Annotated in this window: 84 protein-coding genes and 1 pseudogene; 26 read left to right on the top strand and 59 right to left on the bottom strand. The window is 43.2% G+C overall.

Going from position 1 to position 84536, the window contains the following annotated elements; all coding sequences use genetic code 11:
* The 6 genes from DW033_RS19190 to DW033_RS19165 form a co-directional block, all read right to left on the bottom strand.
* Positions 1 to 1997: N-6 DNA methylase (locus tag DW033_RS19190; RefSeq protein ID WP_147423684.1), on the bottom strand; the 1997-nt coding region annotated here is incomplete at its 3' end.
* Complete coding sequence (locus tag DW033_RS19185) at positions 1987 to 2439, bottom strand: DUF1896 domain-containing protein (RefSeq protein WP_004304266.1); 453 nt, start codon at positions 2437 to 2439, stop codon at positions 1987 to 1989. The genes DW033_RS19190 and DW033_RS19185, both read right to left, overlap by 11 nt.
* Positions 2440 to 2601: 162 nt before the next feature.
* Positions 2602 to 4689 carry a type IA DNA topoisomerase gene (topB, locus tag DW033_RS19180; RefSeq protein WP_004291456.1) on the bottom strand — a complete coding sequence of 696 codons (2088 nt, stop codon included), beginning with the start codon at positions 4687 to 4689 and terminating at the stop codon, positions 2602 to 2604.
* Positions 4690 to 4749: 60 nt separating this feature from the next.
* Complete coding sequence (locus DW033_RS19175; protein WP_004291455.1) at positions 4750 to 6321, bottom strand: DUF3945 domain-containing protein; 1572 nt, start codon at positions 6319 to 6321, stop codon at positions 4750 to 4752.
* 20 nt (positions 6322 to 6341) lie between these two features.
* Entirely contained in the window at positions 6342 to 6692 is a 351-nt protein-coding gene (locus DW033_RS19170) for a helix-turn-helix domain-containing protein (protein WP_004291454.1), read from the bottom strand.
* Between the two features lie 3 nt (positions 6693 to 6695).
* On the bottom strand, positions 6696 to 7058 hold the full coding sequence (locus DW033_RS19165) for a helix-turn-helix domain-containing protein (protein ID WP_004304264.1): 363 nt from the start codon (positions 7056 to 7058) through the stop codon (positions 6696 to 6698).
* Between the two features lie 201 nt (positions 7059 to 7259).
* On the opposite strand from DW033_RS19165, the gene DW033_RS19155 reads away from it, so the two are divergent.
* Positions 7260 to 7559 (top strand): helix-turn-helix domain-containing protein, encoded by a 300-nt coding sequence (locus DW033_RS19155; RefSeq protein WP_004291426.1) that lies wholly within the window; start codon positions 7260 to 7262, stop codon positions 7557 to 7559.
* Between the two features lie 31 nt (positions 7560 to 7590).
* The gene (locus DW033_RS19150) at positions 7591 to 7896 is read left to right on the top strand and encodes a helix-turn-helix domain-containing protein (protein WP_004291424.1); all 306 of its coding nucleotides are present in this window, start codon (positions 7591 to 7593) and stop codon (positions 7894 to 7896) included.
* Positions 7897 to 7973: 77 nt separating this feature from the next.
* On the opposite strand, the gene DW033_RS19145 is transcribed toward DW033_RS19150, so the two are convergent.
* Together DW033_RS19145 and DW033_RS19140 are read right to left on the bottom strand one after the other, a co-directional pair.
* A complete protein-coding gene (locus DW033_RS19145) occupies positions 7974 to 8336 on the bottom strand; it encodes a hypothetical protein (protein ID WP_004291423.1) in 363 nt (120 codons plus the stop codon).
* Positions 8337 to 8347: 11 nt separating this feature from the next.
* Positions 8348 to 9583 carry a site-specific integrase gene (locus DW033_RS19140; protein ID WP_004291422.1) on the bottom strand — a complete coding sequence of 412 codons (1236 nt, stop codon included), beginning with the start codon at positions 9581 to 9583 and terminating at the stop codon, positions 8348 to 8350.
* Between the two features lie 416 nt (positions 9584 to 9999).
* Here DW033_RS19140 and xyl3A point away from each other — a divergent pair, with 416 nt between their 5' ends.
* Complete coding sequence (gene xyl3A, locus DW033_RS19130; RefSeq protein ID WP_122383033.1) at positions 10000 to 12606, top strand: xylan 1,4-beta-xylosidase; 2607 nt, start codon at positions 10000 to 10002, stop codon at positions 12604 to 12606.
* Positions 12607 to 12705: 99 nt separating this feature from the next.
* On the opposite strand, the gene DW033_RS19125 is transcribed toward xyl3A, so the two are convergent.
* Together DW033_RS19125 and DW033_RS19120 are read right to left on the bottom strand one after the other, a co-directional pair.
* Positions 12706 to 13944, bottom strand: a complete 1239-nt coding sequence (locus DW033_RS19125; RefSeq protein WP_122383032.1) for a hypothetical protein — start codon at positions 13942 to 13944, stop codon at positions 12706 to 12708.
* Positions 13945 to 14067: 123 nt separating this feature from the next.
* The gene (locus DW033_RS19120; RefSeq protein ID WP_005856718.1) at positions 14068 to 14313 is read right to left on the bottom strand and encodes an RNA-binding protein; all 246 of its coding nucleotides are present in this window, start codon (positions 14311 to 14313) and stop codon (positions 14068 to 14070) included.
* A gap of 349 nt (positions 14314 to 14662) precedes the next feature.
* Here DW033_RS19120 and DW033_RS19115 point away from each other — a divergent pair, with 349 nt between their 5' ends.
* The 6 genes from DW033_RS19115 to DW033_RS19090 all read left to right on the top strand — a co-directional run bounded on the left by DW033_RS19115 (position 14663) and on the right by DW033_RS19090 (position 19417).
* Positions 14663 to 15361, top strand: a complete 699-nt coding sequence (locus tag DW033_RS19115; protein ID WP_022192124.1) for an NDP-sugar synthase — start codon at positions 14663 to 14665, stop codon at positions 15359 to 15361.
* Between the two features lie 16 nt (positions 15362 to 15377).
* Positions 15378 to 16241, top strand: coding sequence for a hypothetical protein (locus tag DW033_RS19110; protein ID WP_022192123.1), 864 nt, complete (start codon positions 15378 to 15380; stop codon positions 16239 to 16241).
* A gap of 21 nt (positions 16242 to 16262) precedes the next feature.
* Complete coding sequence (locus tag DW033_RS19105) at positions 16263 to 17168, top strand: CDP-alcohol phosphatidyltransferase family protein (RefSeq protein WP_048927346.1); 906 nt, start codon at positions 16263 to 16265, stop codon at positions 17166 to 17168.
* 22 nt (positions 17169 to 17190) lie between these two features.
* Positions 17191 to 17913 carry an HAD family hydrolase gene (locus tag DW033_RS19100; protein WP_008778335.1) on the top strand — a complete coding sequence of 241 codons (723 nt, stop codon included), beginning with the start codon at positions 17191 to 17193 and terminating at the stop codon, positions 17911 to 17913.
* A gap of 90 nt (positions 17914 to 18003) precedes the next feature.
* On the top strand, positions 18004 to 18810 hold the full coding sequence (locus DW033_RS19095) for a metallophosphoesterase (RefSeq protein ID WP_087342825.1): 807 nt from the start codon (positions 18004 to 18006) through the stop codon (positions 18808 to 18810).
* Complete coding sequence (locus DW033_RS19090) at positions 18791 to 19417, top strand: hypothetical protein (RefSeq protein ID WP_005862117.1); 627 nt, start codon at positions 18791 to 18793, stop codon at positions 19415 to 19417. Before DW033_RS19095 ends, DW033_RS19090 begins: the two co-directional genes overlap by 20 nt.
* Positions 19418 to 19495: 78 nt before the next feature.
* On the opposite strand, the gene DW033_RS19085 is transcribed toward DW033_RS19090, so the two are convergent.
* The 5 genes from DW033_RS19085 to DW033_RS19065 all read right to left on the bottom strand — a co-directional run bounded on the left by DW033_RS19085 (position 19496) and on the right by DW033_RS19065 (position 23124).
* Positions 19496 to 20116, bottom strand: a complete 621-nt coding sequence (locus DW033_RS19085) for an outer membrane beta-barrel protein (protein WP_005862115.1) — start codon at positions 20114 to 20116, stop codon at positions 19496 to 19498.
* 30 nt (positions 20117 to 20146) lie between these two features.
* Complete coding sequence (locus tag DW033_RS19080) at positions 20147 to 20797, bottom strand: DUF4136 domain-containing protein (protein ID WP_005862113.1); 651 nt, start codon at positions 20795 to 20797, stop codon at positions 20147 to 20149.
* A 108-nt stretch (positions 20798 to 20905) separates the two neighbouring features.
* Positions 20906 to 21967, bottom strand: a complete 1062-nt coding sequence (locus DW033_RS19075; RefSeq protein ID WP_005856700.1) for an endonuclease/exonuclease/phosphatase family protein — start codon at positions 21965 to 21967, stop codon at positions 20906 to 20908.
* A gap of 106 nt (positions 21968 to 22073) precedes the next feature.
* The gene (locus DW033_RS19070; RefSeq protein WP_005856698.1) at positions 22074 to 22754 is read right to left on the bottom strand and encodes an OmpA family protein; all 681 of its coding nucleotides are present in this window, start codon (positions 22752 to 22754) and stop codon (positions 22074 to 22076) included.
* Positions 22755 to 22800: 46 nt separating this feature from the next.
* A complete protein-coding gene (locus DW033_RS19065; RefSeq protein WP_005856696.1) occupies positions 22801 to 23124 on the bottom strand; it encodes a hypothetical protein in 324 nt (107 codons plus the stop codon).
* A 430-nt stretch (positions 23125 to 23554) separates the two neighbouring features.
* On the opposite strand from DW033_RS19065, the gene DW033_RS19060 reads away from it, so the two are divergent.
* Positions 23555 to 24637 carry a HAMP domain-containing sensor histidine kinase gene (locus DW033_RS19060; protein ID WP_229040537.1) on the top strand — a complete coding sequence of 361 codons (1083 nt, stop codon included), beginning with the start codon at positions 23555 to 23557 and terminating at the stop codon, positions 24635 to 24637.
* Positions 24638 to 24759: 122 nt separating this feature from the next.
* On the opposite strand, the gene clpB is transcribed toward DW033_RS19060, so the two are convergent.
* Together clpB and DW033_RS19045 are read right to left on the bottom strand one after the other, a co-directional pair.
* Positions 24760 to 27348, bottom strand: a complete 2589-nt coding sequence (gene clpB, locus DW033_RS19055) for an ATP-dependent chaperone ClpB (RefSeq protein WP_122143786.1) — start codon at positions 27346 to 27348, stop codon at positions 24760 to 24762.
* Between the two features lie 340 nt (positions 27349 to 27688).
* Positions 27689 to 28321, bottom strand: coding sequence for a DUF4858 domain-containing protein (locus DW033_RS19045; protein WP_008778334.1), 633 nt, complete (start codon positions 28319 to 28321; stop codon positions 27689 to 27691).
* A gap of 151 nt (positions 28322 to 28472) precedes the next feature.
* Between DW033_RS19045 and yaaA the strand changes: the two genes are divergently transcribed.
* From yaaA to DW033_RS19030, 3 genes are all read left to right on the top strand, one after another.
* Complete coding sequence (gene yaaA / locus DW033_RS19040) at positions 28473 to 29237, top strand: peroxide stress protein YaaA (RefSeq protein WP_122383031.1); 765 nt, start codon at positions 28473 to 28475, stop codon at positions 29235 to 29237.
* A 97-nt stretch (positions 29238 to 29334) separates the two neighbouring features.
* The gene (locus tag DW033_RS19035; RefSeq protein WP_005862103.1) at positions 29335 to 30405 is read left to right on the top strand and encodes a 6-bladed beta-propeller; all 1071 of its coding nucleotides are present in this window, start codon (positions 29335 to 29337) and stop codon (positions 30403 to 30405) included.
* An 85-nt stretch (positions 30406 to 30490) separates the two neighbouring features.
* On the top strand, positions 30491 to 33733 hold the full coding sequence (locus DW033_RS19030; protein ID WP_122383030.1) for a S41 family peptidase: 3243 nt from the start codon (positions 30491 to 30493) through the stop codon (positions 33731 to 33733).
* A gap of 90 nt (positions 33734 to 33823) precedes the next feature.
* Here DW033_RS19030 and DW033_RS19025 read toward each other — a convergent pair whose 3' ends face one another.
* From DW033_RS19025 to pheT, 6 genes are all read right to left on the bottom strand, one after another.
* Entirely contained in the window at positions 33824 to 35008 is a 1185-nt protein-coding gene (locus DW033_RS19025; RefSeq protein WP_005862099.1) for a glycosyltransferase family 87 protein, read from the bottom strand.
* A gap of 141 nt (positions 35009 to 35149) precedes the next feature.
* Positions 35150 to 36556, bottom strand: coding sequence for a DUF5723 family protein (locus DW033_RS19020; RefSeq protein ID WP_005862097.1), 1407 nt, complete (start codon positions 36554 to 36556; stop codon positions 35150 to 35152).
* Between the two features lie 36 nt (positions 36557 to 36592).
* Entirely contained in the window at positions 36593 to 37651 is a 1059-nt protein-coding gene (locus DW033_RS19015) for a DUF4621 domain-containing protein (protein ID WP_122383029.1), read from the bottom strand.
* 132 nt (positions 37652 to 37783) lie between these two features.
* Positions 37784 to 38548: a hypothetical protein gene (locus tag DW033_RS19010; RefSeq protein ID WP_005856675.1), complete on the bottom strand. Its 765-nt coding sequence runs from the start codon at positions 38546 to 38548 to the stop codon at positions 37784 to 37786.
* Positions 38549 to 38694: 146 nt separating this feature from the next.
* Positions 38695 to 39426 (bottom strand): YebC/PmpR family DNA-binding transcriptional regulator, encoded by a 732-nt coding sequence (locus tag DW033_RS19005; protein WP_005856672.1) that lies wholly within the window; start codon positions 39424 to 39426, stop codon positions 38695 to 38697.
* Between the two features lie 39 nt (positions 39427 to 39465).
* Positions 39466 to 41928 carry a phenylalanine--tRNA ligase subunit beta gene (gene pheT, locus DW033_RS19000; RefSeq protein WP_005862093.1) on the bottom strand — a complete coding sequence of 821 codons (2463 nt, stop codon included), beginning with the start codon at positions 41926 to 41928 and terminating at the stop codon, positions 39466 to 39468.
* 254 nt (positions 41929 to 42182) lie between these two features.
* On the opposite strand from pheT, the gene trmD reads away from it, so the two are divergent.
* Positions 42183 to 42857 carry a tRNA (guanosine(37)-N1)-methyltransferase TrmD gene (trmD, locus tag DW033_RS18995; protein WP_008772076.1) on the top strand — a complete coding sequence of 225 codons (675 nt, stop codon included), beginning with the start codon at positions 42183 to 42185 and terminating at the stop codon, positions 42855 to 42857.
* Between the two features lie 88 nt (positions 42858 to 42945).
* Here the strand turns inward: trmD and DW033_RS18990 are convergent, their stop codons facing one another.
* Entirely contained in the window at positions 42946 to 43899 is a 954-nt protein-coding gene (locus DW033_RS18990; protein WP_005856666.1) for an NAD-dependent epimerase/dehydratase family protein, read from the bottom strand.
* Between the two features lie 179 nt (positions 43900 to 44078).
* On the opposite strand from DW033_RS18990, the gene kbl reads away from it, so the two are divergent.
* Positions 44079 to 45269 (top strand): glycine C-acetyltransferase, encoded by a 1191-nt coding sequence (gene kbl, locus DW033_RS18985; RefSeq protein ID WP_005856664.1) that lies wholly within the window; start codon positions 44079 to 44081, stop codon positions 45267 to 45269.
* Positions 45270 to 45347: 78 nt separating this feature from the next.
* Entirely contained in the window at positions 45348 to 46193 is an 846-nt protein-coding gene (locus tag DW033_RS18980; RefSeq protein WP_005862089.1) for a histidinol-phosphatase, read from the top strand.
* Here DW033_RS18980 and DW033_RS18975 read toward each other — a convergent pair.
* The 3 genes from DW033_RS18975 to DW033_RS18965 form a co-directional block, all read right to left on the bottom strand.
* Complete coding sequence (locus tag DW033_RS18975; protein WP_057327748.1) at positions 46190 to 46762, bottom strand: cob(I)yrinic acid a,c-diamide adenosyltransferase; 573 nt, start codon at positions 46760 to 46762, stop codon at positions 46190 to 46192. The two genes, DW033_RS18980 and DW033_RS18975, sit on opposite strands and share 4 nt — an antisense overlap.
* A 140-nt stretch (positions 46763 to 46902) precedes the next feature.
* The gene (gene dnaJ, locus DW033_RS18970) at positions 46903 to 48057 is read right to left on the bottom strand and encodes a molecular chaperone DnaJ (RefSeq protein WP_005856657.1); all 1155 of its coding nucleotides are present in this window, start codon (positions 48055 to 48057) and stop codon (positions 46903 to 46905) included.
* 30 nt (positions 48058 to 48087) lie between these two features.
* Positions 48088 to 48672, bottom strand: a complete 585-nt coding sequence (locus DW033_RS18965) for a nucleotide exchange factor GrpE (protein ID WP_005862085.1) — start codon at positions 48670 to 48672, stop codon at positions 48088 to 48090.
* Between the two features lie 216 nt (positions 48673 to 48888).
* On the opposite strand from DW033_RS18965, the gene DW033_RS18960 reads away from it, so the two are divergent.
* The 3 genes from DW033_RS18960 to corA are packed head-to-tail and all read left to right on the top strand — an operon-like array spanning position 48889 to position 53895.
* On the top strand, positions 48889 to 50319 hold the full coding sequence (locus DW033_RS18960; protein WP_122383028.1) for a DUF4136 domain-containing protein: 1431 nt from the start codon (positions 48889 to 48891) through the stop codon (positions 50317 to 50319).
* A gap of 15 nt (positions 50320 to 50334) precedes the next feature.
* Positions 50335 to 52803, top strand: coding sequence for an endonuclease MutS2 (locus DW033_RS18955; protein ID WP_122297342.1), 2469 nt, complete (start codon positions 50335 to 50337; stop codon positions 52801 to 52803).
* A 15-nt stretch (positions 52804 to 52818) separates the two neighbouring features.
* Positions 52819 to 53895 (top strand): magnesium/cobalt transporter CorA, encoded by a 1077-nt coding sequence (gene corA, locus DW033_RS18950; protein WP_009275997.1) that lies wholly within the window; start codon positions 52819 to 52821, stop codon positions 53893 to 53895.
* Between the two features lie 9 nt (positions 53896 to 53904).
* On the opposite strand, the gene DW033_RS18945 is transcribed toward corA, so the two are convergent.
* Entirely contained in the window at positions 53905 to 54504 is a 600-nt protein-coding gene (locus DW033_RS18945; protein WP_122297341.1) for a recombinase family protein, read from the bottom strand.
* 111 nt (positions 54505 to 54615) lie between these two features.
* On the opposite strand from DW033_RS18945, the gene DW033_RS18940 reads away from it, so the two are divergent.
* Positions 54616 to 55704, top strand: coding sequence for a winged helix DNA-binding domain-containing protein (locus DW033_RS18940; protein WP_122268339.1), 1089 nt, complete (start codon positions 54616 to 54618; stop codon positions 55702 to 55704).
* On the opposite strand, the gene DW033_RS18935 is transcribed toward DW033_RS18940, so the two are convergent.
* Entirely contained in the window at positions 55666 to 55941 is a 276-nt protein-coding gene (locus DW033_RS18935; protein WP_122115036.1) for a zinc ribbon domain-containing protein, read from the bottom strand. The genes DW033_RS18940 and DW033_RS18935 overlap by 39 nt on opposite strands.
* Before the next feature lie 6 nt (positions 55942 to 55947).
* Positions 55948 to 56790 (bottom strand): GyrI-like domain-containing protein, encoded by an 843-nt coding sequence (locus DW033_RS18930; RefSeq protein ID WP_008772069.1) that lies wholly within the window; start codon positions 56788 to 56790, stop codon positions 55948 to 55950.
* 200 nt (positions 56791 to 56990) lie between these two features.
* On the opposite strand from DW033_RS18930, the gene DW033_RS18925 reads away from it, so the two are divergent.
* Positions 56991 to 57509: a cupin domain-containing protein gene (locus tag DW033_RS18925; RefSeq protein WP_048927352.1), complete on the top strand. Its 519-nt coding sequence runs from the start codon at positions 56991 to 56993 to the stop codon at positions 57507 to 57509.
* Between the two features lie 202 nt (positions 57510 to 57711).
* Here DW033_RS18925 and DW033_RS24740 read toward each other — a convergent pair whose 3' ends face one another.
* Entirely contained in the window at positions 57712 to 57885 is a 174-nt protein-coding gene (locus DW033_RS24740; RefSeq protein ID WP_199712377.1) for a hypothetical protein, read from the bottom strand.
* A 215-nt stretch (positions 57886 to 58100) separates the two neighbouring features.
* Here DW033_RS24740 and DW033_RS18920 point away from each other — a divergent pair, with 215 nt between their 5' ends.
* Positions 58101 to 59309 (top strand): hexokinase, encoded by a 1209-nt coding sequence (locus tag DW033_RS18920; RefSeq protein ID WP_008780530.1) that lies wholly within the window; start codon positions 58101 to 58103, stop codon positions 59307 to 59309.
* Between the two features lie 223 nt (positions 59310 to 59532).
* Here DW033_RS18920 and DW033_RS18910 read toward each other — a convergent pair.
* Positions 59533 to 59817 (bottom strand): annotated as a pseudogene (locus DW033_RS18910) (response regulator transcription factor); the annotation flags it as partial.
* A gap of 117 nt (positions 59818 to 59934) precedes the next feature.
* Between DW033_RS18910 and DW033_RS18905 the strand changes: the two are divergent.
* Complete coding sequence (locus DW033_RS18905) at positions 59935 to 61131, top strand: PLP-dependent aminotransferase family protein (protein ID WP_005856630.1); 1197 nt, start codon at positions 59935 to 59937, stop codon at positions 61129 to 61131.
* On the opposite strand, the gene DW033_RS18900 is transcribed toward DW033_RS18905, so the two are convergent.
* From DW033_RS18900 to DW033_RS18770, 25 genes are all read right to left on the bottom strand, one after another.
* Positions 61119 to 62540 carry a PLP-dependent aminotransferase family protein gene (locus DW033_RS18900; RefSeq protein WP_008772066.1) on the bottom strand — a complete coding sequence of 474 codons (1422 nt, stop codon included), beginning with the start codon at positions 62538 to 62540 and terminating at the stop codon, positions 61119 to 61121. The genes DW033_RS18905 and DW033_RS18900 overlap by 13 nt on opposite strands.
* 613 nt (positions 62541 to 63153) lie before the next feature.
* The gene (locus DW033_RS18890; protein ID WP_008777395.1) at positions 63154 to 63600 is read right to left on the bottom strand and encodes a type II toxin-antitoxin system VapC family toxin; all 447 of its coding nucleotides are present in this window, start codon (positions 63598 to 63600) and stop codon (positions 63154 to 63156) included.
* Positions 63578 to 64033 carry a hypothetical protein gene (locus DW033_RS18885; protein ID WP_008777396.1) on the bottom strand — a complete coding sequence of 152 codons (456 nt, stop codon included), beginning with the start codon at positions 64031 to 64033 and terminating at the stop codon, positions 63578 to 63580. Before DW033_RS18885 ends, DW033_RS18890 begins: the two co-directional genes overlap by 23 nt.
* A gap of 1 nt (position 64034) precedes the next feature.
* Positions 64035 to 65435 carry a hypothetical protein gene (locus DW033_RS18880; RefSeq protein ID WP_008777397.1) on the bottom strand — a complete coding sequence of 467 codons (1401 nt, stop codon included), beginning with the start codon at positions 65433 to 65435 and terminating at the stop codon, positions 64035 to 64037.
* Position 65436: 1 nt separating this feature from the next.
* A complete protein-coding gene (locus tag DW033_RS18875; protein WP_008777398.1) occupies positions 65437 to 66753 on the bottom strand; it encodes a hypothetical protein in 1317 nt (438 codons plus the stop codon).
* A gap of 191 nt (positions 66754 to 66944) precedes the next feature.
* Positions 66945 to 67898 carry a DUF5712 family protein gene (locus tag DW033_RS18870; protein ID WP_122383027.1) on the bottom strand — a complete coding sequence of 318 codons (954 nt, stop codon included), beginning with the start codon at positions 67896 to 67898 and terminating at the stop codon, positions 66945 to 66947.
* A 4-nt stretch (positions 67899 to 67902) separates the two neighbouring features.
* A complete protein-coding gene (locus DW033_RS18865) occupies positions 67903 to 68487 on the bottom strand; it encodes a BfmA/BtgA family mobilization protein (protein ID WP_008777567.1) in 585 nt (194 codons plus the stop codon).
* Between the two features lie 253 nt (positions 68488 to 68740).
* Complete coding sequence (locus tag DW033_RS18855; protein ID WP_008777568.1) at positions 68741 to 69091, bottom strand: helix-turn-helix domain-containing protein; 351 nt, start codon at positions 69089 to 69091, stop codon at positions 68741 to 68743.
* Between the two features lie 129 nt (positions 69092 to 69220).
* A complete protein-coding gene (locus DW033_RS18850) occupies positions 69221 to 69586 on the bottom strand; it encodes an RteC domain-containing protein (protein ID WP_225721013.1) in 366 nt (121 codons plus the stop codon).
* Positions 69587 to 69608: 22 nt separating this feature from the next.
* Complete coding sequence (locus DW033_RS18845; RefSeq protein ID WP_122383035.1) at positions 69609 to 69836, bottom strand: hypothetical protein; 228 nt, start codon at positions 69834 to 69836, stop codon at positions 69609 to 69611.
* Positions 69837 to 70003: 167 nt separating this feature from the next.
* On the bottom strand, positions 70004 to 70822 hold the full coding sequence (locus DW033_RS18840; RefSeq protein WP_008777571.1) for an AraC family transcriptional regulator: 819 nt from the start codon (positions 70820 to 70822) through the stop codon (positions 70004 to 70006).
* Between the two features lie 63 nt (positions 70823 to 70885).
* Positions 70886 to 72208: an MATE family efflux transporter gene (locus tag DW033_RS18835; RefSeq protein WP_122383025.1), complete on the bottom strand. Its 1323-nt coding sequence runs from the start codon at positions 72206 to 72208 to the stop codon at positions 70886 to 70888.
* 151 nt (positions 72209 to 72359) lie between these two features.
* Complete coding sequence (locus tag DW033_RS18830; protein WP_008777573.1) at positions 72360 to 73058, bottom strand: dihydrofolate reductase family protein; 699 nt, start codon at positions 73056 to 73058, stop codon at positions 72360 to 72362.
* Between the two features lies 1 nt (position 73059).
* Positions 73060 to 73233 carry a hypothetical protein gene (locus DW033_RS25035; RefSeq protein WP_008777574.1) on the bottom strand — a complete coding sequence of 58 codons (174 nt, stop codon included), beginning with the start codon at positions 73231 to 73233 and terminating at the stop codon, positions 73060 to 73062.
* Positions 73234 to 73365: 132 nt separating this feature from the next.
* Positions 73366 to 73974, bottom strand: a complete 609-nt coding sequence (locus DW033_RS18820) for a type 1 glutamine amidotransferase family protein (protein ID WP_008777576.1) — start codon at positions 73972 to 73974, stop codon at positions 73366 to 73368.
* Between the two features lie 27 nt (positions 73975 to 74001).
* On the bottom strand, positions 74002 to 74664 hold the full coding sequence (locus tag DW033_RS18815) for an epoxyqueuosine reductase (protein ID WP_008777577.1): 663 nt from the start codon (positions 74662 to 74664) through the stop codon (positions 74002 to 74004).
* A 130-nt stretch (positions 74665 to 74794) separates the two neighbouring features.
* A complete protein-coding gene (locus DW033_RS18810; RefSeq protein WP_175285341.1) occupies positions 74795 to 75499 on the bottom strand; it encodes a CPBP family intramembrane glutamic endopeptidase in 705 nt (234 codons plus the stop codon).
* Between the two features lie 40 nt (positions 75500 to 75539).
* Positions 75540 to 76088: a CDP-alcohol phosphatidyltransferase family protein gene (locus DW033_RS18805; protein WP_008777580.1), complete on the bottom strand. Its 549-nt coding sequence runs from the start codon at positions 76086 to 76088 to the stop codon at positions 75540 to 75542.
* 74 nt (positions 76089 to 76162) lie between these two features.
* A complete protein-coding gene (locus tag DW033_RS18800) occupies positions 76163 to 76612 on the bottom strand; it encodes a GNAT family N-acetyltransferase (protein WP_008777581.1) in 450 nt (149 codons plus the stop codon).
* Positions 76613 to 76623: 11 nt separating this feature from the next.
* Positions 76624 to 76992 carry a DUF6463 family protein gene (locus tag DW033_RS18795; protein ID WP_032849902.1) on the bottom strand — a complete coding sequence of 123 codons (369 nt, stop codon included), beginning with the start codon at positions 76990 to 76992 and terminating at the stop codon, positions 76624 to 76626.
* A gap of 70 nt (positions 76993 to 77062) precedes the next feature.
* Positions 77063 to 77860, bottom strand: a complete 798-nt coding sequence (locus DW033_RS18790) for a helix-turn-helix domain-containing protein (protein ID WP_008777583.1) — start codon at positions 77858 to 77860, stop codon at positions 77063 to 77065.
* Between the two features lie 2 nt (positions 77861 to 77862).
* Positions 77863 to 78795 (bottom strand): hypothetical protein, encoded by a 933-nt coding sequence (locus tag DW033_RS18785; RefSeq protein WP_008777584.1) that lies wholly within the window; start codon positions 78793 to 78795, stop codon positions 77863 to 77865.
* A 231-nt stretch (positions 78796 to 79026) separates the two neighbouring features.
* Positions 79027 to 79299, bottom strand: coding sequence for a TfoX/Sxy family protein (locus tag DW033_RS18780; protein ID WP_008777585.1), 273 nt, complete (start codon positions 79297 to 79299; stop codon positions 79027 to 79029).
* Between the two features lie 76 nt (positions 79300 to 79375).
* Positions 79376 to 79768: an SH3 domain-containing protein gene (locus DW033_RS18775; protein ID WP_008777586.1), complete on the bottom strand. Its 393-nt coding sequence runs from the start codon at positions 79766 to 79768 to the stop codon at positions 79376 to 79378.
* A 187-nt stretch (positions 79769 to 79955) separates the two neighbouring features.
* Complete coding sequence (locus DW033_RS18770) at positions 79956 to 80771, bottom strand: helix-turn-helix domain-containing protein (protein WP_122383024.1); 816 nt, start codon at positions 80769 to 80771, stop codon at positions 79956 to 79958.
* A gap of 383 nt (positions 80772 to 81154) precedes the next feature.
* Here DW033_RS18770 and DW033_RS18765 point away from each other — a divergent pair, with 383 nt between their 5' ends.
* From DW033_RS18765 to DW033_RS18755, 3 genes are read left to right on the top strand one after another with little or no spacing between them, the layout of a single operon-like run.
* Positions 81155 to 81469: a helix-turn-helix domain-containing protein gene (locus DW033_RS18765; RefSeq protein WP_008777588.1), complete on the top strand. Its 315-nt coding sequence runs from the start codon at positions 81155 to 81157 to the stop codon at positions 81467 to 81469.
* Complete coding sequence (locus DW033_RS18760) at positions 81456 to 81749, top strand: DUF3876 domain-containing protein (protein ID WP_008777589.1); 294 nt, start codon at positions 81456 to 81458, stop codon at positions 81747 to 81749. The genes DW033_RS18765 and DW033_RS18760 overlap by 14 nt, the downstream gene beginning before the upstream one ends.
* 53 nt (positions 81750 to 81802) lie before the next feature.
* Entirely contained in the window at positions 81803 to 82096 is a 294-nt protein-coding gene (locus DW033_RS18755; RefSeq protein ID WP_008777590.1) for a helix-turn-helix domain-containing protein, read from the top strand.
* Between the two features lie 280 nt (positions 82097 to 82376).
* On the opposite strand, the gene DW033_RS18750 is transcribed toward DW033_RS18755, so the two are convergent.
* On the bottom strand, positions 82377 to 82868 hold the full coding sequence (locus tag DW033_RS18750; protein WP_008777591.1) for an N-acetyltransferase: 492 nt from the start codon (positions 82866 to 82868) through the stop codon (positions 82377 to 82379).
* Positions 82869 to 83117: 249 nt separating this feature from the next.
* Positions 83118 to 84338 carry a site-specific integrase gene (locus tag DW033_RS18745; protein WP_008777592.1) on the bottom strand — a complete coding sequence of 407 codons (1221 nt, stop codon included), beginning with the start codon at positions 84336 to 84338 and terminating at the stop codon, positions 83118 to 83120.
* Positions 84339 to 84536: the final 198 nt, after the last annotated feature.

Raw genomic sequence — 84536 nt, 5'->3', positions numbered from 1 at the left:
CCTTTCAGGTCGAGCGGCTGGAATGTCGCCCCGTATGGCGTGATGTCTTTCAGGTAGCCGATGTTATGACGCCCCCGGTCAGCCACCAGCGACCCTTCGCGCAGGTGCATCTCCGGCGTGCGGTGGTAGGCACGCGGAGAAAGGTCCACGACTTCCTCCTTCGGCTTTTCCGCTTCGATGTCGGGGAAAAGGAAAGTCCCCACCGCTTCCGATGGGGTATCTGTAACGGCAGGTGCGGCGACTGCCTCCGGCTGTGTTTCCTCCTGTCGTGGCTGCTCACGGGAAGTTTCCGGCACGGCTTTCACTTCCGTCTTTTCCGCCACTTGTTTCTCGTTATGCTGCCTTGCCAGTTCCCGAAGTTCTTTCCTACGCTCCGGCGTCAAACCCATCATCATTTCATAGAAACCGTTGATGGGAGGATTGGTATCCCAGTCCAGTGTGGCATAGATGTCGTCCGGGTCGGCAGGCTTGGCGGTGTTCTCCGCTTTCACCTCCTTATTCTCCATTGCGGGTTTTGCAGTTGGAGCTGTCGGTGTAACCGTGACTTTCGGTTTGGGCGGAGTGGACTTTGCCGTAACTGCCTTTTTCACCGTCTTTTTCTTTTTGGAGGTTTTCGGTTGGCTGACCTCTTCCGTCATCCCCCAGAGGTCAAGCAGGGTGAGCTGCACGCCTGCGGAATATTGCGGGCGCGGTTCTATCTCCGGCTTTTCATCTGCGGGTTGCGGCTTTTCTGTCGGAGTTTCCACCGTCTGCGCCGAGGATACTGTTTCCAATTTTATGGCAGGACGCTCTACTTTATTTTGAACGGCAACTTTTTCTTCCGTTCCTGCCTGCCGGATTGAACCCGAATACAAGCGCATGGCAAGCCTGTAATGGAAATCCTCGTCGAGCATACGGCGCAAATCCCCGGCGATGCCTGCTGCCTTGCCCTCGTGCAGATAAACCATAGCGGGCTTCCCGTAGGGGTCTGTGTCAAGTTTCGCCATCGTATGCACGATGCGTTCCGGGTGGTGGATGAAATAGGCGTTGTCGGTCAGGGCGGTTTTCGTGTCCGTCTGTATCACGGTCATCAGCCGCTCGTCCTGCGACATTTCCTTCTTGCTGAGGTTCTTTTGCAGGACAATCAGGTCACTGCCCACCTCCGTGCCCGCGTTGTCCGTGAACAGGTTGTTGGGCAGGCGTATCGCGGATACCAGATTGGCCTGACTGAACAGCTCGTTACGCACGGAGGTCTTGGTGCTATTCAATACCCCTTGCGAGGTGATGAACGCCACGATACCGCCGTCACGCACGGCATCCAGTCCTTTGAGAAAGAAATAGTTGTGGATGGTTTTCTGGGCGGAGCGTCTGCCGAAAGAGTCGCTCCGCTGAAACTCCGCGTCGAACACGGCAATGTCACCGAACGGAATGTTGGACACCGCCAAGTCGAAATAATTGTTGAACGGTCTTTCGATTTTCTCAAAACCGCAGGTGCGCATTTTCTGGTCGGGATAGAGATGCCTCAAGATTGTACCCGTGAGCAGATCCTTCTCGAAAGCCATCACATCCGCATTGGGGCTGTGCCGCAGCATGGAATCCACGAACACGCCGACACCTGCCGACGGTTCGAGCATACGGGCGGGGCGGACGCTGTAATCTGCCAGCACGTCCGCGATGGTGTCGGTTATCTCTTTGGGGGTGTAGAAAGCGGTCAGCACGGACGCTTTCAGCGAATCCACAAACCGCTTGTACTCTGTTTCGTCCTTGCTGTTCTCACGGATAAGCCTGTGCAGCTCCACCGTCGGGGCGAACAGTTCGAGGTCGGATTTCGCCCACCGGACGGCATCCGTCAGTTCCTTTGCAGGGTTGAGGATACATTTCAGACCGCCGAAACCGCAGTACCTTTGAAGTATGGCACGCTCTTCGGTTGTCGCTGTCCTATTTTCCCTGTCAAGGATGAATGCCGTCCGTATCGCCTCGATGTTGTCCCGCAGTTTCTGTTTGCGGTTAAACGCCATATTCGTCTAAGTAAAGGACGGTTGCTCCCGTCAGCTCCGTGTAGAGCAGGTCGTAATCGGAAGACAGGGCGAAATTGTCATCCGAGAGGTCATAGACGGAGAACACGTTGCCGACAAGCGGCAGCAGTTTCAGGACAAAGGCTTCACGCTTCTCTTCCGGCACTTCATCGGCAAACTCGTTTTCCACGACTTCGCGGAGGATGGCGTAACGGGAATAATGCAGCCCGCGCAGCAGCGTGTCCATCGCCAGTTCCTGCGCACCATCGGCGGGATAGCCTTCAAGCCGTGCCCTCTCATACGTTTCGGCGGCACGGTCGGCCCGTTCCCGTATGAAAGCGGTGTCGTCAGCCTGTTCAAACTTGTTCGTGCGGAGATAGTCCAGCAGGTACAGACCGTAATAGGAAAAGTCGGTCTGACCCTCGTTTTTCTTCTTGTTGTTCATTACTTTGGATTTAGCGGATTGATAATTAACGGGATAATCGGTTGGAAAAAGGAAGAAAAAGGCACTCGGTATCCCTCCGAGTGCCACCACTAAATCCAAAGTATGAGTGTAATCCGGTATCGAAGAACAATTCATTACTCTGAACAAGTGGCAAAGTTAATACTATTTCTTCCGTCCTGAAAATTTCTTGTCCTTTTTAGCCTCCGGGAACACAAAAGTCGTGTTATATTCCCCGTCAAAGGCGACAACAGCATCGAAACTCTTGCCCTGTTTGCTCTTGAACCCTTTGAGCAGCTTGGTATGCCCTTCGGTGAGCAGGTCTTTGATTTCATCGTCGGACAGGGTGCGTCCCGCTTTCAGCCGGAACACGGGCAGTCCGCACTCCGTGTTGTCGCAGCGTACCACCTTGCCGTAGAACCGCATCCTGCCCGTGCCACACTTGGGACACGCGCAGCCGGAGTCACGGCTGCCGAAGAGCTTGTCGCACGAGATCAGTTCGGAGGTTATCTCACGTGTGTACGCCTCTATCTCCTTGCGGAAGGTGTCGTCGGACAGTTCCCCGCGCTCGATACGCGCCAGCTCCTTTTCCCATTCGCCCGTCATGGCAACATCGGCGATGCGCATCGTCTTGACGACGGAATTGAGGGCAAGTCCTTTTTCGGTGGGAACAAGCGACTTCTTGCAGCGTTCCATGTAACCGCGCTTGAAAAGCGTTTCGATGATGGAGGCGCGTGTGGCGGGAGTACCGATGCCACAGTCCTTCATCGCCTGCCGCAGTGCGTCGTCCTCAATTTCCTTGCCCGCCGTTTCCATTGCCGAGAGCAGGGTGGCTTCGGTATGCAGCGGCTTGGGTTTGGTCTTTCCTTCGGTAATGGACGAGCCTTTCGGTGTCAGCGTGTCGCCTTCCTGCCAGCCGGGGATGGTAATTTCCTCTTTTTCCTCGCCATAGACGGCACGCCATCCGGTTTGCTTCACGACGCTGCCTTTTACGGTAAACTCCACTCCGGCACATTCCGCCGTGACAGTGGTCACATCCTTGACGCATTTCTCAGAGAATGCCTCGACCATGCGCCCGGCAATCATCTGATAGATGGTATTGTCCTCTTTGGAGAGGAAGAGCGGTTTCTCACCCGTGACGAGCAGGGCATGGTGGTCTGTCACCTTGCCGTCGTCCACGCTGCGGCGTGTCGGGGCGGCTTTTGCCCGCACCTTGTCTTTCCATTCGGGCTGTGTGCCGATGAAAGCGAGCAGTTTGGGAATTTCGGCAAACACGTCTTCGGGGATGTAGCGGCTTCCCGTTCTCGGATAGGTTATCAACTTCTTTTCGTAGAGTTTCTGCGCGATTTCAAGCGTCTGTTCCGCCGTGAAGCCGTGCTTGGCGTTGGCTTCTTTCTGGAGCGTGGTCAGGTCGTAGAGCAAGGGAGTTTCCTCCGTCTTCTCCTTGCGCTCGGCTTTCGTGACAGTGGCGCAACCTGCCGCCTTTACCTTATTATATAGTTCCATCGCCGGTTCTTTCTCTTTCCATTTCTCGGAGGATGAGAATTTCACGACTTCGCCGTCGCAACCGTCCGTTGCGATATGGAGCTGCCAGAATGCTTCGGACGTAAAGCGGCGGTTCTCCCAGTAGCGTTCACATACCATAGCCAACGTTGGTGTCTGCACCCGCCCCACGGAATACGTGCCGTGTCCGGCGGCGATGGATAACGCCTGTGTGCCGTTGATGCCCACGAGCCAGTCGGATTCGCTCCGCGCTTTGGCGGCGAGGTAGAGGTTGTCGTATTTGCTGCCGTCTTCGAGTTTCCGCAGTCCCTCGCGGATAGCTTTGTCGGTGAGAGAGCTGATCCACAGGCGCACGAAAGGAGTGGTGCAACCCGTATAGTGGTAGAGGTAGCGGAAGATAAGCTCTCCCTCGCGTCCGGCATCGGTCGCCACGATGATATGTTCGCTTGTGTCGAACAGTCTTTTGATGACTTTTATCTGCGACACCACGCCGCTGTCGGGCTTGTAACCTTTCTCCGTCCTGACCTGACGGGGGACGAGCGTGAATGTGTCGGGAATAATCGGGAGGTTGTCACGGACAAATCCGCGCACGCCGTAGCCGTCGGGCATGGCAAGCTGAACGAGGTGTCCGAATGCCCATGTCACGGCATAACCGCCTCCCTCGAAATATCCTTCCTCTCTCTTTGTCGCGCCCACGATGCGGGCGATTTCACGTGCCACGGAGGGCTTTTCTGCAATGATTGTCTTCATGTCTTCTTCTTTTTTGTTGATACTTTGGATTTTATTTTGGATTCAGTGGCGGACACGGGATTACATTTTCATGCCCTTGCCCGTTTTCTTCTGCGGCTTCTCCTGCTGCTGTTGCTGGCGGGCGTCCTTCGGGTTGGTCTGACCTTTCTGCAACGGCTCTCTCAGATTCTTTGTAGCCTCGTTGGTCTTGCCATCGTTGTTCACCGCCACCTGCGTGCGGCTCTCGTTGGACGGAGCAACCTGCTGTGCATTGTCAGGGTTCGTGTCGTAGCGGTACGGGCGTCCCTTCTCCGGGTTGAACTTGATATACATCGTGGCATGGAAGCCCTGCTTGTCGGTCACGTTCTCCAGCTTCACGGCTTTACCCGCCACATAGTCGGCTTTCTGCTGGTCGGTGAAGCTCACGCCGCTCCATTTGCTGATGGGGCGGATGCTGCCGTCCTCGTTCGTCCACGTGTTGCGGCGTTGCTCCTTCTTGGTCTGTGCGGCATTTTCCCCGCCCTGCGCCTGACTTTTCGATGTGTCGCCTTTGGTTTCCTGTGTCTGTGCGGTACGGGGCGACTTGCCGGTTCCCGGCACGAACTCCACGCCGCGCTGCTCCACGTTCACTTGCAGGGTGGTGACGAACTTTCTGCCGTCGTTGCGCTCGATGAGCTTGTCGCGTACGGGCAGTCCGGCGCGGAGCATGTCCCGCTCCTGCGTGGTGATTTCCGTCTTGCCGATGCGCTCCGGGATGCGCACCCTGCTTGCCGGAATGTCCGTGATTTCATTCGTCTTGCGGTCGATGCTGATGTAGGAGGGGATGATCTCGCCCGTTTCCCTGTCCACAATGTCCACGACCCTACCGAGATTGCCCGTTTCGCGGAGGTTCTTCCGGTCATTGTCGGAGAATTTGTGTTCCTTGTACTCATCCAGCTTCTGCTCCTTGCGGATGAAGTGCGGCACGAGGCTGATGTTTCCCTCACCGTCCTTCTTGAAGGAGAGGCGGGCGTCCAGCTCGAATGATTCGCCGCCGAAGGTCGGTTTGACCTTTACCAAGTCGGACTTGCCATAGTTGAGCATCTTCGTAAGGTCGCCGGACTTTTCAAGGTTGTCCCGCTTTACGCCCCATCTGTCCTCCAGCTCCTGCCAGTTGATTTTACTCTCGTCGATGGGCTGGTAGCCACGTTTGCCCTGCATCTGTTCGGATTTGTCCTGTTGCTGTTCTTTCCGTTGTTCCATGTTCTCCTGTTTTTGAGGTTCTTGTTTCTCTGTCTGTTGTGCTGCCATCTCTTCCTGCACCTTCTTCTCATAGTCGGAGGTGTCCACCTTGTGAGGGGCGAGCAGCTCCTTGTTCGCTTCGGGGTCTTTCAGCAGTTGCTTCATCACCTCTAAGAGATTTTCAGCTTGGTCTGCCGCAATGCGGTAGAAACCGAAGCGGCTGGGTTCCTTGCACTGCCGGAAGAAGTTCTTGAAGAAGTTGTCCAGCACGTCGCCATGTCGGTCGAATTGCAGGAAACTCTGCGCGTTCTCCGCTTTTGCGGGGGTGCGCTTGGGTGTGCCGTCCGCGTTCAGCCCGGCTACCACGCTGATCTCGCCTGTCTTCTCGTCACGGACTACCAGCACGTCCTTTTCGTCTTTTTTCTTTGCCATCTGAAAAATGTTTTAATGGGTTATTTATGAAAGAAATTATGGATACGAGCCTTGTAGAAGGCTATATCTTCCTTTTTGAAGTCCTTGATATGGTTGGAAAGGAATGTCAGCACGTCCTCCTCGCTGTAATAGGTCTTCTTGCCCAGCGTCTTGTAGGGCAATGCGCCTACGCTGCGGTAGCGTTGGAGGGTGCGTTTGCTTATCTGGAGCAACATGCACAAATCCTGATTGTCGAAAAGGCGGATGCTTTCCGTGATAGTGGGCTGTTTCCCCTCAGCCTTCATCGCCAGCAGCAGTTCGTCCTGACGGTCGAGCCGTTCCATCAGCTTCTGCATCCAGCCCTCGAAGTTGTTTCGTGTGAGCAGTTCCATGACCTATGTCCTCCTTCCTTTTGGTTTGCCGCCCGTGCGCAGCGTGTGGTTGTGGAACAGGGTGTCTATTGTCCCTTCCTCGTTCCTTACTGTGTTGTCCTCCAATAGCCGCAGTATCTCGGAAAGGCGGTAGCGGCAGCTTCCGCGTACCACCACATACTCGATACGGTGGTCGGTGCGCATACGCTGCATGGTGCGCTTGCTCACGTTGAGCATCTTCGCCGCCTGTGCCGTGTCAAGCAGCTTGTCTTCGGTTTCCCGCTTCCGTTTCTTCTCGTCCCTTGCCTCGCGGATGTACCCTGCGATGTTCGCAATCTGCGCCATCATCTCCTTGTAGGCGGAACTTTCCATTGTTATCACTTTCATGTTCAGTCCTTTCTTTTTGTTTCTGCGACAAAATTCGGCAATAAACAAAAGGGGCTTTAACAACTCACTACGTGACTCACGTAAGATTTTTGCGGAAGATGGCTCCGTAACCCGGTCAAACGGCGCAACAGGCAGCCTTTCAGCGGAAAACGATACGTCTTGTATGCCGTTTCGTTACCTTTGCGGCAAACTCTAAATGACATGAATATGGAAATAGTATCTATCGAGAAAAAGACTTTCGAGATGATGGTGGCGGCATTCGGCGCACTCTCGGAGAAGGTCGCCGCCCTGAGGCGCAAAAGCGACACGGGGCGCATGGAAAGATGGCTCACGGGCGAGGAGGTCTGCGGGCAGTTGAGAATAAGCCCGCGCACGTTGCAGACGCTGCGTGACAGGCGGCTTATCGGCTACTCGCAGATAAACCGCAGGTTCTATTACAAGCCAGAGGAGGTGAAGCGGCTGATACCGCTTGTCGGCACGCTCTATCCGCACGGCAGATGATTTGATTTATTCACCCACTGAATCCGAAGTTATGATGAACGAGAACAACGATGTTTTTACGATGGAAGACGAGCCGATAGCCTCTGTGGTGCAGGATATGCGCAAAGGCTCGAAATGGCTGTCCGCATTTCTGGAAAGCTACCGTCCTCCGCTGGACGGGGAACGTTACCTGACGGACGGCGAGGTGTCGGAACTGCTCCGTGTGAGCCGGCGCACCTTGCAGGAATACCGCAACAACCGCGTGTTGCCCTTCATACTTTTGGGAGGGAAGGTGCTTTACCCGGAAACGGGGCTGCGCGGGGTACTGGAAGCGAACTACCGCAAGCCGCTGGAGTGAGGCGGTTTCATGAAAAAGTAAACGGGTGACACCTTTTGTGGTGCTACCCGTTTACTTGTCTTATGGGGTATGTGCAATCAGCAATACCCGGCTTTTCCGTTCTGTATGAACATCACGTATGTCTGCCGTTTCTCTTGTGAGAGTGCCTTTCCCACCAGCCATGTGCGGAACAGGTGGGTGTTGTAGGTATTCACCCTGAAAGCGACCGGGATGATGATTTCAAGGGCGTACACGTCCGCGTGCAGCCCGTTTTCAAGCTGCATGTAGCGGCACACCTCGTAGTCGTTCAGCACGTCCGACTTGCGGACGGCTCTGATGGCGGCGTTCACTGCCGGGACGGTCGTATGGAACAATCCGGCTATTTCGGTGGCGGTCATCCACACGTCGTTACCGGTTACGCTGACTGCCTTGTCCTCGATGATGATTGTGTCACGTTTCATGGCTTTTCTTTTTAGATGGTGCAACCTGCAAATTCCTCGACGCCGTTCAATCTTGCGGCAAGGTTCTCCATGTCCTGATTGAGCTTCTCTTTGGTTATCTTTGCGTAAATCTGCGTCGTCTTTATGCTCTTGTGTCCGAGCATGGAGCTGACCGTTTCGATGGGAACACCGTTGGAGAGGAATATCGTCGTGGCTGCCGTGTGGCGGCTCTGATGCCACGTGATATGCTTGGTGATGCCGCAACGCTTGGCGACGGCACGGATACCGGCAAGGCACGTGTTATAATGCGGAACGGGAAATATCCTGCCGTCCCCGCACAGTCCCCGGTATTTGCCGATTATGCGGTTGGCGATGTCGAGCAGGCGGATGTTGGACACCACGCCCGTTTTCTGGCGGTTGATGTTTATCCACTCGTGTTCGTCGAAGTAGGTGCGGATATTCTCTTCCGTAAGGTTGCGCATATCCGCGAACGACAGCCCCGTGAAGGCGCAGAACAGGTAGAGGTCGCGGTACAATTCCTGTTTGGCGTTTTTCAGTTTCCCCTCCATCAGCAGGCGGATCTCATCTTTGGTCAGGAAACTGCGTGTTGTTTCCTCCTTCTTGATTTCATACTCGCGGAACGGGTCGCGCGTCAGCCACTCGTTGTTGATGGCGATGAATACCATCGTCCGTAACGGGCAGACGTACAGCCACACGGTATTGGTGCAGCAGTGCTTGTCCGTGCGCAGGAACATCTCGAAGTCGGAGATGAAAGCCGGGGTAAGCTCTTTTAGGGCGATGTCCTTCACATGGTAGCGGATGTCGAGGAACTCTTGCATGTGCTTGTAAACGGTGCGGTACTTCAGCAGCGTGCCTTTGGCTTTCATGCCTGCCTCCACCTGCTTCTCGTAGTCCTCGTTGTGCTGGCGGAACACCTGCATCAGCGTGTGGTAGCGGTGTTCCAGTCCGAGAAAGGCGTTCTTCACCTTCTCCGCCGTGACGAAGTTGTCACGCTCCATGATTTCCTGATAATGCCTGTTGATGCGTACCCGCATCTTGTCAAGCATACGGTTCGTTTCGAGTGCCGCCGTGCTTCTGCCCGTGACACGTCCACCTTTGGTGTCCCACAGTTTCGGATCGACAGTCAGTTTGCAGCTGAACTGTGTCTGGCTGCCGTCCACCGTGATGCGTCCCATGACGGGAACTGTCCCGTCCTTTTTCACTACCTGACGCTTGAGGTAGTAGATTACTGAAAATGTACTCTTCATTGTCCTTAATTTTTGGGTTTCAAAATTAGTTGGTGAAGAGTCCGGTGTTGGTACGCAAAACGGGGAGGAACGGCGCAATCTTTTTCCGTAACCTGATTTTTCGCATGAGTTATGGATAACTCACTATTCCTTAGAGCCTTGTTTCGCTATTCGTACCCGTTTGTCGCATTTTCGGGCATGGTTACGAACAAGTAACGTAGCGGCGTCAGGATTTGGCTTCGGCAGGGATTGTAATGGCTTCACGGATTATCGCCACTTCAACCAAAACCCTTGTAACTCAATTCTATCACTATATCTTTCCGCATTTCACTTTTTTGTAGTAACTTTGCTCCATCAATATCAAAGATAACGATCTATCTTAAAATAGTTTACAATAAGTAATAATGTAAGATAAACAATATCTAAAATTTAATAACATGAAAATGAAACAACTGACAGTAGCGATGATCACCCTCCTACTCACCGCCTCTTGTAGTGAAAAACAACAAGATTACCCTTTCCGGAATCCGGATCTTCCCTTGGAAGAACGTATCGACGACTTACTATCCCGACTGACACCGGAGGAGAAAATCGGCCAAATGATGAACGTAACCCCCGCCATCGAGCGTTTGGGAATCCCGACTTACGACTGGTGGAACGAGGCTCTTCACGGCGTGGCTCGTGCCGGACGTGCGACCGTATTCCCGCAAGCGATCGCCATGGCGGCTACCTTCGATGATAACGCCGTTCACGAGACCTTCACGATGGTCAGCGATGAGGCCCGTGCCAAATACCATCAATACCAAAAGGACAAGGAGTACGACCGTTACAAAGGTCTTACTTTCTGGACCCCGAATATCAATATCTTCCGTGACCCTCGCTGGGGACGGGGTATGGAAACTTATGGAGAGGACCCTTACTTGACCGAGAAGATGGGTGTAGCCGTAACCCGCGGATTGCAAGGCGATGATCCTAATTATTATAAGACACACGCTTGCGCCAAGCATTACGCCGTACACAGCGGCCCGGAATGGAACCGCCACGAATTCAACGCAGAAGCTACCCCTCGTGACTTGTACGAGACGTATCTTCCGGCTTTCGAGGCATTGGTTAAGGAAGGCGATGTACAAGAGGTAATGTGCGCCTACAACCGTTTCGAGGGTAAACCTTGCTGTAGCAGCGACAAATTATTGATCGATATCTTGCGTAACAGTTGGGGATACGACAATATCATCCTCTCCGACTGCGGAGCTATCGATGATTTCTGGAGGAAAGACAAGAATACGCCTCGTCATGAGACGCACCCGGACGCTGAGAGCGCATCCGCCGACGCCGTATTGAACGGTACCGACCTAGAATGTGGCGGTAGCTACCGTGCGCTAAACAAAGCCTTGGCCGACGGTAAGATCTCGGAGAAAGATCTGGACGTATCCTTACGCCGCCTACTGAAAGGCCGCTTCGAGCTAGGTATGTTCGATCCGGACGAGCGGGTTCCTTATTCTAAGATACCTTACAGCGTAGTCGAGAGCCCGGAGCATATCGCCAAGGCACTGGATATGGCACGTAAAAGTATCGTTTTGTTGAAGAACAAGAATAATATGCTTCCTCTGGACAAGAATATCAAGAAGATCGCCGTAGTAGGACCGAACGCGGCGGACTCTACCATGCTATGGGCCAACTACAATGGCTTCCCTAGCAAGACCGTTACGATCGTGGAAGGTATCCGCAATAAAGTCCCGAACGCAGAGGTTATCTACGAGCTGGGTTGCAACCATACCGCCGATTTTGTCGTGACAGACCTAGGTAGCCACGTATCTTCCACGGCGGGACAGGGTTTCGCCTCCGAATTCTTCAACAATACCGAGTTCGAGGGTACCCCCGCCTACAAGGGATTAGCGAAAGAGCTTCATTATACCACCGGAGGTAACACCCAATTCGCCCCGAACGTGAACTTGACGAATTTCACGGCTCGCTTTACGGGTGAATTCGAGTCTCCGATAGATGGTCCTGTCGAGTTCAAACTATCCGGAAATGACGCATTCCGCCTGTATATCGATACGGCTAAAGTCGCCGAGGTATGGGAAAACGAATATGGAGCGGAAAAACTCTATACGCTAAACGCTAAGAAAGGTGAGAAATATCCCATAAAGATCGAATACATGCAACGCACGGGTAGCGCTGATCTGAACTTTACGGTAGGCGTACGCACACCCGTAGATTTCCAAGCTACGGCCAGCAAGGTTAAAGACGCTGATGTCATCGTATTCGTAGGTGGTATCTCTCCACGTCTGGAAGGTGAGGAAATGCTAGTAGACGCTGAAGGTTTCCGGAAAGGCGACCGCACGAATATCGAGATCCCGGCCGTACAGAAGGAAATGGTCAAAGCCTTGGTAGCCACCGGAAAGCCTGTGGTATACGTGGTATGTACGGGTAGCGCATTGGCATTGAACTGGGAGAACGATCATGTAAACGCTATCTTGAACGCTTGGTATGGCGGACAAGAAGGTGGAACAGCCGTGGCCGACGTTTTATTCGGAGACTATAACCCGGCCGGACGCTTGCCGATCACGTTCTATAAATCCGTAGACCAGCTTCCGGACTTCCAAGATTACAGCATGAAAGGCCGTACCTATCGTTACATGACGCAGACTCCGCTTTATCCGTTCGGTTATGGCTTGAGCTATACAACATTCGATTATAAGAACGCTAAGTTGTCAAAGGATAAGATCGCTTCCAACGAATCGGTTACCCTCTCCTTCGATATCGCCAATACAGGCAAGATGGATGGTGACGAGGTCGCTCAGATCTACATCAAGAACCCGAACGATCCTGCCGGACCGCTAAAAGCGATGAAAGCATTCAAACGTGTGAACGTGAAGGCTGGCAGCGCACAACCGGTTAGCATCCAATTGGAACCGAAAGCTTTCCAATCCTTCAATGACAATACGCAGACCATGGAGGTTCGCCCGGGTAAATACCAAATCCTATATGGAGGTTCCTCGGACGATAAGACACTGAAAAAGATTGATTTAGTAATTGAATAAAAACACTATTGTATTCACGGCTGAACACAATAGTATTCATAGAAAAACACAGTAGTATTCACAATCGAATACTACTGTGTTTATGTATGAAGGTAATGATCAGAATTTTTTAATCAAGAAAGACGGATTGATACGCATGTAAACCCCTGCCGTAAAACTCGTGGCGCTTCCCATCGGTTGTTTTACTCCATCCGCATCATTCATATCTCCGGAGAGATGATGGAAAACGTCCACATCTACCCCTATCGAGAAACCCTTCGCTAGTTGCCGGGAATATTCCACCCCCAGATAGATCATTTGCGGACGGTCGAACGTAACTCCCTCATCAATCATCGAGGCCGCCCCGAAAAACGGGCTACCAAACATAGAGATGAAATCCTTGCAGGTCCAATACGACGTTTTCACCCGGAAATCATAGATATCGGCGGAAGCACGGGCATACAAGCCATATCCGCTGTCAAAAGGCCATATCTCTCCCGCTTGCTGATAATAACCGGTAGCATCCAGTTCCACGTTCAAGTTCTTGAAAATACGATGTCCGGTATTCCATACACCTCCGACACCGATCGCGCCATTCATCAAGGTTTGCACAGAATTGTTGAAGATCGTGTCGATCTCGCCTCCCCTATGCTGCACCAATCCTTGCACCGGCGTATAGAAATGGAAACGGGAAGCCGGGTCGTTGTACTTTACCCGCGAAGAGATCCCGACGGTAAACGCCTCTTGATGCACATCCTCCCGGAAAATAAAGCTCTGCCAGTTCACCCACACATCCAAGTCGAAAGCCTTCGAGTCATACAACAACTGCAAGCCCGCCTCGGGATCGCAGGTCAAATTCAACTCCGGATTATAAAGAGGCTCTATCAAATTATGGTTGGAAGCGCCGTAAATATTTCCCAGCACGATGTTCACATGATCCGAGAGGGCCATCTGCGCCCGGAAATAGGGCAACACATGTACCCCTTTTTGGTATTGGTCTCCCTTCCAATAAGCGATATCCTGATAAGCCATGCTCGGATATTTATTCGCCCCATGATAGATCAACATATGGACACCCGCCTCCAACTTGATATTCCGCAAGGGATAATAAACCGCTTTGCCTTGTACCCAAAGCCCCGGCAACGAATACCCCTTGGTAAATTTACCCGTATACTCGTTATCCTTGAAGAAGCTAATATTATCCAACTCCACGGACAACTCCCGGGCCTTCTCCGGGTCGATATGATAATCCGTCTTATAGACACGATCCGCGATCTGCGCCTTCAGCGAGGGAGACCAACTCCCCAATCCCATCAAGCAAAGACCCACAATGAGACTCCTAACACCTATATTCTTCATCACTCTTAAAATTTCTCGCGAACATAAACAAAATACACTGAAAAAAGAAAGCGGGGAAACGGAAGTTTTCACCTCGTTTCCCCGCTTTTTCGTCTTATTTTAAAAATTTCTTTCTTCTAAAATTTAACGTCTAGGGATAGCTTCTTTAACAACCATCTGACGACCTTCGTACTCAGCTTGGTTCAACTCCTCGATAGCTTTTTGAGCCTCTGCAGCGTTAGGCATCTCAGCGAAAGCGAAGCCCTTAGAACGTTTTGTGTCACGGTCAACAATGATTTTAACTGAGTCTACAACACCATACTCTTCCAGAATCTGTTGTAAGTCTGATTCTCTTACCCGATAATTCAGGTTTCCAATGTAAATATTCATACGAAAATGATATAAAAAAATAAAAATTAATAATAAAACAAGGATGGTTGGTGAAGTCAATCTCTAAAAGAAAGTATTATCATCGCTGATGAATAAATGCTAAAAGATAAAAGAGCTATACAAACTATCTTTTGTTCATGGCACAAAGGAAAGCATTCTATTTGAATTAGCAACTATAAAACGATAATTATTTTCAAAAAAACATTCAAGCTCTTTATAACGTCTTTGTTGTTCTAGTCAAATAGTCCTAATTTATAGAAATTTTGACCAATTATATCAACGATATAGCCTAAAACTATCTCAGAAATCTCGTAACTTTGCGAAATTATTATTTGAACTAATAAAAGTTATGGATTACGCGATCATTGCCGCCGGCGAAGGCTCCCGCTTGGCGCAAGAAGGTGTTAAGTGGCCAAAGCCTCTGGTTAGACTCAACGGTGTCGCTCTGATAGACCGGTTGATAGACGTTTTTTTGAAAAATAACGCTACCTCTATCAGTATCATCGTAAACGAGGAGATGACCGAGGTACAGGATTACCTGAAGGCCCTGCGACTACCTATACCCTTTTACCTGTTGGTAAAATCCACCCCCAGCTCTATGCACAGCTTCTACGAGCTGAGTCATTATCTGGATGGTGATAAGATTTGTTTAACTACTGTAGACACGATCTTCAAGGAAGAAGAGTTCAGCGGCTATATCCAACAGTTCATCCAAGAGGATAAACTGGACGGATTGATGGCCGTCACTGATTTTATTGACGACGAGAAACCCTTATATGTAGAAACAGACAACGAACTTTACGTCCGGAATTTCCTAGATCAGGCAGACGGTGATTGCCGTTACATATCGGGAGGTATCTATTGCTTGAGGCGTCCGGCTCTGGGTGTATTGAACAACGCCATCTCGCAGGGAATGTCGAGAATGCGCAATTATCAACGGCAGCTCATCGCCGAGGGGTTGAGGCTAAAGGCCTATCCTTTCAGCAAGATCATCGACGTGGATCACGCCGATGACATTTTGAAAGCCGAATCATTTTTAAAGTCATAAAGAATACTGTCTAACAATGAGTAAATTAACTTTAGCAGGTATCCGCAGAGGAAATCAATTCTCCCCCAATCATATCGGCAACGACGCGGCGATCTTCGCCTTGACAGCCCAGCATTTACGAAAATTGGGATGCGATGTAAACGAATATATCGAATCGGATCTGCTGCTACAAGACCCGAAGGAAAAGGGTATCTTTAATATGGTAAGAGACTGGAAGTCCATCCATAAGCTGCAAGAACTAGAGGATAAAAATTATTTCGTGGTGAACTCGGGTTACGGGATCGAGAATTGTACCCGTGAGAAAATGACCCGCCTCCTATTATCCAATCATATCTCCCATCCGGAAAGTTTAATCTTACGGACAGATGAGGATCCGACAGAAGCCCTTGAGAAAGCCGGTTTCTTTAATTGCTGGATCAAACGGGGAGATTTCCACGCCATCCACCGGGAAGACGTCACCTACGTAAGAAACCCGGAAGAGGCGAAAAGCATATTGAAGGAATACGCTATCCGTGGTATCCCGTCGGCGGTAATCAATGAGCATCTGGTAGGCGATTTGGTGAAATTTTACGGGGTAGCTGGAACCGATTTCTTTTATTGGTTCTATCCATCGAACATGCATCATAGTAAATTTGGCTTAGAAGTTATCAATGGTACAGCGAAGGGGATCCCCTTCGACGAAGCGCAGCTTCGTCTGCTTTGCCACAAGGCTGCGGAGGTATTGAACATACATATTTACGGGGGAGATTGCATTGTCTCCGAGGATGGTGTCATGCGGATTATCGATTTCAACGATTGGCCTAGTTTCGCCCCTTGCCGGGAAGAAGCGGCTCCAAACATCGCACGTCGTATCTGGGATCTTATGCGAGAACACATCTAAATCGTTTTAACAAAATCAATCATGAGTGAGACTAAGTCTACTCCCAGTCTGGAGTCAACCTTAAAATCTTTGGACACCGAGGAGTTTATCGATATTCATTTCTATCGTCCTATTGGCTACCAATGGGCTTTGTTCTTTAATAAATTGGGGGTATCGCCCAATAGTATCACGATCGCCAGCATCTTTATCGGCATAGCGGCAGGTATCTGTTTCTATTTCCAGAGCCTCGCTATCAACGTGATCGGCATGTTACTGTTAATCTGGGCAAACTCGTATGATAGCGCAGACGGACAATTAGCCCGTATGACCGGACAGAAAAGTGCCTTGGGACGTATCTTGGACGGTGCCGCCGGCGATTTCTGGTTTATCGCTATCTATGCGGCAATCTGCTTACGCCTCACGCCGGAATGGGGAATATGGATCTGGCTATTGGCGGCTACGACGGGATTCTTCCATAGCAAGCAAGCGGCCATGGCGGATTATTATCGCAATATTCACTTGTTGTTCTTGAAAGGTAAATCGGGTAGCGAGCTCTCCCACTCTCCCCAATTGAAGGAGAATTATAAGAAGATGAGTTGGAAACATGACTTTATCTATAAATTGTTCGAGACCTTCTACATTAATTATACGATAGGTCAAGAAGCATGGACACCTAAATTCCAACACATGATGAACATCATCCGTGAGAAATACAACGGACAAGCGCCGGAATGGTTCCGTAAGGCTTTTCGAACAAAGAGCCTGCCATTAATGAAATATACAAATATGCTATCATTCAATACCCGGGTGATCGCTTTGTTTGTCAGCCTTTTCATCGACATGCCTTGGCTGTATTTCGTATTCGAGCTGACCGTATTAAACTCGATGTTGCTCTATATGATCAAAAAGCATGAGCATATTTGTGAAGATTTCAGCAAACAGTTATAACGTTTTTTTACCCCATTCGATTATGTTCAATTTAGACAAAGTAAAAGGAATCCTCTTTGATTACGGCGGAACGATAGACAGTAACGGCATGCACTGGGCAGAGGTGATCTGGATGGCGTATGAGGCCTTGAAGGTTCCCGTATCCAAAGCGGTTTTCCGTGATGCCTATGTACATGGAGAAAGAACGCTTGGAAAGAATCCGATCGTGAAGCCTCATCATACGTTTTTGGATATGTTGCGCTTGAAAAGCGATTTACAAATCCAATGGCTGAAAGAGAACGGGCATTTATCCGCCGAGGCGATTACCCCGGAGTTACCGGAACAATTAGCGGATTGGTGTTACGAATACGCCCGGAAGGCAATCGATAGCGCCCGCCCCATTCTGGAGCAATTAGCGGAACGTTACCCATTGGTATTGGTATCGAACTTCTATGGGAACATAGAATCCGTGTTGAAAGATTTCGGTTTGGATCATTTATTCGGCGCTATCGTGGAATCGGCGGTCGTAGGTATCCGTAAGCCGGACCCGGCGATCTTCCGATTAGGAGTGGATAAACTGGGATTTCCCGCCGACGAGATTGTTGTCGTAGGTGATTCCTATGATAAGGATATCGTCCCCGCCACCCGGATCGGATGCCAGACAATCTGGCTAAAAAGTATTGGTTGGAGCGCTTATAAAGGAAATGAGACTGCCGATATCGTATTATCTGACTTCACGGAAATAAAGCAAGTATTCGCTTTATAGAATATACATTTTAGACCAGTATAAGCTCAGAAATGACCTTTTTTGGTACTGATAGCATCCTAACTTTGCATATAAAAAAGTTAGGATGCTATGTTTTTAAAGAAATACATATGGCTTTCTGCCGCTACGCTCCTCACGGCTTGCGACTTAATCGACTATCATCCGTATGACGGCCGTCTGGATTCCGATACTTCCCAGGAGATCAACCCGACCAATATCGAGCGTATCGAGAAAGTCTGCGAAGGGAAAGACACGATCCGTTTTATTTTTATGGGCGATACCCAGCGGAGTTATAACGAGACGGAAGATTTCGTCAAGTACGTTAATCAATTAGATAGCATCGATTTCATTATCCATGGAGGAGATTATACGGAGTTCGGCTTAAAGAAGGAATTCGAGTGGAACGATGATATCTTGTCCAAACTAAAAGTGCCTTACGTAGGGTTGATCGGTAATCACGACGTGATCGGTAATGGCGACCAAGTATTTCGTAAAATCTTTGGGAATGAGAACTTCTCGTTTGTCGTGAGCGACGTGAAATTCGTATGCCTCAATACGAACGCTATCGAGTATGATTATTCCCATCCGGTACCCGATTTTAATTTCCTAAAGAATGAGATAGCGGATAGTACCCGTAATAAACGCACGATCGTAGTCATGCACGCCCCTCCCGGGAACGAACAGTTCGACAATAACGTGAAAGACGTGTTCCAACTTTATATCAAGACATTACCATCTTTAATGTTCTGCTTGCATGCGCATAACCATTGCGTATCGGCAGCCGATTTGTTTGAGGATGGTATTATCTACTACGGTTGCGCCAATATCGCCAAACGAAGTTATCTTCTTTTTACCTTAACCCCTGACGATTATATGTATGAAGTGGTCAATTTTTAAGCTTCTCCTCTTAACTTGTGTCTTTCCCCTTACACTCCATGCGCAAGAGGATAAATACACGAAACGAGTGCAACGGTACGAGAACGCATGGCAACGGGTCATTCCCCGCTATACAAAAGTACAATTCGCAGGTTCCATGGCGATGCTATCCGTGGGTACCGGTTGGAATTATTACCGGAATCATTGGGAAACGGATATGTTGCTGGGTATCGTCCCCCGCAACGCAAATGATCACGCAAACGTGACTTTCACCTTGAAACAAAACTATTTTCCTTGGAATATCGATCTGGGAGAAAAAGTATCTTTCGAGCCTCTTTGTTGCGGTATCTACGTAAATTTCCTATTTGACCGGGATTTCTGGGCCAAGCAACCGAATAAGTATCCCCCGGGATATTATTGGTTCTCCACCCGCATCCGTAACCATATCTTTATCGGGGAGCGGATCACACTCAAACTGAATCCAAATAGTAGCTGGCATAAATCCATCAGCTTCTTCTATGAGTTGAGCACTTGCGATTTGTATATAATAAACGCTATCGGCAACAGCTACTTGAAGCCAAAAGATTATTTAAGCCTTTCATTCGGGGTGAAACTACAGATCCTATAAAAGCAAGAAACGGAAGACATTCACTGCCCTCCGTTTCCCTAAACTACATAAAACACTTAAAAGAACAAACGTTGTCTATCAGAACGCTAGACCTAAGCGGATACCCCAGTTATTCAAACCATCGATATGATAGCTGAGGACATCCCCCTTGTTGGTAGCGTAGTTATAATAAGCGGCCATATGTACGCCGATCTGTTTCTGAGGTGTGAAGTACACGGTCATACCGATCTCGGGAGCTACATAGAATCCCCAGTTACGATCGTAAACCTTCAACACATTCATGTAGGTAGACATCTCACTATAGCTAGCACCTAACTGAGCGCCAACATACGGCTGGAATTGTCCTTCCGGAGCGAAGTTATAACGGAAAGCCGCGCCAAAAGGCAACTGGAAGATAGAATGCTGTTGATCGGAAGTGATTACGGATGTTGAGTTTACCGGAATCGTCTGGCGGTCCACATACTCATTATTTGTATGATAAGAGATGAACGCACCTATAGCGAAATTAGGAATCACATAGTAACCACCCTCAGCGTGAGCACCCCAACCGCTAGTCTTCTTTGAGAAGTCTTGACCGAACGGAGAGTTGATCTGCCAGTCTACATTAAAATACGCATTTTTCAAAACCTGGGCGCCAGCCAGAGCAGGCATCGCCATACAAACGATGAGTAAAGCGATTAATTTATTTATCTTTTTCATAGAACCTCAAACTTTTAATCATTCGAATTATTATTTCTTTACGTACGGAGATTGTACAAATGCTTGCTCGATAGCACGAACAGCTAGCTGAGTGTCGAATTTATCAGAACCAGACAACAAGCCACTCATGTAAGCGGTCCAAAGAACCGGAAGTTTAGCGTCTGCCTTAGAAGCGGCAGGAGCATCCAAATCCACTAACTCAGTCAACAAGGAACCTACACTATAGCTATACACTACAGGATACGGGTAATACCAATTACCCCAACCCGGTCCCCAGTAACCCGGACTCCAATATCCCGGATAGTTCCACCACCAGTACGGGTAGTTGTAGCCATCGTTGTAGTCAGCGAAATATTGAGTACTTTGTACGTAAGAAACTTGCAGACCTAAGTCGGCGTTATCTTTGTCTAGCGTGCGTTTGAAACCGCGGCTTTCCATATTATTCACCAACGTAGTGATAATATCGTCTGCTTCATTGGCTGTCCAGAACTGAGGTTTCTCGCTTGTGCCGATAACCAATACACTATCCGGAATGTAGAACGTAGTGAACGATTCGAATTTCGCGTCCTTATCATGATTCGTGAACACCAGAAAATCATTGTCCAATTTCGACATGTCCGGGTCCTTTTGGCAAGAAGCCAGCAGAAGAACTAACAGAAAAAAAGGAAAAATCTTTTTCATCTCATTTTAACGTTTAAAACAGTTTATACTATTATTTGTGCTTATATATAAGTCACTATTAAAACAGCATGAGTTGAAAAAGGTTCTAAAACTATCCTTTTGGGTGTGTTAATTAACATATCCTAACCATACGACGGGCTTATGGTCACTGTAGTCTAAATTAGGAGAATCATAAGTTACACCCTTAAAATCAGGAGAATAAATTATGTAATCAATTCGAAATATACGCTTTAATTGACGAAAGGTGTACCCGAAACCGGAGCCACAGTCACGGAACCCATCCGTTAAATCACCTTTCACGGTACGGTACGTATAAGAGGCCGGTGTATCATTAAAATCACCGCAAAGAATCACGGGCCCCTCCCCGGCATCCAACATCTGACGGATATAATCCGCCTGAGTAGCCCGTTTCACGAAATTCTTCTTCATCTGAAAAGCCATATGGAAGGCGGCCTCGGTTTCCTCCAATTGTTTACCCTCGGCATGGGCTTGGTAAAGACGAGGCTTTACGGCATTCACGCTAGTCGTTTGGAAATGGTTATTAAATACACGAACACTATCCCCTTGGATATCCATGACGGCAAACAAGGATTTATTGCTAGACTCCGGGTATAGGATAGACTCAAAACGAAGGATCGGATATTTACTGAAAATAGCGTTGCCCGCCGCTTTCGTAGCCGAACGGGTAGAGCAATAATATGGTAGGAACGATAAGGTCTTGGCGACAGAATCCATCCGCAGGGCCGATTCAACGGGGCATTCTTGGAGGCAAACGATATCCGGGTCCTCCTTTCTCAGCCAATCCGCTATATTAGGAAGCTGTTTCTTTCCGTCCGTATTGAAATTATTCACGTTATAGGTAATCACCTTAACCGCTTCTTTCCCTATCGGAATCTCTTTAGGGAAGACCCGTATCTGGAACATCGATATCAAAAACTCCCAGTTCAACAATAACGCCGCCAAAGGTACCCAGCACCAATGGCTCCTAAAGACACACCACATCAAGAAAAGACATAGATTGACCGCCAATACCGGTAATAACACCAATCCGGGAAACGAGATCCACTCCTTCCCTTCCGGATTCATACGTCCGGTAGCGAATCCGGCTATGGCCGCCACGGCAAAAGCGATCGTAATCAACACAAATAAAATATATATCAACTTCTTCATCCTTCCTATCCTGCGATTTAAACAAAAAAGGGACTATCCGGAAAAGACAGTCCCCCAATTCATACACTATAACCTGTCCGCTTCCGGCAGGGATAGCTTAAAAAACTTATCGAAGCGTTCCTTGTTGAGCCTCTTGGATCATCTTCTGATTAGCCAAGATCACGATCTCAACACGACGGTTCAACGAACGACCCTCGGGAGTGTCATTGCTAGCCACAGGATCATGTATACCTTTGCCTTCATAAACCATACGATCCGTACTTACCCCCTGCATCATCAGGTAATCGTAAACGCTCTTCGCACGTTTCTCGGACAAGGTCTGGTTATAATCCACCTTACCGGTGTTATCCGTAAAGCCGATGATTCGGATATCCGTATCCGGATTGGCCTTCAAACTGGTAGCGAAGTTACGCAAGGCACTCTTGGAAGCGTCGCTCAACGTACTCGAGTTCGTGGCAAACAAGATACCGGAGTCAAAAGTAACCTTCAAGGCCTCACCATTGTTCACGCTCTCGATCTTCGTGTCCTCAGGCAGGGTAGCTTCCAGCTCCTTCTTCTGCTTATCCATTTTCTTACCGATTAACGCACCGGCTGTACCACCTACGGCCGCACCGATCACGGCACCCAATGCGGTATTTCCGGCCAAGGCACCAACACCAGCTCCGACAGCGGCACCACCGCCTACACCGATCGCCGTACCTTTCGCCGTGTTATTCCACGTTCCGCAACTCGTAAACACCACTGCCATACATAGCAGTAAAACAGATAATAATTTAATGTTCCTCATCATCTTCTACAATTTCACTTAAACAACTTTATATATATAACAAATATCAATCAAACATGTTGATCGAATCGCAATATTCAAGTTCTCCTTGTACTATAAAAGTGATTTCCTCCGGTTCGAATTTGCCTACGCCGTCTTTCTGGGCGTTCTTAATTACATAATTTACAACCTCTTCCTCATCGATCTCGATCTCATCGTCACCATCATCATCTAGCATGCCATTAGATTCATAGAAGTCGTAGATCAAGTCTACGATATAGTTGATATCGTCATTACTGAACTTTCCTTTCAGTTCTTGGGGAAGATAATTCTGGATAAATTTTACGGAATCATCCTCGTCATAAAGTAGCTCGTCATTGTTCGTGCTCATAATTAATCTTGTTTAATTGGTTTGAATAGCGGCAAATGTACGGAAATATTTTGATTTTATATCCCAAAAACAATTAAGCTTATTTACGGACGTGACTTAACAAAAGCAAATGCCCTTACTTGAACATAGTTCTAAAAGAGCTTAGGTTTTATAGGAAGCAAAGGTAATAAAAATACTTGATTATCATATAGACCTATTATTTTTTATAGCTTCCGGGCAATTTACTGTTCCGCATGATATTTTCTTTGAAAGAATATATTTCCAACCGAGTACCCCAAAGAGACTTCCAATATCTTTATGGATCACAAAAAACACTAAAGCCAGTCTTATTTGTGTTAAAATCAAAATACACCCCATCATTTATTTACATATAGTCATTTGATACTCAAGTTCTTTTAGAACTCAGTAAATGTATTAAATTATGATTACAATGGAACCTAAAATACAAAGTACCACAAGTACCCGAGCTCTCCGGAGCAAAATCGGGCCTATCAAGGCTTACTTATTCAAGACCTCATATGTAATCAGTCCAATCACGCCAAGCGATCTTAAACATTCCATGAAAGGTGCCTACAAATCATTCCTGTCTAAAACCGATCAAGCATACGGCCATTCCACGTCAACAATCAACCCCAAACTTTACCCTATTTCTACCTTTAAGCAAATGAGCCTCGTAGTAGTCCCGAGTTTCATGATAGAATCCCCATTCGAGATAGTGGCGATAGCCCTTATCGCCTTTCTACTTATCCTCCTTTCGATGAGGGAACATCGGCATAAGAAAGACATTCTTGACACCGAACGAAATATGGCCGAAGAAGTGATCCGTTTACGTGAGAAGGCGGAAGAATCAAACCGGTTGACAAGTGCTTTCCTCGCCAATATGAGCCATGAGATACGGACCCCATTGAATGCGATCGTAGGTTTCTCGACCCTTATCAGCGAAAGTGAGGATAAAGAGGAGATCAAAGAATTCGCTAAAATCATTCACGCAAACAATGAGCTACTCCTTAATTTAATCAATGACATACTCGATATGTCAAAAATAGAAGCCGGTATATTGGATTTCCTTTATACGGAAGTAGAGATTAACGAGCTTATACAAACCCTATGGCGGAGTTACCGATTCAAGATAAAGGAAGGAGTAGAATTCCGCACGGAACTGCCTGCGGAAAGCTACATTATCCATACTGAGAGAAACCGTTTATCCCAAGTACTGGCTAATTTCATCAATAATGCTTGCAAATACACTTTCGAGGGAATGATAACGATCGGATATGAAATAAGGAAAGACGATATTTATTTCTTTGTTACCGATACGGGAAAAGGGATAGCGGAAGAAAATATCTCCCGTGTTTTCGATCGATTCGCTAAATTAGATTCCTTCACCCAAGGTACGGGGCTCGGGCTGTCTATCTGTGAATTAATCATTAAACATTTAGGTGGAGAGATCGGCGTGGAGTCAAGCGTTGGAAAAGGATCTACATTTTGGTGCACGGTTCCCACCCGGAAATAATCGCACCAAGCCGTATCTACCTATTAGTGAAAAATAAAAAGGCGGAATGATTCACATAGGATCATTCCACCTTCATTATTTTATAGAAACACCACGCTTAACGTCAAGCGTTCAAGTCTACTTTAGTTCTTAAATTCCAGACCATCGTCTTTCCTATCGATCACGATCGGGCGGTTACGGTCTACCGTTCCACCCAGCAAAGCCTTTGACAACTCGTTCAAGACATACTTCTGAATGACACGTTTTACCGGACGGGCACCGAATTGAGGATCGAAGCCCTTGTCGGCGATAAAGTCCACGGCCTCGTTCGTGAAGTCCAAGGCGACACCGTTCGTAGCCAACATCTTCTTCACGCTGTTCAACTGCAAGGATACGATCTTGCGAATCTCCTCCTCGTTCAGCGGAGTAAACATGATGATATCGTCGATACGGTTCAAGAACTCCGGACGGATCGTCTTCTTCAACAGTTCCAGTACTTGGATCTTCGTCTCGTCTACCACCTTGTCATGCGTGGCGGGTGTCATCTTCTCGAAGTTCTCACGAATCAAGGAAGAACCTAGGTTACTTGTCATGATAATGATCGTGTTCTTGAAGTTGACAACGCGGCCTTTGTTATCCGTCAGCCTTCCATCATCCAAGACTTGCAACAAGATGTTGAATACATCCGGATGCGCCTTTTCGATCTCATCGAACAAGACAACCGAGTAAGGTTTCCGGCGAATCGCCTCCGTCAACTGTCCACCCTCATCGTAACCCACATATCCCGGAGGCGCACCGATCAAACGAGTCGCGCTGAATTTCTCTTGATACTCACTCATATCGATACGGGTCATCATATTCTCGTCATCGAACAAATACTCGGCCAACGCCTTGGCCAACTCCGTCTTACCCACACCGGTAGTACCGAGGAAGATGAAAGAACCGATCGGTCGTTTCGGATCCTGTAAGCCGGCACGACTACGACGAACCGCATCGGCGATAGCGTTGATCGCCTCTTCCTGACCAATCACACGGGTATGAAGCTCGGACTCCAGACGTAATAACTTATCTTTCTCGCTCTGCATCATCTTGCTGACCGGAATTCCAGTCCAACGGGATACCACATCGGCGATATCGTCGCTATCCACTTCCTCCTTGATCATAGCTGCGGCACCTTGCATCGTCTTCAACTTAGCCTGTACCTCCTTGATCTCCTCTTCCTTTTGCTTGATCTTACCGTAACGGATCTCAGCGACCTTGCCGTAATCACCCTCACGCTCCGCCTTGTCAGCCTCAAACTTTAGGTTCTCGATATCGATCTTATTTTGCTGGATCTTATTGATCTGCTCCTTCTCGCTCTGCCACTGAGCCTTTTGCTTAGTCTCCTCCTCCTTCAAGTCGGCGATCTCCTTATTCAGTAGCTCTAATTTCGACTTGTCGTTCTCACGCTTGATCGCCTCACGCTCGATCTCTAACTGTTTGATACGCCGGGAAACCTCATCCAACGACTCCGGTACGGAATCGATCTGCAAACGCAGACGGGCGGCGGCCTCATCCATCAAATCGATCGCCTTATCCGGCAAGAAACGATCCGTGATATAACGGGTAGACAACTGCACGGAAGAGATAATCGCATCATCCTTGATACGTACCTTATGGTGATTCTCGTATTTCTCCTTCAGACCACGAAGGATGGAGATCGTATCCAACTCACTCGGCTCGTCTACGATAACGGTCTGGAACCGACGCTCAAGCGCCTTATCCTTCTCAAAATACTTCTGATACTCATCCAACGTCGTGGCACCGATCGAACGTAGCTCACCACGAGCCAAGGCCGGTTTCAAGATGTTAGCTGCATCCATGGCGCCTTCGCCTTTACCGGCTCCTACCAAGGTATGGATCTCATCGATAAAGAGGATGATCTCACCCTCGGATTTCGTAACCTCGTTCACCACCGCTTTCAAACGTTCCTCGAACTCGCCTTTATATTTAGCTCCGGCGATCAACGCGCCCATATCCAACGAGAAGATCTGTTTAGACTTCAAGTTCTCGGGAACGTCACCCCGAACGATACGATGGGCCAACCCCTCAGCGATAGCAGTCTTACCTACACCCGGCTCACCGATCAAGATCGGATTGTTCTTCGTACGGCGGCTCAAGATCTGCAAGACACGGCGGATCTCCTCGTCACGTCCGATCACGGGGTCCAGTTTACCGCTACGGGCACGCTCGTTCAAATTGATGGCGTATTTTCCTAAGGCATCGTACGTCTCCTCGGCGGATTGGCTTGTCACCTTATTTCCTTTACGCAATTCCTCGATCGCTTGACGTAACTCTTTCTCTGTCACGCCGGCGTCTTTCAATATCTGTGAAGCGGTGCTCTTTTCCGTGAACAACGCCAAGATGATCGGCTCCAACGATACATATTGATCCCCCATCTTAGAGGAATAATCGATCGCCTTCTGTAAGACAGCGTTCGACTCGCTAGAGAGATAGGGTTCGCCTCCCGAAACCTTAGGATAAGATTCGATTTGGCGATCCAGTACCATATTCAGGTTTTGAGCGTTTACCCCTAATTTCTGAAAGATAAAATTAGTAACACTCTCACCCGTCATAATGACAGCTTTCAACAAGTGAACAGGTTCGATAACCTGTTGGTTATTTTTGGTAACCAACTGTACGGCTTGTTGAACAGCCTCCTGCGCCTTGATTGTAAAATTGTTTAAATTCATATATTTAAGCTCCTTTCTTATATTCTTTTCTAATTTATTTTACACTTATATCCTTACAAAAGAAATACCAAAACGAAAATATGACATTTTGTCTTAATATTATAAAACAGAATAGAGAACTCCCCGTCAAACCGTCCATTTCGGATGTCATTCGGACGTATCTTTTCAGAAAGAACAAAAGAGAGAGAAAAAGGTTTTGATAGTAAACGCACAGTATCTAGGTAAAAACAGTCAATGTTCTCAAAAAAACACGTACGAGTTTTTCCGGAAACACGTACATGTTTTTTGAAATTCACGTACGTGTTTTTTTCGAGTGGTTATATCCTATAAATCCAACAATTTACGGATAGTCATTATAATACTTCCACGTATTCTCCCGTTTCCTGTTTCTCTTCTTGTCACGGGCACTTTTCCAGAAAATAGTCTCAAGTAAATCCTCTGCGTCGAAATAGACTCTTATGGTAGCAAGTACCCCTCCCCTTCGCTGCCCATCCTTCACGACATCCGAGTATATATTAGTCAGTTTTACGTTGGCAGCCATAGGAACCTTACCTACCTTAAACTCTTTCCAATCCTGATTCTTAGGGAGCCTAATCGTGTGCGCTTGCTTCTGTATGGCCAATGAACGGGAAGGTGACTTAAAATTCAGCAGCATGAATAGGACTGGGGTAATCGAATCATAATTGGTCAACCTACGTAAAGTATCTAACTGTACATATTCCGAGAAGTCTTTCGTAATCGGCAACTCACTTGGTGAGGATAACATATGGGTTCCCGGTTGATCGGGTCGTAGAAAAGTCCCGCTTTCTATCGCCTTCTGAAACTCAGGATTCAAACGTATCTCCTCCTTGCCGGATAAAAATTCTTGCAGGCGCAAAGAATCCTGTTCCGTCCACTGCGCATGGGCCATCGTAGGTAGGATGAATACTATCAAAAGGAATATAGGTCGCATCTTCACGTCTCTCATCTTCATAATCCTCATTACATTTCTATCACCAAGACTCATTCCTCCATTAAAACCCTCATTCGAGTCGAGATACTTTAAGATTTATTGGGATGCTTATACCCTATTTGAATCTTAATATGGATTACCTTTATGCGATCAATCCAAATCCAATATAGATATGTTGATATTATTATCTCCGGCTAAGACAATGACCGGGACATCCAAGATAAAAGCGCCGCAAGGCACGACTCCACGTTTCCAGCAAGAGGCGAACGAGATCGCCCTGAATATGACCCAATTTCCCATTGACGAATTAAGTCGTATCCTCAAGCTCAGCCCGAAACTGGCGGCGGAATGTTACCGCAGATACCAAGATTTTCATGCGGAAAACAACCAGCCCTTGCAAGCGATACTCGCCTATACCGGTGTCGTATTCAAGAATATCAGCCCGAAAGACTTCACGGAGGAGGATTTTCTTTTCTCGCAAGAACATATGCGTTTCGTATCGGGATGCTACGGGTTACTTCGCCCATTAGACCTTATCAAGCCTTACCGGATGGAGTTCGACGTAAAAATCCCGGAACTAGGCGACGGGAATATGTACACCTTCTGGAAGGACAGGCAAACAAATATATTAATCCATGACGTCCGACAGGGAGACGGAATCCTACTGAATCTAGCCAGCTTGGATATCCAACCCTCTTTCCAGTGGAAGGAGGTGGAGCGATCCGTCCGGATCATCACGCCCGAGTTCAAGATCTGGAAGAACGGCAAAGCGGAGACGATCGTGATCTACGCCAAGATGTGCCGGGGACAAATGAGCCGCTATCTCATAAAGAACCGGATTTCTGACCCGGAGACATTAAAAGCATTCACATGGGAAGGCTTTTCCTATAAAGAATCCATGTCCGAGGGGGATAATTGGGTATTTCTACAAGAATAATTCTAGGCTTATCCAATAAAATCAGATGATCTACGTTTTATAAGAACAATTCGTAAAAATCATAAAAAGGTTTATCCTTCTTTAATTTAGCGGTGATATGAAAAGAACCTTTACATATTTATTACTACTTGTTCTATTGGTTTGCGGAAAGCAAGCCTATAACCTGTTAATCTCGAATGAATCGATCCGGAGCAACCCTACCGGAGCCTTGTCTGACATCGCGGATGAGGTAATCGCCATTCCATTACAGGACTCAGGGACGCATTCGATCAAGGAGGCCAAGTATATCCGTCAAGAGGGAGACAACCTATTCCTTATCAGCAATGAGACGCTTTACCGTTTCAATCGCAAGGGAGAATTTATCTGTCGCATCACCCATCCGGATGACATACGGGTAGCGGGGTATGTAGTGAACCCGGCCAACCAGCAGCTGATCGTACTTGGAAACACGGACGATATTTTCTATTACTCATTCAATGGTGATCTCCTTACCCGCAAGAAACTGAAATGCGACCTTCCGGAGAATAGGCATATGCTATCCATATCCATGCACAATAACCGGATATTTACCACCGAGGAATGTGTTCATGGGGATACGGCAGGGCAAACCGCTACGATTGAGAAACAGATCGTTGAATACGATTCCTCTTTCCATAAATTACAATCTCATACGATCCGTCCGGTCGATCTGGAACGTTCCGCATGCCCGATCGGTTGTCTCGCCCCGGAAGTAGCCGTGGAGCCCGGAAGCGGAACGGTTTATGCCTACGCCCCCTCCTATCAACCCGGGAACTTATTACGGGACACTTTATATATTAAGCAAAAGCGGCAAAGCCAAGCCTTGGAGAACCTTGCCGGAAAGAATACACTCCCTTTGCTACCGATCCGCATGGGTAGCCGTTTCTGGGTATCTACTTACTATAACGCAGAGGATGAGTCCAGAAATTACACCTTCTGTTATGATACGGAGAAGGAAGAATGCTGGCAGGTAAAAGAAGGATTAAAAGATAATTTTTATCAAACCGGTAATGTGCGACGAATGGACCCTATCGATCCCTATTGCCATTCCTATTGTTTCAGCAAATCCGGAGAGGATCTGCGAAATACTTTCCCCGCACAGGCCCAAGGGGAAAGCCTCGTGTTATTTATCGTGAAATTGAAAGGGTAAATCCAGTTAATATTTCAATAGAGAGCAGACTGATGGGTACAAAATAATATGTATCTTCGTACCATTCTAAAAAAGCATTAAGTACATGAAAAAACTTTTAACCTGCATTGCCTTGGGCTTTGCGACTACCAGCTACGCTGTAACCCCTTTGTGGATGCGTGATGTACAAATTTCTCCTGATGGAACAGAGATCGCGTTTTGTTACAAAGGAGATATCTATAAAGTACCGGCCAAAGGAGGAACAGCGACACAACTTACCACCCAAGCATCGTATGAATGCACGCCAATCTGGTCTCCGGACGGAAAACAAATCGCTTTCGCCAGCGATCGTAACGGCAATTTCGATTTATTCGTAATGCCCTCCAACGGTGGAACGGCACAGTGCCTCACCACTCATTCCGCCTCCGAGATTCCATCGGCCTTTACTCCCGACGGTAAATACGTACTCTTCTCCGCATCCATACAAGATCCCGCCCAGAGCGCCTTATTCCCGACCTCGGCCATGACGGAACTTTATAAAGTGCCGATCGGTGGCGGACGTACGGAGCAAGTATTGGGAACACCCGCCGAGATGGTTTGCTTCGATAAATCCGGAAAGACATTCTTATACCAAGACCGTAAGGGCTTCGAGGATGAATGGCGTAAACATCATACCTCGTCCGTCACCCGGGATATATGGATGTACGATACGCAAACTGGAAAACATACCAATTTGACCGACCATGCGGGAGAAGACCGCAACGCCGTATTTACCCCGGATGGACAGACGGTTTACTTTCTGAGCGAACGCAACGGAGGGTCTTTCAATGTATATTCATTCCCTCTCAACACCCCACAATCTATAACGGCGGTTACTAAGTTCAAGACGCATCCCGTACGTTTCCTCTCTACAAGTAGCGACAATACATTATGCTACACATACGATGGCGAGATCTATACACAACGTCCGGGAGTCAATCCGCAGAAAGTGCGGATTGATTTGATCCGTGACGATCAAGAGCAAATCAGCGATCTGAATTCCAGCAAAGGAGCTACCTCTGCCACCGTATCCCCCGATGGCAAGCAGATCGCCTTAACCCTAAGAGGCGAGGTATTCGTCACCTCGGCCGATTACAACACGACCAAACAAATCACCAATACCCCGGCCGCCGAAACAGGCGTATGCTTCTCGCCGGATAACCGTACCTTGGCTTATGCCAGCGAGCGTGGTGGTAATTGGCAACTTTACTTGGCTAAGATCGCCCGTAAGGAAGAAGCTAATTTCCCGAACGCGACGATTATCGAAGAGGAAGTTCTCCTGCCTTCTAAGACCGTAGAGCGTAATTATCCTCAATTCTCGCCGGATGCTAAGGAACTCGCTTTCATAGAAGATCGTATGCGGCTGATGGTAGTCAACCTTGAGACGAAGAAAGTACGCCAAGTCACGGATGGCTCCACATGGTATAGTACAGCCGGCGGTTTCGATTACTCATGGTCGCCGGACGGTAAATGGTTCACGCTCCGGTTTATCGGAAACAAGCACGATCCTTATTCGGACATCGGCTTGGTTAGCGCGCAAGGCGGGGAGATTACCAACCTGACCAATAGCGGTTACACCAGCACCTCCCCACAATGGGTACTGGATGGAAACGCCATCTTATTCACCACCGAGCGTTATGGAATGCGTGCGCATGCTTCATGGGGCTCCTTGAATGATGCCATGCTGGTATTCATGAATCAAGACGCTTATGATAAATTCCGCTTGAGCAAAGAGGATTATGAGTTGCAAAAGGAACTGGAAAAGGAGCAGAAAGAGGTAACCGGGGACAAAATCGACGACAAGAAAAAAGAAGATAAAGCCGATGAAAAGAAAGACAAAAAGCCCAAGGATATCGTAGTGGAACTGAAAGGAATCCAAGATCGTATCCTACGTCTTACTCCTAATTCCTCCGAAATGGGTAGTGCCGTCATCTCGAAGAATGGCGAGACCTTATATTATTTCTCGGCTTTCGAAGACAAATACGACCTGTGGAAAATGGACTTGCGCAAGAAAGAGACCAAGCTACTCCACAAGATGAATACCGGATGGGCGAACATGGAAATGGATAAGGAAGGTAAGAACCTGTTCTTGTTGGGTAGTAATTCCATGCAAAAAATGGATATGGGATCGGAGAAACTAACACCGATTCATTACCAAGCGAACTTAAAAATGGACTTGGCCGCCGAGCGTGAGTATATGTTCGACCATGTCTATAAACAAGAGCAAAAACGGTTCTACAACGTGAATATGCACGGCGTAAATTGGGACGCTATGACAGCCGCCTACCGTAAGTTCTTGCCACATATCAATAACAACTATGACTTCGCGGAGTTGCTAAGCGAATATCTGGGAGAACTCAACGTCTCCCACACCGGAGGACGCTTCCGTCCGCAAACAAGCGGCAATATTACCGCCAACCTAGGCCTACTTTTCGATTGGAACCATAGCGGCAAAGGTTTATTAATCGCTGAGGTAGTGGAAAAAGGCCCATTCGATCACGCACGTTCCAAGGTAAAAGCCGGTACCGTCATGGAGAAAATAGACGGACAAGAAATAACCCCGGATATGGATTACTCCAAGCTATTAAACAATAAGGCCAAAAAGAAGACCTTGGTTTCCCTCTACGATCCACAAACCAAAGAACGCTGGGAAGAGGTAGTCTTGCCTATCAGTAACGGTGAGTTAAATAACTTGCTTTATACTCGCTGGGTGAAACAACGTGCCGCCGACGTGGATAAATGGTCGAACGGACGATTGGGATACGTCCATATCCAATCCATGGGAGACCCTAGTTTCCGCTCTGTCTACTCCGATATCCTAGGTAAATATAACGACCGGGAGGGCATCGTCATTGATACCCGTTTCAATGGTGGTGGACGTTTGCATGAGGATATCGAGATCTTGTTCAGCGGAGAGAAATACCTCACCCAAGTGACACGTGGCCGGGAGGCTTGCGATATGCCTAGCCGCCGCTGGAATAAACCTTCCATCATGCTCCAATGCGAGGCTAATTATAGTAACGCACATGGAACCCCGTGGGTTTATAAGCATCAACACATCGGACGTTTAGTTGGTATGCCCGTACCGGGAACAATGACTACCGTCTCTTGGGAAACCCTGCAAGATCCGACGCTGGTATTCGGCACACCTATTACCGGTTATCGCCTGTCGGACGGTAGTTACTTAGAGAACACACAGCTGGAACCGGATGTTAAAGTCGCTAATTCTCCGGAAACTGTTGTCAAAGGGGAAGATACGCAATTGAGAACAGCGGTACAAGAATTACTGAAAGAGATCGATAAAAAGTAGTTTAAAACGAGACTACTCTCATCGCTTGTCGGGAGTAGTCTCGTTTTATTATGTAACCTTCTATTAAAAAACAGGCGATATTCACTCTGCCTAAGTCGTGATATGCTTATAGGGAGAATGACTAAAATCCAAGAAACACATCTCATAGCAAATGGTCAGCCACACCACAATGCAAGGCCAAGCTTTTATCACATACGGACGGATCAGTCCATTCCGGACAATAGATGGAACCAGCTCTGTAGTGGATAAGCCAACAATCACCAAGGTAGCTATCCAAAGCCAATAAGTATATTTCTTATGGGGCGATACACTGCATATATACCAGATAGCGGCTCCTATCATCGCTATGATATACCCACTCGCCTCGCTTCCCGTACTGAATAATACGACAAACAATAAAACATTAGCCAACAGCATAAAGCGAAAAGCCAGATATTTATATTGAGAGATCCTCAAATATGGAATGCAGAATAAAATCAAGCCCGGTATGATAAGCCACATATCGCTATACTCCGCATTCCCGGATATCTTTCGAACCACTCCTAATAATGATATATTTTGCGGATCAGCGAACATATTCAACATATTTTTCACCTTCAATCGCTCAAACCAATCTATATACTGAGAGATCACATACTCAAACCCCGGTGTATAAAGCACCGGGATCACAAAGCAAACCAATCCCCAGAAAAGACAAGAGACTAATAATCTCACTTTCTGCCTTGAGAAGAAAAAGAACGCCAATCCCACGATTGGATAAATCTTGATAAATGTTCCGAGCATAATAATGCCTGCCGCCCAGAAATCCTTTTTCTCCAGTATCAAGACAAATGATAATAAGATAAAGGCCGCTACTGATATATTGAATTGCTGTACTCCTTGAGCCGTCATCAACTCACAATACGAATACCAATAAATAATGATTTTGGGGGTACTCGACAATGGCAATCGGCTAATCGCATAAAATAATAGGGCGGTATTCCCCGCTATCCATAAGATCATACCCAGCCATTCCGGTAACAGGGCGAAAGGAGCTATGATAAGACTGAATAAGACTCCATAATGGTTTGAATCATAATATTCCGGATAATGATCCCCATATAAGGTTAAGCCTTCGATAGCATGCCAGTAGACTCCTTCAAATATCTTATAATTATTATATTTCCCGATCAACAACTTGACAATAGCAAAAATAACACCTGTTAGCATCCATACCCCGAATACAGTCCGGGGCTCTCTCCATACCGGATGGGTGGCTAAAGTCTTTAATCTCATATCCAATTTCTTCCTTTCAATCAGTCCACAAAGATAAAAAACCTAATAAAACGAGCCTAATAAAAAAGAAAAGACTGTCTGGGTATATAACCCGGACAGCCTTTTCCTTTATGATACAGACTCTATTCTGAGTATTCCCTATTAATTAGCGAATGATTTCAAAGGAACACTTACTCCCATGTAAAGATTCATGGCGTTACCGCTGACCGGTAAGCATTGTGGAGTTACCTTTGTCAACATATAATCCGATCCGATAAAGAAATTGATCCAAGACGGTGAGAAATTCAAGGCGATACCATACGTCTTGAACTTACTATGGATAAATGAGTAGCTCAGCGTAGCCTCAAACCATTTCACCGGACGGTAATTACCGGACAATGTCAGTTCCGTATAGGCTTTCGGGGAATAAAGACGAGTGCTCGACAATAAACCGATACCTAACTTGTTTTCCAGTAAACGGTACTCGCCACCGATATTGATTGTCGAACGAAGACGGGTAGTGCTTCCGGACTCACCCTCTTTCTTGAAATGAAGCAAGTTCTCGAAATCTTCCTTGATAGCGTCAAACTGATCGCCCATGCTCGGTATATCACCGTTATTCTCGCCAATAGCCAGATCAAAGCCGTTAAAGTCGAAAGTTCCATCCAACTTACCTAGCGTGCTACCTCCCTTGCTCCAGCTGATAAAACCTAAATCAAGGACAGCGGCGGATAACATGATATTCTCGGTCAATTGGTACGTAGCACCCAAGTCCACTCCCATACCGAAACCGCTAAGACCCGGAGAATCGAAATCAAAGCTATTATAATAATCACGGCCTTGCTCGTCTACTTCCATTTCCGGAACCAAGCCTTTCATATTCGTCTGCAATGTACCGGTAGAGGTAACTTTCCAGCTAGTCTCTCCCATCTCAGCATGCATCTGATCGATCGTAGCGTCCATAGAACCTACGCCCCATAACAATTTAACCTTACCTCCGACTGTCAACTTATCCGTGATAGGACGAGAATATCCTACACCTGTCTCCAAATAAGCCTCGGCGTACGCCCTGATATTACGAATATCATAGGTACTCTGAGATCCATTACCCTTTTTCATGAACTCGAACAATGTCTTCGGAGCACGAATATTCGCCAAGCCCTTGATAGAAACATCAACCGTCCAGAATCCCTTGCCGGCGTACCAGCCACCGGATAGAACCTGCGTGCCAAAATCCATGTTTACCTGATTCTCATCCTTCAAGCCATTCAGGAAAGACTCGGTATTCACGGAGTTATCCATGAACGTAACGGTCTCACCATTCTTCGGATAAATAAAATTATCCACAGCTATTCCGTTCGTACCATACGAAGCGCCAACCGCGCCTAATACCGGAATGGAGACATAGCCTCTCTCGGGACGATACGCCGGATTCATTGTCGTGCGTGCCGTAGAGGATTGCATGAAGTAAGAAGTTCGTATTTGCTGGGCGGATACCGACATCCCCACAGTGGTCAATAAACATAAAGCGCACAGACCTCTCTTATACATATTATATATAGTATTCATCTTTCTTTTTCGTAATTTAAATGGTTAGTACTGGGATCAAATAGAAATTCCGCCTTCTTTCTTGAGTTTCAAGTTGAAGGTCGTTTTCTGGCCTTTCTTCAAAGCCTCGCTTTGATCTCTACCCGTTAAATGTAAATTCAGGTCTATATGACGTGCGTCCTTCATTTTCGGCATATCCTCCTTCGTGATCTCGAAGACAACCTCTCCGGATTGTCCTTTTACCTCTTGCGCCGGAAATTGGATATCTACCGGTACATTGTTCTCATCCATGATCACCATCTCGATAGACATATCGAACGGCATCTCGTTCGTAACCTCTCCATAGATCCTCGCGCTTCCGTCCGAGAAAATATAGTCTACGAAATCCTCATCAAAAGCGTCCTCGATCCGCTCGACGGATACGGCGCTAAATTCCGGTGCCGGAGTCAACGGAAGCTCTACCGCATAACGTAACTCACTCAAGGCATCCGCAGGAGCGTTCGCCCATTGTTTGCTATCAGCGGACAAAGACAAATGTATTTTTTGAGGAACAATCTGTACGATTCCCGGTAACTTCTCGTTCTTGACAAACTTAAAAGCATCCGTCTTCGGATCAAGAGGGCCGATCCAAATATTAGGAGACACCGTTGACAAGGTAAAATCAGAGGAAGTAGCCTCCTTTTTACTTGCGTTCTCAGCCTCGATAGACAAGCTACAATCCAAAGAGGCATTCTTTACATTCGACTTTAACGTAATGTGGGGGTTCGTTAACGCCAAAACGAAATCGCCATCGAACAAGCCATCGATATCCCCAGTCGTTATATCTTCCGAGGCGATCTCCACTTTATCAGAGGCGGCCCGTAAGCTTTTCCCCTTAATCTTCATCTCTCCATCATAGATCATGACGTAAGCCCCGTCGACTTCCCGAATGGAAGGGACTTTCTCTACATTCACAACGTCATCCGACGTTACATAACCCGTACCGAGGGGAGCTATCCAAGACTCACCCATTACCGCATCGTCCGTATTGACATCGCTTAAATCATACTTACTATCCACACATGCCGCTAAACAGCAAGATGATAGCAATAGCATCACTAAATGTTTGTTTTTCATATAAAGTTATTTTTATCAAAATTATGACCCTAACAGCGCGCAAAAATAAACAAAATAAATGAAAGTTTAGCCATAAAAAAAGAGTGGCATCGTATTATTAACGCCACTCTTAGCTTATACTATCTTTGACAATCAAAATATTCTTCCGCAAATACGAATCTTCATGACCGGATAAACCGTTAGCTTGTCCATGATCTTCGTAAAGGTATCATCCTCGTCTATCTCATTCAACAAGTCCTTTACATCCCCTGAATCCGTATACACCTCCGGTTTGCCATGGAATTGCACACCCAGCTCAAACATCACGCCAACCCGTTTCTTAGGAACCGCACGACCGAATCCAAGACCTAGATAAGGACGAAAACCGGACACTTTCAATCCACCGGATACATTACCGTTATTATCCACCGGAATCGTATAATCACCGATAACTATGCCCGCACTTTCTCCTTGGGCGATCAGGTCTTTCAGCTTATCACTATGCCCTTCTATCTTCACCAAGGAAGAACCACCGAAATAGGCGCCGGCCGCAACGAAGAACGAAGAAGCGTGAGGAAACGGGTAAACATTCACCAACAACTGTCCGGAAGTACGTTTCAAGCTACCTTTGACATCCATGGAGTATGTATCATTATACACACCCGCTCGCGGATCGTTAACATCTACATCCACGTCCGTATTAATGCTGAAACCCGGCATAAAGGTAAGACCACCTCTCAACGCCAGATAAGGCGTAATAGGAGTAGCGACCTCCACATCTACACCCGTCAAACCAACACCCACTCCTGCCGAAACAGAATTGAAAATCCCTAACTCCTTTTGAGCTGAGATAAAATTACACGTCGCAAACATGCTCACGAACGCACAAAGAAGAAATAGTCTTTTCATTTTCACCATATAAGTTAAATTGTTATTCACCCTAGACTCACAAAAATAAATAAAAAACATGAAACATTCGTTGTAAAAAAGAAAAAGCGACATCGAATTTGCCTCGATGTCGCTTTTTTACGGATAAAGTATACTATTTTACGTATAAGCGTACGTTATTCCTCCTCAGAATCGTCTTCCTTCATATTATGGAATACGTTTTGAACGTCTTCGTCTTCCTCTAATTTCTCGATAATCTTCTCGATAGACTCACGCTGTTCCGGAGTAACCTCCTTCAAATCGTTCGGAATACGTACGAACTCACTACTCAAGATCTCGAAACCATTCTCCTCCAAATATTTCTGGATCGCCGAATTCTGCGCGAACTCACCATAAAGAACAACCTCGTCCTCGTCTTCCTCAACCTCATCTACACCGAAGTCGATCAACTCCAACTCTAGGTCTTCTAAAGAAAGATCCTCTTTTTTAGCGATATGGAATACGCATTTATGATCGAACAAGAACTCCAAGCTACCGGATGTTCCCAGAGAACCACCGTTCTTATTGAAATAACTACGAACGTTGGCTACCGTACGAGTCGTATTATCCGTAGCGGTCTCAACGAAGATAGCGATACCGAAAGGACCATATCCCTCATAGTTCATCTCCTTATAATCCGTGAAATCCTTGGATACGGCACGTTTAATGGCACGCTCCACGTTCTCCTTCGGCATATTCTCCTTTTTGGCGTTCTGCATCAACACACGTAAACGAGGATTATTCTCGGGCTCCGGCCCACCTTGTTTTGCCGCGATCGTGATTTCCTTACCTAACTTCGTGAATACACGGGCCATATTGCCCCAACGCTTAAACTTTCTCGCTTTACGAAACTCAAACGCTCTTCCCATATGTTTATCAGTTTATCTTTATTTTATGTAATTAAATTCTTATCTCAATTGAGCACCTAGCTTTTGTTCCAGATTCGTCTGGATCTTCTTCATGATAGCGTCGATCTGCTTATCGTTCAAAGTCTTGCTCTCATCTTGCATGAAGAAGCTTACGGCATAAGACTTCTTGCCCGCCGGAAGGTTCTTGCCCTCGTAAACGTCGAACAGAGATACTTCCTTCAATAGCTTGCGATCGCTATCCTTAGCGATTTTCTCGACCTCGCTAAACTGTACGCTCTTATCAAGCAACAACGCCAAGTCACGTTTAACGGCCGGGAACTTGGAAATCTCGGAGAAGGTTACTTTCGCCTTCTTGATCTCCTTCATCAATTGGGTCCACGACAACTCAGCGTAATAAACCTCCATATCGATATCCAGCATCTTACGAAGTTTCTTGCTTACGATACCCATCGTACCCAATTGACGTCCGGAACCGGTCGTGATGCTTAGGCCCGAAGAATAGATATCATTCGTCAAGTTACCGAAAATAACCCGTTTCATATCCACACCCAAGCGGGCTAAGATATTCTCTACGTAAGCCTTCAACTCATAAACGGAAGATTTCTCGTCAGGATGCGCCCAGTTGTTCTCCACCCGGTTGCCGGCTACCCAGATGCCTAGACGGTAATCCTCGCTGAACTGCGCCAAGGTCTCATCTTCCTTCTTGTTATCGATATTATAATCATAGCAATTACCAAACTCATAGAAACGGACATTGCCATTCTTACGCTTCATGTTATGCTCGATGCTCTCCAAGCCTCCGAACAACAAGGTCTGACGCATGCAGTTCAAATCAGCGCTTAACGGGTTCATCAACATGACACAATGCGCTTCCGGATAAACAGACAGATCCGTATAATAAGCGGAGCGTGTCAAGGAATTGTTCATGATCTCGTTGAAACCACAACCGCAAAGTTGCTCCGAGATCAAGTTCTGCAATTTCCAGCTACGATCCGTAGGAGTCTGGTAACTTAAATTGGACTTCACGTTATCGCTGAACTCCACGTTATTATATCCGTAGATACGAAGAATGTCCTCGATCACGTCTACATCACGCTGCACATCGATACGATATACGGGAACATGCAAAGTCAAGCCCTCGGCAGTCTCGGATACGATCTCCATCTCAAGGCTTGCCAAGATACTTTTCACGGTTTCTACCGGAATATCCTTACCGATCAACGTATTGATCTTCTCGTAAGTCACCTCAACCGTATACGGTTCCGCCACGGTAGGATAAACATCCTGTACGGCACCCGTGATCTTACCTCCCGCCAACTCTTGTATCAACAAGGCGGCACGTTTCAATACATACATCGTATTGTTCGGATCCAAACCACGCTCGAAGCGGAAAGAAGCGTCCGTATTCAAGCCAAAACGACGGGCGGTCTTGCGAATCCACGTCGGATGGAAACAAGCGGATTCCAAGAATACGTCGGTGGTCTCCTCCGTCACGCCGGAATCCAAACCGCCGAACACGCCACCGATACACATCGGTTCCTCGACGTTACAAATCATCAAGTCACGATCGGTCAACGTACGCTCCACGCCATCCAACGTGACGAATTTCGTACCAGCCTCGGCCGCCTTGACAATCACTTTATTTCCTTTGATCTTACCCGCGTCAAAAGAGTGTAAAGGCTGCCCCAACTCATGCAGGATAAAGTTCGTTATATCCACTACGTTATTGATGGGACGAAGGCCGATCACACGCAAACGGTTTTGTAACCACTCCGGGCTCTCCTTCACCGTAACGCCCTTGATCGTAACACCGGAATAACGGGGACAAGCCTCCGTATTCTCTACCACGACCTCTACGCCCGGTGTCTCGTCATCGATCTTGAAAGCGTCTACCGAAGGACGTCTCAATTCGGCGGGCTTGCCGTTTTGCTTCAAATAAGCGGCCAAGTCACGGGCGACACCGAAATGGGAAGTAGCGTCTACACGGTTCGGGGTGATATCCACCTCCAGCACGTAGTCGCTCTTTACATTATAATAATCTTTAGCTAACGTACCTACAACAGCATCGGCGGGAAGTACGATAATACCGTTATGGTCGGTACCGATACCGATCTCGTCCTCGGCGCAAATCATACCGTTGGACTCAACGCCACGGATCTTGGATCTCTTGATGGTAAAGCATTCGTCACCGTCGTACAGTTTCGTACCGTTCACGGCTACGACCACTTTCTGTCCGGCAGCCACGTTCGGGGCACCGCATACGATTTGTAAAGGAGCCTCGCCACCTACATTTACGGTCGTAATATGTAAATGGTCAGAATTCGGGTGTTCCTCACAAGTTAACACTTCACCGATAACCAGTCCCTCAAGTCCGCCCTTAATGGTTTGAACTTCCTCTACTCCACCGGTTTCCAAACCGATAGAGGTAAGCGCCGCAGCAACTTCTTCTGGCTCCAGATCGAAATCAAGATACTCTTTCAGCCAATTGTAAGATATATTCATCGCTATAAAATTTATTCTCTAAAGAGACGGCCTCTATTGATAGCCGCCGAATTGACGGACAAAAGTACGAATAATAATTCAAACGATACAAAAATATCCTCATGAACTTCTACGAACTCTTAACTGCGCCAACGCATGCGTTTCATTCATTCTTAATTTTCTATCGCGAATCATAGATAATAGAGACTCACTTTACGATGAGTCAGAATAAAGATGTACCTTTGCGGGAGGTTTTAACGTTACAACTATTTTTTATGCGTATAGATATACTTACCGTACTTCCCGAGATGATCGAGGGGATGATTAATTGCTCTATCGTCAAGAGGGCGCAAGATAAAGGATTAGCGGAGATTCATTTACATAACCTACGGGATTACACCACTAATAAATGGAGGCGGGTGGATGATTATCCGTTCGGAGGAGAGGCCGGAATGGTGATGCAGATCGAACCGATAGACCGGGCGATCTCAGCGTTGAAAAGCGAACGGGAATATGACGAGGTAATCTATACCTCCCCGGATGGCGAGACACTCAACCAGCCCATGGCCAACAGCATGTCTTTACTAAATAATATGATTATCCTCTGCGGGCACTATAAAGGGATCGACTATCGTATCCGTGAGCATTTGATAACGAAAGAGATATCCGTAGGAGACTATGTCCTTACCGGAGGAGAGCTGGCCGCCGCTATCATAACCGACGCCGTGGTACGCTTGATACCGGGAGCGATCGGCGACGAGCAAAGCGCCCTCTCCGACTCCTTCCAAGATGACTTACTGGCCCCGCCTGTTTATACACGTCCCGCCGATTACAAAGGTTGGAAAGTACCCGAGGTACTATTATCCGGGCACCAGCGCAAGATCGAAGAATGGCGCTTGCAACAAGCACAAGAGCGTACGGCACGCCTCCGGCCGGATTTATTGAAATAGCAGCGTTAAAAAACAAGGCCGGGGATCATCCCCCCCGATGATACCCCGGCCCCTCTATCCACAAACAATCATGGCTACAACATCACTCTTATTTATTGAAACGTTCTTTCAATTTAGCTAACATGTCTTTTGTCATGGCATCCAAATCATACTCCGGCTTCCAGCCCCACTCTTGGCGGGCGCAAGTATCATCCAAGGAGTTCGGCCACGACTCGGCGATAGCCTGACGCAAAGGATCTACCTCATACTCCATCTGGAATTCAGGCATATATTTCTTGATATTATTAAAGATGATCTCCGGATCGAAACTCATCGACGCAATGTTGAAAGAGTTGCGATGAACGAACTTCGTAGAATCCGCCTCCATAATCTCGATAGCGGCACGCAAGCCGTCCGGCATGTACATCATATCCATGAAAGTACCGGCTGCGATCGGGCAAACGAATTTCTCGCCCTTAGCGGCCGAATAGTAAATATCGACAGCGTAATCCGTCGTACCACCACCCGGAGGTGTTACGTAAGAGATCAATCCGGGGAAACGAACCGAACGTGTGTCCACGCCGAAACGGATATTATAATAATCGCTTAACAACTCGCCGGATACCTTCGTCACGCCGTACATCGTACGAGGATTACGGATCGTATCTTGAGGAGTCTTGTCTTTCGGGGTATTGTTACCGAAAACGCCAATAGAGCTCGGCGTAAATACGGCGCAGTGCATCTCACGGGCCACCTCAAGCACATTGAACAAGCCTCCCATACCGATCTTCCATGCCAACTGAGGTTTAGCCTCGGCTACAGCCGACAAAAGAGCCGCCAAGTTGTAGATCGTATCAATATTATATTTTGATACCGTCTCAGCGATCTGCTGCTCGTTCGTGATATCCACGATAGCGGAAGGTCCCGATTCTAACAACTCGCCTTTTGGTTCCGCACCCGGGATATAACCCGCTACTATGTTCCCACCGTAGATACTTCTTAATTTCATGGTTAACTCTGATCCGATCTGACCGGTAGAACCAATTACTAATACATTCTTCATCGCGTTTAATGAGATTTAAGTTTTTTTCCGTCGGCAAAGGTATAGAGAATAAAACAGTTTAGACATGAATTTCTTCTCTTTTTTAGTATTAAAATTCAAAAAAAAAACAGACCTTTGTCTGTCGCTTTGACAACGAAGCTACTACTCACATCTAAATACTAATAAAAAACGAAGTTTTTATGTACGGAAAACTTAAAGAATTCTTGACAAATGAACTTGAAGGCATCAAAGCCGCTGGTTTATACAAGAACGAGCGTATCATTACTACGCCGCAGAGAGCCGACATCAAAGTAAATGCCGGAAGTGATGTTTTAAACTTCTGCGCCAACAACTATCTTGGCCTGTCCGATAACCAACGACTGATCAAGGCCGCGAAAGAAGCCATGGATACACACGGTTATGGTATGTCGTCCGTTCGTTTCATCTGTGGAACGCAGGATTTGCACAAGCAATTGGAAGCAGCCATCTCCGACTATTTCAAGACTGAGGACACGATCCTTTACGCCGCATGTTTCGACGCTAACGGTGGTTTGTTCGAGCCATTGTTCGGCGAGGAAGACGCTATCATCTCGGATGCCTTGAACCACGCCTCTATCATCGACGGCGTTCGTTTATGCAAGGCTAAACGTTACCGCTACGCTAACGCCGATATGGCGGACTTGGAGCGTTGCCTACAAGAGGCGCAGGCCCAACGTCACCGTATCATCGCCACGGACGGCGTGTTCTCCATGGACGGCAATGTCGCTCCGATGGACAAGATTTGCGAGCTTGCCGAGAAATATGACGCATTGGTTATGGTGGACGAGTCTCACTCTGCCGGTGTCGTAGGCCCGACGGGTCATGGCGTAGCCGAGCAGTTTGATGTTTACGGACGTGTAGATATCTTCACGGGTACGCTGGGTAAGGCGTTCGGTGGTGCCATGGGTGGCTTCACGACCGGAAAGAAGGAGATTATCGATATGTTACGTCAGCGTTCTCGCCCCTACTTGTTCTCTAACTCCGTGGCTCCGGCCATCGTAGGCGCAAGCTTGGAGATGTTCAAGATGTTGAAGGAGAGCGACGCTTTACATACGAAATTAATGAACAACGTAAGTTACTTCCGCGACAAGATGCTGGCAGCCGGTTTCGATATCAAGCCGACTCAATCCGCTATCTGCGCTGTTATGTTGTACGACGCTAAGTTGTCTCAAGATTTCGCCGCCAAGATGCAGGAAGAGGGTATTTACGTAACCGGTTTTTATTACCCGGTAGTACCGAAGGGACAAGCTCGTATCCGTGTACAATTGTCCGCCGGCCACGAGACTGAGCATCTGGACAAGGCTATCGCTGCGTTTATCAAGGTAGGAAAAGAGCTAGGCGTTATCAAATAACACCTCTCTCATTCATCATACAAGGCCACATCCGGGCAAGATGATCTGGATGTGGCTTTTTAATCACTAAGAACAATCATGCAACTCAGTAACTACCATAGTCATTGTACTTTTTGTGATGGAAGAAGTATTCCGGAGGATTTCGTGAGATTCGCCATAACACACGGGTTCCGTGCGTACGGTTTTTCCTCCCACTCGCCGCTTCCGTTCGAGACCTTCTGGAATATGTCTAAAGACGATATGCCGGAGTATCTGCAAGAGATAAACCGACTGAAACAGAAATACAGCGATCAACTAGAAATATATGCCGGTCTGGAGATTGATTATCTGGACGAGACCTATAACGCCTCGATCCCCTATTTCCAAGAGTTGCCTTTGGACTACCGGATCGGTTCCATCCATTTCCTGCCCGTATCAGAGCGTCTGGTCGAAGAGAACATGGTCTGTATAGACGGCTCATTCAGGGAATACGCCCACTCCGTGGAGCGTCATTTTGAAGGAGATGTCCGGTTGCTTGTCAAGCGTTTCTTCGATACCACGATGAAAATGATAGAGGCCGGAGGCATCGATATCGTCGGGCATATGGACAAGATCTATATGAACGGACAGAAATACGAGATCTTCAATTTTGAGGAGGATTGGTATCGGAAGCCTTTTGAGGCTTGTCTGGATCTGGTTCAGGAGAAAGGCTTGATGGTAGAGGTCAACACCAAGAACTGGACCAAGAAAAAAGAGCTTTACCCCCGTGTGGAATACCTATCACGGATGCGGGAAATGAATATCCCTGTCATGGTGAACTCCGATTGCCATTATCCGGATTTGGTGAACGACGGTCGCAAGGAGGCTTTCAAGTTGCTGAAGCAAGCCGGCTTCAAGTCCACCCGTGAGCTCGTGAAAGGCAAATGGCAAGATATCGCCCTCTAGGATTTATTTTTCCGCTTATACAGGAAGGATTGCCAACGTTCCTCAGCGTTCCCTTGACGAAACATGTCATAACGTGCCATCGTAAAGAACAGATCCGATAAACGATTCACGAACGCCATGATCCCGGCAGGAACCGGGTCTTTCCGATTCAATGTCCACAAGCGGCGTTCGGCCCTGCGGGTGATCGTACGGGCCAATTGGAGGTGCGCCGAAACAGGTGTGCCTCCCGGAAGGATAAAATACCCGTTATCCTCCATCTGGGCGGATAGATCATCGATATGGGACTCACAAAAGACGGCCAAATCATCGGGAAGCGGATTCGGATTCTGATCACGGATCGCCGATGGTGTCGCCACATGAGACATCACGGCCATCATCTCACGCTGTATCCTACCCAGCAACACCTGCCATTCATGATCGGGAGGCAGCAACGTACGGACAATGCCGATCTCGGCGTTCAACTCATCCAACGTCCCATTCGCCTCAATACGGATGTCATCCTTATCGACACGCTCACCGCCATGTATGCCGGTTTTTCCTTTATCTCCTCCACGGGTATATATTCTCATAGGATACTCATTTTAGGACTTATGAAAAAAGACTACCGTATTCCGGCGATAAACACTATAGTATTCATTTCCAAACACTACTGTGTTTATCCACGAATACTATAGTGTTCTCACACGAACACAATAGTCTTTCCTATTCGTTAATCAAAGAAGTGCTTAAACTTACTGAAGATTTTCTCTTTCATCGTCTTATTAGGCTGGAAGTTCGGTGAATTCTCCAATCCGTTCAGCGTCTCTTTCTCCGTAGACGACAAAGTCTCGGGGATATATACACTCACGTTCACCAACAAATCGCCCGTACCATAACTATTGATGGAAGGAAGTCCTTTATTACGCAAACGAAGCACCTTACCCGGCTGTGTACCCGGCTCGATCTTCAATTTCGCCTTTCCGTCGATGGTCGGGACCTCTACCGTGGCTCCCAAGGCTGCTTGCGGAACACTCAATAGCAGGTTGTATAACAGATCGTTCTCATCACGAATCAACTCCGGATGCGGTTCCTCCTCGATAAGGATCAATAAGTCGCCGTTGATTCCACCATGTCGTGCGGCGTTGCCTTTACCATTCATGGAGAGCTGCATGCCCTCGGCTACACCGGCAGGGATATTGATCGTGATAATCTCATCGTCGCGAACGACGCCCTCACCGTTACACTCCGTACATTTCTTGACAACGATCTTGCCCTCGCCACCACAAGTAGGACAAGTCGTCTGCGTCTGCATCTGCCCAAGGATCGTGTTGGCGATACGGGTAACGACACCGCTACCTTTACACGTATCACACGTCTTCACACCCTCCGAGCCTTCCGCCCCGCTACCGTGACAATGCGAACAAGGCACATACTTCTTCACCTTGATCTTCTTTTCCACGCCGTTAGCGATCTCTTTCAGGTTCAGCTTCACCTTCACACGCAAATCCGATCCACGGTTCACACGGCGTCCTCCACGAGAACCGCCGAAACCACCGAAGCCACCAAAACCGCCAAAATGTCCACCAAAGATGTCGCCGAACTGGGAGAAGATATCCTCCATGGACATACCACCACCGAAGCCGCCACCTTGTGAAGCCCCGCCGACACCCGCATGGCCGAATTGGTCATAACGCTGACGCTTTTGCGGATCGCTCAACACGTCGTATGCCTCTGCCGCCTCCTTAAAGTTCTCCTCCGCTTGCTTATCGCCCGGGTTCTTATCCGGGTGGAATTGTATCGCCTTCTTACGGTACGCTTTCTTTATCTCATCCGCCGAAGCATTCTTCTCAACGCCCAGCACTTCATAGTAATCCCTTTTAGCCATCCTTGTATTTGTTATTTGCCGATTTTCCGATTATTCTCCCACTACTACTTTAGCGTGACGTATTACCTTGTCAAATAAGGTATATCCAGTTTGTACGCAATCCAATACCTTGCCCTTCATGTCCGGTTCCGGAGCGGGAATCGTAGCGATAGCCTCAAACTCCTCCGTGTTGAACGGCTTGCCTATGGCCTCGATCGGCTTTACGCCTTGCTGAGACAGATAGCCCATGAACTTACCGAAAATCAAGTCCACGCCTTCTTTAACGGCCTCTACATCCTCAGCCGTGCGGACATTCTGCAAAGCACGCTCGAAATCGTCGATAATAGGAAGAAGGTTCTTTAACGCACCCTCGCCGCCAGTCTTGATCAAATCGGCCTTCTCACGCATCGTACGTTTACGGTAATTGTCAAACTCCGCCATCAAGCGCAGGTGGGAATCGTTCAATTCGTTATATTTCTTTTGCAAGGCTTCCACCTCGCCCGACACATTGTCAGAGCCGGCAGTTTCATCTGCCGCATTTGACTGTTCTTCCTGCAAATTTGTCGCTTCCTCATTATTCACGTTTTCGTTTTTTGAAGCGTTTTCTTTTTTCTCGTTTGGATTCATCTTGCTCATAATCTATCTGATTTTTTTCATTACTAACTAATTGTAAGCGAAATACGGTACCACATAAATACCCTTAAAAAGTATATACACAGCATCCATATCAAGTTCATACACTATTATAGCAGCAAATATATTGCCAACTATTCCACCACATCAAAAATATCTTTACCTTTGCCTATGTTTTAAACGAAACAGGTATTTTTAGAGTAAATAAAATTCCAGAATATGATGAGAAGTGTGATTTTATCAACGTTACTATTAGTATTGGCGGTCTGTACGGTTTCCGCCCAAAACAGGAATACATCCATCTGCCGACTAGGCTTCACATACGATATCAGCCAGAGCAAGAACTGGGGAAATAACAAGCCGGTCATTAAAAGCGTCATCCCTTATTCATCCGCCGAGCAAGCAGGTATTAAGAAATACGACGTGATCGAGGAGATCAACGGTGTACCTGTGACGGAAATATCTGTCGATGAGATCCCACAACTGCTGAATCCCGCCGGAAGAAACGATGTCCTATTGACTATCAGCAACCTTTCCTCTCCTTCTAAACAAGTATTGGTAAAGAAGGACTGCAAGAAAAGTAACGCCATCACGGAAGACCAGCTGGCGTCCGCCTATGCGATGTATAGCTTGGAGACAACCAATGAGCAAGAATTCATATGCCCGTTCAAGACTACCGTCACATCCGACGGCGTAGATTTCGGTAACTTCAAGACATTCGCCTTCTCGACCATCGACGAGAATAACCGTAAACTGGAAACGGTCATCAACGAATGCATCGAGAACGAGTTGACCAAAAAAGGACTTACGGTTGATATCGCGAAGCCGGATTTATTGATACAGACTTTCTATTTTTTCGATAAGAACCCGAACTATCTGGGAGCGAATAAAGTATTGGTAGAAAAAGAACCGACTTACCGGTACAACTTCTCGCACAGTAAGATGGAGAAATTCCCGTTCTTGAATTACGCCGCCGCCGAAGCGGAAGCCGAATATCTGTTGCAATTCGGTATCCGTATCATCGATCAAAAAGATATCCCCGGACGTGTACTCTGGGAATGTGAGGCGAACGAGTTGCTGGAAGACTCTTATCGTTTAGACGAATACGCCCGGGTGCATGTCCCGTTGATGTGTATGCAATACCCATACACGAAATACGGACGTAACGTACCGTTCAAGGTGAGCAAGAAGACCTATAATTATACGGGGATCAGCTACGATATCGATAAATTGGATCAAGTGGTTGACGTAGATCGTAACTCTCCCGCTTATGCGGCAGGCATCCGTCCCCGTGACATTATAGAAAAGATCGGCCGCCATAAGATGGATCATTCGGCAGAGGAGTTCTCATCCGCCTACAAACACTTTATCACGAACACGATGCAATATCGTGATCCGAAGACGATGTTTACGGACGCGAACGGTTTCAAATATTGCATGTTTTGGGACGTATTCAAATATCCCCAAATAGCGGATGCGTCGCAAAGCTCCGATTACTTGCCGGCGTTCTCTTATTTATACTATTTCGCCCCTTATATTAATCCGTCCGGCAACAACGCCTGTACATTTAATATAAAGCGTGGCAAGACAAAATTAGAAGTAATTATCCGTCCTACCATTCGCTCTGAAGTGACGGTAGAGATCAAATAAAGATTTTACAAACACGTGATATATCCACAAAATTTTGAACAAAAGACGGGCTTTGATAAGATCCGTCACTTAATCACAGAAAAATGTTTAAGCCCGCTCGGGGAAGAGCGGGTAGCGGAGATAGGATTCTCCGCCGATTTCGAGGTCGTATCCAAGCGATTGGAACAAACCGATGAGTTTATCCGTATCCTACACGGAGACACGGAATTCCCCGCCAGTTATTTCTTCGACGTGCGCTATTCCTTGAAACGGATTCGGCCGGAAGGTACTTGGCTGGATGAACGGGAGTTGTTCGACCTCAAACGTTCCTTGCAAACGATCAATGACATCGTACGCTTCTTCAAGCCCATGGACGATGAGGAAATCAAGTATCCGGCCTTGACTGAATTGGCGGGAGATATCTTTGTCTTCCCCCAATTGATTGGAAAGATCGATAGCATCCTCGATAAATTCGGCAAGGTCAAGGACAGTGCTTCCTCCACCCTATCGCAAATCCGCAGGGAGATGACGATCACGATGAGCGGTATATCCCGCAGCCTGCAATCCATCCTCCGTGCGGCGCAATCGGACGGGGTTGTCGATAAGGACGTGACACCGACCATGCGCGACGGTCGTTTGATGATCCCGGTAGCCCCGGCCTTCAAACGAAAGATAAAAGGTATCGTACATGATGAGTCCGCCAGTGGCAAGACGGTCTTTATAGAGCCGGAGGTGGTCGTGGAAGCGAATAACCGCATCCGGGAACTGGAAGGGGAAGAACGCCGGGAAATCATTAAGATACTGACGGAATTCACGAACGTGATCCGTCCTTTAGCTCCGGATATCCTACAATCTTACGAGTTTCTTGCCGACATTGACTTCATTCGTGCGAAAGCGTTATTCGCGGAGCAAGTCAAGGCGATCAAGCCGATCGTGGAGGATAAGCGACAAATGGATTGGGTACGTGCCGTGCATCCGCTCTTATTCCTGTCTTTACAGAAACAGGGCAAGCAGGTAGTTCCCCTCGATATCGAGCTGACCGAGGGAAAACGGATCTTAATCATATCCGGTCCGAACGCCGGTGGTAAATCCGTTTGCCTGAAAACGGTCGGATTACTTCAATACATGTTGCAATGTGGTTTATTGATTCCTTTGCATGAGCGATCAAGAACCGGGATCTTCGAGCATATATTCATCGATATAGGCGATGAGCAAAGCATCGAGAACGATTTGAGTACCTACAGTTCCCACCTTACCAACATGAAGTATTTCGTGAAGAATTGTAACGAGCGGACCATTATCCTAATCGATGAGTTCGGTAGCGGTACGGAACCCCAGATTGGCGGCGCTATCGCCGAGGCTTTATTGGATCGCTTCAACCGGAATCATAGCTTTGGGGTAATCACGACCCACTACCAGAATTTGAAGCATTTCGCCGAGGATACGGAGGGTATCGTAAACGGTGCCATGTTGTACGACCGCCATTTGATGCAGCCCTTGTTCAAGCTTTCTATCGGAAACCCGGGTAGCTCGTTCGCCGTAGAGATCGCACGCAAGATCGGTCTGCCCGAGGACGTGATAGCCGACGCTTCCGCGAACGTCGGAGCGGATTATATCAATATGGACAAATACTTGCAAGATATCGTACGCGATAAACGGTACTGGGAAAGCAAACGGCAGAATATCCGTCAGCAGGAGAAAAAACTGGAAGATGTCACTTCTCGTTATGAACAAGACTTGGAAGCCGTAAACAAGCAACGGAAAGAGATCATCCGGGAGGCAAAGGCCGAGGCCCAACGTATTCTAGCGGAGGCTAACGCCAAGATCGAGAATACCGTCCGTGAGATCAAGGAGGCCCAAGCGGAAAAAGAACAGACCAAACTGGCCCGCAAAGCCTTGGAAGAGTTCAAGAACTCCGTAATGGCGACCGAAGAAGAAGACGATAAGATCGCACGCAAGATGGCGAAGCTCAAGGAACGGAACGAACGGAAGAAACAGAAACAAAAAGTGACGGCCCAGCCAATATTTAATAAAGAGGTGATAGAGGTCGGTGACAATGTACGCCTTAAAGGGCAGGTTTCCGCCGGAACCGTTATGGAACTACAAGGAAAGCAGGCCGTAGTAGCATTCGGGATGATCAAAAGCACGGTTAAGCTGGAGCAGTTGGAAAAGGTAAGCAAAGGCCAGATCAAACGGGAAATCCAGAAAAGCACGTTCGTCAGCTCCCAGACCACTGACAATATGCATGAGAAGAAGATAAACTTTAAGCAAGAAATCGATGTGAGAGGAATGAGGGGCGATGAGGCATTGCAAAGCGTGACCTATTTTATCGACGACGCCATTCAAGTCGGGGCAGGCAAGGTTCGCATCTTGCATGGAACCGGTACGGGTATCTTACGTCAGCTAATCCGGGATTATCTGCGCACGGTTCCCGGTGTCCGTCGTTTTCAAGACGAGCATGTGCAGTTCGGAGGCGCCGGCATCACCGTTGTTGAATTCGATTAAAAAGAGATCCTTATTATGAGACGGAATGAATATACACACAGGAGAAGACATATATCCAACCGGCATTTATCGGACAAGTATTATTACGCCGGCGAACATGAGACAGCAACCGGCATCCGTCTCACGCAATACAACGAACAATCTTTGCATACGAAAGAGGTGCGGATAACCGACACCTCTTTCAGCAAACTATCCGACTCGGATCAGATCAATTGGTTCGAGGTTAGCGGATTGACCAATGCGGATGCCATTACCCGTATCGTAAAAGATTTCGGACTGCATAATCTGGACGCTAAGGATATCTTGACTCCCCAACACGTGGTCAAGGTAGAGGAATACAAAGGACGAATGCTTATCGTATTAAACTCCTGCTATTACGATGTCAATAACGAGATGCGGTCTGAGCACATCAGTATACTGGTAGCGAACAATACGGTTATCACTTTTACGGAAAGCAACAACCCCGTATTCGAGGCCGCTCATAAAGCGCTACTATCCAACATGCTGAACATCCGGAAAAAAGGCAGTGGATTGCTGCTCGCTTTCCTTCTAAACACCATCATAGCGAATTTAGTAGAATCCGCCTCAAAGGTAGAAGAGATACTAGAGGATATAGAAGAGACTTTGCTCGATCCTAAGAACGATCAGGGTAATATGGGTTCCCTAATCCAACAACACCGCCATGAGTACATGACTATCCGTAAGAATAGCCTACCGCTGAAAGATCAATTCTCAAAACTATTACGAACAGAGAACGGGATTATCACCCCGGATATCCTGCCGATCTATAATGACCTGCAAGACCAACTCCAATTCGTTATCCAAACAACGGAAAGCTGCCGGGAAATCACCTCTTCCCTTGTCGATCTTTATATATCCAATAACGATCTTAGGATGAACGCCATCATGAAACGGCTGACGATTGTCTCCACCCTTTTCATCCCTTTGACATTCTTGGTGGGCGTATGGGGTATGAACTTCAAGATAATGCCGGAATTGGATTGGCGTTACGGTTATTTCATAGCTTGGGCCGTCATGATAGCTACCGGAGTATTGACTTGGCTATATATGAAACGAAAGGATTGGTATTAAAACCAATCCTTACGATCTGAAGAATTTCTTCCTATACTTATAAAAAGTATTCTTAGAGACGTTGAAATGCTCGCAAATCGATCCTACCGATTCTCCCCGCTCCAACATGTTCATGATCTCCCCCTTATGGGCGTCTAAGAAGAACAACTTGGATTCCGAGCCTTTAGGACGTCCCAACCGCTTTCCCGTACTTTTCACCTGTTCCAAGGCGTCTTTTGTACGTATGGAAACCAGACTGTGATCAATCTCGTCTACTTGCTTGAAGACATTAATCATCAATTGGCGATCCATCCGGTCATCGAATATATAACGGTCGTTTATACAATAGACCGTCACGTCCTTCTCCATGCAAACGGTAAGTATCCCCATCAACTCATATAAGGTAAGACACAAACGGGTAATATCCGATACGATCAAGGCATCCCCTTTCTTCAAGCGTTCGAGAACAAGTTTTAACTTTGATCCCGGCTGTTTCGCTTTCTCTCCGGATACTTCCATGACCCATTTATCCACATGGATATCTTTGGCCGCGGCAAAAGAAGAGATCTCTTCCCTTTGAATATCCAAGTGTTGCCGGTCTGTAGCCACATTTAAATACGCTATCGTCATAAATTTCACTAATTGTTTCTAGCGTGAAGGTACAAAAAGAATGAGTATATCTTCAAGATTATGGGATGTTTAACGCTTTATTTCGTACATTTGCGTTTATATTCATATATTATGATAACACATATACGAGTAGCTAGCCAACAATTGGAACAACCCCGATTCGAGTCCCCGAAAGAGTTGGTCTCTTGGATGGGCGCTATCCAGGCGCAGGAGTATGAGATGGCCAAATGGGCGATCGGTATTCGCTTGAGATCCTCTTCCCTTGAAAAGGTAAATGAGGCTTTGTACAAAGGTGATATTCTACGTACCCATGTGATGCGTCCTACTTGGCATTTCGTGGCCGCCGAGGATATCCGTTGGATGCTTATGCTATCTTCCGAGCGTATCAAGGCTGCCGTTATGTCGTACGCCAAGGGACATTTCGGGAAGATAGAAAAAACGCTGTTCACAAGATGCCTAGATCAGATCGGAAAGATACTGGAAGGATACAAAAGCCTGACCAAACAAGAAGTAACGGCGGAATTGCAAAAATCCGGGATTTTGCCCACCATAGATCACGTAAACCTTTTCCTTACATGGGGTGAGGTGGAAGGCATCGTCTGTAGCGGGATCGATAAAGGAAAGAAAACGACTTACGCCTTATTGGACGAACGTGTCCCTCCTACTCGTGAACTTTGCAGGGAAGAGGCTCTGGCGAGATTGGCATCCAGATATTTTCAAAGCCACTCCCCTGCCCAGTTACAGGATTTTGTTTGGTGGTCCGGGCTAACCGCTACCGAGTGTAGGTTCGCTATCAATCTGATCAAGGCGGAGTTAATGACCGAGACGTTCGATTCCCGTGAATATTTCATCCACCAATCATGGAAAGGAAAAAATGAGAGCGAACCTGTACTGCGTCTCCTCCCCGCCTTCGATGAATACTTGATCAGTTACAAAAACCGCACGGACGTATTGCCGCTAGAACATCATCCAAAAGCGTTCAACCGATTCGGCACCTTCTACCCGGTTATCTTATATAACGGAAAGATAATAGGTAATTGGAGCCGCTCCATTAAGAAAAACACCATTCAAATAGAAATGGACTTTTTCGAGAAGAAGCCCCGCATTCCAGTGAAACTAATCCAGCAGGCCGAAGCGCAGATAGACGCTTTTTATAGAGGCTTATTGTACCGCCCAGCGCTTCAATGTCGGGAAAAATAATTTCATATTCGCTACGGCCTCCTCTTTCGTATAATGAAGGTCCGCATCTTTATTGAACTCATCGACAAACTGGACACAATGATCGATCATCTGATCCATCGTACAGTCCATCGTGAAGGCCCCGTCCTTATAACAATAGCAACAATATTCCTCATTCTTGCTTCCGTCATGGTTCGTTCCTAACTCCTCATTCTTTTGCAGCGGCATACCGCAGCTTTGGCAAAATTTTGTTTCCATACTAATTTATTTTATAGGTATATAAATCTTTGTCACTTGCGTATCGTCATCCTCTTCCGAATAACTCACATATTCCTCAAACGCCATTCCATGCCGTTTGGTATAATTGAAATCTATATTTATAGTATTATATAGTTCTTGTAATCCCGCATAACTACCTTTTAAGGTATAAACCGCATATTTTCCTTTCTGCAAACGAATCGTACCGAACATCCCTGATGGAATAATCTCCTTCCCGACCGAAGCGCAAGCGTAAAAACGACATTGGTCCGGATGAGTGACGTTCGGGTCATCAAAACTTAGACCAATAAAGCGGGTGTCCTCTGATAACGCTTGATTCTCTTTTAAGAATCCGATCAACAGATTCCATGCCTCCTCATAGGGTTCCGCCTCACCATATTTTCCAAAAATCCGGATATAAACCAAATCTAAATCATCTACCTCACAAACCTCAACTTCAAGATCGTGTGGATTACTCCACTTCTCGGTCTCTTCTCTCAGACGTGCTCGCAACTTATCCATATAAGCTTTCGGAGATACGCTGAATTGTTTCTTGAACGCTTTCGAGAAAGATTGGGGGTTATCATAGCCTACCCGACTCGCTAGATCTGCCAGACTCATATCTTCCGTATGCATATATAGAACCGCTCGCTCTACACGCTGCCTTGCCACATAAGCATATAATGACTCATTCAAGGCTCCTTTCATAATACGTAGTAGCTGCCGCTCGGACACGTTTACCTGCCCGGCTATTATATCCAGTCGTAAAGGGAGATGCAAATTCGCATTGATATAATCAATTACTTGATTAATTTTCCGTTGATATATGTTTTCCGTATCAGGCTTCATCCTATAGATTCTTATGATGACAAAAATACATAATCCCAACAGACTAACAATTGTCCAATCTCGCCAATTTGAGATTTCCCCTATATTTATTTAAAAGCCATCAACTTCAAGATTCTATAGATTGTAAAATCAGTAATTCTGTTACACTTATCAGTAATTGGTATACAAAAGCAATGGAATATCTTAAATAATTTTGTAATATGAATAAAATCAAGAAAACAAATATGAATATAAAGAAAATAACCATTGCCATGTTGATCACATTAATCTCCATTGGCAATATAAACGCACAAGAAATGAAAACTGAAATTCCAAAAATTAGTGAATTCCCTACAGGAAATGAAAACACCGGGTTTGAACAATATTTCTCGGGGAAGTCTTGGCTGGTGCCATTAACAAGCAATAAGGATTTAAACGTACCAATGTTTAACGTAACGTTTGAACCTAACTGCCGAAACAACTGGCACACGCATACAGGAGGGCAGATACTCATCGCCGTAGGTGGTGTGGGTTATTATCAAGAACGAGGTAAAAGCGCCCGTCGTTTACTACCCGGGGATGTTGTCGAAATCGCACCAAACATAGAGCATTGGCACGGCGCCTCACCGGACAGTTGGTTTTCGCATATCGCCGTAGAATGTAATCCCCAAACCAATAAAAACACTTGGCTTGAGCCGGTAAGTGATGAGGAATATGGGAAGGCCGTAAATGATAAGTAGTAGATTTTCCTTATCGTTTACACAAACCGAGCCTAAAAGACACTCCGGTTTCCCCTAGAAGAAACTGCAGTTTCTATCCTAGCGGGAAACTGTAGTTTCCTAAGAAAGAAATACAAAGAAACTATAATATACTAGTAAACAGAATATTGAATAATATATTCTCATCCTATGCCCTGTATATAAGACATTCTTCTCACAAAATTCAATCCGTGCAATTAATATCATTAACAGATTCATTCTCATACGCAAACTTTTGTGATTTTATAAATATATCACGGTACTCATCAAGCAAGTTAATGTCCCGCAAATCATTAACGCCTAAAATCTCACGGATTAAATCCGCCTTGCCTGCTTCTATCTCCACTTTCGGTATCATATATCTTAATTTAGATTAATAAATAAAATCATCTGTTTGGTGTTTTAAACAGACATCGTCACCCTTTTGTTTATACAAAATTTAAATTTAACACAACAAATTTTACAGTATCCAAAATTTATCTCCTTAACTTAATCAACCAATAAGGATAGTCAAATCCCTTTCTAAATTGTTATTCACTAACAAGGATATTTCAAAATCAAAAAATCAATCTTATGGAGAAAAATATTTTCTGGTTAGAAAATGACCAACTCAAAGAGATAGCCAGTTCATTTCGGGAAAAGGTTGAAGAGGGATTAAAACATGAAAATGCGGAGATACAATGCATACCGACTTTTATCTCTCCCAAAACCTCTGATATTAATGGAAAAGCATTGGTTCTCGATTTAGGAGGAACCAACTATAGAGTAGCGACCGTCGATCTTGGACAAGGATCACCAACCATCCATCCCAACAACGGGTGGAAAAAAGACATGTCGATCATGAAATCACCGGGATATACTCGTGAGGAGCTATTTAAAGAATTAGCCGATATGATTGTCGGGATAAAACGGGATGAGGAAATGCCAATCGGCTATTGTTTTTCTTATCCAGCAGAATCCGTACTCAGTGGAGACGCCAAATTGTTACGTTGGACAAAAGGAGTCGACATTAAAGAAATGGTAGGGCAATTAGTAGGTAAACCACTTCTCGACTACCTAAACGAACATTGTAAAATCAAATTTACAGGTATTAAAGTATTAAATGATACTATCGCCAGCTTGTTTGCCGGCCTAACCGACAATAGCTATGACGCCTATATCGGTCTGATCGTAGGAACAGGCACCAACATGGCCACTTTCATTCCGGCGGATAAAATAAAGAAATTAGATCCGAGTTATAATATACAAGGCTTAGTCCCTGTCAACCTAGAGTCGGGTAACTTCCATCCTCCATTCCTCACGACAGTCGATGACACGGTTGACGCCATTTCAGACAGCCTTGGAAAACAGCGGTTTGAGAAAGCGGTTTCGGGTATGTATCTAGGCGATATATTGAAAGCGGCTTTCCCTTTGGATGAGTTTGAGAATAAATTCGATGCCCAAAAATTGACCGCTATCATGAACTATCCGGATATTCACAAGGACGTATATGTAGATGTAGCTCATTGGATCTACAACAGATCAGCACAATTAGTCGCCGCATCGCTACTGGGCCTTATTCAGTTACTGAGATCATATAATAAAGATATACAAAAAATCTGTCTAGTAGCCGAAGGCAGTCTATTTTGGAGCGAGAATAGAAAAGATAAAAACTATAACATTCTTGTTCTGGAGAAATTACAAGAACTCCTTAATGAATCCGCATTAGCGGATGTCGAAATCCATATCAACAATATGAATAACGCAAACTTGATAGGAACAGGTATAGCGGCGCTCTCTTGAAATCAATATGAATGAAGTGAATCTTGAACTATAAAATTACGTTTTTCAAAATAAATAGAAAGTGCGGGTATTCTTTACATACGATACCCGCACTACTTTTTCCGCAGAAAAATGATTGTATAATTCACTCATAGCGCATCGCACAAATGGATTCAGCCCCAGAGGATGAAATATAACCGCAATCATATCAATATTAGCTAGTGGTTTGGATTGGATATCGTAATCAATAGAGAATACCGAAATTTTCCGCCTTATTGATAGCTTCGATCGCATTATCTACATTTAGCTTTGCCAATATATTCTTTCGGTGATTATTTACCGTATAAATACTAAGATTTAGCTTATAAGCGATCTCTTTGCTCAGAAAACCTTGCCGAATTAATATTAGTATTTCTTTCTCACGCTTGGTTAATTGAGGTTCGGCTAGAATAACTGTCGACGCAAGTATCAGTCCTGTCTTTCTATTGATAACTGTCCGTTTAATTCTTTCGGTAGGCGATACAATCGGGATAATACTTGGTTCCGAAAATCTGTACCCGCTGATATTGTGCAAATTGTATCTGTTCTCATTTATCTATTATGCTTTACTTTGCATTATTTTAGTTTTCAAATATATTTAATGATTATGAAGTTGAAATTTGCCAAGAGAATGTCTTATATAAAGGCTTCGGAAATAAGAGAAATACTCAAAGTTACAGAACGGGAAGATGTTATTTCATTTGCTGGTGGACTACCTGCCCCTGAGCTATTCCCCATAGATGAAATTAACAAAATGAATCAGGTCGTTTTGCAAGAAGCAGGAGCAAAAGCTCTTCAATATACGACTACTGAAGGGTATTATCCTTTACGTGAATGGATTGCCAAACGAATGAATGAACGCTTAGGGACATCGTTTGATAAGGATAATATTCTTATAACTCACGGTTCGCAACAAGGATTAGATTTATCCGGAAAAGTATTTCTGGACGATGGTGATATCGTATTGTGTGAAAGCCCCACCTATTTAGCAGCAATTAGCGCATTCAAATCATATGGGAGTGGCTTCATTGAAATTCCAACAGATGAAGAAGGCATGGATATGGCTACTTTGGAAGAGGTACTGAATAATACTCAAAATATAAAACTAATATATGTAATACCAACCTTTCAAAATCCCACTGGAAAAACATGGAGTTTGGAAAGACGAAAAAAACTGGCTGAACTATCTGCTTTATATGATATTCCTGTTATTGAAGATAACCCTTATGGAGAATTAAGGTTTGAAGGAGAGTCTTTACCCTCTATAAAGTCTTTTGATAAGGTAGGTAATATCTTATGCACTGGTAGTTTTTCTAAAATCTTTTGTCCGGGCTTTCGGATTGGGTGGATTGCAGGTGATAAAGATATTATCCGCAAGTATGTGTTAGTTAAGCAGGGCACTGATTTGCAGTGTAACACAATAGCTCAAATGACTATTGCCGAATATCTAAAACGATATGATATTGATGAGCATATTAGCAAAATAGTAGAAGTCTACAGAAAACGCAGAGATATAGCTTTAGAATGTATTGAACGCTATTTTCCTAATGACATAAAATATACTCATCCTCAAGGCGGGTTATTTACTTGGATTGAATTACCCGAAAATATTTCAGCGCATGACATCCTGCAAAAATGCATTGAACAGAAAATAGCCTTTGTACCCGGCAGTTCATTTTATCCTGTTGAGCACAAAGAAAATACTTTTAGAATAAATTACTCTAATATGCCAGAAGATAGAATCATGAAAGGACTTCAAGTAATAGGGGAAGTACTAAAAGAATACATACATCAGTTAAAGTGATTTTTAATTATATCCCCCAATTGTTTTAAACGTTCTTCAAGAAGTGGAGTCCATCGTTGTCCATAGCTTAAACGCATACAATTGGTATATTGCTCTTGTAATGTAAACATACGTCCGGGGGCTATGCTTATTTTTCGCTGCATAGCCCGATAATAAAGTTCTGTTGTATCAATCTGTTTGTCTAATTCCACCCAAAGCATAAATCCTCCTTGTGGAGTAACAATTTTTGTATTCTCGGGGAAGTAATCCATGATGGAATGGGCAAAATGAATACTGTTTGCGTATAATTCTTGTCGCAGTTTACGTAAATGGTTTTCGTATCTGTCATTCTCCATGAAATTGGCAACCGCTTCTTGATTAAGCGCAGGCGTAGAAATAAGGTGAATATTCTTTTGGCGAATAATAGCATGTTTAAATTTGCCGGGAGCAATCCATCCTACCCGATACCCCGGCGCTAATGTTTTAGATACCGCACCACACCATAAAACAAGCCCCTTCTTGTCAAAAGCCTTGCAGGGCTTAGGACGTGAATTACCAAAAAATAAATCACCATATAAATCATCCTCGATCAAAGGTATATCATATCCGGCCAGCATATCAACAACTACCCTTTTATGTTCATCAGGCATACAACTTCCCAATGGGTTATTAAAGTTGCTTATAAGCAGGCAAGCTTTAATTTGTGGTAAAACTTTTTTCAGCGCATCTGGATCAATCCCTGTTACTGGATTGGTAGGTAATTCCAATATACGCAACCCCATACTATTGGCTAATTGTAACATTCCAAAATAGACCGGACTTTCAACCGCAATAGTATCTCCTACCTTAGTAATTACAGATAAAGCTAAAGCAACCGCATTAGTAACTCCAGCAGTTGTCACTATATCATCTTCTGTCAAGTTTCCCTTCCAACTATACGTAAAACGAGCTATAGATTTACGTAATCGCATATTTCCCTGTGTTTCATCATACCGGGTTCCATTACCCGGAAGTGCCTGCATAGCTCTTATAAGTTCTTTATTAAGTTTTGCAATTGGTAATAAAATATCTTCGGGCATTCCTAATGAAAATCGAGTGATCGATTTATCTCCTATTTCTAACGAGCTGTATACGTCAGCAATCAAATCTATCACCTCTTTGCTCTCAGGCTTTACAGACGGTTGTGTTGTCGCTGGAACAGATAGGCGTATGGGTTTGTAATTGACAATATAACCTGATTTTGGGCGTGATATTATAAATCCGTCTTTTTCCAATTCATAATATGCCTGAATTGCAGTATTAAGACTTACACCATTTTCATTGCTAATAGTGCGTAAAGAAGGTAGTTTCTCACCAGCTTTCCACACGCCTTTCTTAATTTGACAGGCAATAGTTCTCGCTATTTCTTGATATAGGATTTCTTTTTTCATACTTGTCAGGTGTTATCTGTATCCTGCAAATATACAAAAATCGTGTCTGTATCTGTTTTGGACTTTGAATTACTTTTACAGAATGACTTTTGTATTGCTTTGCTATTCTTAAATGAAAGAAAGGTATTCGAGTAAACAACTGAATTTAAACACCATTAATAAAAAAATCACAGTAAAACAGGTTTCAGATGATAATATCTAAAATCAATACAGAGATTGAAACCTTCTGCCTGGATAGTGATTTCCGACAATCGTACCCCCTAATCGTTTTTTGGGGAAGGGGGTACGATTTGGATACTCAACCGTGTCTTTTCGTGCCCCTTTTTTGTCTTTCAGGCAAGACTGAAACAATAAAAAAAGTCCTACAATACGTTGATATTGTAGGACTTGTCTCTTTTTTGTCGCCGTTTGGCTTTGTTCTTATGTGATCCGCCTGGGATTCTCCTTGCAGAGTTACCACGCTGATATTTAAAACTTTATATTTTTTGCTTCAAGCATATCCCATGATTTATCCCACTAATTTGCTACGTGCTTTTGCGGTAGTTTGCTCATGGAGAATACTGGGGCAAAGATAAGCAGAAATATTGATAAATTACTTCTCAAAGTCTAATAATCAATCAATAATTTGTGGTATCATCTTTTTTTTCTTATTATATCTTTTCAATCTAAGATCGGATGTTAACAATGGCACATTATACTTTATTGCTGTTGAATATATAAGCTTATCATGATTGTCGAAACTGTATTTTTTCTCAATATCGGTAATCTTTAAAAAAGCTTCCAGTACTTCTTTATCAATTGCCTCTATCGAAATGTTATCGCAACTCTTAATCTTCTCATAGACTTCATATCTAATTTTCTCAGAACGTTCTACATTTGTGAATTGCTTTGAAAATATTTCCACGAAAACAATTGAAGGTATTAATAGTATAATAGAATCATTGTTAAAAGCTTGAGATATAATGTCCAAAGCATGTTGAGACATTTTATTTTGTATTTCAAATGTCGATGAAAAATAAGACATTAATGCAGTTGTATCAATTACGTACTTTTGTTTCATAAAAGCATCTCAATATATTATGTAAATCTTCCTCGAAAGATTGTGATATTTTTTCTTCTATTTGTGCGATTTGCTCAATATTATTTCCGATTGTAGCCTTTTTATGTTGTTCGATCAATAGATTTCTATTGTCCGGTAAATGATATCTAAACAACTCATCAATAAGTTTATAATCCATTTCATCAACAGTAAAATACATTTTATTTTCTAACTCATATATCTCATGAACAATCTCTTTATTTACAGTTTTACTTTTCATTAATTGTTCTAATATTATAGATAAAAAATAGTTTGAACCTATAATATTAATATCCCAATTATCGATTGCACTTTGGATCAATATGCTTAACTCTTCGTTTTCTATACATTGAGAATGTAATAGATAATCAATGACTTCTTTATATTCTTCTCTAGATAAACAACGATGATTCATTCTATTCCTGATTTGCTTTATTTAATAAGTCTGATGAATTCTCATCTATAATATTTTCAGCTGTTTTTACCTCTATTTCACTCTTTTTTAGCATGTGAGTAACTTCTGCTACATCAATAGTTTTAATATTATTTTTTGCAGCATTTTCTAATAGCATATAGGCAAGTCCTAACATTTGAGCTGCATTATATTCTTTTTCCTCTCCAATCTTTGCAATCGCACTTTCTGTGAATGGTTGAATGCTATCTTCTTTATTAATCCTGTATTCTGTAAGGTATTTCTTAATTAAAAGAATTGCCCTGTTTTTATCTAATTTGTTAAAATAGATAATATGAGGTACAGCCGATGAAGGCGAAATGGAACTTCTTTGTTCCATACCGGATTCACTCCATGCCTTTTCAATCAACCGAGGCACACCAGCATGAAGCATTAATAATAGATTATAAAAACCGATTCTAGCATTAGCAGAAGTTCCATCAAAAAAATTTCTCCTAATTTCTAAGGCAAAATCTCTTTTCTGCCTATCACTTTGAAAATCTGGAATTCTTTCAAAATCATCAACAATAATATATGCTCCGTTAAATCCAGAAGCAAGAAAGAGATATACCATATCATTAAATATGAAGTCAATTTTTTCACTATCCTTTTTTAATTCTTGATAATATGCTTGAATATTAACAGAGGTGATAATCTTAAAATTAACTTTGGAGTATGTGTTTGAATATCTTTTTCTCAATGGATTACTAGATGAAATTTTATTGTAGAAATCATTGTTTTTGACGAGATAAGCATGAATATCGTCATAGTAAATATTTTTCTTGTTATACCATTCTAAATTATTGAGAGATTCAATTAGTGCAGATTCATTCTCTAATTCGCTCTCATCCAATTTATCTGGCATAATATTTACTATTGCGTCTACTCGTAATGATGCTAATGCATAGTCTATTACTTTTGCATTAAAAATAGCTTCAGCCCAAATGTCTAATAAATTGGAAAATGATCTAGTTCTTCCACTTGTATCAGGTGTTAAATATAGTCCAAAGCATTTGTTTGCCTCATTTGTAATGTCTAAGCAATATGAATTATTTATTCTTTTTATCAAATTAATGGCGAATGATGATTTACCGTTACCTCTGCCAACATAGGAAGTATCCAAAATATAGCCAACTCTAATATGACTTGGGTTACTTTGAGGAACTTTGAGAAAACTTTCTTCCACTTGCATTTCTTCAATATCCCTGACAGAGGCTTCGTAAATGTCTCCATTATATCGTTTATCCGTACTTTCTTGATTAAGAAATGGATTCAGCGGAAATGGATTCTCTTTCAGATTATAACATTCATAAACATTTCCATTATCAGTGACTATTCCTGTTGCTTTTTTAAATATACTTCCCATATTAATTATAGTTTATTGCAATTATATTTTTTAATTTTCCATTAATCAACACAGGCTCTCTTTTGAGGTACATTGCGTTGGTTTCATACGGAAGTCTGTCGGCTTCCAATGATATTTGGATTTTCAATTTTCCCTGCAAATTTAACAAATAAGTATGCTCTAAAGAATCATCAAAAACAAAACTTGGAATTCTTAATTTGAAACAAACTCGTTCTTTTAAATCCAGCAAATTGATAAAGTGAGTTTTTCTAGTTTTTTGCAAAATGTAATATTCATCAAGCAGAGTTTTTACGAACTCAGTTTGATTGTTATCGTCCCATAGAGGCTTATGTACGTATAAAGATTCTGAATCCGAATATTCGAAAACTTTCATAAAATCGCCATTTTTTACATTTTTAGTAATAATCGAAGTTGGATAAACAATACGACCACTGAAGTCGGGAAAAAACTCAGTACTATATAAAACGCCTGCCTGTTTGGCTCTTTCTACCCATATATTGAAGACGTCAAAACTGTAATTGTAGTTGTATATATTTTTTAAAAAATAATTCAACCAATATTTTCTAAAATGGCTTAGTACTGAATTATATTTCTCTGTATTAAAGCTTTCACATGGATTTTCACCTATTAATTTATCAAATTTCAATTTGCTGATAAGTTTACCTTCTTCTTCTTGCAAAGATACTATTTGTTTTTTAGTATATTTCCTGATATCCTCTTCTAGACGCTTCATTAGAGCTTTCGAATAATCAAAAACGTGTTGGTTGGTTGTAAATGTTGATTTATCAAAATCAAGCTTCAATCCTGAATAAATAGGGAATATTAACAAACCATTTTTTAAAGTATTATCTTCATAACAAAGTTTCAATAATTGATAAAAAGAAAAGTGTTTCTCTTCCATTTTCTTTAGCATAAAAAGATTGAAACTTAATTTTCCTTTTTCATATTCCTGTAAAGCACTTTCCCCAGAAGGAGTTAAAAAAATGCTCTTTTTTTCGCTATCTATTATTTTGCTATTTGCATTTTTTCTAGTAATAAGATTGTAATCAATAGATTCACTAATTACTTGTTGAAATGTATAAGCAAATTTGGCTAGCTGTTTCTTTGTTAATTTCTCATCATCTGCTGTAAGTCTTTTATATTTTGATTCTCCTAATAGATATTTCTTTTTGAGAATTTTAAATTCCTCTAGTATTTCATTTTCATCAGAGTGCATTTTCACACTCTTTAGTAATATATAAAAATAGTCTAGAAAATAGAATTTCTTGACAAAATTTGGGTTTGGGGTTATCATTTCTTTCTTAAAAATATCTTCCATCGTATATACTTTTACATATCTAATTGATAGTACATTAATCAATGTAGCGTAAAATTAGTTCTTTTAGAGAGTATGTGCAACTTATCAGCATGAAAAAAACATCAAGATACTGTTGATATGCCGTATTTAATATTTTTTAAACAAGGGAGCAGGTATGAATTTGCATAGCGAGAAGACTTAGATTAAGATAACTATAGCTTTGGAAACTTTCTTTTCCTTTTGATTTTTTCTTGCTGTTGTTCTTCAATGTTCGGATTTGAATCGAGAGTTACTTCTGATGCAATGAATCCAACAAGAGATTTTGTTGAATGGTTTTTAAAAATATTGTAGTTTTGTTTTTTACCTGTTTGCTTGTCAGTATTGAAAGCCTGTTTATCCACTTCCTTGTTTGCAAGATTGAAAGAAAACATATTTTCTTGGTTGCTATCTTGATTGATTATCATTCCTTTTTCGCTATCTTGATTTTTTTGTTCCTGTAGTTTGAGTTGTTCTGAGATAGAATTGTTTTTCATCGTATTGTGATAATCAAATGATTCAGTTTGCTGGCGATTGTAGTTGAATAGTTTATCAAATCCCTGTTCTGCCTGTTGGAATAGGTTTATACGATCAAAGCCGCCTGTTACCGTTCCTTTCTTGGTATTCTTATGGTTAGTAAGTGGAGATAGTTTTTTCTTATTGGATTGGTCTTTACGGCTCACAATCAAATGACAGTGCATATTCAGTTCATATTCTGAACGACTGCGATCAAAATGAATTTTGCCATAGAACTTTATATCCGATGCAAAAAGTTCTTTGTTGAAGTTCTTGGCATATTCAGGAATAAACACTTCACGGATATATCGCTTCATTGCTTCGGCTTGTTCCTGTTCTGTGTTACCCATCGCTTGAAGTTCCTTTTTCGATGGGCTGACATGGATAGCATAAAACTTAGCATCCGTTTTTAGAAGTTGCCCGATATTACTATCTATATCTTTTATGACGGTTGATTTATAGATGTTATCCTCTGTCAGATTGAAAAAGCCTTCGGTATAGATGCCCTTTCCTATCCGTTCTAAATCTTCATGTTCCATGTAATTAACTAACTGCCTGCAACTTCCAGTATTATTGTATGTTCCGTTTGATGGCGGGGCAAAGTCTATGTGCATAATTCTACGTATTTATCAAATTACTGATTTTTGTTTTCAGATTCTCTTTCCTTTTACTATCCATCACACCGCAAGCAGATAGTTCTGAATAGAGTTGTATCAGTTGAATTAACTTTTTATAATCTCGTTGGTGTATCTGGTAGAGTGCATTAATCTGTTTGGATTGATTGTTTATAACATCGGCATGATTACAGAACTGCTCACTTAACTTTTTTAGTACGGCTGTTTGTCTCTCCTGACTGGTTTCCAGTTGAGAGAGTATCAGAGTTTCCAGAGTTTTACCGATAGCATCGAAACGTAAAGCAATAGAATTTGTAGCCCGTATCATGGGATTTAGTTGTTCTTCCTCGTAATGACGAATGAAACGTATAATATCATCCTGCCTCTTATTTATTTTCGCCAGTTCCGATTTTACGGATTCAGGTGCTTCGGATGGGTTGATATGTGCTCTATCGATATACCCGAACGCCAACTTTGCAACTTCGCTCTTTTTCAGTGAATAGCGTTTGCATATCTTCTCTACTAAAGCTGCCGTTTCCTTGTCTATGGAAATGGTAGTGAATATCGTTTTTCGACTGCTATTGGGCATGATAATTACTTTTTATAGAAATATGAATATATAAATACTTGATAATAAGCGTTGCAAAGAAAATGCTTATTACAGGTGTCATTACAGCGTGTTCTTGTAACACGCTAAAGCCGAAGGCTTTGCCCCGCAGGGCAAGAGGGAAGAACAGGACTTGTCCAGTTCCCTCTTGCTCAATTTAGCGAAACGAGCCGAGCCATAAGGCGAGGTGGTTTCTGCTAAATTGGGTGTGGAGATACTTCGTTAGGTGGTAATATTATCCGCCTTGTTTTGCATCGGTTTGCTTATCAAGCTGATTTTCCTTTTTGAACCGTTCGTAGGACTTACAATCAGCATTTTCTTGAACAAATATCCGAATGTCGGATGCTCGATAGTAAGTCTTATGGCTAATCATAAAGTAGGGAAGTTTACCACTTGCCCTATATCGTTGGAGTGTTCGGAAAGATACTTTCAATAGAAACGCTAAGTCTTGATTATCCAACAATTTGTCGTTGGGATCTAATACAGTGTCGGTATTGATTAGGGATTGTAGATTTTGCCCTATCTCGTTAAGTTTCTTCGATAGTTTCTCCATCCACTTATCAAAGTTTTCGTTGTCTATATACATTTTTCTTCATTTTTTAGTTGAACATTAATATTTTCAATCGATTGATGAAGCAAAGTTCGGCAAATGGATGCAAATAAGTTAGGGGTGTACCATTGGTACACCCCCATAAATAGTTGCTATATAACTGATTTACAAATACCCTTTATTCTTACTTTCTTCTTGAATAACTTTTCGTAGCATATCCAGGAACTCGGTTACTTTGGCTGGTTTGCGCTTAATAACACTTTCATGCTTCTTATGAATATCCCCCAGTTTGATATTAAAGAGGTACTCAAATGCTCTTCCGATTTCTGTGAGTGGTGACACTACCCCAGTATGGGTAACTACTCTTTTAGATAGAAACATTCCACTAACTAGTTCCATGATTTCAATAAGATAGGTTTCGTCTGTTAAATAGAGTGGTGAGGGTGGAAAGCTGTTTTTGGGAATAAGGAATGGGCTTGGGTACTGGATTTTCAGATTGAACAGTTCTAATTCTGCATTGATTATAGCCAATGTTTTTTGTAAGAACAGTTTTTTAAGCGCATTTTCCCCCCTGCCCGTAGAGAGGTGCTGTTTCCAGTGAAGCTATCTCAATACGGGTAGCTACAAGAATCCGGTAAATAGTTGAGTAATCATTTTCATTACTCATAGTTCTAACTTGGTGGATAAATTCGCCATAAGCATTTTGCATTTCTTCGTTAGAAATTTCCTGTGAGGTTTCGTTTAAAAGTCCGAATATCCTCGTTTGTAATAAATCGTTCATCGGCATAAATATTTAAGTGAATAAATCTGATTGTATTTAGCTAACGCCTTATTTCTCAAATGAGGTAGGGATAATACGATTTAGCCACAAGCTTAATTATGCTTATAAACTTCTGTTGATACAAATATAGTGGCGGTTATAACGGAGATGTTGTAAAAAAGCGACTTTTAGTATTCTATATGAATAACTTTCACTTCATGCCCTGTAGGAGAGCTCAAAAATGCATAAGGGCTGTTTCCTGAAAGCCTCTTTACTTCTTTGGATAAATGTGACGCATCGTAATATCCTGCTTCAACGGCAATAGACAATAGGTTATCGAAAGGATTACAATTTCTCAGTATCTCAATAGCATTCCAAAATTTCACAATCTGACTATATTCTTTAGGAGAATACCCTGTGTATATTCTAAATTTACGTGCAAAGTGTCTTTGACACAAGCATATATCAGATGAAAGTTGTTTTATTGGAGTAATACCTTTACCTTGCATAATGCGGCTAACAGCTAAGACTATTTGCCTGTCACAACTTCTATTAGAATGAATTAATTGTCTTACAAGACGCTCTTCAATAGCATCTAATCTTTGCTTTGTATCAACTTTCTCACATAACATTTCGGCAAAAGAATGCTCAAATATAGTTGGTAAATCACTCGTGCATAATTTCTTATTCACTAGCTCATTCAGAGGCAATTCTATAAACTGAGAAAGTCCACAAGGGCGAAAACGAACGCCCAAGATATGTATGTTTTCGGTATGCGCAACTAATTCAGTATAAGTATTCATAGGACCAACAAAGTACGAGCAGTGCGAACGCATAGGCATTGACTGATCTAGATAATCAACAACATTTCCTAACGTGAAAATAATATCTGCACACCCATGTGGCGGAATATGGAATTTTATTCCACATTCTGTTTTTCCCTCATATTCCCAATATCTGTCTATATATGGGGATAGTAAATTGCATGGCTGGTACTCTTTGTACATGATGCAAAGATAATCATTACCACATATACTTATGTAAAATATAAAAAAATAGAGAATATTGAATTATAACTTTGTATGCTTCCAGTTATGATAGAGTAGAAAATATAGAGATAAAATCAGCAGTCCTGAAAAATAGATATGCTCAGATGCCCAAAGTAACACTAAATTTGGTATATAGCTTACGACTGTAGTTATATAACTAATATATATAAACAATGAGACGACAGCTATACGTAATGATGATAATGTATTACCTGCCCCCGATACGGCACAGAACCATACAAATGTGGGTACGGCAATTAAATAGGACGAAAGCATTACTAACAAAGGTGGAATTGAATAGGTTATTAGTCCTATATTGTTGGTAAAAGTTCTCAGTATTAAATTAGGATATATAGCTATAAATAAAGCCACTGGAAGTACAAAGAGATAGCACAATAGAATCGATTTCCGGCAAAGTTTCATCACTTGGTCAGATTTTCCCTCTCCAATTAAATTGCTTACCAAAGAACTGTTTACAGAAGCAAAGGCCTGAACAAACATAAATAAAAAAGAGGATATGTTGCGAACTATGTTTGTGGTAGCCAATGAGCGTTCTCCTAAATGCTCCACTGTGATAAAAAATACAAACCAGCCACCAAAAACTAATCCATGCTGAATCATCACCCAAATAGAAATGTTTAAAACCTTTTTTAATATACTCCTGTTTATGTTCAATGATTGAAACAAACAGTATTTCTGATCATCAATTTGTAATCTGGTATATACTAGGAAGAAAATAACAGCTACTGCTTCCGAGATAGACGATGCAATCGCTGCACCAGCTATTCCAAGAGTAGGAAATCCTAATTTTCCAAATATTAGAATATAGTTTAGTATTATATTTGTTAGTACCATCACGATAGAGTTAATGGTAAGAATCTTTGTATTGACAGTTCCAATAAAAAAAGCTCTGAACATTACGATAATGAACGAAAAAAAGAATCCATAAATACGCCAGTTCAAATAACTTATTGTTGCCAGATAAACTTGCTCTGAATCTATCAAAAAACTCAATACGACAGGAGAATACAGATAAGACAATGTAAATAGCAATGTTGCAACCAATAGCAAGAAGATAGTTCCTTGTGTAAACACCTCACCTGTTAGAGAATATTGTCTACTTCCATTGTAACGGGCGATTAATATTTGCGCTCCTATACTAAATCCAAAACCTATCATATAGATTATCATATAATATGTTCCTGCTAAAGCGGAAGCTGCCAATTCCGTTTCTCCAACTCTTCCTAAATAAGCAGTATCAGTAAAACCTATTAGATACTCCATTAATAGGCTGACTAAAACGGGAATAGTAATCTTGCAAATGTGTTTATAGGATATTTGCATCTTTGTTTTTTGAAGGCAAAGATAGCTTTCGTGAAAATCATTGAATTGTATAAATTCGACTTTGATTTATACGTTTCCCCCAATAACAATTTCGACTACAAAAAATGAAAATTATTCACCATTACGAAATATAATATATTAAAAGATGCTTTTACTTAATGACTTTATAACTCAAACGTGTATAAGAGTTCATTAGTGTTTCTGCCTTTTCCAACTGTAACACTCCTAGTTTATACAAGTCGGCAGATGTTCTGATGGATTCCCCATCAATAAGAGTAGGCGTATCACTCCCTCCCACAAGAATAGGAGCTACAATGATATCAACGTAATCAAATAATTTTTCTCGAAGAAACATTCCATTCAAAGTACCACCTGTCTGTATCGTAATTTTATTGCATCCGAATTTCTGATAGAGGTCTTCCATCATCTTATGTAAGTCCAGATTCTCATAATACAAAATATGCAAATTATCTGCATTTATTGAGAAAGCTGGATGTTCACTATTCGATGTTACAAGAACAAAGTTTTTAGAATACTGGACAAAGTATTCAATTCCATGCAAAGTCAGATGATTATTATCTAAAAGAACAAAACTGACCATTGATCGTTTTGTTGGTAAAGGGCATTGATTCACACCCACTTTTTCCTGAACACGACCAGAATTAAGTGACCAAAGGTCAGTGGTTTTCTCTATTTCGTAATATTGGTATAACCCTTCCTTCACACCATTAATACGAGGAAAGTCCCTGTCAACATCCAATTCATCTACGGCACCTGTACTGATTTTACCATCAACAGACATCAACATAAAGAGGGTGGTAATTGTTTTTATTTTTTTAATATTGTTCATTTTATAATAGATTCAGGAATTTGCCATCTTTTACATATTCGTTGTCAATCGAGTAGGTAGACGATTCCAGAGTGAATTTCAAGACATAATGTTCCGGGTCTTCCATTCCCCCGGGAAAATGGGACAGCATCCAGTCACTCCACAGAGAGCGTTTTATAGCTTCCTCCGTTTTCATCTTTGAGTTTCACCATTGCCACCGGATGAGGGTAGCCATTCTCGTCGATAGATGCTACTGTAATCACCTCGGCTGTTACAACGATCTGTGCTGCTTTTTCTTCAATGTTTATAGTCGTTGATATTTAATCTTTTATTCCGCATCGGGTGCTTCCCAAACGCCCGTTTTATTCATTCGATAGCTTTTTTCTATCATTTTCGGAGAGTAAGCATCCAAAGCATAGAGAATTTCACGGCAGAATTCCAGTGCAGAAAATCCGTTGGCAGTTACGATGTTACCTTCTCTTACTGCAGGGTTGTCGATATAGCGGCATTCACCTTTATAACCTATTCCGGCAAATGCTTTGATATACTCCAATGTGTTACTGGTGTGGTTTACTTCATTGAGAAAGCCGTGCATTCCAAGAAAAACGGAAGCATTGCAGATGCCCGCAACCAGCTTTTTATTCAGAGCGGCATCTTTTACTAATGGGACTATCAGGTCTGCTTCTGGGGTAAACCAACTCATACCTCCAATTAATACGATTCCGGCATAATCGGCGGGAATATCATCGATGCTGTAATCGGGCAATACCGTGAACCCACCGCATGACACAACGGGAGCTTTTGTCACCGACACTGTTTTAACCACGTATTTACTCTCGATATCAGGTCCACAGCCGTAATTCAGGTAGGGAGCAATGTACGCTCCTTCCCAATCGGCAAAGTCTTTGAGTAGGACAAATAGAATCTCTTGTTTCATTATTCGTTGTATTTTAGATAATTTATTTTAATCATTTATACCATGCTTATACGGGCAGACATTTCGGCATTGCCAGCAACGAAGTTCCAATACACCTTTTACGGTAATATAGCAAACTTTCCGGCATCCTTTTTGACTAAAATTATTTTCGTCAGCGAGCGCTCCCGAAGGGCAAAGATCGACACATAGGTTGCAGTTGTTGCAAACCTGGTATGTCGCTAACGGATCGGGTTCTAATTCCAACGAGGTTATTACTGCTGTAAACCAAAGCAGATTCCCGTACTTATCATTGGTAAGCAGGTAGTTGCGAGCTATAACTCCAAGTCCGGCAAGTTCGGCGGCATGTTTAAGGGACACACGCGAGCGGAAATGTCCATCTACGAATTTACCGCTGAGCGAAACTATCGACACGGCTTTGTGTTTGAATCCTTTGAGTTCGGCTGCTACATCCGCAGCAACCTGATCCATCTTTTTTACTGCCTCATTGCGTATATCCGTATATGTTCGTATATCCTGTTCGAGAATATCTTTAGGCAAAACCATTCCAAGAGAGATGACCGACTTAGCCGTTGGCATAACATCGGTTGGGTGATATCCCTTCGGAGCCTTTACAAACCGCTCGACCGAGGCAACTCCCACCAGATCAGCTCCAAACGAACGACATAACTTTTTGATCTCTTTATTTGTCATTTCTTTCTAAGTTGTTATTTGTTAATATTCTGTTACTTCTCATAACTTCGTTTTCCAGTCACTTTCGAAACAATGCTCTAGTTCTCCAAAATAATTCTTTATTATCCATTCTTTTAGTAGTTGTATTATATCAAATAATCCCTAGTGCTATTGCGATAAAACTAGGACCATTAATTGCCCCATGTAGAAATACTCCTGTCCATGTGTTTTGTGTCTTTTGTACCACATAAGGCTCTATATACAATAGCGGTAATAACATAACAAGTAGTTGCCAACCAAACGCTATATGAAAAATTGCCCAACCAGTGCCATGTAATATCCACGTTTTGTCTCCGAAAATCTTTTCTTGCCGAGGTAACAACACGCCTCTCCAAAAGAACTCTTCACCTCCGATATTGAGCAACCAATATGGGAACCATGCAAGCAATAGCCAATATCTTTCCGGTGAAAGCGGATCCAAAGTCATAAACGACGGAGTATGGTTGAAATCCGAAAAAAGGACTTGCATCGCAATCATAATTCCACTTGTCAAGAGTCCGATTACCACCAACGCCAGAAGTGAATAACGCCAATCTCTACGAGTCATAGGTCTGAATCGTAGTCGCTCCGCAAAAGTCTCTTTTGTGAATTTGCCCCCTTCTTTGCGAAGCATCATCACGCCGGCAATAATAAGTGGAGTGAAAACTCCAAGTCCTCCGCAAATATACCAGAAGATAATGGACTCCAATCCGGTAACTTCCGAAAAAAACGGAATGCACAAGTGGGTCATCACCCCCAAAAGCATGGCTGCCGATACGAAAATCAGTGTCGATGGCATTAATCTCAATGGTTTCATTTGTATTCTATTGCTTATTATTCACAAAGTTTCTTATTTTTCAATCGACAGAATGTTCGGCAAAGAATAATCCTTTCCGATTCAAATCCAATTTCTTCATTTGGAGAATAATACAAGTCTCTTCGAAAGGAACGATTATCAAAAATGGTAATATAAACCATAGGAAAGAGAAGCTACCCATAAAAATATAAATAAAAGGAATACAGTATATTAATAAGCCTACAATTTTATTCCCGATAGTATGAATTGCACCAAGTTGATAGAACTTGCGGTACATAATCCCGATATTAGCTCCACGAAGTAAGGCTACAGGCATCAAGAATGGTATAAAGTCGGCTAATGCATTAAAATCCCATAAACAAAGCATAATGATTACTACCGTATACATAATAAGATCTGCAAGAGAGTCTAGTTTTGCTCCCCTAGTACTTTGCAGGTTCATTCTACGTGCTACATAGCCATCAAGTATATCGCTAAGTCCACATAAGGAATAGAGTATCATAAATCCATAGTAGTTACTTACAAATAGTAATAAACTCAATGACAGTGGAATTCTAATTAAACTTAGTATATTAGGAATATATCTCATGTAAATGTAATTTTTATCAAAGCTGGTTCTCATATAGTCAACCTCTATAGCTACTTCGTTGTTTGTCCCATACTCTACAACTCTATTTCATAAATACGTGATTGCTCTTCCCATGGATGATAACCATCTCCAATATATCGAAAACCATACTTCTCGTAATATCCAACATGAGTGGTGCTCAGATATAAACTCCTGAATCCAAATTTCCGAGCATCCTCTTTGGCTTTTTCTATAAGCATTTGCGCATAGTTATTACCCCTATGATTTTCGTCAATAAATAAGGCGCAGAGCCACGGATATAAATCCATTCGGCTGATAAAGTCATTGGTAATAAGTCCCGCACATCCGATAAATTCGCCCTCTTTTTCCAGAACGTACCACTGAGGCAGTGGATGTAGAGCATCTACACAATGGCTTATACAATTGCTATATAGAATTGGCACCATTTTGTTCCAACATTGCTGTAAATACGCTATAATTTGTTGGGTGTATTGAGGTTGTTCTCTTACTGATATTATATTCATAATGTTGTCTATTATAAGTTCCTTTTTCTATTTGCAGCAATTATAACTAATGCTTGCGGCAAAAACAGCCAAAAACCGGAAATCGGCTCTATGATACATCCAACCACAGCGAACGCCAAAATACAATACCCCAAAATCAGAGGTGCGGGTTTCTGCTCTTTTTTGATATAGCATTGGAGTGTTAGCCCCCAAAGAATAAGTATAATCCCACATACTAAAAACCAAAGGGAGAAAGCACGGCTGTAACTGTCATCTGTGGAGTTTATTAATCCATCTTTTATCATGTCCGTAAAGTCCTCTTTCCCAAGTAATAGTGCATATACTGTGTGGATTATTCCTGTTATAACAAGAAATGTCCCACTGTATTTCCAAAGTTTCATATTTTCATTCATTGTCATAGATAATATTTTATTAATGTGCTTTTATAGTCTTTATTACTTTTTCTTTTTCTTATAGTTCTGATGGAGTTGTGTTTGCCAAATTTTTAGCTTCTTTTACAAAATGGGAAAAGTCGGTATATCCCAATTCGTCGTATAAATCATAACTACCATTTGCACGATAGTTCTTCAATGCAGTTTTAAAGCGTAAAGCTTTAAAGCATTGTTTGGGTGATATACCTAATACTTCTTTGAAATATCTATTGAGTGTAGGATTTGACACACCAACTTCCTTACTTACTGTGTTCAATTTGTAATTACGGTTATTATTGATATAGTAAATTGCTTTTATTACAGTATTGAGTTTGAAATCAGAACTAAAGATTTTCATATTACTTAAAAGCCAATTCTCTACAAACTGAACTCGCTCGGCAAAAGAGCTTTGCAATTTTAGTTCGTCTATTACTTTTTGATTTAGATACTTTTGCAGAGACAAATGATTATCCACCAAAGTTGAAATATCTTTAGACAAACAGGAGTACAAAACTCCCGGCTTGAATTTTATTGAAAATTCATGGGTTCCGGGAGCGTGTATTACAGTGATCGCTTCTGTTAAGCTACCAGATATCTTATCACCCGATGTATCAATTATACCATGTTCACGATGTACTTTGAATGTTTGGCTACTATCAGATAGATAAATTGAAACTAATGTATTGGCATTTGGTAAAGCCACAAGTGAAAACGGATTTATAGAATTGTTAGGAGTACATATTTCAAAATAATACTCTACAACATCCTTTAATTCAAAGCAGGGATATTTAATTTCTACTTTTTCCTCATCTTCAAATATGACTTTACCCTTTACCATGTTTATTTAGTCAAATGATATAATACCTGAATACCAAGCCCGAATGTCATCATTCGCTCTTTTTTGTTGGTTAATAGCTGTTGTGTCCAATCAAGCAATCCACCGTCAGCAATTTCAATAGTATTGCCGCCGATCACTATTTGCTGCTTTATTCTGAAACCATGATAATAGTTATTATCATGTTCTGGTGCTATAACCAAGACCTCAAGATTACTATTCTTTTCCCGGACATACGATATTGATTCCATTATAAGCGGGCTTTGACTGTCATAACCTTTGCATGGAATAATCTCATAATATATTTTCTCCACACCGTAACTTTTACATATTTCATATGATGTAGTTAAATGTTTTAATAGTTCTTCTTTCTCAAAATTAAAGCTACCAGTATCTCTACCACATGAAATAAGGGCGAGAACAGTAAAATGAGGAGTGAAATTAGGATTATTAAATACCTGTGTCCTTATTACCCGTGAAATGTTGCTGTAATTATAGGTTTTGTTATCTAATTCTCCTTTTTTCTTTAACGATGCGTAATGTAATGCTATTGCATTCGTCGGGTCTGCCTGTACTTCTGTGTTTCTTAAAGAAGTAAGGACTTTTTTTTGATCTACTGTTGCTATAACACTACTTGTTCCAAATTGAGCGACCGGGGAAAGTTCTATGGGTTCAAATCCTCTACCTGCTATTAATTTATAGCACCGTAATTCTTTTTCTTTATATTCTAAAACATCTTCTAATAAGGCGGGCTTAACAAGCTTGTTACCCTCATATTTACTTAGTAAAGACGAGGGAGTTTCCTGCTGAACACGCTTGTTAAAAATGTCCAGTAAAACAGTGTTCAGTTCCGACCCGCTTAATTCATCGGACAACACTTTAGCTATATCCTGCAAATCTAACTTACTAATAATGTGATCGCCTATATCTTTTTTCATTTTTTCCTAATACTATATAAATGTTCATCAACTATTTGTCCCTCTTTTATAACTGAGGACTTAATAATGGCTTCCTTTTCAAAACCTGTTTTTATTTTGTAATCGTATCATTTTAATGTACTTATTGTTTTTTGCAAAGGTAATCTCATATGTCATATTAATAAGTGTAAAAATGAATCAATCTGCTAATTTTTTTAATAGCCTAATCATTAATCAAATTTGTTCTAATAGTTAATCCTGAATTTTATCTTTTAGTTCTTTTTTTAATTCTGATGGAATATCATTCCAATGTAAGTTTAATAGAGCTCCTTCTAAAGAATAGAGATAATAGCACACAGGTATAGTCTTTTCAGGATGTTGTTCACGTATCTTTATAAAAGCTTTGACAGATGTTGTTTCTGCAAGATCGGCTAAAGTGAATATACCAATTTCATTAAGGTATTTCTCGATAGTTGCACCTATGTTCTTTGCATTTCTTAAATTGTTGTCTATTTTTGATTTCATTTTTACTATGGATTACGTAATATATATCTTCTTTCTACAAATTCGGTAATATTTTATCATTTCGGCAATACTTATTCTACAATGATTCAATAGATCGCTTTAAACATCTAATCGGTACCCAACCTTTCTTGGTTGAATTTTCTTTTCGACACCATAACCAACCATTTAGGCATCTTGAGCCGATTACTATCTCGTCTTGATTTACTGGTAACTCATAAGCAGAATAGTCTTCTAATGCAATGGCTATTTGCCGTTCATTCGGTAAGGTCTCACATACGTTCAAAATTTGTATAGGTACCCAACCTGTCATTCCATTGCCCGCTATGCACCAAACCCAATTTACCCATTCTAGATCAGTTTCTTTTATAGCTAAATTGACTACAACTTTTTCATCTTTCTTTAATATAATAGGATTTTCATAGCTTTCAACCCATTTGCACACAACAATATATTTATCTAAATATTTCATTATCTTGTTATTAAGTTGTTTTCAATAGTTACTTTTATATTTTTAGCGATTTATTAAATCGCTGGTTATATTTAACTTCATCTTTACTGGTTATTACATAAAGTATTGACAGTTGCTTTATGCTATGTAATTCCATGCCGCGAAGTTAAAACATAGAGTTTTTCAAAAATAGGAAAAATCGGACATTTTATTCAGCAGCGATCTTTGAGGGCGTTTTACCGTAAAATAATTTAAACTCTTTTATGAAATGAGTTTGGTCATAGTAACCAAAATCATAATATGATTTTTCGGATTTTATTAATTTAACTGAAGGGTCAATCTTTAAAAGATTTTGAAAACGAACAATTCGGCAAAAAAACTTGGCTGTATCTCCTATGTAAAAATTAAAAAGTCGTTGTAAATGACGACTACTTATTCCATCATTCAAATCTTTCTCAATAATAATCGATCCTTTGCTTTTTAAAATAGTTTCTAATACACAGAAAAATCTATTATCAAAAGGTTTATCTATTTTATTAATGTGCTTAATAAAATAGATATTGAGTTCATCGCACAAATCCTGAAGGCATAAGCATCTATCTTTCGATTGTTGAATTACATTGTATATACAAGGTTGCACGGTATTTAAACGTTCGTAATGGTTGCTTAATTCTGACGCATCTATATTAAATAGTGACGGAAATATACCCGGAAGAAACCGTATCCCGAAATAATTGAATTCTTTATCAATGCCAATCTTCACAAAAGAATTGCAGTACCCCATTATATATGTTTCATCATAATTTGTACAATTAAAAACGATATCAATACACCCATCAGCAACTACACGATAATTGTATATATCATCTAGTGGCTTAATAGTCTTTAGATTCCAATAACAATAAATAAAGTCTTGTAGTTGTGCGTCAGGTGGCAACTCAATATATGAGACCTCGCCATTAGTTCCTATTACTGCTGGCTGTACTGGAGTGTACAGGCTTCTTATGTTGTATTCCAATTTCAAATTACGAGTGCTAACTTAGATTATTACTTTATCAACTTTATATATCGGCTATCTCTCACTATGAATCAAAAGCTGACATAGCTTTAAAATATTCGGTGTGGAAATCTATGCATTCCTTTACTTTATTTGTATGGAATGTAATTGACAGGTCTTTGAACTTCATGCTGACTACATTTATAAATTGTTGCAATATAGTAAAATTTGGAGTGTGCCATGGTATTTATCATGAAGATTTAAGTGTTATTTGGGAAACTATCTCGTAGAGACAGTAGTGGTTTTATTATGCCATCCTTGGACAGTTTTGAAAACGGCTCCTGATTCTTCTTTCATTTGCCGATGAAAGTTAGATCAACACGTTTTATAAACCTTTTAAAATTGAAAGTATGGAAGTAGTAACCATTGAAAAGAGAACCTTTTCGTATGTCTGCGAACGGTTCACTGAGTTTGCCAAACGGATAGAAAGTTTGTGCAGCACTCATACCCAGAAAGTAGAAAACTGGCTGGATAGTCAGGAAGTATGCCTGTTGTTAGGATTTAGTAAACGAACGCTGCAATATTATAGAAGTAGTGGACGGCTGGCTTATTCTCAAATCGGCAGCAAGATTTATTATAAGTCTTCCGATATTGAAAGAATTATTGCGGACAGTGAAATACAAAATCAATCACCCAAACAAATTATGCCTTATGAGAAGAACTAAAGAAGATTATCCATCCTTCAATCTGTTTTCCATTGTCGGCACATGGGAAAGCGTTAATCTGAATCCTACGGTTATCATCTATCGGAACGGTAAAGAATATCTCCTTTCTATTGTATATGTATCGGAAACCACCAAGCAGGCTTCACCCGCTACTTATGAGATACAGCAAGATGGTAGCCAGTATTTTATCGCCACTGCATCCAAACGGCTCTCTGTAGATTATGACCCGGCAAAAGATGTACTTAGCATCTCATCATTGGGTGACTATCTGCGCAACTAGCCTGCTATCTAGCGATCTTGAAATCAATATTTCAATAAAACAATCTTTCAATCATGGAACTAATAAATAAAGATACCCCACAAATCAAAGAATTTATTTCTTCGCTCGATTCGATGCTGGACGGCATTGAATCTATTGTCAAACACTACAAGCCCCACCTAAACGGGGAACGCTTTCTTTCTAATAATGAGGTTTCCAAGAAACTGAATGTCAGTCTACGAACCTTGCAGGAGTGGCGAGATACGGGGCTAATCCCCTTTATCCAGATAAAAGGTAAAATCATCTATCGTCAAAGCGATATTGATAAGCTGCTCCAAAAGCATTACTTTGAAAGTTGGAAAGAATAACCTGCTAGCCCCGAGAACATTTTTTTCGGAATTTAATTTGAATCATTGACTTTACCAGTGAAGTATTTAGTCTGTGCAAGTTTTTAGATGAAAATACGCTCGAATGAAATGAGAGGAAGATTTTCATCTAAACCGAAGGCTCGGACTTGAACGGGCTAAATACGGAACTTACCTTTGTCAATGTTTTATATTATATTCTGGAAAAATTTTAATGTATTGCCCTTGACTTTTATTTATCTTCATTTTGAACGTATCTGGTTCAATTTGGCATATTGATATTTTAGTCCTTTATAATAATAACGTAATCAATATAGTCACCTGGGAAATCAGAAATCTGTTCATTAGGCCTTCTGTTATATGCTTTAAATCCGACTCCTTCATACATTTGTTGTGCAGGAAACAACCCAACATTTGTTGTTACTATTATCCTATTTACATCATTTAGAACAATTCTTCTATAAGCTTCTTGGAGTTGTATTTTCCCATATCCATTATTTTTATATTTTGATACAATACAATTATGGCCAATTTCAATATAATCAGGAATATTCCTAGGATCCCATGAAATCATTCCTATTGCTTCATTATTTAATGTTGTGATAAAACCATATTTGTCTGCAATTTGCAAATTGTCAAAAAAGAAATTATCAAATTCTTTCCAGTCTGAACTCCAACGTTGAGCACATCTATAATCAAATGAATATGCATCTGCCAGCAATTCAAATATTGTTCCTCTATTAAATTCACTTACTTTATTAAATTCAATATTCATTTATTATTTCTCTATATTCAGCTTCATGACACAAAGATAATGTGTGAACCTTAATAGCCCAAAGTATTATAGTGAAATCAAAAGACTATTTTTAATCTGAATCGAAAGTTTGGATTAGGAAGGCTAAATACATAACTTACCTTCAGCGATATTCCACATTGAGTTCTGGAAAATTTATGATAAAAGAAAAGGATTGAGAAAATGAAATTCATTCTTCCCAATCCTTTTCTATATTGACTACTAACTTTATTATATAGCCAGTTCCGATAAACAGTTATTTACTTTCTGCATATCTTTTAGAATATTCTGATCTAGTACCCGTGCGTAGTGTTTCGTCACGCTAGTATCTGCATGACCTAACATCTTGGCTACATTTTCCATACTTACGCCATTCGCAAGGCATACGGAAGTGGCATAGGAGTGTCGGGCTGAATGTGTGCACAGATTTTTCTGTAACCCGCATACATCGGCAATCTCTTTCAGGTAGCTGTTCATGCGCTGATTGCTCAATACAGGCAATAGTTTTCCGGTACATTCTGCCACATTTTTATACTTTTCAAGTATTGAAGCTGCCACAGGTAGCACAGGAATGTTACACATGATTTTTGTCTTTTGGCGGTTCTTCCTTATCCAAAGTTCCCCTTTATTGTCTTTTACCAAGTGTTCAGGTGATAAGTCTTTCACATCGCTAAACGCCAAACCTGTAAAAACGCAAAAAATGAAAACATCCCGTACCTGTTCTACTCGCTTAATCGTGAACTCTTTGGCAAGAATGATTTTAATCTCGTCCATTGTCAGAAATTCAGGATCGGTTTCTTCCAGTTTGAAACGGTAGTAAGCAAATGGATCTTTCTTTATCCAGTCGTTTTCCAAAGCAATGCGGATAATCTTCTTCAAGTTCTTTAGTCGGGTGATAGCAGAGTTCTGCGCACAACCCTTTTCAATCTTCAAAAAAGCATCGAACTTAGAAATGAAGTTGGCTTCCAAGTTGTTCAGAGCAATATCCGATAGCTGGTATTCTTTCTTAATGAATTCTTCCAAATATCGGGTAGTGGTTTCATACCGTTGAACAGTCTTACTAACGAAATCTTTGCCGATTAACTTGCGGCTTTGTTCGTTATGCTCCCTGAATACCTGCAATAGCGTTTTGCTATCTTCGTCCACACCATAAAACAACTTTCTCACAAGATCAACGGTGATAACTTTGCCGGAAGTTTCCAGTTCTCTATAAATTTGGTGTATGTGTGAACGTGTGATTTCTAAGTAGTGGTTCAGTTCCACCGACATACGGTCTTTGCCTTTTGAATTTTCTTTTGCCTGATTCCATAGGTTTACAGGACAGCTTCTTTTGATAGAAATATCTACCATACAGCCATTTACGGTGATTCTCATGCACACGGGTGCTTCCCCGTTCTTTAATAATTTGCCTTTCTTGATGAAGAACAATACAGAAAATGATTTTCGAGCCATTTTACATCGTTTTTAAAGTTACAAAACTATGTATTCTCTTACAAAGTAAGTTTATGCAAAAGACTATGAATCAGTGAGAAAGGTGCAAATTCGTGGGACTTTTTCCGACTAAATTTTAGTCCCACGATTTATCCACCGATAATATGGGCTCACCCGATAAACCTGGGGGATTAAGCATACAGCTTTGTAAGTCTGAAA

Source organism: Parabacteroides sp. AF39-10AC (assembly GCF_003635405.1).
GTDB lineage: Bacteria > Bacteroidota > Bacteroidia > Bacteroidales > Tannerellaceae > Parabacteroides > Parabacteroides distasonis.
Note: the sequence above shows the minus strand (reverse complement) of the source record. Positions and strands in the feature narration are given on the sequence as shown.

Excerpts from the sequence above, each read along its gene's own strand:
- DW033_RS18865 (WP_008777567.1), bottom strand. The coding sequence starts at position 68,487 with ATGCCCAATAGCAGTCGAAAAACGATATTCACTACCATTTCCATAGAC.
- DW033_RS18885 (WP_008777396.1), bottom strand. The coding sequence starts at position 64,033 with ATGAATCATCGTTGTTTATCTAGAGAAGAATATAAAGAAGTCATTGAT.
- DW033_RS19115 (WP_022192124.1), top strand. The coding sequence starts at position 14,663 with ATGGATTACGCGATCATTGCCGCCGGCGAAGGCTCCCGCTTGGCGCAA.
- DW033_RS24740 (WP_199712377.1), bottom strand. The coding sequence starts at position 57,885 with ATGATACCGAAAGTGGAGATAGAAGCAGGCAAGGCGGATTTAATCCGT.
- DW033_RS18780 (WP_008777585.1), bottom strand. The coding sequence starts at position 79,299 with ATGAAATCAAAAATAGACAACAATTTAAGAAATGCAAAGAACATAGGT.
- DW033_RS18790 (WP_008777583.1), bottom strand. The coding sequence starts at position 77,860 with ATGGTAAAGGGTAAAGTCATATTTGAAGATGAGGAAAAAGTAGAAATT.
- DW033_RS19085 (WP_005862115.1), bottom strand. The coding sequence starts at position 20,116 with ATGAAAAAGATAAATAAATTAATCGCTTTACTCATCGTTTGTATGGCG.
- DW033_RS19030 (WP_122383030.1), top strand. The coding sequence starts at position 30,491 with ATGAAAAAACTTTTAACCTGCATTGCCTTGGGCTTTGCGACTACCAGC.
- DW033_RS18760 (WP_008777589.1), top strand. The coding sequence starts at position 81,456 with ATGAGAAGAACTAAAGAAGATTATCCATCCTTCAATCTGTTTTCCATT.
- DW033_RS18765 (WP_008777588.1), top strand. The coding sequence starts at position 81,155 with ATGGAAGTAGTAACCATTGAAAAGAGAACCTTTTCGTATGTCTGCGAA.
- DW033_RS18870 (WP_122383027.1), bottom strand. The coding sequence starts at position 67,898 with ATGCACATAGACTTTGCCCCGCCATCAAACGGAACATACAATAATACT.
- DW033_RS19015 (WP_122383029.1), bottom strand. The coding sequence starts at position 37,651 with ATGAAAAACAAACATTTAGTGATGCTATTGCTATCATCTTGCTGTTTA.
- DW033_RS19065 (WP_005856696.1), bottom strand. The coding sequence starts at position 23,124 with ATGAGCACGAACAATGACGAGCTACTTTATGACGAGGATGATTCCGTA.
- DW033_RS19145 (WP_004291423.1), bottom strand. The coding sequence starts at position 8,336 with ATGAAACGTGACACAATCATCATCGAGGACAAGGCAGTCAGCGTAACC.
- DW033_RS19010 (WP_005856675.1), bottom strand. The coding sequence starts at position 38,548 with ATGGTGAAAATGAAAAGACTATTTCTTCTTTGTGCGTTCGTGAGCATG.
- DW033_RS19100 (WP_008778335.1), top strand. The coding sequence starts at position 17,191 with ATGTTCAATTTAGACAAAGTAAAAGGAATCCTCTTTGATTACGGCGGA.
- DW033_RS19165 (WP_004304264.1), bottom strand. The coding sequence starts at position 7,058 with ATGAAAGTGATAACAATGGAAAGTTCCGCCTACAAGGAGATGATGGCG.
- DW033_RS19170 (WP_004291454.1), bottom strand. The coding sequence starts at position 6,692 with ATGGAACTGCTCACACGAAACAACTTCGAGGGCTGGATGCAGAAGCTG.
- DW033_RS18745 (WP_008777592.1), bottom strand. The coding sequence starts at position 84,338 with ATGGCTCGAAAATCATTTTCTGTATTGTTCTTCATCAAGAAAGGCAAA.
- DW033_RS18840 (WP_008777571.1), bottom strand. The coding sequence starts at position 70,822 with ATGTACAAAGAGTACCAGCCATGCAATTTACTATCCCCATATATAGAC.
- DW033_RS18930 (WP_008772069.1), bottom strand. The coding sequence starts at position 56,790 with ATGAAGCCTGATACGGAAAACATATATCAACGGAAAATTAATCAAGTA.
- DW033_RS18785 (WP_008777584.1), bottom strand. The coding sequence starts at position 78,795 with ATGAAAAAAGATATAGGCGATCACATTATTAGTAAGTTAGATTTGCAG.
- DW033_RS18900 (WP_008772066.1), bottom strand. The coding sequence starts at position 62,540 with ATGAAAAAAGAAATCCTATATCAAGAAATAGCGAGAACTATTGCCTGT.
- DW033_RS25035 (WP_008777574.1), bottom strand. The coding sequence starts at position 73,233 with ATGAAAACGGAGGAAGCTATAAAACGCTCTCTGTGGAGTGACTGGATG.
- DW033_RS18835 (WP_122383025.1), bottom strand. The coding sequence starts at position 72,208 with ATGCAAATATCCTATAAACACATTTGCAAGATTACTATTCCCGTTTTA.
- DW033_RS19140 (WP_004291422.1), bottom strand. The coding sequence starts at position 9,583 with ATGAAGAGTACATTTTCAGTAATCTACTACCTCAAGCGTCAGGTAGTG.
- DW033_RS18975 (WP_057327748.1), bottom strand. The coding sequence starts at position 46,762 with ATGAGAATATATACCCGTGGAGGAGATAAAGGAAAAACCGGCATACAT.
- DW033_RS19150 (WP_004291424.1), top strand. The coding sequence starts at position 7,591 with ATGATGAACGAGAACAACGATGTTTTTACGATGGAAGACGAGCCGATA.
- DW033_RS18940 (WP_122268339.1), top strand. The coding sequence starts at position 54,616 with ATGATAACACATATACGAGTAGCTAGCCAACAATTGGAACAACCCCGA.
- DW033_RS18945 (WP_122297341.1), bottom strand. The coding sequence starts at position 54,504 with ATGACGATAGCGTATTTAAATGTGGCTACAGACCGGCAACACTTGGAT.
- DW033_RS18855 (WP_008777568.1), bottom strand. The coding sequence starts at position 69,091 with ATGTATATAGACAACGAAAACTTTGATAAGTGGATGGAGAAACTATCG.
- DW033_RS18830 (WP_008777573.1), bottom strand. The coding sequence starts at position 73,058 with ATGAACAATATTAAAAAAATAAAAACAATTACCACCCTCTTTATGTTG.
- DW033_RS18920 (WP_008780530.1), top strand. The coding sequence starts at position 58,101 with ATGGAGAAAAATATTTTCTGGTTAGAAAATGACCAACTCAAAGAGATA.
- xyl3A (WP_122383033.1), top strand. The coding sequence starts at position 10,000 with ATGAAAATGAAACAACTGACAGTAGCGATGATCACCCTCCTACTCACC.
- DW033_RS18890 (WP_008777395.1), bottom strand. The coding sequence starts at position 63,600 with ATGAAACAAAAGTACGTAATTGATACAACTGCATTAATGTCTTATTTT.
- DW033_RS18755 (WP_008777590.1), top strand. The coding sequence starts at position 81,803 with ATGGAACTAATAAATAAAGATACCCCACAAATCAAAGAATTTATTTCT.
- DW033_RS18820 (WP_008777576.1), bottom strand. The coding sequence starts at position 73,974 with ATGAAACAAGAGATTCTATTTGTCCTACTCAAAGACTTTGCCGATTGG.
- DW033_RS18990 (WP_005856666.1), bottom strand. The coding sequence starts at position 43,899 with ATGAAGAATGTATTAGTAATTGGTTCTACCGGTCAGATCGGATCAGAG.
- kbl (WP_005856664.1), top strand. The coding sequence starts at position 44,079 with ATGTACGGAAAACTTAAAGAATTCTTGACAAATGAACTTGAAGGCATC.
- DW033_RS19035 (WP_005862103.1), top strand. The coding sequence starts at position 29,335 with ATGAAAAGAACCTTTACATATTTATTACTACTTGTTCTATTGGTTTGC.
- clpB (WP_122143786.1), bottom strand. The coding sequence starts at position 27,348 with ATGAATTTAAACAATTTTACAATCAAGGCGCAGGAGGCTGTTCAACAA.
- DW033_RS19080 (WP_005862113.1), bottom strand. The coding sequence starts at position 20,797 with ATGAAAAAGATTTTTCCTTTTTTTCTGTTAGTTCTTCTGCTGGCTTCT.
- DW033_RS19125 (WP_122383032.1), bottom strand. The coding sequence starts at position 13,944 with ATGAAGAATATAGGTGTTAGGAGTCTCATTGTGGGTCTTTGCTTGATG.
- DW033_RS18980 (WP_005862089.1), top strand. The coding sequence starts at position 45,348 with ATGCAACTCAGTAACTACCATAGTCATTGTACTTTTTGTGATGGAAGA.
- DW033_RS19105 (WP_048927346.1), top strand. The coding sequence starts at position 16,263 with ATGAGTGAGACTAAGTCTACTCCCAGTCTGGAGTCAACCTTAAAATCT.
- DW033_RS18750 (WP_008777591.1), bottom strand. The coding sequence starts at position 82,868 with ATGAATATTGAATTTAATAAAGTAAGTGAATTTAATAGAGGAACAATA.
- DW033_RS19060 (WP_229040537.1), top strand. The coding sequence starts at position 23,555 with ATGGAACCTAAAATACAAAGTACCACAAGTACCCGAGCTCTCCGGAGC.
- trmD (WP_008772076.1), top strand. The coding sequence starts at position 42,183 with ATGCGTATAGATATACTTACCGTACTTCCCGAGATGATCGAGGGGATG.
- DW033_RS18805 (WP_008777580.1), bottom strand. The coding sequence starts at position 76,088 with ATGAGATATATTCCTAATATACTAAGTTTAATTAGAATTCCACTGTCA.
- DW033_RS19155 (WP_004291426.1), top strand. The coding sequence starts at position 7,260 with ATGAATATGGAAATAGTATCTATCGAGAAAAAGACTTTCGAGATGATG.
- DW033_RS18965 (WP_005862085.1), bottom strand. The coding sequence starts at position 48,672 with ATGAGCAAGATGAATCCAAACGAGAAAAAAGAAAACGCTTCAAAAAAC.
- DW033_RS18875 (WP_008777398.1), bottom strand. The coding sequence starts at position 66,753 with ATGGAAGATATTTTTAAGAAAGAAATGATAACCCCAAACCCAAATTTT.
- DW033_RS19175 (WP_004291455.1), bottom strand. The coding sequence starts at position 6,321 with ATGGCAAAGAAAAAAGACGAAAAGGACGTGCTGGTAGTCCGTGACGAG.
- DW033_RS19025 (WP_005862099.1), bottom strand. The coding sequence starts at position 35,008 with ATGAGATTAAAGACTTTAGCCACCCATCCGGTATGGAGAGAGCCCCGG.
- DW033_RS19090 (WP_005862117.1), top strand. The coding sequence starts at position 18,791 with ATGAAGTGGTCAATTTTTAAGCTTCTCCTCTTAACTTGTGTCTTTCCC.
- corA (WP_009275997.1), top strand. The coding sequence starts at position 52,819 with ATGAGACGGAATGAATATACACACAGGAGAAGACATATATCCAACCGG.
- DW033_RS19120 (WP_005856718.1), bottom strand. The coding sequence starts at position 14,313 with ATGAATATTTACATTGGAAACCTGAATTATCGGGTAAGAGAATCAGAC.
- pheT (WP_005862093.1), bottom strand. The coding sequence starts at position 41,928 with ATGAATATATCTTACAATTGGCTGAAAGAGTATCTTGATTTCGATCTG.
- DW033_RS18960 (WP_122383028.1), top strand. The coding sequence starts at position 48,889 with ATGATGAGAAGTGTGATTTTATCAACGTTACTATTAGTATTGGCGGTC.
- DW033_RS18845 (WP_122383035.1), bottom strand. The coding sequence starts at position 69,836 with ATGAACGATTTATTACAAACGAGGATATTCGGACTTTTAAACGAAACC.
- DW033_RS19095 (WP_087342825.1), top strand. The coding sequence starts at position 18,004 with ATGTTTTTAAAGAAATACATATGGCTTTCTGCCGCTACGCTCCTCACG.
- DW033_RS18880 (WP_008777397.1), bottom strand. The coding sequence starts at position 65,435 with ATGGGAAGTATATTTAAAAAAGCAACAGGAATAGTCACTGATAATGGA.
- DW033_RS19185 (WP_004304266.1), bottom strand. The coding sequence starts at position 2,439 with ATGAACAACAAGAAGAAAAACGAGGGTCAGACCGACTTTTCCTATTAC.
- DW033_RS19045 (WP_008778334.1), bottom strand. The coding sequence starts at position 28,321 with ATGAAGATGAGAGACGTGAAGATGCGACCTATATTCCTTTTGATAGTA.
- DW033_RS18800 (WP_008777581.1), bottom strand. The coding sequence starts at position 76,612 with ATGAATATAATATCAGTAAGAGAACAACCTCAATACACCCAACAAATT.
- DW033_RS18815 (WP_008777577.1), bottom strand. The coding sequence starts at position 74,664 with ATGACAAATAAAGAGATCAAAAAGTTATGTCGTTCGTTTGGAGCTGAT.
- DW033_RS19075 (WP_005856700.1), bottom strand. The coding sequence starts at position 21,967 with ATGAAGAAGTTGATATATATTTTATTTGTGTTGATTACGATCGCTTTT.
- DW033_RS18925 (WP_048927352.1), top strand. The coding sequence starts at position 56,991 with ATGAATAAAATCAAGAAAACAAATATGAATATAAAGAAAATAACCATT.
- DW033_RS19020 (WP_005862097.1), bottom strand. The coding sequence starts at position 36,556 with ATGAATACTATATATAATATGTATAAGAGAGGTCTGTGCGCTTTATGT.
- DW033_RS18795 (WP_032849902.1), bottom strand. The coding sequence starts at position 76,992 with ATGAAACTTTGGAAATACAGTGGGACATTTCTTGTTATAACAGGAATA.
- topB (WP_004291456.1), bottom strand. The coding sequence starts at position 4,689 with ATGAAGACAATCATTGCAGAAAAGCCCTCCGTGGCACGTGAAATCGCC.
- yaaA (WP_122383031.1), top strand. The coding sequence starts at position 28,473 with ATGTTGATATTATTATCTCCGGCTAAGACAATGACCGGGACATCCAAG.
- DW033_RS19070 (WP_005856698.1), bottom strand. The coding sequence starts at position 22,754 with ATGAGGAACATTAAATTATTATCTGTTTTACTGCTATGTATGGCAGTG.
- DW033_RS19110 (WP_022192123.1), top strand. The coding sequence starts at position 15,378 with ATGAGTAAATTAACTTTAGCAGGTATCCGCAGAGGAAATCAATTCTCC.
- DW033_RS18775 (WP_008777586.1), bottom strand. The coding sequence starts at position 79,768 with ATGAAATATTTAGATAAATATATTGTTGTGTGCAAATGGGTTGAAAGC.
- DW033_RS18935 (WP_122115036.1), bottom strand. The coding sequence starts at position 55,941 with ATGGAAACAAAATTTTGCCAAAGCTGCGGTATGCCGCTGCAAAAGAAT.
- dnaJ (WP_005856657.1), bottom strand. The coding sequence starts at position 48,057 with ATGGCTAAAAGGGATTACTATGAAGTGCTGGGCGTTGAGAAGAATGCT.
- DW033_RS19005 (WP_005856672.1), bottom strand. The coding sequence starts at position 39,426 with ATGGGAAGAGCGTTTGAGTTTCGTAAAGCGAGAAAGTTTAAGCGTTGG.
- DW033_RS18905 (WP_005856630.1), top strand. The coding sequence starts at position 59,935 with ATGAAGTTGAAATTTGCCAAGAGAATGTCTTATATAAAGGCTTCGGAA.
- DW033_RS18810 (WP_175285341.1), bottom strand. The coding sequence starts at position 75,499 with ATGAAACCATTGAGATTAATGCCATCGACACTGATTTTCGTATCGGCA.